Raw genomic sequence first — 115343 nt, forward strand, 5'->3', positions numbered from 1 at the left:
CGTGTCCGTGTCTTTCAATCATCTCTTCAAAGGTGTGGATATTGCCGACACGCACCAAGTGATACAACTCTTGGCGAGAGTAAGAAAAATGCTCGCAGATATGATTTTTAACTTCGATACCACGTTTTTTAAGTTCTGACACTAAGGTATCTTTGACAATTTGGGCGCAGCCGCCACAGCCTGTACTAGCCTTGGTGCAGCTCTTGATGTCTTCATAAGTCATGGCCCCATTGTCCACTGCTGCGCAGATTTGACCTTTATTAACGTTATAGCATGAGCATAGGGTAGCGGTATCAGGCAGATTTTCAACGCCCATAACGGGCTTTTCGACATTTGGTAAAATCAAGCTTTCAGGTTGTAGGGGTAAATCAATACCATTTAAAAATAACTGGAGCAAGTTGCTGTAATCTTCCGTATCACCCACAAGTACCGCACCGAGCAAGCGTTTGCCATCGTCCGAGGTAACTAACTTTTTATACACGCCTGTTTTTGGGTTTTGGTAGACAAAGCTTAAACTGTCTTTGATTTTGCCATGGGCATCGCCAATACTGCCGACATCGACGCCCATGAGTTTAAGTTTGGTACTCATGTCCGCACCGTCAAATAGGCTGTCATGCTCACCTGCTATTTGTGAGGCACATACGCTTGCCATGGTGTAGCCTGGAGCAACCAGCCCGTAGATTTTGTTATCCCATAATGCACATTCTCCAATCGCATAAATATCTGGCTCGCTTGTTTGACATCTGTCATCAATGACGATACCGCCACGTTCGCCAAGTTTTAGCCCAGAATCTCGTGCCATAGTATCTTCAGGGCGAATCCCAGCACTAAATAGAATCAAATCGGTATCAAGCAAGCTACCATCAGCAAATTGCATGGTTAAAAAACTGGCGTCATCGTCATGGTTATCGATGATTTGCTGAGTATTTTTACCGGTTAGTACCGTAACGCCCAAGTCTTCGATTTTTTTCTTTAACAACTCTCCGCCTGCGGCATCTAGCTGTACGCCCATAAGTTGGGGTGCAAACTCGACTACATAGGTGGTTAAACCCAGTGTCACTAAGGCTTTGGCGGCTTCTAATCCCAATAAACCACCGCCAACCACCACACCACGTTGAACACGTGGATTGTCCGCTGTTGCTAAAATCGCATCTAAGTCTTCAATAGTTCGATAGACATGACAGTGTGCATGTTGGTTGCCTTTGACAGGCGGGACAAAAGGATAAGAACCAGTGGCGAGTACCAATTTGTCAAACTCAAGCGCATTACCCTTGATTGTTGTGACGATTTTACTTTGCGCATCAATGTGGTTAACCGCTTCGCCTAAATGCAAGGTAATCCCAGCTTGCTTATAGTGCGCCAAATCCACCAAGTTTAATTGACTGGCGTCTTTGTGTTCAAAGTAACTGGATAAATAGACACGGTCATAGGCTGGGCGACTCTCAGCACTAAACACATGGATTTGGTAAGTTTGGTGTAGGCGTTTTTCAATCGCTTTTTCGATAAAGTGATGACCGACCATGCCATTACCGATGACGATAAGATTTTTCATGTATTTATCCCTTCTAACGAAACATTGGCTTCTTGACTAGGATAATGACTGGCTTTTGGCGTGTATTATCCTAAGTTTTTCTATACTGCTATGTAAGCAAAATTTATGCCAATATTTAAATTAACTATAAATTTCAATGGGTTAAAAAATATAGGTTAATTGTCTATCAAGCATAACCTAAATTACATTGTTAGTAATTTAACGCAACCAGTAGCCAAGTGATGAGCAACAGCACCGTTAATATGCCACTGACCAGTTGCCAAAATAGCACAGGATGTTTGTCAATCAGCGGCTGTTTGGCTTTATCGTCGGCATGGCTTTTGGGGTCAAGGTCGGTGAGAAAATCACCAATGCTCTGATAACGGCGGTTGCTATCTGCTTGCAGCGCACGAATAAGCACGTCATTGACCCAAAATGGCAAATCCGTGCGCACTTGTCGCACGTTTTTGAACGCCAGTTTTTGGTTGGTTTGGGCGGTCATCGCAGTGGTCAAGGTGTCGACATCGAATGGTTGTAGCCCCGTCAGCATCTCATAAGTCACTACACCCAGCGAGAAAATATCGGAATACACCCCTTTTGGTGCATCGCTAAAATATTCGGGGGCAATATAATGCAAATCGCCCACAGGCGGTGTATGCGCTGTTTTTAGGAGTAACGAGCCAACCGAACCAAAGTCAATGAGCTTGATATGACCCGATGGCAGCAGCATGATATTTTCGGGCTTGATATCTTGATGGAGAAGATAATTACGGTGCATGGCTCGCAGCGCCATGCCGATTTGATTGACAATAGCAAAGGTTTGGGCAACCGATAACGGCGGCTGGGTGTCGATAAATTCACGCAAGCTCATGCCTTGCAAAAATTCGGTGACATGGTACAGATACTGGCTATTCATCGGCTTGGGGTAAAATTTTAGTAAGCTTGGGTGATTGAGGCTTAACCCTATTTTTTCTTCTTTTAAAAACAGCCGTAAAAATCCGCTATCGTCTTCATAGTAAGCAGATGGCACTTTGATAATACGCTGATTATCGGCTGTGTCAGCGGTGCTGTCGGTTGCCAAATACACGCTACTGCGTGGCGTGTTTTGCACCACTTTGTCAATGGTAAAATGATCAAGCTTGTCGCCGACAGTCAGCACAGGCGGAATGCGTAAACGGGTAACGGCATGACGACTGTCTGTATGTTCAGCAAGGTCAGCTTTGTCAAAATCTGCATTCGCCAAAATTCTCGCAACTTTTGGTAAGACGGCTATCATCACGCAACTGACATTGTCATTACTGCCATTTTCCAATGCCACTTGGCACAAGGTTTCTGGCAAATTTTCTAAGTCGAAGGTGGTGGAATTATCCAGCGCCAACAATTTGCCCAATGCCGATTGGGTGAGTAACAATAATTCATCATCACCGATAAATTCATACACGCCATCGGTCATTATCAAAAACACATCTTCGGGCAACACATCAATTTGGGCAAGTTGTAATTCTACATGGGCATCTGCGCCAAGTGCAGCGGCTAACGCGCCTTTGTCTCTCCCTCGTTTGTGTCTGTGGTCTTGGGTGAGTATGCGCAGTTTGTTGTGCCTTAGCCGATAGATACGGCTATCGCCCGTGTGAAATAACACTGCCGAGTGCTCGGATAATAAAGGCTCGGTAAACAGCAGCCCCGATAAGGTTGAAAGTAATTTGGGCAAATACCGCTGCGAGGCTGAATCAAAGCTGTCAGGGTGATCACTAAAATACAAAAAATCATTGATAATATGCACGCTTTTGGTGAGCATTTGCGCCAGCGTTTCGGCACTGTTGTTATTCAATGAATCGCTAGTCACAGGGCTAGTAACAGTGGTTGTTACCATGTCAGCTTGGTGCATGGTTAATTGGTCGATCAGCGTATCAATCACCCATTGGCTGGCGAGCTTTGGCTGTCCGCAGCTGCTGACGCCGTCAGCTAAAGCAGTGACTTGCCATGCAAGCTGAGCGGCGCTGCTATCCCCTGTTGGTACCAGCGTTTGCATTGTCAAGGTATCTTGATTTTCCGCTTTGCGCCCTGCATGACTAGCAGCACGGGTCAGCAGTTGCGGCAAGGATTGTGGTAAGGATTGAGAACTGGCGGGATTTTGCTGAATGGCTTTTGACATGGGTTTTTCCTTACTAGCACGGTTGCTACGCATTGTGCAAAAATGAAAAAAGGGTATACACCCTTTTTTGCCTTACTAACTAGACTTCCTTGTCCGCTGTCGACTGTTTTTTGGTTGGATTTAGTGAGCGATTACGCTATCGCAATTCGCTCAATCGTGCCATCTTCGTGCACTTCGACCATATGTCCTTGTGGCTCGCTCAGGAAGGTCGCGCCAATAAAGGCAATCCCTGCAAAAATCGCGAGGGTAATAAAGAATCCTGTTGGCGATACCATAGAGAAAATAGTCAAAAACAACACCCCACCTACGTTACCATAGGCACCCGCCATACCAGCAATTTGCCCTGTCATACGGCGTTGAATGAGCGGAACCACTGAATACACTGCACCGCATGCTGCTTGCACAAATACAGAAGTAAGCAGCACGATTGCCACTGCACCCGCCAATGGTAACTTGGTCATTTGCGTCATTAGCAGATAACCCACCGTTTGCCCTGCCAATGCAATCATCAATACTTTACGACGACCGACCGCATCGGACATAAAACCACCGCCAGGACGAGCAAATAAATTCATCACCGCAAAACAGCCTGCAGTCAACCCTGCTAAAGTATGCGATACACCATAGTTGGTAATAAAAAATTGCGGCAACATCGACACCACTGCCAACTCAGAGCCAAAACATGCCAAATACGCCATGTCTAAAATCGCCACTTGTTTGAACTGATAACCATATTCTGGATTTACCGCAGGGCGAGATGTATCAAATAAATGCTTATTGACTGACCAGATTTTGATATATTGATAGACTACAAGCACCGCCACCACCGCATATGCCAGCATGGTTTGATTAGCGGTTAATAATTTTAATCCGCTAGGTGACAAACGCCACGCCAACAAAAACAAAATCGCATAAACCGGTAAAATCATCACCGCATAAAAGTAAAAGTCTGCCTTGTTTGATACTTCCAAGCCGCCTGATTTTTTTGGTTTAAAATAAGTCGCGCCTTTGGGTGTATCAGTGACGCCACGATAAAAAATGACCGAATAAACAATCGCAATCACGCCTGTGGTAGCAATCGCATACCGCCAACCGTCTGCACCGCCATACATTAAGGCAAGAATCGGCATCGACATCGACGCTACTGCCGCCCCAAAATTGCCCCAACCACCGTACACCCCTTCTGCCGAGCCGACTTCATTGACAGGAAACCATTCTGAAATCAAACGAATCCCAACCACAAATCCTGCACCGACAAAACCTAGCAAAAATCGCCCAATCGCCAGCATTTGGAAACTTTGAGCAAAAGCAAACACAAAACACAAAAAACCGCTAATCAACAACACAGCACTATATGAACGCTTGGGGCCGTATCTATCGACCATCGCGCCGATTAGCAAACGAGCAGGAATGGTCAAAGCCACATTGAGCATCAAGATCGCTTTGACTTGTCCATCGCTCAAATGAAAATATTGTTTGATGGTGGGCATCAATGCCACATGAGCAAACCAAATTAAAAAGGTGACGAAAAAAGCAAACCAGGTGTAATGTAACACCTTGATACGGGGTAATTTCATAGCAAACAGCGGTAAACGTTGGGGCATCTGCTTCTCCTTTAAGTAAGCCTGTACGGTTCACGGTAACAAGGTAAAAGCAATATTTATGCCATTATCATAAGCTTTTGTTTTTACAATAATTTTTTTGAATGACCCATCAATTAGCTATTTTGCTGTGATAAAACTTTTACCGATTAGCATAAATGATAAAAATTTGATGCTGTACTGCACTATTTTGGTAAGTAATCGAGAAGGTGAAAAAATAATGCAAATGAATAGCGAAACAATTGGCTAAAAACCGTCAAACAGTTATCTACAGTTAAAGAGGTTAAATTCAAAGAGTGGTCAACATCCACCACACTGTCCGACAAATAATAGCCAAAATTTAAAACACCATAAAAAACAGTAAAAAACAACGGTTTAAAACGGTTGGCATAAATTTTGAATTATTAAATTTTAAAGTGCTAGATTCTAAAGTATTAAATATCGGGTCGGATAAGCAAGGTCAGCCAAATAATGCAACACACACACATTCTTATCATAGGGGCAGGGATGGCAGGGACACGCTTTGCCATGCAGTATGCCAAAAGCAGACTGAGTGCCCACAGCGGACTGGGGATTGATAGCCAAGGCGAACAAAGTCAAGATGAGTTTGCCATCACGCTTATCAACAGCGAGCCATATGCAGGCTATAACCGTATTATGCTATCGCCTGTATTGGCAGGGGAAAAACGCTTCGCTGAGATTTATCTATTTTCTCAAGAGGAGTACGCCAACCATAACATCACTGTAAAGACAGGTTGCACTGTTAGCGATATCAATCTTGCTGCTCATCAGGTCATCACCGACAGTGGCGAAACTATCGGCTATGACAAATTGGTGTTTGCCACAGGTTCAACGCCATTTATTTTGCCATTGCCCAACCATACCGCAAAAGGCGTCATGGGTTTTCGTACCAAAGCCGATGTGGATGCTATGCTAGATATCGCAAAAAACAATCATAATGGCAAAAAATCTCCAAAATGTCTGGTTATCGGCGGTGGATTACTCGGTCTTGAGGCTGCTAATGCTTTGGTACAACAGGGAGCGAAAGTCACTGTGGTGCATGGGGCAGGCTATTTACTCAATCGCCAACTGGATAAAACCGCTGCCGATTTACTGCAAACTTACTTTGAAAACAAAGGTATTGAGTTTGTGCTCAACGCCAACTCCCAAGCGATTTGTGTGGATGAGGATAACCAGGTCACTGGACTGACTTACACGGATAATGTCGACACATCCATCCCTGCCAAAACCATTGACAGCGATTGCATTATCATGACTGTCGGCGTGCGACCCAATATTGCCCTTGCGCAACAGGTCGGTATCACTTGCGAGCGGGGGATTTTGGTTGATAACCAAATGCGAACCCATACCCCAGACGTGTATGCGATTGGTGAGTGTGTACAGTTTGACAACCAACTATTTGGGCTCGTCGCACCTGTGTATGAGCAAGCCAATATTCTGCTACATACCTTAAACGAGCAGCCAGGCAGCACCTCGCCCGTGTTTAGCATACAACCAACAGCAACCAAACTAAAGGTCTCGGGCGTGGCACTATTTTCGGCAGGTGATATCGATGTAAGTCACGACTGCGAGCAATTGATTTATCAAGACCCTAGCCATAGCATCTACCAAAAAATCACCGTAAAAGACGACCGTATTTTATCTGCAGTACTATATGGTGATGTACAAGAGGGCGGTTGGTTTTTTGAACTGATTCAAAATCAACAAGATATTTCAGCCATCAAAGATAAATTACTGTTTGGCAAAGCGTTTTGTGAAGAGTTGCTGGCGGGCTGATCTGACTGGTAGAAATCAAAAATAGTAAAAGGTTAACGTGTGACAACAACTATACAACATTTAGCACCACAAAAATCTCCCCTGACACAAGTCAAGACTACCTGTGCCTATTGCGGTGTTGGCTGTGGCGTGTTAGCGACGATTGATGAGAATACCCAACACGTCAGCATTGACGGTGATCCAAACCATCCTGCCAACTTTGGCAAATTATGCTCCAAAGGCAAAGCGTTGGGCGATACGCTCGATCGTGACCGCCGTTTGGCACATCCGATGATTCATGGCGAGCCAGTCGATTGGGATACCGCCACCGATTTTGTTGCTAAATCATTGCAACAGACCATTGATGAATACGGCGCCGACAGCGTTATGCTATATGTATCGGGACAACTGCTCACCGAAGATTATTACGTGGCAAACAAATTTACCAAAGGTTTTTTGGGTACCAATAATTTGGACTCCAATTCTCGACTGTGTATGTCATCAGCGGTGGCTGGCTACAAGCGAGCATTTGGCTCGGACACTGTGCCTTGTAATTATGAAGACATCGAAAACAGCGACCTATTTATCATTATCGGTTCGAATATGGCGTGGTGTCATCCGATTTTATTTGGTCGGTTAAAATCCAGCAAACAAGCCAATGCCAACAAAAAAATCGTGGTAATTGACCCGCGAGCCACTGACAGCACCGCGATTGCTGACTTGCATTTGCCGATTCGCTCCGGCACAGATACCCATTTATTTGTCGGACTACTCAATTACTTGCACCAAAACGGCTATGCCAATCACGATTATCTCAGGCATTGTGACAATCTTGCTGATGCGCTTGCAGCCAGTGACAGTTGGACGATTAAAAAAGTTGCCAAAATCTGCGGTGTCAACGAAAGTGATTTAACCGAGTTTTACCAATTGTTTGCCACTACCACGAAAACCGTGAGTTTTTACTCCATGGGTGTCAATCAAGCCAGTAATGGCACCGATAAGGTGAATAGCATTATCAATTGCCACCTTTATACAGGCAAACTGGGTTATCAAGGGGCAGGGGCATTCTCAATTACAGGACAGCCCAATGCCATGGGTGGGCGAGAGGTCGGGGCGTTAGCCAATCTGCTTGCCAGTCATTTTGAGCTCAAAAACAGCGACCATCGTCAAACAGTAGCCAACTTTTGGCAAGCACCGACTAGTATTAGTGGTAAAGATGGTATCAAGGCAACCCAATGTGCCGATGCTATTTTGGAGGGGCAAATTAAAGCGATTTGGATTATGGCGACCAATCCTGTAGTCAGTCTACCAGAAGCAGACAAATTTGCCATGGCGTTACAGCAATGCCCACTGGTCATCGTGTCTGACTGCTCAAAAGACAGCGACACGCTCGACTTTGCTCATGTGGTTTTGCCCGCGCAAGGCTGGAGTGAAAAATCAGGCACGGTCACCAACAGCGAACGCCGTATCTCTCGCCAGCGCCGCTTAGTCACCCCATTTGCTGATGCCAAGCCCGACTGGTGGATAGTCAGCCAAGTGGCACAGAAAATGGGTTTTGTGGGTTTTGATTACACCCACGACTACCAAGTGTTTGCCGAACACGCTCGGCTTAGTGGCGAGAAGAATGGCGGTGAAAAAAATACAGATAGCCGAAGTTTTAACATCAGTCATTTAGCCAATATTAGCCAAAACGAGTATGATAATTTGGCACCGTTTCAATGGGGTCAACCGCATTATTTTGGACTACAAAAACAAGACGCACACACCACTATCGGCACAACTTATACTGATACCCAAAAACTGCATTTTGTCACCGTTAATCCTGCGGTACCCAAGTCATTGCCTGATGAGCAATATCCACTAGTGCTTAACACAGGTCGCTCGCGTGACCAATGGCATACCATGACCCGTACAGGGATTGCCCCACAGCTCAATCAGCATTTACCGCACCCACTGGTTGCGATTCACCCGAGTGACGCCAAACCTTTGGGTGTACAAAATAACGATTTTGTGCAAATTAACAGTCCCAATGGTACTATCTTAGTGCGGGCAGATGTGACTGAAAAACAACGCCAAGGCGATGTGTTTATACCTATGCACTGGAATCAGCACTTTGCCGCCAATGCGCGTGTCGGTAAGCTTATCAGCAATCATCATGACCCCTTTTCACAGCAACCGCAGCTCAAGCACCAACCTGTCAGGCTGCAAAAGCTAACCATGCAAGCATTTGGATGGTTATTGATTGATAAACACTGTGATGAAAACCTGCTAACTTGGCTCGAATCGCCAGATATGACTTATTGGGTGCGTAATCGCCAGTCAAACAGTAGCCAGTATTTTTTTGCCATTGATAATCAGTCTGCGTTTATGACCACTTGGTTTGATAAACAATATTGGCAACAGCAGTTAAGTGTATGGCTCAATCAACCAGCGCAAGCCTACAACTTTGATATTATCCATTATCAACATATTGATACCGATAACACCAGCCAAGATTTACGACTTGCGATATTGCAAAACGGGCAAGTCCATGCGCTAGTATTTTTGAGCACCCACGAGCATAAACTACCCACCCATAACTGGCTAGATAGCCAATTTGGCACAACGCTCAATAGCCATACGCGTAAATGGCTACTAATGGGCAAACCTGCCACGGGTTTTATTGATACAGGGCGGATTGTTTGCTCTTGTATGTCAGTGGGTGAAAATACCATTGTTGAGACAATAAAAAAATATCACTGTAAAACCGTCGTTGAAGTTGGCAAACATTGCAAAGCAGGCACCAATTGTGGCTCCTGTCTAGGAGAGATTAGCAAAATTTTAGCGGGGTGAAATTGTTATAACTTGTTGAATGGATTATTGGGCGAAATTTAAGCCACTTTATAATTTCGCTTGATGTTGCCTGATTTTACTTGGTGACTCATTGATAACTAGCATTAGATATTCGAAAAAAAGGGAAATAATTAGAAAAATTAATTGATAATGATTATCATTTATATTATTATTCTTACCGCTTTGTAACGCTTCTCTTTTTTTATATATCTGAGTGATTTTATGAATACTGCCAATGCTAGTTTACCGCCGCGTGGTGCTTTGCGCTATTTAAGTCTGTGTGTATTAACCACCCTTTATTCACCGTTGGCAACAGCGAGTGAGCCAGAACCCGTCACTACCTTGCAGACCATTACTTTTAATGCCCGTCAATATACCCCAGCAAAACAGACTGAGAACGTCCGCCATGAGAGCTCAGTCAAGGTACAGCAAGCTGATTTACTCAATCAATATTTACCGACGGTTGCTGGGGTGAATGTCGGTGGTACTTCGGGGATGGATCAGCATATTTATATTCGCGGTTTGGGCTCAGACAATGCCGGCAGTGCCTTAAAAATTACCGTGGATGGGGTGCGCCAACCGGAAACGCGCGGCTTTCACCATGCCGGAATTAGTGGACTTGACCCAGATTTGTATAAAACAACAGAAGTGTCAGTGGGTAATAACTCGGTGACTTTGGGCAATAATGCCATCGGTGGCGGTGTGGCGTTTACCACGGTGGATGCACAGGACTTGCTACTACCAGATCAAAAAATGGGGGCAAAAGTTAAACTGGGCTATGCCAGTAACGATCAGCAATTTCAGCGAAGCCTAACGACCTATGCCAAACCCAATGAGCAATTGGACATGATTGTGTCTTATAGTGAGCGTGACAGCGATGGCGGCGAAGATGGCAAAGGCAACCATATCCAAGGTGATGATATTACTATCAAAAGTATACTAGCCAAAGTCAATGTGATGCCGGCAGAAGGTCACAAAATTACTGCCAGTTACCAAAGCTATGACAATGACGGCAACTATCCGTTTCGCCCCAATATCGGCTACCAAGCCAATTTACCCGATAATATTCATCCTGGCTACACCAATAATGAAACCTATGCACTCGGCTATGAATATAAACCGCATAGCAATTTTGAGCTAAACAGCAAAATTTATCATTTAACCAATGAAGCGCTGTCGCAAGGACTACGCGGAACGACCCCCATGCGTATAGCCACGTCAGGCAAAACCGATGGCATGACGGCAAGTATCAAACAGCAACTGACGCAGCATCATGGTGACCATGCTTTGACCCATACGCTCAACTATGGGGTAGAAGGCTATAAAAAATCAGCGACCTTAGAGAGTAGTGATATCACAGAAGACGCTACCAGCGTAGGGGTGTACTTACAAGACCGAATCGAATTGGGACGATTTGCGCTGACGCCTGGCGTGCGCTTTGACCACTATAAGCCGTCAGAGCGCTTAAGCAGTGACGACTATAATCAACTGTCGGGCGCAATAGCAGGGGAATTTAAACTAACGCCAAACCACAGCTTATTTGCCAGTTATACCCAATTGTTTAATGGACCACCCTTGCCAGAAACCATTCACCAATCTGGGCAAACCTTCGTCAATAAAGACCTCGAAGCAGAAACAGGCGCAAACGCAGAGCTGGGTATCAGTAGCCGTTTTAGAGGGGTGTTTGACAGTCAAGACAGTATGTCGCTGACAGCGAAAGTCTTTGATACCCAGTATGACAATAAAATCGACCGCATAACAGGCGTTGACTGTGCCACAGGTAACTCAGTGACAGACGGGCAATGTGCTAGCTACATCAATGCCGGTGAAACTACCATCAAAGGCTACGAGCTGAGCGCAAAATATCGGCTAAATAATATGCGCTTGAATGCAGGCTACGCCCATGCCAAAAGCGAAACCGAGCAAGGTTACCAACTCAATAAAGACTCAGGCGATCAGTTAAACCTTGGCTTTAATTATGACCTCAATGACAAATTCAGCCTTGGAAGTGCCATCCGCCATGTCAAAGGTTTAACGCGTCGCACCAGCGCTACTGCCGTCGCTGATTTGCCAAGTTTTACCACCTATGATGTATTTGGTAGCTATCGTCCAAGCGCGTTACCGCAATTAATCGTGGATGCTGGCGTGTATAACCTTACAGATGCCTACTACTATGAGCACGTATCCAATACCGGTGATAAAGCCATGGGGCGCAATGTCAAAGTGTCGCTAAGTTATCAGTTTTAAACTCAATGGGTGATAACCATCAGCATGATGGATTGCCCATTACGGTTTAATATTTTCATAAAATATTGCAGAGACACTTTGCTTATGTCCAAAATCCAATTTTTTACCCGTCTTACTACCACAAGGTTTGGCGGGGTATCAAGACAATTGCCTAAGGTATTAATCGGTGTAACCGAAAACGGCATTTTGCGCAAGGTGTTCATCCTAGTCGACACTGTAGGCTATCAATAACCTTGTGGTGATTTTGCCCAAGATAAAGCTAACACAAAGCGAAGATAAAAAAGTATGAGGTTTTAAAGTTACTTAATTTTAAAGTTACTTTATCTTAAAGTCATTTGATTTTAAAATTATTAGATTTTAAATTTGCTTAAATTAAAGTCGTTGGATTTTATTGTAAAGTCGCTGGTTAAATTAAGCCTAATTTTTAATATTTTTGTTGATAATGATTATCATTTATACTAACATTTAAAGTTAGTTTTTATATTTATCGTGTTATAGGAATGATTATGGATTTTGCAAATTACTGGCAATATACAGATGTAGTGACCAAGACGTTATTTTTTGTGTTAATTGTTTTATCGATGCTGTCTTGGATTACAGGTATTTTACGTATCTTAAATAGCCAAAAAATTGCTAAGACAGTGTCGCAAGATTTGACTCAGCAAATTTACCAACAGCAATCTCAACTCGCCACCTTATCTCTAGACAATCAAAAATTGGTCACTGAGCAGCAGTTACTGCAACAGCTCAATCGCTACCGTTTTGCCAGTGAGCAGGGCTTAAATATCCTTGGCACGACCGCTGCCATTGCCCCTTTTATTGGGCTATTTGGTACCGTGTGGGGGATTTTTCATGCCTTAGATAGCATTGCTAAATCAGGTCAAGCCGGACTTGGTCAAGTCGCAGGACCGGTTGGGGAGGCTTTGATTATGACTGGGCTTGGGCTTGCGGTAGCCATTCCTGCGGTCATTATGTACAATGTCATAGTACGAATCAATCGCAAAGCCATGCACCAAGCGAATGACACGGCGCATACCTTGCTTGCCAACGTGTTAATGAATTCTTCCAGCCAAGTTACGCAAACTAGTTTAGCCGCTCAACCTCATTTGCAAACTAGCTCGCAGCCCAAGCAACAAACTAACGCCGCTGACTTAATGCTGAAAAACGCCTAACCTTGACCCAACGCTAAACAGATAAGCTAAACAGATAAACAGATAAACAGGGAATAACTTATGGCATTTCAACTCGGTGATGACGCGTCGACGGGCATGAATGAAATCAATCTGATTCCACTGATTGATATCATGCTGGTCTTGATGATTATTTTTTTGGTGACGGCAACGGTAATCAATCCCAGTGTACCGCTAAATTTGCCCAAAACCTCGGCACAAGTCAATGAAGCCCCGCCCAAAGTGATACAAGTAAGCATTGATAAAGATGGCAAGATTTTTTGGGATGATGCCAGTATCAGTTTGGCGCAATTAAACACGCGCTTTGCCGAACAAGGCAAATTAAGCGAGACCCCAAGCATTCAGCTACGCGTTGATAAAGACAGCCGATATGATACCGTCGCACAAATCCTAGCAACAGCAAGCGAAAACAAGCTAACCAAAATTGCGTTTGTCAGTGAATAACCTGATTGATAAAATTTTTATTGATAATAAGAATAATTATCATTATTATATAAGAAAATTTATCAACGAGGTGCGTATGTTTGTGTGTATCTGTAATGCGGTCAAAGAAAGTCAAATCAAAACAGCCATTGAACAAGGTCATGACAGCTTAGAGGCGTTACAAGCTGAGCTTGATGTGGCTACTTGCTGTGGTGGCTGTCAGCCAATGATTGAAGGTTATCTCGAAGAGTACGCCCAAAGCATCAATAACTATACGCACCTATTTATTGAAGTTGCCTAGTGTATTAATGTTGCCTAGTTTATTAAGTTGCCTAATGAGCTGTTAGCGCACACACCCAAACTTATTCATTAATCTCAATGAATGAGCGATTGAAAAATATTGTAAATTATTTGCTGCGGTGAATTGTTTTTAACGTCACTTTAATTTAGTATTTCAGATAATACCCAACCTTTGTTTCTGTTCATTTTTCAAGGATATACCCATGAAAGGCAGCCAAGCTGTTATTGATTATCTAAATTTCTTAATTAGTGGTGAACTGGGGGCTCGTGACCAGTACTTTATTCATTCGCAAATGTATCATGAATGGCATTATCTAAAACTTCATACGCGTATGCATCATGAAATGGAAGAAGAAAGCGATCATGCGCGTGCCTTAATCAATCGGGTGTTGATGCTAGAAGGCACACCCAACATGAAAGTTGCCGATATCAACATCGGTCATGATGTGCCAAGTATGCTAAAAGCCGATCTTCAGCTTGAATATGCGGTTCGTCAACATCTCAAAGACGGCATTGCGCTTTGTGAGCAAGAGCAAGACTATGTAACCCGTGAGATTTTGGTCGCCCAATTGGTCGATACCGAAGAAGACCATGCGCATTGGTTAGAGCAGCAGCTAAGACTGATTGATATGATGGGACTGCCCAATTATCTGCAATCTCAGCTCGGTGACATCTCTGAATAAGGCGACCAAGCACTAAGGCAACTAAGGTAAACATTATGCAAGTCGATAAAGAAATTCTAAGAGCGCTAAACCAAGTTTTGGGTCAGGCATTAATTGCTATCAACCAGTACTTCTTACACGCGCGTATCGCCAAAAACTGGGGACTAAGTGAACTTAACGAAAAATTGTATCATCAGTCGATTCATGAGATGAAATGGGCAGATGACCTCATTGAGCGTATCTTAATGCTAGATGGTCTACCAAACTTGCAAGAGCTTGGCAAAATTTTAATCGGTGAAAATGTTGGTGAAATTTTGCGTTGTGATTTGCAATTAGAGTATCAAAAAACTGACATCATCAAAAATGCGATTGCTTTATGTGAGCAGCAGCGTGATTTTGTCTCTCGCAAATTATTGATCAAACTCAAAGACGGGAGTGAAGAGCACATTGATTGGCTAGAAACGCAGATAGAACTAATGACCTCGATGGGCATCGAAAATTATACGCAAAGTTTATTAGATTCATAGCGCGTCTCAGTGTGTCGGAATAACTGTATGGACCATCAATATGCCCAAGCTGCGTTGATTTCTGTCATCTCTATACTGATGGCATCGCTTATCATCATCTTAGTTGCAGTGATTTATTGATTGTCGTTTTAGTTGTCGAGTTTGCCATATTGGCATAGCCAAGATGATGAGTGATTTCGGCTGGCAGTTTTCGTTCTGCCAGCCGTTTGGTGAGTTATTTTAAGAGTCTGTTTTTAGCCAGAATATGTTTTGCAAGATTTGTTTTACAAGAGCTGTTTTAAAAACCTTCTAGTACAATTTTGCCTTTTGACTTACCTGATTCAAGCAGCTTATGCGCCTTCTCCAAGTTTGCAGCGTTAATATTGCCTAGATTTTGGTTAAGCGTACTTCTAATTTTTTGCTGGTCAACTAACTGGGCAACCTGTTGCAATAGATTACCTTGCTTTTCGATATCATCGGTTTCAAACATTGAACGGGTGAACATAAACTCCCAATGGATAGAAATAGATTTAGTCTTAAACGGCATAATATCAAAGGTTTGTGGATCATCGATCAATCCAAGCTTACCTTGGGGTGCAATCAGAGAAAATATTTGCTTGATATAGGTGTCTGTATGATTGGTAGAGAAGACATATTTGGGTTTCTCAATGCCTAGTGCTTCGATTTGTTCGTTTAAATCTTTGCTATGGTCGATGACATGGTCGGCACCCAGTGATTCCACCCAAGATTTCGTTTCTTCACGTGACGCTGTGGTTATCACGGTCAGATTGGTTTTTGCTTTTAGGAGTTGGATAGCGATTGAGCCTACACCGCCTGCACCACCAATAATCAAAATACTGCCAACTTCTGTTTCTGAAATTTGAAACCGATCAAATAACATTTCCCATGCGGTGATAGCAGTTAATGGCAATGCTGCGGCTTCTGCATTAGATACTGTAATGGGTTTAAGACTGATGATGCGCTCATCGACTGCTTGAAACTCAGCATTACTACCATCTCGGGTTAAATCGCCCGCATACCAAACACAATCTCCTACTTTAAACGAGGTAACTTTTGAGCCAATTTCGATAATTTCCCCAACGGCATCCCAACCTAAAATACGATTATTTGCTTCAGACGAATTTTTTCTCACTTTGGTATCAACGGGGTTCACAGAGATTGCCTGAACTTTTACCAGTACATCACGTTCCTTAAGCGTAGGCTTCGCTTTTTCAATATCTACCAATGAATTTTTAAAATCATCATGGTTATTTATAACATACGATACGGCTTTCATAGATTTGTCCTTTTGTAATAGTGGATTTAATAGCGGGTTAGTTTAATTAAATGCAGTGTTTTTAGTGTATTGCAGATAGGCTGGCTTGGGTCAGTCAGTCTAATCTGATAGAATTAATGAAAGATAGTCGATATTCTGAGTCTATGCTAAAGGTGCAAGGTCAAGGGCGCTAGTTAAGGTCATAGCTTTTGCGCCTGTGTTTTCGCCAAAAATAGCCGTTGGTAAAATGCCGTCATTTATTGTTGTACCAGTGTACCCAATCAAAGGTGGCGAGTGCAACATCATTTACACCTTATCACTTATGCTTGTTTCTTTGTTATGGTTAAAGCAAGGTTATAGTTAAAGCACAAGCATAAAGGAAGTAATATCAGTATCAAATTTAAGCTGATACAGACATTCCCCACGACCTAAAGCATAAATGTTTATGTAACCTTTATACAACAAAGCTATGCGCTAAAGCCGTTTGACATGAATATAACAGTGGTTTAGACTCAATTTTGATGCTAGTCAATGTCGGCTAGTCAATATTGGAGTATTAGTGATGGTTAAAACCGCTTTATATGTCCGTCTTGAAGCTAAACCAGGTAAAGAACAACAAGTAGAAGATTTCCTAAAAGCTGGTCTGCCTATCGTCAATGAAGAACCTGCCACAGTTGCATGGTTTGGTCTACGCCTTGGCCCTTCAACCTTTGGTATTTTTGATGCATTCCCTGATGAAGCAGGTCGCGAGGCTCATTTATCGGGCAAGGTTGCCGCCGCTTTGATGGCTCAAGCAGATGAACTATTTTCAGAACCGCCTTCTATTGAAAAAGTAGATGTGTTGGCGAGTAAACTACCAGGTTAGACTGATGCTTAAATTCTCTAAAGCGCTGCCTGTCATTTGATATTCTAGATGATACGCTAGGTAGCGTTTTATTGCATCAGTCTAGTTAAATCAGTCAACTAGCTAGTCGTTGATGCCGTTTTTTACCTATTTTTTATCATCACGCCTCGCTGACTAAATATACGTCAGAACGCTATTTTCTAAACTAGCCAATATCAAGCAGCCTGTAGGCTTAATTTCACACGTTTTGTCAATGCTATCAAGAATGCAAGGCTATTAAATAACAGCTACTCAATAATGGCTACCAGATAACAGCTATCAAATAACGGGTTAATTTGCTCGGTATTTTGCATTTTGCACATACGAACTATCGCTGTGCTCATGTAGCAATAACCCAAATTCTAAAAACTATCAGAGAAAATAACATGAAAATTTTACTTGTTCTGACCTCACATGACAAACTCGGCAATACTGGTAAGAAAACAGGTTTTTGGCTAGAAGAACTTGCGGCGCCGTATTACACCTTTATTGATGCGGGTGTTGAAGTTACCCTAGCATCACCTCAAGGGGGGCAGCCACCGCTAGACCCAAAAAGTAACTTAGCCGATGCGCAAACTGAAACCACGCATCGCTTTGAAGCAGATCCCGTAGCTATGCAAGCATTGGCACAGACCCATAAACTTAGCGAAATTTCTATCGCCGATTATGATGCCGTGTTTTACCCAGGCGGGCATGGTCCATTGTGGGATTTGGCAGAAGATCCGATTTCAATTGCTCTGATTGAACAAGCGATTGAGTCAGGAAAACCCGTTGCTACAGTTTGTCACGCCCCAGGTGTTCTTCGTCATGTAAAAACCAGTGATGGCAAGCCTTTGGTCAGCGGTAAATCTGTGACGGGTTTTACCAATACTGAAGAAGAAGCAGTAGGATTGACCGAAGTTGTACCGTTTTTGGTCGAAGATATGCTCAAAGAAAAAGGTGGTCATTATTCTAAAGCGGGTGACTGGCAAGTGTATGTCCAAGTAGATGGTTTACTAATTACTGGACAAAATCCTGCTTCTTCTGCTGCAACTGCCAGCGCACTGCTTGAATTGTTAAATAAGGAGTAGCCCATGTCTGCGTATGTGGTATTTACCCGTGAGCAAACTACGGACGCTGAGGAACTGGCGCAATATGCACAAAAAGCGCCGCTTGCTCGGGAAGGTCGTGAGCTAACACCCTTGGCTTTTTATGGTCAATTAGAAGTGCTTGAAGGCAATGAAATTGAAGGCGCTGTTATTCTACGCTTTCCTGATATGGCAGCCGCGCGAGACTGGTATAACAGTCCCGTCTATCAAGAAGCATTACAACATCGCCTAAAAGGGGCGAATTATCGTGCCTTTATCATTGAAGGTGTTGAAGACGCTATTTAAAAAAAGCACTTTAAGAAAAATCACTGCTATCAGATGTACTAACCTACAAGTTAGTACGTGAGTGATACGCATTGCTATCAAGTTGGTGTCATAGCAGCCCAGTCATACTAATGATTGGGCTGCCATTACAATTTTTGCAGCTATCATTGTCGTGAAGCCAAGATAGTGAAGCTAAATTATTGAGGTTAGGTTAGTGGGATTGAGCCAGCAAAGTTAACTTTTAAGACTGTCCACGTTTTAATAAAAACGCTGTCGCTTTTAGCGCTTGATGTAATGGTGTTTTATCTTTTTGCAGCTTACTTAATAACGCTGCACCCATCCACATTTGGTAAGTCACTTGGGCTACCGTCAAGGCATCAGTATCTGCTTGGATAGACCCATCTTGTTTGCCCAAAACGATGACTTCAGCAATCCGCTGAATTAACTTATCGACGCCATCGGACATAATAGCGCGCATATCTTCAGATAGGTCAGCGACTTCTGCAGCAAGTTTTACAATTAAACAGCTATCTGCCCAACTACATGGCGCATCAGGATCTTCAATCCACAGGTTAAAATACCCGATTAGTTTTTGATAAGCGGATTGGTCGCTACGCCATAGTTCATCTAAACGGCGTTGGTAATTATCTACATAATACTGTACCAATTCACAGCCGAAAGACTCTTTAGATTTGAAGTAATGATAAAATGAACCTTTAGGGATCTCGCAGCTTTGTAAAATTTCTTGTAATCCCACACCGCTAAAACCTTTATGCAAAATCAGGTCAGAACTGGTGTTAAGAATGTGTAAGCGTTTTGCTTCAGACTTCTTGATAGGGGCAGGCTCCATAGTTATTGTGTACGCTATTATAAAAAATAGACCAGTCGTATAGTTTTTATTATAACTTATCTACAATGAATGTAAAGACGTTTTCATTGAATGTGTTAACTATTAACATCAATAATTCAATATAAAACAAGTATTTATATAAAATTAGATAGTGATTAGGTGATTGATTCAAACAGTCAAAACCCAATCACATGAGTATGGATTTAGAAGTATGGTTTTAAAATAGGGATTGACGCTAATTGCTATTTGATTATTACAATCTAAAAAATAAAAAACCACTGAGGTTTAATGTACCTAAGTGGTTATTTTATATGGTGGGCCCACACAGACTTGAACTGTGGACCAAAGGATTATGAGTCCTCTGCTCTAACCAACTGAGCTATAGGCCCGAAAGGGTAGTATCACAAATATTGCCAAGCAAATTTGTCAAAACTAGGCTGATTATAATACCTTAAAAAATTATTTTTGCAATGTGGAAATGGATAATTTTATGCAAAACGCTGATTAAATCAGCATAAACTTGTCTCACCGAATACGCATTATTTGTCTTGTGTTACCGCAATCATCACACCCATATATTTATTGTCATTGCGTGACAGCGTCTGACTATACAATGCCGAGGCACTACCGCCATCCAAAAACAATGCATTGTCACAGCCCAATTGCGATTTGAACAAATCGGCAAACTCATAAAAGCTGACAGGCGTGTCGCTTATTACAAATTTGACGCGGCTAGGATTGCGACCACACACGCCAACACCATTGCGGTATTTTCTCGAGGTACTATTGGCATCAAATGCCGGATGGATATTACCATCGATGACCAGCATGGGTCCAGATTGGGTAGCGAAGGTCGGTTTTGCCCCGCTTGCCAGTTTTTTTGCCATGCTTTGACTTTCAGTGATATAAAAACCTTGACGGTCTTGCCAAAATACCCCATTGGGCATTAGGTGAAAGTTACCACCGCCCTGCTTGAGATTTAGGGCTCGGATTTGCTTGCCATTGATGACCGTATACCCAATCGGCGCAAAATTGCCATCGTACATCCCGGCATTCATCGCAAACAACAAGGTTTTGGCAGGTTGCTGGCTTGCCAAATAATCGCGAAGGGTAGTAAAGGTGAGTAATAATGGGTGGCTCGCGGACGAGGGATTTTGCCACTGTAGTGAAAAATTCGCCGCGTTTTTAGCATCAAGCTCGCAGATACTATAGTCGAACGGCTGGCTTTTTCGCTGACAATCTGGCATGGTTTTGACAGTAAACTGACGTGCCAAACCGATACTTGCCACCAATAATAGCGCCAAGCATAGGCTGACAACAACCGCTTGTGTTTTTGTGATATTTGAGAGCGTCATACCATTGAGAGAAAATTTAAGCTATTGGCTACTATATCATAGTTGCGTATCACAGAATATATCCGCCATTTATTACAAAAAACTCGTTCAACTTGATATTCTAGCAATTTCGACTTAACAGTGATGAATTAAACTAGTTTTTGCCCTCAATATCATTATAATAGGCAACTAAGAACAGCACCCCGCGTTTATTCAAATCTTCAAATCACGATTTGACAGAGCCATCGGGCAGGGTATGGGCTGTTTTTACAGTTTCTAGCACTTAAAATCATAATCCCCTTCAATTTTAAAGGAATTTAACATGGCCATTGAACGTACGTTATCAATTATCAAACCTGACGCAGTTGCAGGCAACCACATTGGCGAAATCTACAGTCGTTTTGAAAAAGCAGGCTTAAAAATTGTGGCAGCAAAAATGTTGCATTTAGACAACGAAAAGGCGGGCGGTTTCTACGCTGAGCACAAAGAGCGTCCGTTTTACAACGATTTAGTCTCTTTCATGACTTCAGGTCCAGTGGTTGTATCAGTACTTGAAGGCGAGAATGCAGTGGCTCACCACCGTGAAATCATGGGCGCTACCAACCCAAAAGACGCCGCTGAAGGCACTATCCGTCGTGACTTTGCTAACAGCATTGATGAGAACGCGGTTCACGGTTCAGACTCAACCACATCTGCAGCCCGTGAAATCAGCTATTTTTTCAATGACAATGAAGTTTGCCCACGTACGCGTTAATCTTAACACAACAAAAAACGGCTTAAATTTTAAGCCGTTTTTTTATTGCCTATCACTCAGATGGTTTATCATTAAAAAGTAGCAATGCAACAACAAGGATGCAAAATTAATATTAATAGTTTTATTAAGGAAACTAAAGAAACTTAATTTAACAATTCATAACAAAGAGCACATAGAGCGTAGGTGCAAATCCGCTAAAATAAATTCATCACGACATAAATACAAGCTTTGTTGACTACGATATTACTAAGACAGAATCACTAAAACAAAAAATAAAATAAAAAACGATAAAAATAAAAAAGCCATAATTTGGCATTATGGCTAACATCAGTAAAACAAAGAAGAAGAAAGAAACAATAAAAATAAAAACAAGTAGTGCATTACCCACTCCCATCAAGTTCCCCACTTGATGGGTTTATTTTTATATTATATAACGTTATATAATAAAATACCATAGCAATTTACTAGGATTTATCAATTTTTTTTAAATAATATAGGCTAACTTGTTTAATAGCCGATTTTTATGCTATGTAGCGGTAGCGCCAGCAATGGGGTATTAAAAGTTGCTATTCACAAGTTGTTTTTCCCAATTTGCTATTCTATTCCCAATTTTCTAGTCTAAGCTGCCTAGCTACTTGTAAATCATGCTTTAACCGTTAAAATAGAGACCGATAAAATAGACACCATTAAACCAAACAGAATAGCCTACCAAAATCACGACAGTAAGATAAAAAAATAGGATTAACCATGATAAGAATCGGTCAGGGTATTGACGTCCATGCCTTTGTTAATGACGGCACAGAAAACCAATTTATAACATTAGGCGGGGTAGAAATTCCCCATACCCACAGTTTGCTTGCGCATTCTGATGGCGATGTGGTGCTACATGCGTTGTGTGATGCGTTGCTTGGTGCATTGGCACTTGGCGATATTGGGCAGTTTTTCCCAGATACCGATGAGCGTTTTCGCAATATAGATTCGACCATTTTGCTAAACCAAGTGTACCAGTTTATCCAATCAAAAGGCTTTGCGCTTATCAATGCCGACATCACCATCATGGCGGAGCGTCCAAAACTATTGCCTTATCGTACCGAGATTCAATCGCGTATTGCCGGTGTCATGGGCTGCGCGATTGACCAAATCAGCGTCAAAGCCACCACGACTGAAAAGCTTGGGTTTACCGGTCGTCAAGAAGGGATCATGGTAAGCTGTGTGGTGTTGCTTGAACAAGTGACTTCATCAAATTAATGGAATTTGCGGGTGATTTTGCTGCTGACTTTTTTGGGGTGGGCATCTTGAATGTTTACTTTCAATAACCATTATAGCGTATAATAGCAACCCTGCACTCATTATTAGTGAGTCAAATTCTAGCTGCGAAGATAGCGCTCTACTTTAAAGGGCTTGATAAAGGAATTTCATATGACTGATATGAACCAAACTGACATCGAACAAACCATCCGTGACCAAATCGCTCAACACAGCGTATTGCTTTATATGAAAGGCACGCCACAGTTTCCACAATGCGGTTTTTCTGCGCGTGCGGTGGATGTGCTAACCCAAATTGGCCGCCCATTTGCGTTTGTCAATATTCTTGAAAACCCAGAAATCCGTGCAACTTTGCCACAAATTGCTAACTGGCCAACTTTCCCACAATTATGGGTGGCAGGTGAGCTGATTGGCGGCAGTGATATTATCTATCAAATGTTCCAAGACGGTGAATTACAACCCCTAATTGAAGCCAATAGCCCAGCGGTTTAGTTTTACTACGAGTGGGTTAAGGTTATTTCTTTTTTAACGTTTTTGTTGTCATGTATCCATAACCATGTATCAAGTCCTAGCACGCAAATATCGTCCAAAAAACTTCCATGAGCTGCTGGGACAAGAACATGTGTCCAAAGCATTAATCAATGCCATCCATAACCAGCGCTTGCATCATGCGTATCTATTTACGGGTACGCGAGGGGTCGGCAAAACCACCATTGCGCGTATTTTGGCAAAATGCCTTAACTGTGAGACAGGGGTGACAAGCGAGCCTTGTGGCGTATGTACTGTATGCCAATCTATCGATAGCGGTCGCTTTATTGATTTGATTGAGATTGATGCGGCATCACGTACCAAAGTTGAAGATACCCGTGAATTACTCGACAACGTACCGTATGCACCAACGCAAGGTCGCTACAAAGTCTATCTAATTGATGAAGTGCATATGCTATCGACGCATAGTTTTAATGCGCTACTAAAAACCCTCGAAGAGCCACCAGCGCATGTCAAGTTTCTGCTTGCGACCACAGACCCACAAAAATTGCCCATTACCATCATCTCGCGCTGTCTGCAATTTGTACTCAGACCTTTGCCGCAAGTGGCGCTCGCTGAATATCTTGGCACGATTCTTAACAAAGAGCAAATCAGCTACGAGCCTGATGCCTTATGGCAGCTATCGAGCAGTGCCAAAGGCTCCGTGCGCGATGCATTGTCACTGACAGATCAAGCCATTGCGTTTGGCAATGGCAATGTCACAGATGAAGTGATTCGCCAGATGCTTGGTTTAATTGACCAAGCCGATGTCATCGCTATCCTTGCCAATATTTACCAGCAAAATACCCAACAGTTGACGCAGGCCATTCAGCTTCTGCGTGAGCAGGTGGTGGATGCCAAAGCCGTATTTGACAGATTGGCTGAGACGCTGCATCAGTTGGCCATTTTGCAGGCCTTGCCAAATTTTGATTTGCAACTCAATCGCCAGCAAAGCGAGCAATTGCAACAACTGGCTCAGCAGTTACCCGCAGAGCTATTACAACTATATTATGACATTGTGGTAAAAAGCCGTGAAAACTTGGCATTAGCCAATACGCCGATGCAAGCGCTAGAGATGTGTTTGCTCCGCTTGATGGCGTTCAAGCCGCTGCATCGTAATCAAATCCCGCTTCGTCATCCAATCGCTAGTAACCCTGATTCTCAAAGTCCCGATTCTCAAAGTCCTGATTCTCAACTTGTTGACACAACGCCTAGCGAATTAATGCAAGCTGCAAAGTCTTCAGTGGTGGCTGAAGATAGCTTACAAGTAACCTCCGAGCAGAGTGATAATAACTTATCGGATAACAATCTGCTCAAATCTGCGCCAAACGTTGCGAGCGTTGATAGCCTTCAACAAATCATTGAACAAGGCATTGAACAACAGACATTTGATGATACCCATTTAATATCTAACGATACAACCGCGGCAAGTACCACCGCAGGGCAAACTCCAACCAGACTAGACGATGCCAATCGCTTATCTGATTTGCAATCAAGCGATAGTCATCATGAAATTACTGCGCCAGACATCGTTGCAGAGTCTGGCAACACGCCTAGCATTGTCACAGAAGATAGCGCATTGATAAAAAACAATGCGCCAGCGCCAGTCGCCATAGCTACCAATGTCAATGTTAATGTTGACCATTCCCACCACACTATGGCGGCAGAGGGGAGTGATATTGCTAATGTATCGCCCCTGGCATTACTCAAACCCACTCATGTAACCCTTGAAGGCGAGTGGACACCTGCCAAATGGGATTATTGGGTGTTTAATGCCCGTGAGCAAGGCTGGCTCGATGAGGATGAATTAGTGCTTGCCAAACGTGGAGTCATGACCGGCGAGATTCATGGGGTCAGCCAATTTGTCACCGAACAAAACTTTTTGACCCATACCGCAACTTTTGATAATTTTTGCCAAAAACTTCGACAGCTTTTTGAGGGTATTGATATTCGTTTGGCGGACTCGGCAAGTAATTTTCAAGCGCTAGAGAAATTAAAACCAGAAGCGCTACAAGAAGCCCGCGAAAAACTAGCGTTACAACAAGCTACCCAACAGCTTGAACAGCAAGCAGTTACGCAGGCACTGTTGCAGCAACACGCCTCGATTAGCTCTGTTAAGTTAATTCAATAAGTCAATTTAATTTATATAAATTCTAATTTTTACTTTTTTAACGGATGAATAATTGAGGGAAACCAATATTTGTTAAGAAAATCAATAGAATACAATATTAAATAATTGAAAAAAATATTAATAATTTTAGTTAATAAATCCCGATGTCGTTTAATTTATCTTGCTAATGGCGTATAATACATCAGCTTTTAAAAGTGACTTTGATTAAGTGATAAAATTGGGTGAAATATGCTTGATAATTTAAGAGGCATGGCGGTTTTTGCAAGTGTTGTACGTCATGGTTCATTTAGTGGTGCTGCAAAAGAACTGGGCATAACAACAAGTGCGGTTAGTCAACAAATCCGCTCGTTAGAAAACGATATGGGTGTGGTGTTATTGCATCGCTCAACTCGTAAGTTAAGCTTAACAGAAGCAGGCACTAGTTTTTATGAAAGTGCCAAAGATGTGGTTGCGGCAGCCGAACAAGGTCGTATCCGTGTCAATCAATTACGCGATGAGTTAGCAGGGAACTTGCGCATTGCGACCACGCCAGAATTGGGTGTGAATCATATTTTACCCGCGCTGTCGACTTGGATTTCGGCGCATGATGATTTAACCATCCATTTTGAAGCAGACAATCAGTATGTTGACTTAATTGAAGAGCGTATCGATATCGCCCTTCGGATGTCACCAAACCTTAATGACAGTAGTTTATCGGCGTTTCCTTTGACCGAGATACGTCAGTTGCTCGTCGCTTCCCCGCATTTTTTACGTCAAAATGAAAAATTGACCGAGCCAAAAGATTTGGCCAAACTCAATATGATTGGCATTAGTCTTGTCAAAGACCCCAATCAAGTTGATATGATCAATGTGGAAACAGGTAAAAAATCACGCGTGCGTATGCCAACACGTATTCAAACCAACAATATTATGCTTGCCACGACCCTTGCCAAAGAAGGGCATGGCGTTGCCCGTATCATGTCACTCGATATCCAAAAAGAATTGGCAAATGGCGATTTGGTGGAAGTATTGCCAGGTTACCAATTACCAAGTTATATGCTGTATGCGGTAACACCTAGACATGAACAACAACCTGCGAAGGTGACGCGCTGTCTTGAAGTATTGACCAAGTATTTTGCTAAAGTTTAACGGTTGGACTGTCAGTATTACCAATAATTAGTAGCAATAAACAGTTTAATAAAAAGCGAATAGTGAAGGCTATTCGCTTTTTTATTGATGCTGATAGTGGCTATCAAGGCTGTCTGTCAGGTGGCGCTTGGGTGACGCCATAGCGAGCGAGTTGTTGATGCAGGATACGACGTAGCTCCAAAATCGCCTGCGGGCTAGTATGAACATTGTGACGACCGGTAAGCACTTTTTCAGATTCCACGCCTTCTAAATGCGAGCTGTTGTACGGCACAATACCATCGGAGACACGGTCGGTTGCGCCATATTTCACCGATTCTAAGAGTTGCTTTTTCTCATCCAGACTTTGTTTGGCTTGCTCCAGACTCGTGATGTTATACAGCTTGGTCTCTGTGGCTGGTTTAACGGTCGCGGTTGTATTGTCATTTTTCAAAGATGTTATGGATGCCGATACATCATCAGTAGGGCTATTGGCTGCCTTAGCGTTAAACTGATTGAGCGCATTGGACAAATCCTTATCATCAGTGGCGATGATATTATTGACTGCAACATTGGGCGCGATTGTGACATCTGCCGTCAATTGGTTAAAGTAAGAGTGGCTGCTCAACTGGCTCGCGCCATTTTCCAAAAATAGCTGTGCCAGAGGATTGCTTGAAACCACGCCTTCAGTAAATAGCGAATTTAAATTGCCATACACGGTGCGGATAAACCCTGCCGGTAGTGAGATGATACGGCGCAAACTGCGAGTAAACCAGCGATCGGCATAATCGGTACCGCGAAATGGTGAAGAGATAAAAATCGCGCGGTCGACTTGCGGCAGCGCTTGCAGTTTGAAGCGGTCACTGAGCGTTTTGTTTTGCGCATGACGGACAAATGCGGCGTAGTCCGCTGAAAAATTATTGAGCTGTGAGTAATTGGCAACCAGCGATTCGACTTTAGGCGTCAAGTCATCATTTGATACCAACAAACGCCCAATCACCCCACCCATACTATGACCAATCAGCACCGCATGTTGACTGGCAACGTCCTGCTGCTTAGGATCGACAGTTTTAAAAGTGCGTTCAATCAAGTCATAAATTTGGTGGCGGTTTTCTAGCATCGGGATATTGGTTGGATAAAAAATCTGCCAAACTTGGAAGTTTTCGCGAAGTCTTGGGTCATTAAAAATGTCATTGGTCAGTCCAATCCAAGTTTCAGGACTCGATGCCAACCCATGTATCATGATAATCACACGCTTATTAGGATTGTAAGGCTCAAGCATAAATAAATGCGGCTGGGTCTGCTGATAGGGCGAGGCAAACAAACTTAACAGACTGATATTGTCTAAACGATTATCTTTAGACCAAATACCGTAAGCTGCGGTATAGTTCGCCGATAGTGCAAAATCTTTGTTGAGTATAGAGACACTTTTAAACTGATAGGGATCATAAATATTGAGCGAAAAATCGGTGGTTTTTTGCAACTCATCGATGGTATTGCCTTTGGGCACCAACACCGCGGTCATAGGCAAATGCCCTGTTTGGTGGATACGCTCTTCTAGCGGTGTGTCATTGGCATAGTGTTGCAACAAGTCAATAATCACCGCCGTATTGATGCGCCTATTGAGCAGCGCCACATAATTGATACCAAAGCCATCGCGGCGACTGATGGTATTAAATTTTGATAAATCAATCTGGTAGCTTGAAATCAGCTTCATCGATGCTGATTTGTCAGTAAACGGCTGTCCATTGATATTGACACGCAGGTTGTTGCGAGTGATTTGATAATTTTCTGCCATTTTTTGATGATACAAGCGATCACCTAACGCATCGATGGCAGCATAATACAAATCCTGGATTTGGGTATCGCGTTCTTTTGGCAGATAATACAATTGTGACGGTTGTTGATTGACGACGGTTGGATTGAGGATATCGTACATCAAATAAATATAAGAAAACCGAATCGATTGCAGCATATCGTCTTGAAAGGCGGTGGTACAAGAGATTTCATCGGGTTTGGGCGCTACAACGTCGGTCTTACCAACCAAATTTTTGGCATAGTCTGTGGTCAAATCTTTTGGTGGATTGGTACAAGTTTTGGCTTGTTGGCGCTGCTGGGCAGAGGCGTAAAACAGCTCACTAATTGCACCATAAATCCCTTTATCGGTATTAAGATCTGCTTGCTTGAGCGTCACTACACAGGCAGGCATATTTGCCAAGCATTTTTCTTCATCTAAACCTGCCTGCACTAAACGGCTTTTGGTGTCAGAACTCAAGCGGCTGCCCGATAACACGCTGACGCGCTGATCTATGATGGCTCTTGCAGTATCGCGGCTACCGATTTTGGTGGTGGCGCAGCCAGTAAGGGTGATGATAGCAACCAATGTCGTTGCAGTGATTAGAGGCGTTTGACAAAATCTAGTCGATTGGTTTGTTAGCGGCATGGTGATTTACTCGGCTAAAAGAGCAAAAAGGGAGACAGCAAAAAAGGTTAGCGCAAAAAAGTTACATATCGTTGAATGACAGCATGAAAAAAATCACCATGCTAAAACGCAATTAGCATGGTGAATTAGCATGGTGACTTAGCAGTGATATTAAACCACGGCTAGGGTATGAACGCAAAAAATTATTGAACGACTTTTGCAGGGATATCCCAAATATAGTATTTACCGCTATTGACGATGCGTAATTGCTCATCGATATACGGATTGTCTGGGTTTTTGGCTTTAAATTCCGTTAACCGTTGAATGGCGCGGTCTTTTTTGTCATCCAATAAATCCGCTTGCGCCAAACTTTGCGTAGCTTCTAGATAGCCCATTTTTTCGGCTTTTTCTAAGTATTTGGCACCTTCTTTAAAACCGCCACCCTCAGCGAGCATTGCGCCATATAAGAAGTTGGCTTCTGCTGTGTCATTGAGCCTCACGGCACGGGCGATATAATTGCCTGCACGCACGGCATAATCAGAACCTAAATCCAGATTGCGACCCATGGCATTGAGTTTTGCTGCACGCAGTAGCACCTCATAAGAGGCATTTGGATTTTGTGCGTAGGTCTCAATCCATGCGGTCAATGATTTGAGTCGCTCAGTGGTATTGTAGCGCTCAGTACGGCTCGAAAAAACAGGTGGGTAATGACGCGCCATTGGGGTAACATAAGTAATAAAATCGTCTAACACGCTGACATCTAACTGTGTACTATTATCCGCGGTTCGTGGAATCAAAACGGTTTTTACCGTTGAGATATTACTAAGCGTTAAAGTCGGCAGTGGTATATTAGCAAGATTTTGCGCTGAAATATCCGTGCCTACCAATTGTACACTGTTGGTAGATGGATAAATAACGTTGGCAACCGTTGGGGCGGTCAAAACAGGCACTATCACTGAACCTGTATTTGAGGTGGCTGACGGGGGTGTCGTTTGCGGGGTAGTATTCTTCACGCTATTACTGACCGTATCAGCCGATTTTTCGGTTGATTTGTTGGTAGTTTTGGCTTTGGTCACCGTGGTTTTTTTAATGGCTGTTGTCTGGGTAGCGGGTTTTGCCGTGGTGGTTTTGGTGGTGGTCGTCTTGGTTGTTGTTTTTGCGGTTGCCGTTGCAGCCATCGCTACAGTGGCATTGGTTGCCATCAAAATAGCTAAGGTATATGTTAGGGGTTTTACCATGTGAGTCATTGAAATTTCCTTAAAAAATTGGGTGGGATGGATTGCAAAAATCAGTCAGCTTATCCCATAGCAACAATGTAAAGCAATAATGTAAAAATACTATCAAAAAAAAATAAAGTTATTGTTATATTTTTACGCGAAAAAAGCGCGATTAAGCAAGGTTATAGCAATAAACACGCCAGCCAACGATTGAGGCTGTCAGTCGCGCTCATTTAAACACGCTCGGTTAAGCACGCTTAGTTAAAGATTCTCAGTTAAATATGATACGCCACCGTTTTCATGCAGTTAGCCAAAAAACGCATCGTAGTTTTGATGGGTAGTGGCAATGGGCTGGCGCCTGATTCAACTGCTTTATCACGGTGATGTAATTCTTCTTTATCCATTTGGCTTAAAATCTCAGCACTGCGTTTATCTTGTGCAGGCAGCTTACCAAGATGGCTGTGCAAATGCTCGCTGACTTGGGTTTCCGTCTCTGCAACAAACCCCAAACTAAACTCATCAGAAATCAATCCCGCTACCGCACCCATGCCAAACGATAGCCCATACCAAAGCGGACTAAAAATACTGGGATGGCTACCCAATTCATTTAACCGCGTCTCACACCACACCAAGTGGTCAATCTCCTCTAGCGCAGATTGGTGCATGGCTTTTTTGACCGTTGCTTGTTTGGCGGTAAATGCTTGACCGTGATACAGTCCTTGCGCGCACACTTCGCCAGTATGATTGATACGCATGAGACCCGCGACATGACGCGCTTCTTCCACGGATAGTTTTGGTACATCGGGGGTAGAGACAGGCAAAGGACGGGTGCTAAGATTGCTGTTTGGAATAAACGAGCGAATCGCCCGATCAAAGAAGACAATATTGCGGTCTAGCTTACTGAGTGATAGGTCATTTTGTACTGGTTCAATCGACATAGGCGCTCTATTCAAAGTGTTTCCAATCGCTATTATGCGCAGAATATGGTGTTAATTCTACTCAATATCACAACTTTTGACTAGCAAATCTATGTAGCTGATGGGCGATTTGGCTATTTTATAAAAATCCCGTGACAGGCTAGGCAATTACGGGATGTTGTGTGATAACGATATATTATACGGGTGGTAATTGTGAACGGTAAGCTTCTGCAAAGTTATGACCGGTTAAGGCTTCAGTCGCTTTGACCGTGACATAGCTACCTGGGGCATCGCCATAAGTTGGGATTTCTTTACCTTGGCTATTTTGACCGACAATACGGGCCTTGATTTCGTTGCCCTCAAATGGTTTGATCCAGTCATGCCATCTTGTCCACCATGTGTCTTTAACATAGGTGGCGTCTTTGTACCATTGGTCAGCGTCTGCAGTGTAGTTGTCGTTGGTGTAATAACCATATTTACTACCTGGGGGGTTCATGATACCCGCAATATGACCGGATTCTCCCAACACAAATACTTTTTCACCGCCAAATACTTGCGTACCTGGATAACAGCTTTTCCATTTTGCGATATGGTCTTGCAAGGTTGCCACCATAAACACAGGGGTTTTAACTTTTGATAAGTCAATTTTCACGCCGTCAATTTCAACCCCACCCGGTTTACGCAGCAAGTTGTTGATATAGAACTCACGCAGTAGAAAATGGTGCAGCGCAGCGGTCACGTTGGTACAGTCTGAATTCCAGTATAACAAGTCAAAAGGTACAGGGCGCTCGCCTTTTAGGTAGTTTTGTACGTAGTAGTTCCAGTATAGGCTGTTCTCACGGAGTAGGCTAAATGACACGCCCATCATTCGCCCATCAAACACGCCTTTGTCAGCGTTTTGCTTGTCAATCGCCGCAACGATTTTGTCATCGATAAAGACGCCGATATCACCTGGATCTGAGAAGTCAATAATAGTCGCCCAAAGTGTCGCACTGGCAATGCGGCTTTCTTGCTTGGTCGCGGCAAGATAGCCTAACGTCAATGCGGTCAACATACCTCCAATACAATAACCTGTAATATTGATGGTTTTTTCACCCGTGATGGCTTCAATTTGATCCATCGCTGCAAGCACGCCGTCTTTCATGTAAGTGCTCATGCCAACATTTTTGTACTCAGGCGTCGGGTTCGCCCAAGAGATGACATAAACCGTATGGCCTTCGTTGACTGCCCAATGCACAAACGAGTTGTTCTCACGTAAGTCCATGATGTAGAATTTGTTGATCCAAGGCGGCACCATCAACAACGGACGTTGTTTTACTTTTTCGGTTGAAGGGTCATACTGGATGAGCTGCATCATGTGGTTTTCAAATACCACTTTACCTTTTGAGGTGGCGATGTTGTCACCCACCCGGAACGCGCTTTGGTCAGTCATACGGATATTGAGTGTATCAGCGCTGTTACCCATGTCCTCAGCCAACTGCTTCATCCCTTGAACGAGATTTTGCCCCCGACTTTCGATGGTCAAACGTAGTACCTCTGGGTTGGTCATTAAGAAGTTGGTTGGGGCTACTGCATTGATCCATTGGCGGGTAAAAAAAGCCAAGCGTTGACGGGTTTTTTCATCAATACCTTCAACGCCATCAATCGCATCCATCATCGCTTGGGTAGTTAGTAAATAATACTGTTTGAGGAAGTTAAAAATAGGATTGTCTTCCCATTCTTCATCATTAAACCGTTTATCGCCTTTTTCAGGACTTGCCACTGGGTCGATTTTTTTACCGGCAAATTGTTGTAGTGTGTTTTGCCACAAGTGCATTTGGTCTTTAAACAACTGCAATTGGTCTTCAACCATCGTGCCTGGGTGATTGGTTACCATTTGACCCATTTTACGCCAGCCATCCATTAAGTCCATCATGATGGAGGTATTGGTGTACTGCGGCGCTTGGTTGGCACGCATCGATTGCTGTGCAATTTGTTGGCTCAGTTTGGTCATATTGCCAAAAAATTCGCTATAGAATTCACCAACCGCAGGATTGTAAGGCGGAATACTAGAGGCCATGTGAGCAAATGGATTGGTTTTACTCAAAAAATCCAGCGGATTTTGAGGTATGCCAAAAGCATTATTACCAAATGCATTATTGCCAAAGGGAAAATTGGCGAATGGCGTGTAGCCAAAAGCATTGGTATTGTTATTCTCTGCGCCTTGGGTGTTGGAAGTATCGCTATTTGAAGCATTGTCGCTTGAGGAATGGGCGTTCGCTCCTTGATATTGGGTGTCTTTATTGTCTGCCATGATAAATCCCGTTATTATAATGTGCTTGATAAGAATTCGCTGTAAATATGCACGCTTACTTAAAAATATGGTGGATTAGGCATCTGTCTAATCCACCACTTTTATAGATTCATAAGCCGCCATTCATCTATCAGGTAAAACATAAATAGCTGTTTATAAATGATACAGTCTTAAGAATGACTACGATGCATCAAACTAATTATTTTGCTGCAGGGGTTGTTTTTGCTGCAGGTTTTGCCGCTTCGCTATTTTGTGTTTGTGCTGCATCATTAGTGGTGCGGGTTGCCGCAGCAGTCACGTTAGTCGCAGCTTTGTTCATGTTTTGGGTGGTTTGTTTAACCGCTTCTGACATTTGGTTTGCCGCTTTATGCATGTTTTCGTTCACTTTGCGGTTAAAGTCTTCTGCCGTTTTTGATGCGTTGCTAGCAGCGCTTTGCATCGCATCTTGCATACTGGATGCATTTTGGCTATAGATTTCATTCATCGCTGACATGACTTCATTACGGATTTCATTGCCAAGCTCAGTCAAACGCTGTGCATCTGACAACATTTTTTGACCCAATTGGTTGAGCAGCTCAGTTTGTTTTTGGTTGAAGCTTGAAGCCGCTTCTGGAGAGTCAACAGAAGAAACATTGCGAAGTTGCTCAAGACCCATTTCTGAGTAATGGCGCATTGTTTCTAAAGAAAAGTCAGTCATTTTTTCCGCATTTCGTAACATCGCTTGGTTGAAGCGAGACCATGGTGCGTACATTTGACGTGAACCATCTTTCATTTTATCCATAAAATCGTTGTTCATAATTGACCTCATTAGGCTACCAGAAAAAACAAGAAGGGTATTGAAGAATACCAAGTTGCGATACATTTTCTAATCAAAAATATGACTAAAATGAATGTGATAAGATTTAAGCATAGTCTATTTGCTTGATATTACAATATCATGAAAGATGGCTAAATTAAACCTTGCGAGGAGCTTAAAAGTAAAAAACAATCGCTATTTATGTTAATATTTGTAATAATATAATCAACTAGACAGTAACAGTAGGTAACCGATAAAAATCGGTTATATCTTATCCTTCATCCTAAAAATAGTTGACAGGTTTGTCACTTTTACTTATCAGTTTCTATCGTGATTGCCTGCTCAAATGATAAAGCTAATTCAAGTTGCTCATCGGTCAATATGACATAAATTTGTTTGTCATCGTCTGAGTTGATTCGTAAAATCGGAACATCAATACGGCCATCGATATTTTTATCCGCATCCAAACTAAAACCTAAAAAATCGAGTTGTTCGACAATCATCCGACGGATAATCGCTGACTGTTCACCTATACCTGCGGTAAAGATAAGCGCATCACAGCCTTTCATACTAACCATCAGGCTTGCGATTTCTTTGGCGGCATGCGTGGCAAAATACGCTAGTGCAAATTTGGCGCGTGGGTCATCGCTAGCCAGCAAATCACGCACGTCATTGCTAATTTCAGATAAACCGAGCAAGCCCGACTCTTTATATAGGCATTGGTTCATTTGCTCGAGCGTCCAACCTTGCTCGACCATATATAAAATCACCCCAGAATCCAAATGACCCGGACGGGTACCCATTGGTACGCCATCTAATCCACTAAAGCCAAAGGTACTGTCTTTTGACTCGCCATTGTCGACCGCGGTGATACTACAGCCACTACCCAAATGCGCGATGATTAAGCGTTTTTTGGCAATCTTTGGGAGATAGGTTTCAAGTTTGCGCATAATCGCCTGATACGATAAACCATGAAAGCCATAACAGCGCACGCCTTGATCACGCAGCGATTTTGGCAGCGCATAGCTAGACCAAATCTCTGGGCGATGGTAGTGAAAGGCGGTATCAAAGGCAGCGATGTGCACCAGTTTTTTATCAATGGCTTGCAGCGCGTTGACCACAGATAACGCAGGGGGCTGATGTAGCGGACAAATCGGTGATAACTCCACCAAATGTGCCATCACTGTCTCGTTAATCACCACAGGAAAATGATAGCGTTTGCCACCATGAACCACTCGGTGGATACAGACAATCTTACGCGCGGGAAAGGCCTGTTTGACACGAGTGAACAGGCTTACCGCGGTGTCTGTCAGGCTCTCTTGGGGCTCCCAGTCAGACAAAGATTGTGGCATGGCGTGCCAGACTTTGTTTTTGGTTTTTAGATTGATATTGACATCAAACAAGGGTGACCACGCAAGGGGGGATGAGTCGACTGCCTTAGCCGTGTCATACGCCGCCATTTTGATAGTCGCTGAACCCACGTTAAAGGTCACCACAATCGGGTGAGTCGAGTCAGTATGCCTCATTACAGAATCGTTCATGCTAGTCACCTCAATTAATCTCAAGTAACCTGAACTAACATCAAGCTTGTTTACGCTTTTGCGCAACGTAGGCGCCAAGGGCAATAGAATACAGGCGGTCGAGTTCGTCATCCGAACGGCTGGTCAACACAATCGGCACTTTTGAACCCATGACAATGCCAGCGGCTTTGGCTTCACCCAAATAAATTAACTGTTTACCTAGCATATTGCCCGCTTCTAAGTCAGGTACTAGTAAAATATCGACATCGCCGGTGACAGGTGAGTGGATATGTTTGATATCCGCAGACTGTTGGCTAATCGCATTGTCAAACGCTAGGGGTCCATCAAGCAAGGCGCCGGTGATTTGACCACGGTCTGCCATTTTGCATAACGCCGCGGCATCAATGGTCGATTGCATTTGCGGTTTGACTTCTTCAACCGCTGCCAAGATGGCTACTTTAGGCTGCTCAATGTCCAGCGCGTGCGCAAAATCAATCGCATTTTGCAAAATGTCTTTTTTGGTCAGCAAATCTGGCACCACGTTGAGTGCGCAATCGGTCAAGGTCAAAAGCTTGTGATACGTGGGACTTTCCATTAACCACACGTGGCTCATACGGCGCTCGGTGCGTAGGTTTTGGGTTTTATCGACCAAGACACCCATTAACTCATCGGTATGCACCGAACCTTTGATGATAAAGTCGGCTTGCTGTTCACGAACCATTTTTGCGGCGATTTCAACTGCGTCATGGCTATGCTCAGCATCCACTAACATAAAGCCTGAAATATCTAAATTGGCGTCAGTAGCGGCTTTTTCGATTTTGTGTTTTGGACCGACCAAAATCGGGGTGATGATGTGGTGCTGATGGGCTTGGATACAAGATTGCAAAATGATATCGGTAGTAGGGTGCACCACCACGGCAGGGACAGGGGAAACAAAGCGCCCTTGTGCTAAAAGCTGCGAAAGTTTGGTTAACATCGTGTTGCCCTTATGAGTTGACATAAATAACACTGCGCACTTAGGTTTTGATTAAGCGAGCGGTAAATATTGATCTAAACAGTAGTATGAACCCATGACATGACAGCAAGATGAATCGGTTGTTATGATGGTTTTGCCGCGCCGCTTAGCTTATAGTGAATCTGACATTATATAGTGAATCCTAAATTATAACAAGCACCATTTGCCCTGAGCTTGTCTAAGGGTAACGGTCGTTATGGTTCGACAGGCCTACCACGAACGATCCTGTTCGATATAATTCAGTTTTTACTATAATAACCGTTGTTCGCCCTGAGCCTATCTCTTCAGGTATCATTTTTTATAGGTTCAATAAGCTTACCACGAACGTCCTTGTTAACTATAATTTAGTTTTCACTATATTAGCTTCTAATTTAGCTTAACCAAACCTAGACTGCGTCAACTAATCTTGGTAATACCGGCACCGATAATTTTACTGATGCCCCCTATTTGCGGCACTACTTGGATTTGACTGCTGATTCTATCTTTGAGCGCCTGAATATGGGAAATCACGCCAATTAGCTTGCCCGATTGCTGTAGGTTGGTTAGGGTGTCGAGCGCTACATCGAGTGCTTCTTCATCGAGCGTACCAAAGCCTTCATCCAAAAACAGCGAATCTACTTGCATGCGGTGACTGGCCATATTTGACAGTCCCAATGCAAGCGACAAGCTGATAATAAAACTCTCACCGCCTGATAGATTTTTACTGGTGCGGATTTGCCCGCCTTGGTAATTGTCCATCACGTTGAGCATCAAGGGCTGCTCGCTATCAGCTATCAGCAAATAACGGTCGCTCATTTTTTTGAGCTGCTCATTGGCATGGGCAACCATGATATTAAAGGTCAAGCCTTGGGCAAAGTTACGGAATTTTTTGCCATCGCTTGAACCAATCAACTGATGCAAAACCTTCCATTCTTCGGTATGGTTGCGCTGTTGGTTGATGGCATCTAATAGTTGCTGTTGGTTTTGTTTAAGGGCTTCATTGGCTGCTAGCTGCTGTTCAACGGCGCCCAATTGTTTTTGCTGCTCGCTAAATTGCTGTTGCAATTGCCCAAGCGCATCGAGCAATTGTTCAAGTGACAGCGCAGTTTGGGGATGATCGAGTAACTGCTGCTGTATGCGTTTGGCTTCAGAGAGTAGGTTATGATTGCGCTGCTGGCTATCATGGAGTTGACTGGCAAGCTGTTGTAAGCGTTCTCGCTCGGTATCAACCAACACCGCAGCGCGATAATCGGCGTCATCTACAAAACCCAATGTCGCAAAACGCTGCTGAATATCGGCTTGTAGCGTTTGCTGGGCAATTTTTAGTTGGGTGGTGCTAGTGGTCAAAGATGCAATCTGTTGTTGCAAAATCTGCAGCTGACTTAGCTGCTCATGAAAGGCGGTTTGGCTGGCTTGATAATCCTGCAAAGCCTGATTTTTTGCTTGGATTAACGCGTGAGAGACGATGTCTACCGCTTGTTCGCCAAACAAGGCATATCGCTGCGCCTGTAGCTCGCTAATTTCTTGCGCCAATGCTTGCTGTCGTTGACGGACTTGGCGTTGATTTTGGGTTAGATGTTGCTGGTCTGCCACCAATCGGGTGAGCGCTTGCTCAATTCCTGTGATGGTGTCATTGATATGGCTAAGCTTAGTTTCTAATCCTTGATAGCGCTGTAAAAGTTGCGCAAGGGTATCGATATGCTGATTTAATTGGGCATTCGCATCCTGTGTGGTATCAAAGCTAAAAGTGCGTTCGCGCGTTGCAAACGGCATCAGCAACGTGTCAATGCGCTGCATTACTTGATGTTGCTTATCGGCGATAACCAATTGCTGGGCATCAATATCGCGGATTCTGTCTTGGCGATGTTGCTGCTGATTGTGTAGCAGGGTTTGTTGCTGCAAAACATCATGGTATTGCTCGGTTAATGTGGCTAATCGCTGCTGGGTTTGCTGCTGCTCGGATTGTACGGCTTCGATTTGCGTCAGTGACTCTTGCAGTGCTACCAAAGCCTGCTGATTGTTGGTTTTTTCAGTCTGGATTGTCGTCGCCAATGTTTGAACGGCTTGGTGGTCTATATCGTCATCGGTGCTGGGGGCTGCAACGGGCGGTAATGCTTCAATTGCCTGTTGTACAGGCTTAGCATGTATAAGGTGTTGGCTGGCAAGCTGTAATTGATTTAATAAACGTTGGTTGTGTGCCTCTAAGTGCTGTAAATGCTCATTGAGCTGTTGCTGGTTATTTGTGAGTGCATGCTCTTCAAGTAATAACTGCTGTAATTGGCGATTGATGTTATCAAGCCGTTGTTTGGCAATCGCTAATTGTTGCTCGGTATCATCGGGCGTGTAGGGCTGATGGGTGGCGAAAGGATGCGCGGTTGACCCACACAGCGGGCAAGGTTCGCCGTGGCGTAATTTATCGCGCTCCTCGGTTAAATTTTGAATTTTTGCCAATAAAATCAAGTTGCGGTTTAACAATTCGACAGTCTGCTCGGCGGCTTGTTGCTGCTGCTCGCTAGTTAGTCGTTGGCTAGCAATCTGAGCCAATTGAGTTTGACCATCGGCTAATTGCTGCGCAAATTGTTGATAGTGTTGTAGGTTGGTTTGCCAAGTCTGCACATCGCTTTGCATGGCGGCAAGCTGCTGGTCGGTTTGCCAATAAATTTCAACCTGCTGTCGCAATGCTGCTGCCGACTGCCCTTGTGTCAGATGATGTAAGTGACTGGTTTGGCTCTCTAAGTTTTGTCGATGCTCAGAAATTTGTGATTGCAACTGCGTGAGCTGTGATTGCAGAGCGCTGGCTTGCTGCTCATTGTGCTGAAAATCACCCTGTAGCTGCTGCTGTTCGTTGACTAAAGCCTGCGCTTGTTCACTGAGTGCTTGGCTAGATTCCTGTAGTTGGGTAAGGGAGGCCAATGTTTGAGGCAAGGTTGTTGCCTGGGGGATTTGCTGCTGCGCTTGGATGAACTGCTCACGCTGTGTTTGCTGGCTAACAAGCTGCTGCTGCTGACTATCAATGCTTTGGGCATTATGCGCCAATTGCTCACTAAGCTGTGACAACTGCTGCGCAATCTCTTGAGCGTACTGATTTTTTTGCCCAAGGGTAGTGTCAAGCTTGCGCACTTGGTTTAATAACATTTGGGCCTGTTGCCAGTCGTTTTCGGTTTGCTGGGCTTGTGCTTGACGCTCATCTTGGTTTTTTTGAGCAAGCTGGTAATTGCGTTCGGCGGTGGGTAGTTGGTGTTGGTAACCCGCAAGCTCACTGAGCTGTGCAGTCAATAAATCGCGCTGATAATCAAGTTTTTTAATATCACCCGACACTTCAAGGGCTTTTAGTGCGCGCTGTAGTCGGGTTTTTTGTGGGGCGAATTGGCTTTCTTGCTCGGCAAGGTCGCGTGCTTCATGCTCAAGTTGGTGAATTTGGTGCGTGTATGCGTCAAGGTTTTGTCGCCATAGCTTATCAGACTCGATTTTAGTCATGGCGGTTTTGGTTTCATTGACGATGTCCACCAGGGCGTTTTTTTGTGAGGTTAGGCTTTGTATTTCTTCATCAGATAACACCGTCATGCCTGATAAGCGATCCGTGAGGGTCTTAAGTTCAGCGTCTGATTGGGTTTTAAACTCGTGTACTTTTCTTGAGATATCGCCATAGATTTCGGTGCCGGTGATTTCTTCGAGCAGATTGGAGCGCTCATCGCTATTGGCTTGCAAAAAAGCAGCAAAACTGCCTTGCGCCAGTAGCATGGCACGGGTAAAACGGTCAAAATCCATGCCGGTGAATTCAGCGACCAGTTTTCTAGTTTTTCTGGTTTGGGTTTCAAGCGGTGGTAAATCTGCAGCGTCATCGGTAAAAGGGGCGATTTCGTGCATCGGCGATTGCAAGTTGCCTTCGGGGTTTTTTCTGGCGCGCTTTTGTAGCCAGGTACAGCGATAACTGCCACTTTTGGTGGCAAAAATTACTTCGCTTCGACATTCGCCGGTATGGCGTGACATGAGGTCATTTCTGCTTTGGGTAATCTCGCCCAAGCGTGGCGTCGCTCCGTATAAGGCAAGACAAATGGCATCTAAAATGGTGCTTTTGCCCGCCCCTGTCGAGCCTGTGATGGCAAAAATACCTTCATCAGCATACGCGGCATGGCGAAAGTCAATTTCCCATTCGCCTTGCAATGAATTAAGGTTTTGAAAGCGAAGCTTTAAGATTCTCATTGCTGACCCCCTTGCAAGCTTTCAAGCACTTCAGTATATCTTGACCATAACATGGGTTTTTGTTCTTCTAGCACTTGATGGGCAATTAGGCAGCGTTCAAATACTTGTGTTGGGTTTAACTCTTCAAGTGACTCATCCATGCGCTGGCTTTGCATCACCTGATCGCGTTTTTGCTGATTTTTGATGCGTAGTACTTCAAGCCTAGAGTCTTTAACCAGTTCTGCAATTTTTTCTGATAAATCACCCACGACTTCTTGCCCATCATACACCACTTCAAGCCAAACTGATTGTTGGGAATTTTTTAGGCTGTGTAAGCTAGTTTTGATGGTTTGCCAATCACCTTTGAGCGTTTGTATGGGTTGGAACACAGGAACAGGCAGTGATTGCAGGAGGGTAGTATCGCTAAGCTTGGCTATATTGTAAGGCTGTCCACTAAGTTGCCCACTTAGATAATAACTGGGTGTATCATATCCTGCTTTATGGCTCGCTTGAGCATCAACCTCTGCGTTAATATCAGCCTCTGCATTTATCGCGTCAAGCATGGATGGTTCAGGCAACGCTTCATCTGCAAATAAATCCATCGACGTATGGCTCACACTTTTGCGTTTTTTGACAGGGGTTGGCGCAGAGACAAGCGGTTTTTTTTGAATGGTTAAAGTCTGTAATGGCTGAGACAGTAAGTCAGGGTCGGCATCAAATCGCAGCAAATGCACTTGTTTTTGCTGGCGACTTTCACCAAAACCCATGGCAATGGGTGAGCCAGCGTAACGGATGTGTGGTTGTCCGCCAACCACTTGCGGAATATGTAAATGCCCAAGCGCCACATAATCAATCTGTGGGTGAAAAATCTCAGCACCGATACTACCAAGTGAGCCGACATACAAATCACGCACCCCATCGCCTTCCATCGTTTGCCCGCCGACGGTAAATAAATGCCCCGTTGCCACAATCGGAATGCTACGCTTATAGTTGGCTTGCAGCTGCGCTTGTTGCGCAATGGCAATATCGGCAATCTGTGCATAATGGGCTTTGATGCCTTGGGCAAGTTTGCGTTCTTTATCATCCAATCGTTCGCCATGCCCGACGGTTCGCACATCACGGTCACGTAAGTAGGGCACTGCCATGACAATGAGCTCAGGTTGCCCTGCTTTATCTGATAAGGTAATCACTTCATCAGTCGGCGTATCTGTCATACTACCGATGATATGGATGTTAAAGGCTTTGAGTAGCTGTTTGGGTGCCTCCAAAAAACTGGCTGAATCATGGTTGCCCGCTACGATAACCACATGGCGGCACTCGGTATGGCAAACTTGACTTAAAAAATCATAATATAAATTTTGCGCTTGGTTACTGGGCGCGGTGGTATCAAAAATATCCCCTGCAATCAATAGCACATCGACCTTTTGCTCACGCAGCGTCTGTAACTGCCAGTCTAAAAACTGCTTAAATTCATCGTAGCGTGGCTTACCATAAAGCCTACGCCCCAAATGCCAATCTGATGTATGTAATAAAGTGAGCATAAAAAATTATGCCTCTGTAGCGGGCTTCGCTGAAGTCATGGACTCAGAATCTGCGATGGCTGGCGCAGACGCCGATTCGCTATCGTGTAACCCTTGGGCAAACAAGCGACCTAATAGATTCACATCATCGACCCGCGCATAGTTGAGACGGGTGACAAACGCCAAGCGGCGATGCGGACCGGCTTCATTGAGCGGCACTAACGACACATTGTCAGTCTGCTGGCGCACTTGCCCAGCTGCCATTTGCGGCACTAGTGTGGTGCCCATACCGCTGATAGCCATTTGAATTAACGTATGCAGGCTTGCTTCACTAAAGGCGTGTTTGACGCGGCTTTTGTCGAGGTGACATACCGATAGCGCATGATCGGTCAAACAATGTCCTTCGCCTAGCAGCATCAAGTTACTATTGGCTAACTCATCGGCATTGATGCTGGGTAAGTTGGCATGTTTACTGTCTTTAGCAAATACCGCCAAAAACTTTTCTGACCAAAACTCAAATGATAGCATGCCGTCAGTATTATAAGGCAGCGCAATAATGGCGGTATCAATCGCGCCATAACGGACTTTTTCAAGCAGTCGCTCGGTTTGTTCTTCTACCACATTGAGCTGAAACTGTGGGAATTGTTGGCGCAGTAGCGGCAATACCTTGGGCAGCAAAAACGGCGCAATGGTTGGGATAATACCAATCGTCATCGGATAGGCGAGCGGGGTTTGGTGCGTCTGGGCGCGGGTCACCAAATCATTGACTTCGGCAAATATCCGCGTGGCTCGCTCAAGAATTTCCTCCCCAATCGGGGTGATTAGCACTTGTTTGTTGTTACGCTCAAAAATTTGGGTATCAAGCTGCTTTTCCAGCTCTGCAATCCCTAAGCTTAACGCAGATTGTGAGATATTACACTCTTCTGCTGCCCGTTTAAAATGCTTGTATTTGGCAACTGCCAATGCAAATTCTAATTGTCGTAATGTAATCATGGTTTGAATTTTAACCTTTAAAATAGCGTAAAATTTTCGCTAACGCGTTTTAGTTAAAAATAAATAAAAAGATGAAAGGGTAAAAAAACTGACGGCTACCCTAGCAAACAACACGCAAAAGATGCATGCTAAAAACTTCAATGAACCGAATCATTTCAAATTTAGTTTACCATTTTTGTGTGCTTTTACGAGTGGAATCTTTTTTAATCTATCATTAATTTGGTCTTGACAGTAAACTCATTATCGAGCCTTTCAAAATAATTACAAGATAGCCTAAAGATTGAAACTATAAGACATAACTAGCAAGGTTAATTTAAAAAATTAATCAATAAATTAAAAACTTTAAACTAGACTGAATCTTAAATTGTACTAAGATAGACCCATCGATAACAACGTTTGATGATTAAAAAACAGCAACCGACTATAGCCTAACAAGCTAGAAGCCTAAAAAGCTAGGTTGCCAATGACATCAAATTTGTGTTATCAATATAGCACTCACTGATTTGGCTTTGTCAATTGGTGATGTTGCTAAATTTTTAACCACAACAATAGCTTATATAAGGAAAAATCCATGGCTGCAATTATCAACCAAACCATTCCAGAATTCAAAACCCAAGCATTTGTGAATGGTGAATTCAAAGAAATCTCATCTGATGACGTTAAAGGCAAATGGGCAGTGTTTTTCTTCTACCCACATGACTTTACCTTTGTTTGCCCAACTGAACTTGAAGACATGGCAGACCATTACGAAGAAATCAAAGCATTAGGCGCGGAAGTTTATGCGGTATCGACAGACACCCATTTTGTACACAAAGCATGGGCAGATGCGTCACCTGCAATCGCTAAAGTAAAATACCCAATGCTTGGCGATGGTACTGGTAAAATCACTCGCGGCTTCAACGTGATGATTGAAGAAGACAACGCTGCGCTTCGTGGTACTTTCTTGGTAGACCCAGACGGTAAAATCAAAGTGGCAGAAATTCATGACTTAGGTATCGGTCGTTCTGCCAAAGACTTAATTCGTAAAATCCAAGCCGCTCAATACGTGCGTGACAACGACGGTGAAGTATGTCCAGCGGCATGGGAAAAAGGTAAAGAAACCTTAAAACCAAGCCTAGATTTAGTAGGTAAAATCTAATCTTGATGGTCTAATGTTTTATTGACTGACAATTAGATAAAGTTAAAAACCTCAAATTGAAAGATTTGGGGTTTTTTTTATTCAACTACTGTTGTTAACAATGATAAAATCAGCTTCTTTGAAGTTTGAGAAAATAACCATGGATAGCGCACAAACCACCCACCAAACTGGCAGTCAGACCACAAGTAGCCATTATGCCTTGCTTTGGGCAGGGGCAGCCGTGTCAATCGCTGAGATTTTGACGGGCACCTACCTTGCGCCGTTGGGGTGGGAGCGTGGCTTGTTAGCCATCGTCATTGGGCATATGATAGGTGGAATGCTATTTTTTTTAGTCGGCTATATTGGGGCAACCCAACGCAAAAGTGCCATGGAAACAGTGAAGGGTAGTTTTGGTTTTCAAGGTGGGATGCTTTTTGCTTTGCTAAATGTTGTGCAATTGGTCGGTTGGACAGCCATCATGATTTATGATGGGGCATTGGCGGTCAATGGGATTTGGGCTATCGGACAAGCGGCCTGGTGTGGCGTGATTGGTGCGCTGATTGTGCTGTGGCTATGGATGGGCAACCGCTTCTTTGGCAAAATCAATGCGTTGGCCGTAGCTGGGTTGTTTATGTTAACGCTTATTTTGTCGTTTAAATTATTTAAGTTAGGCGCTGGGGATGTGGCAGCGACAAAAGACGTGGCAGCAGCGATGAGCTTTGGGGCAGCGGTGGAGCTCGCGGTCATTATGCCATTATCATGGTTGCCACTGGTGAGTGATTATACTCGCCATGCGCAAAAACCTTTGCAAGCGACACTTGTGAGCACCGTGAGCTATGGGGTGATGAGTGCGTGGATGTATGCGATTGGACTGGGCATGGCGTTGTATACCCAAACGTCGGATTTTGCCCAAATGCTGTTACAGCTTGGATTGGGCGTGACTGGGTTATTGTTGATTGTACTTGCGACGGTGACAACCACGTTTTTGGATGCGTACTCGGCAGGCGTGTCGGGTGTCTCGCTGTGGCAAAAACTCCCAGAAAAAGGCTTGGCAATTGGCATTACCCTCATCTGTACCATCGCAGCTATGTTGTTTCCCATGGATGATATCACTGAATTTTTATACTTTTTAGGCTCAGTGTTTGCGCCAATGGCAGCCATTCAAATTGTGGACTTTTTTATTTTAAAAAATACCGGTATCAAACAGCGTTTTAATGTCAAAAATTTGATTGTCTGGGCGATTGGTTTTTGCTTGTATCGTTATTGGCTTGCCCATCCACTCGATATCGGCAATACCTTGCCGGTGATTATAGTGACGATGCTATTATGCTTCTTGGTTAATGTATTCACAAAAAAATAATGCCGTCAGCCACGCTTAAAACAGTTTTTTTATAGTCCAATTTTCTTAAAGTAGGGTTAATTGGTTGATTTAAGCCTTACACTCGCTATCAATAGCAAAAGCCCTGTCACAACGAACAGGGCTTAGTCAATAAAATCGAACTTAGCTTAGAACTTATTTATTTTTATTGTCTTCTAAGATTTTGTAGATTTCATCTTTTAATTGTAGTTTTTGTTTTTTTAATGCTTCAATTTCGTCATCACGGCTGCCTGCTGCAACAGGATCTTTTTCTAGGTTAATGATTTGAGCATCTAATTCGTTGTGTTTATCAAATAATTTTTCAAAGTGTTTATCAGAAGTTTTTAGTTTGCTAATAAGTTCGCGATGTTCTGGAAACATAGTCCTTTCCTTTTTTGGTTGTATGTGAAAAATAATGCAAAGGGGTCAACATATAAGACAAATTTGATTGAGTTGGTATATTGTATTTGTCTTATTAGCATTGTAACGAAAAATTGTAGGGTTGACTATACGCTAATCGGTAACAATTGGTGAGGGGGAAAAGCCACGTTATCAATGCACTTAAGTAATTTATGTATTAATATTTTGTTATATAAAATAATAAACGTTTTGTTTTTTAAAACATAGCTATCAACTTTCTTAGATTGTCAAAGCCCACAAAAATCACAATAATAAGGTTAACACAATGACTTACCCAATGACTAGAAGGAAGATACCATGTTAGATCAAGGTTTATTAGATGCAGTAAAAAGTTATAGCGAACGTATGACTCGCCCGATTGAGTTTGTGTTGGGTGAGGGTGAGCATGAACAGCGCGCTGAACTGGTGGATTTTTTGACCCAAATTGCAGGCACTACTGACAAGATTCGTTTGAGTCAACAATTCGATGCCAATCTATCACCGATGAGTTTTAAAATCCGTAGCCAAGACAAAGATACGGGTATCATTTTTAGTGGTATTCCAGGTGGTCACGAGTTTACCTCATTGATTTTGGCGATTTTACAATCTGGTGGTAGTGAACTCAAACTTGACCCCGGTATTCAAAATATCATTAAGGCGATTAAACAGCCGCTAAAATTTGAAACTTTCGTCTCATTATCTTGCCACAACTGTCCTGACGTGGTGCAAGCGCTGAACCAATTTGCGTTATTGAATGACAACATCAGCAATGAAATGATTGATGGTGGTGTGTTCCAAGACATGATTAACGAGCGCAATATCCAAGGCGTACCTGCGGTATATTTAAATGGCAAACCTTTTGCCAATGGTAAAATTGACACTGCCAAACTCATTGAGAAACTGCAACAGCAATATCCAGATTTGATGAGTGGTGCCGCAGCAGCCGAACAGCTTGAGCAGCAAGATGTGACCATCATCGGTGGCGGACCTGCGGGCGTGGCGGCAGCCATTTATGTGGCACGTAAAGGCTTAAAAGTGACCATGGTGGCTGATCGTATCGGTGGGCAAGTAAAAGATACCCAAGATATCGAAAACTTCATTTCAATCCCATTGACCAATGGTAATGAATTATCTGCCAATTTTGTCAAACATATTACCGCTTATAGTATCACGGTTAAAGAAATGGTAAGCGTGACATCCATCACCGAAAATTCTGCACAAATGAATGAGCAAGGCGAGGATAAGCTAACCTACCAAATCACGCTTAATACCGGTGAAAGTTTTGCCACTCGTGCGATTATCGTAGCGACGGGGGCAAAATGGCGTAAGCTTAATATCAAAGGTGAAGATGAAAATATCGGTAGTGGCGTTGCGTATTGTCCGCACTGTGATGGTCCTTTCTTTAAAGGCAAAGACGTGGCTGTTGTGGGCGGCGGTAACTCAGGGATTGAAGCGGCAATTGACCTAGCAGGCATTGTCAAACACGTGACGGTGTTAGAATTTGCTGACACGCTCAAAGCAGACCAAGTATTGATTAATAAAGCCAAAGAGCGCGATAATATCGATATCATGACAAGTGTAGCGAGCCAAGAGGTTAAAGCAACTGATGGTAAAGTCAGTTCGCTAATTTACCAAGACCGTACCACCGGTGAAAACAAAGAATTGCCATTATCTGCTATCTTTGTGCAAATCGGACTGGTGCCAAACTCGGAAGTGGTCAAAGATTTGGTACAGGTGACCAAATTTGGTGAAATTGAAATCAATGAGAAATGCCAAACCAACAAACCCGGAATTTTTGCCTGTGGTGATGTCACTACCGTGCCATTTAAGCAAATTAATATTGCGATGGGCGAAGGTAGTAAAGCGGCGCTCAGTGCGTTTGAATACCTCATGTTGCAATAATTTTTTAATTATTTTTCAAAAAAAGCCAAACGTCATAGTTTGGCTTTTTTTTTGGCGGCTAATTTTTTTTGGCGAGTAACTTTTTTTGGCGGGCAATATGGTGTTGCCTTGTCAGTCTATATTGGTGAGGTAGGCATACCAGCCAAAATCCGCTACAATAACTTGCAAACTATCATAGCGATTTAAAGGAATAAATCATGACAACAGCAAATACTTCATCCATCAAGCAGGTGACGGTAGCCGGCGGCGGCGTACTGGGTTCTCAAATCGCCATGCAAAATGCCTTTTTTGGCTTTAACGTCACAATCTTTGATAAAGAACCCGAAAAGGTCAAAGAGCGCATCGTAAAACTCATGCCCATCTATGCCAAATTCTATGACAAAAGCCCAGCACAAGCCCAAGTAATCACCGATGCGATTCGCTATGTGACTGACTTAGGCGAAGCGGTGGCACAGGCTGATTTGGTCATCGAAGCCTTACCAGAAGTCCTCGATATCAAAAATGAATTTTATAAGGCGCTGGCAAAGGTAGCCCCAAGTCACACGATTTTTGCCAGTAACAGCTCAACGTTGATTCCTAGCCAAATGGTCGAAGCCACAGGTCGCCCTGATAAATTCTTGGCGTTACACTTTGCCAACCATATCTGGGTGAACAACACCGCAGAAGTCATGGGCTCAGCGCATACCGACCCGGCGGTATTTGACAGCATTGTTGCTTATGCCAAAGCCATTGGCATGGTGGCGTTACCCCTCAATAAAGAACAACCTGGCTATATCTTAAATACCCTATTGGTGCCTTTCTTAAATGCCGGTATGCACTTGTATGCCAATGACATTGCCGATCCCCACACCGTCGATAAAACCTGGATGATTGGCACAGGTGCACCGATGGGACCGTTTGCCATCATGGATATCATAGGGGTTAATACCATTGTTAATGTCAGCCAGCAAAAAGCCAAAACAGGCTCAAAAACTGCCGAGCGATTTATCCAAAAACTGCAAACCGAACTGATTGATAAAGGTCGCACAGGGTTTGAAGTGGGGAAAGGTTTTTATGATTATCCAAACCCGGCTTATAAAGACCCTGATTTTTTAAAATAAGCCTCAAAAAAGTTTAAAAGTCAGAATCTAAAAGTCAGTAGATGACAAAAGCCCATTGACCCAACATGGGCTTTGTTTTTTTATTGCGGCAGCACCCACGGCTAGCACTTGCCAAAGCCAACAATTTACCCCAAAATGATAAAAAATTGTTGCCAAAAACCCCCGATGAAGCCGACCACCGCCCAACAAGTCAACACCTTATTATATTATTTGCAGACCAAGCAGACACCGCCGTTTGAGATCCTGTTTTGGGAAAACTTGCAAAAGATTGACTTTGATTATTCAGCCAACAGCCTACAACAGCTCAGTCGGTTTTTTGCAGCAATGGCAAAACGCCACATTCAATTGCCACAATTATTGGCAAACCAAAGCGGGGAAGCGTTTGTGGTAGCGCTCGCCGCCTATATTGCAGACTATTTAGCCAAAACCACCGGGCAACCGATTGCTTGGTATGACTATGACAGGATGTCAGCACAACTGGCACGGCAAAATAAGTACCCCATCCAGTCACAGTTACCTGCCGATTTTTACGCGTCACTCACCGCGCACATCGGGCACAAAGTCTATTGCCAACCGCTTAAGCTATTACCAGATTTGCTGCAGGGTAAGGATGTGTTGCCACAGTTTATTGCCCAGATGACGCAGACCGTGTATCAGCAATCGCAAGTCAACTTATTACAATCGCCTGAGGCGGTGTGTCGGGGCTATTTGGCAAAAGTGAAAACAGGCAAACTACAAGACGACGCTATCGCATTTTCTACCTATCTGGCAGCGGTGAATTTTGATCATAGCCGTGATAGTTTGGTGCAAATTGATGAGGCGTTATCGGCTATTCAGCAGGCGTTTGGGTTTACGCAAGCGGATTATCTGGACTTTTTGCAAGATGCCTCACATCAAGCATTTTGCTATTTGCTGGGGTTTTATATTGGCGTGACCAGCAGTCGCTTGGCCAATGCGCCCGTGCGCTGGGTATCTTTTGCGCAGATGTATGACAGCTTGGGCGAGGCGTTTGCTGAATGCCTTGAGCATAGTTTTGTGCTGCTGTTTGAGGACTGCTATCGCACGCCAATGCTGGTAGTGACCAATCGGTTATTTGGACTTGCTAGCAGTTTTCCGACTACCGCTGCTGAGTTTGCCGATATTTTACAACGGCAAAATGCAGGTCACCTAGCGGTTTATCCTTATCAAGACGCTGTGAGCGCTACCGCTGACTTGCCAGCGCATTGGACGTCAGCCATGCAGGCGGCGGGTGCGTTGGTGGCATCTGTGCTATCAAGGTTATCACAAGGTCAGCCGATTTTACCTTCTGTCTATCAAGCCCATAGCAGCGACAATAAAGCCGATGAATTAACCGCATTTAATCCATCCAATATTAAGTTGTTATCTCCTAGCGATACGGATTTAGACACGGTTACAGCTACAGCTACAGATACAGACACGCTGATTGATAGCCTCTACCAAACGCTGCATCAAAATCCACAATTAGCCCCCATAATCGTTGGCTGTTTTGATAGCTATACCAATTTGCCGATGGGGCGTACCGAAGGGGTGGTCATTGAAATATGGGTGTATGAAAGCCCTCGCTTACAGTTGCAGCTTGTGTTGCCGTATCAGCCCGCGAATGATTGGCACAGTCTAAAAATTTATCCGTTAGTCAGTCATCAAAACGGCGCACAAACAGCGCTTACCTCGGAACAAATAACCGCGTTAACCACGCACTTTTACCAAGCACTGCTAAGTGCACCTTCAACACAAAATACCGCGGTCAAGACGCTGTGGCAAGATGCCTATGTCAATCAACTTGATAGCTGGGTATTGCCACCCAAAGATCAGCGTATCCAGCAACAAAACACGCAGCTAGTGACCCATTTTGATTTTGCGCTATTGCCGATACTCGATAATCAACCCACTGTGAATATGGCAGCTTTTGACTATACCAGCATTGATTGGCGCGGGTTTGATTTGGCCAAACATATTTTGCAAGCCAGCCACCATGAGCAAGGCTATTTGCAGGTATACGTCAGTGATAACTTGATTAAAGATGAACTGTATCGGCAAGTAGAAGCGACTGAGGATTTATATCGTTATGGCAAAGTGGTGTGGGGCGTGGTGATAAAATCTGATGCGGCGTTAACCAAGCCTATATCAGAAGAGGAACGAGACACGCCTTTTGCCAACCATCGGGTGAGTTGTGCCGACATTTTGTTTGATGCAAGCGGGCAAGCAAGGGTAGAAGATTTGCAAGCCAAGGCCAGTCAATTAATGGATACGGTTGGCACAGTCAATCAGCCGTCAAATGCTGCGCCCGACGTGGCGTTTTATCAATTACATTGCCAAGACGACACATCTAGGGTGTTTAACTTGGCTTATCCAGCCAGTATCGCAGCGACAAACTATCGGATAACTACCAGTTGGATTTGGCGGCGTCATTTGCCCAATGGCATGTTATCAAACAGCATAGTGCCCATTATCATTCATACTACTGCTTACCAAAATAAAGCCGAGCAGGGCGAAATTATGGTATTGCCTAGCCAATTATGGGATAAAGCCTATTATCATTACTGGCTAAGCTTGGCTTATGAGCAATTTGGGCAAGATTATGATTTACTTCCCTATATCCACTGGCAGCAAAAATACGCACAGGATAGCACCGATGCCGCAACCCAAAAGCGGCTATGGCCAAAATTTAAACCCAATCGAGCATCCAATCGAGCACCTAGCCGACAACAAAGTTCAGCTATCGTGTTGTCAGACAAGCTAGAAAACCCCATGTCAGCTACTGCTAAGCAACAGGGCAGTATGCAACAAGCGACTATTCAACAAGCCACTATTCAACAAACGACTGGGCAAAAACTTGCTGATGTGAAGCCAACTTTACAGCCATCGATAGAGTCAACATCACAGGTAGCCCAGACACCAAAAGCGCCGCCACCAGCCTCACTATCCAATGAATTGACGCAGCAACTCATGAATGACAAGCTGCGCTTACAAACCCAATTATCCACCAAAGATACAGCCAAAGATAAAAAACTCCTAGTGATTGCTATCGGTGGGGTGCTTGTTTTGATTATCATGATGATACTGGTCAAATTGATGCGATAAATTTCCCCAATTTTTATTTGAAAAAAGTCAGCATACGCATCAAAAGGTCATAAAAATTTGTTATGCTAACGGTCTGTAAGTTGGATTATGACAACAAAAAGAAAGATAGGGATACAATATGAAAATTATTGCTGATGGCAATATTGCTCATTTAAGCGATTTTTTTAATGAACACACTTTAGGGCGACCCATCGAATTGATTGCGATGGCAGGGCGTGAGATTGACGCGGCTGTGATAGATGAGCATCAGCCTGATATTTTGTTAGTACGTTCCGTCACGCCTGTCAACAAGCTGTTATTAGACAACAATAAAAGCGTCAAATTTGTCGGTAGTGCCACCATCGGCATCGACCATGTCGACGTAGAGTACCTCGCCAAGCGCGGTATCATTTTTGCCAATGCCTCTGGCTGTAGTAAGCATTCGGTTGCTCAATATGTGGTGGCAGCGATTGCCAATTTGCGCCCTGATTATTTATTCAAACCCATTAACCTTGGCATTATTGGGGTGGGCAATATCGGTAATACCCTCGCGCAATATGCGATTTCCTATGGCTGGAATGTGCTGGGCTATGACCCACTCAAACCACCGTCGGTGGTGAACAACGCCAAACTTGAAACTGTACTGCAAGAAAGCAATGTGATTAGCTTTCACGTGCCACTGACGCATGCGCACAACAGCTCATATCCCACCCATCACGACTATCTGATGACCCAAGCGCGCTGGCAAACGGTATCCGATACTGCCATCATCATCAATACCTCACGCGGTGAAGTGCTCGGTCGTGATGATATTGTCGCAAGCCCGAATGTGTGTGTACTCGATGTGTTTGAACACGAGCCCAATATCGATGCAGAGCTGCTCAAAGCCTGTAGTATCGTCACCCCGCATATCGCCGGTTATACCCTAGAAGGCAAACTTAGGGGCACACAGTTTGTCTACAATGCCTTATGCAAATATTTACAGGTTGCCCCAACGGTTGATTTTCATAGCTTGATGCCAGCTGAAGTGCCGCTGTTTCAAGAAGTGCATAACCCACTCAAAGACCACGAGCGCCATCAACTGCTCAATAAAATTCCTGTGATGTATGATATCAAAGCCGATGACAAGCGTTTACGTAGTGTGGCAAATGCAAACGGTGATATTGAAGGCAAAGACTTTGATAACCTGCGTAAGAATTACCCGCTTCGCCGTGAATGGCAATCATACGTGTTTAAAATTTGATCAAAATACTCAACGTGAGATAAAGCAAAAATAGCCAGTATGGGAAAATACTAGCTATTTTTTTTGGGTCTGCTAATATTGTCGCAAATCCAACTATTCAAACTGCTATGTCAACCACTTATCAACCTACTTGCACCCTACAAACCGCCCAAGCCCGTGCTGCGATGTATGCCACCATTCGCCAGTTTTTTGCCGAGCGACAGGTGCTAGAAGTGCAAACCCCAGTGATGTCACAGGCGGGCAACACTGATATATTTTTGCAATCCGTCTCTAGCAATGTCACTGTGAGTGACCATCCAACAACCTATTATCTGCACACCTCACCCGAATTTGCCATGAAGCGTCTATTGGCAGCTTGGCAAGTACCGATGTACCAGATTTGCCCCGTGTTTCGTGACAACGAAATTGGCAGCCGCCACAACATTGAATTTACCATGCTTGAATGGTACCGTCCCAATTTTAGCTTGGATGAACTGGCAAAAGAGACCAATGACTTGGTATCCGCGGTACTCGGCTATCCGGTGATTTTTGACCATTATCGCTATGTGGATGCCTTTATGGATTTTGTTAAAATTCATCCCTTCAACGCCAGTTGCGATACCCTCAAAGCCATCGCCAAAGATAATGGTCTTAACATTGATTTGGGGGAGGATCACCAAGGCTGGTTAGATTTATTGTTTAGTCATTTGGTGGAGCCTAATTTGGGAAAAGCGCTACCGACACTCATCTACGATTATCCTGTCGCCACTGCCGCGCTTGCCAAGACGGTCACAGACAAAGATGGCAATCGGGTAGCTAGACGCTTTGAGCTGTATATCAATGGTCTTGAAATCGCCAACGCGTATGATGAGCTGGCTGATGGACAAGCGCTGCGTCTGCGCTTTGATGAAGACAATGTGGCGCGTAAAAAACGCGGGCTACCTGTGATGCCAATTGACGAGAACCTGCTGGCAGCTTGTGATGCCCTGCCAGCTTGTAGTGGCATTGCGCTTGGCATTGACAGGCTGCTGATGATTAAAACGGGCAAAACCCATATCCGCGATGTCATCGCTTTACCCACCCCTCACGCCTAACAGCAGTGAACTCAAAAAAATAGGAATTAATATGAAAATTTGGCATTTATTTTTGGGGCTGATGGCAGGCTTGGGCATCCCGATTCAAGCAGCGATTAACACCCGATTGGGCGCAATGTTTGGTGGTCAACCGTTAATGGCAGCATTTGTATCGTTTACAGTTGGCGCGCTATTATTGTTCTTGGTGTCTTTGCTATTTGTCGATTGGCAAGCGGTACAATCGGGTCTATCAGACATGCAAATCAGTGATTGGTGGAAATGGCTTGGCGGTGCGCTGGGCGCGTTTTTTGTTTTTGCGTCGATTTTTTTAGCGCCAAAAATCGGTGTTGCCAATACGGTGTTTTTGTTTATCTTAGGTCAGCTGGTCATGGGCATGGTGGTGGATAGCTTGGGTTTATTTGGTATGCCTGTTAAAACCCTGCATTGGAGTAAATTTTTAGGGATTGTATTGATGCTGGTGGGCGTATCGTTTTTTATGTTTGGACAAAAATGGTTTGCTAAGTCGTTATAATGCTACGGCTGGGTTAATTTGCAAATCCAATCGCTAATTGATGGATGTAGTCATTGAATTTGTGTTCATTTTGCGAACCAATCATAAAGGCATTGGGAATAGACTCATCCATACCCAATAACATCACCACGCCAAAATCCTCAGCTTGAAAATAGCGCTCATGCGGCTGTTGCAGTTCGGTGATTTCACTGGCTAAACTTTGTAGTTTTTGTTCCAAATCCTGTGGGATTGTGATGCCATCAAAATCATAAATTTGTGCATGGTGTTTCAATCCCCCATTGACGCCATTAATAATCGCTTGCGCCAGCAAAAACTCAGCCAGTGGCAATTCATCAAACCAATGAATCTCGCTTTGTTCAATCGCATCAAAGTTGCGGCTCATTTGCACCATGGGATTGAGTTGTTTTAGGTCATCGACATGAATACCCCAAACGCCGTCATTATCGCAGGTTTTGCCAATGACAAGATGGTCGCCCAAGCGTTCTAACGGCAATAAGCCAAGGTGATTAAAGCCACTATTGAGACTAGCAATATTGCCTAAAGCCAATAAATAATGATATAAACCTGCAGGTAATTGAACGCGCAAGGCCTGCTCATTTTGCTCAATCATCGCCTGACTGACACCCAGCGGTTCGGGGTGATTTTCCAGTTGATACAATAACTTAATAGCACTAATAGGGTTTAGCATAATCAACTAGCGAATCCAAGCATTTAAAATATTGGCGAAGGCTTGTTTGTCTTTATCGCTATAGGGCGCTTGTCCACCTTGCTGTGAAGGTTCTAACACGCCCGTACTTCGCATGGTATCCATAAAATCGCGCATATTAAGCTTTTGCTTGATGTTGTCTTTGTCATACACAAAACCGCGAGAGGTGACTACCTTGGCGCCTTTTTCAATACAGTCATTGGCGAGGGGGATATCGCTGGTGATGACCACATCACCCGCCACACAGTGCGCTGCGATATAGTCATCGGCTTTATCAAAACCGCCTTCGACCACTGTCATCTGCAAAACTGGCAAACGCGGCAAAGCAATGGCACGATTGGCGACAAAAATTGTCGTCGTCTGCGTGCGCTCCGCGGTTTTGATGATGATTTGCTTGGCAATATTGGGAATTGCGTCAGCGTCTATCCACAGGGTAATTTTTGCTGTCATGGCTTTCACTAAAAAGGATTAGTCATCTAGTAAATCAAGCTGTTTGGCAGACTGGAATAACACGTTTGAGCGGTTGCCTGAACGACAGAACATAAACACGGGTTTTTCTGCTTGATTAAAAATCTCGGCAAACTGCTCAACTTGCTCACGGGTTAATTGACCACCAACGACCGGTAGATAATGATAGGCGAGCCCTGCTTGCTGTGCTTCAGTAGCGATATCCGTTTGCAGCGGTTGGTTGGGTTCTTCGCCATCGGGGCGGTTGTTGATGATGGTTTTAAAGCCCTGCGCGCCGATTTTGTCAACTTGCTCAGGTTGGATTTGACCATAAAAAACAGTATTGTTTGGCATGTTGTGTTTCCTTATAAAGTTAGCGTTGATTATTCATGTTTTTACTGACTACGACAAGTATATTTATTGGGTTAATTGTTTAACCGCTTGTTGCGTACTTAAAAATACCTTGCCTGTTAATTTTTGAATTACATCGGTTTTTTCAATCACATCCATCACAGGCCCTTTGACTTCCGAAAAATGTAGGGCGATAGCTTGAGCCGCCAAATTTTGGTTTAAATTGATGAGCATATCTTGTGCCGTCAAATCGATGTGATTGACTGCCGATAACATCAGCACCAGATTTTTAGTCTGTGAATGACTGGCAATCGCTTGCTCAATAAACTGTAGTACGGACTGGGCATTACCATAAAACAGGCTTTCATCAATGCGAATGATCAACAAATCATCAAACTGGGTCACTGCATGGCGTGCAACATTACGAAAATGCCCGGTATCACCAATTTGACCCACAATCGCGATATGCGGATGGCTGGTTTGCCAAATCAGGCCTGCAAAGGAGGCAAACAGCCCCGCCACCAAGCCAACATTTAGCCCAAACAATAACACACCCGCGAGTGCCACGCCAAATGCCAGCGCATCGAGTTTGTCATAGCGCAGCGCTTGCTTGAGCGTTTGTACATCAATCAGGCTGATAATCACTGACATGATCGTAGCGCCCAATATAGCATAGGGGAGTGGCTCTAAAGTCTGGCTAAAAAACAGCAATACCAATGCCATCACCAGTACCGATAACATACTGGCAAGCGGACTTTGCGCACCCGCATCGACATTTACCGCGGTGCGTGAGAAGCCACCAACAATGGTAAACGACTGAAAAAACGCACCTGCGATATTGGCAACGCCCAAGCCTTTAAGTTCCAGATTAGCATCGTAAGCTTCATGGCGTTGTCGCGCAAATGAGCTGGCAACCGAGTTGCTAGAGACAAACGCAATCAGCGCCATCAACCCGGCTGCAGGTAATAAATTAATGAGTTCAACGGGCGAAATCTGATAAAACGGCAGCACAAAATGCGGCAAGCCACTGGGTACATCCGCCACCGTGCGAATACCGATATCGGCAAAATTGCCAACTTGACTGGCGATAATACCGATTGCCAGTACCCCAAGAGGTAACATGCGCGTGATGACCTCAATGACTTTGGCAGCCAATAAAGGCTTGAGCCAAGTTTTAAGATAATAGCGGTTGATAATTAGTACGGTGAATGCCGCAACACCGACCATCAAGGTGGGCACGTGCAACTCACGGCGGTGAAACAAAAAAGTTTCAACATTCTCTAGCAGTGAATTGCCACTAATCGCGATACCCGTCACATATTTGATTTGCCCGACCAAAATCAAAATCGCCGCGCCACTAATAAACCCTGCCGTCACGCCACGGCTAATAAACTGGGTAATCCAGCCGAGCCGAAACACGCTTGCTAGCCACAATAGTGTCCCTGTTATCAGCGCCAAAAACGACGCCATAATGGCATAATGCATGGGCGGTAATTCGTTATAGGGCTGCAGCGCTTGTGCGGTCATAATCGCAGTAATCGCCACGGGACCGACGGCATTGACCGAGCTTGCGCCAATCCACGCATACACCAGTACCGGCACAATCGCTGAATATAACCCATATACAGGGGGCAACCCCGACAGCATGGCATAGCCCAAACTTTGCGGAATTACCAAAATACCCACGATAACACCCGCCAACAAATCTTGACTGAGATTTGCCTTGTTATAGTGCGTTACCCAGTGGGGTAATCGTCGCAAGTCGGCTAAATGTAATGGCAAGGTGGTTATCCCGATACAGTGGTTACTCTGATAAATTAGTGTCCGATAAATTAGCTTCCAATAAATTCCAATAAACTAGCAGACTGGTTAGCTTTAGATTTAATTATTTTGTCTGACAAAAGCGATCATACAGTACATTGAGGATTGCCAACGCATCGTCACTAGCGACTGAATAATAGATTTGTTTGCCTTCGCGGCGGGTGTTGACCAAACCATCTTTACGCAAAATCCCCAATTGCTGCGACAGACTTGGTTGACCCAGTCCCACTTTCTCTTCAAGCTGACTCACACAATGCTCACCTTGCGTCAATTGACACAGCAGCATCAAGCGGTCAGGATGAGATAACGACTTTAACAACTGGCTGGCTTTTCCTGCAGCAGCGTGCATTTGATCGAGCATGGTTGCATCCATCGACACAGGCGCATCGGACTGCGGTTCGGCAATTTCAGACATGACTTTTCCCCCAAGGTGTTTTGATGGCTGATACGCAATCGCTGATACTAACTGGTGCTACCATCAAACTTATCACATAATTTTAAAATCAATAAACGTTTGCGCCAATACAATATATTGAAAAACATATTATAAAATAATATAATGAATTGAGCAACGCCTTACAATGCGGCTATTATACAAAAGTATAAAGTGTTTTTTCAGTTGAAATTGCCATAAAGATATGCCAAAAGCGTTTTTAGATAACAGGAAAATTTATGAACATTCATTCTTTTTTAGACAAAGACACTGAAACTTTTACCCACGTCCTAGTCGATACAGCTAGCAAACACTGTGCCATCATCGACCCAGTATTGGATTTTGACCCCGCAGCCGGCAAAATTAGCTATGACAATGCCAATAAAGTCATTGGGTTTGTCAAATCACAAGGGTTGACCCTTGACTATATCATCGAAACCCACGCCCATGCCGATCATTTATCGTCCGCGCCTTATATCAAAGCGCAATTAGGCGGTAAAATAGTGATGGGTAAATATATCGATAAGGTGCAAAAAACCTTTAAAACCATTTTTAACTTTGACGACCTAGACACCGATGCCAGTCAATTTGATATTTTGACTGAGGAAGGCAGCAAGTTAACACTGGGTGATTTGAGCATTATAGCCATGCATGTACCGGGTCATACCCCAGCCGATATGGCTTATAAAGTGACGGATAAAAGCGCAGGCAAAGAAAAAATGGCGGTATTCGTCGGTGATACTATCTTTGCCCCTGATGTCGGCTCTGCACGCTGTGACTTTCCCCATGGTAGTGCCGAGGAGTTGTATGACTCGATTCAGCGTTTATTAGCTTTGCCCGATGATACCCTGCTGTATCTTTGCCATGATTATCCACCCAAGGGTAGGCGTGAGCATATCGCAACGGTTTATGTCGGTGAGCAAAAATTACGCAACATTCATGTCAAACAAGGCACGCCTAAAGCAGAATTTGTACGAATGCGTAACCAACGTGACAAAACACTTGCAATGCCACGTTTGATTTTGCCATCAGTACAAGTTAACATCAATGCAGGTGAATTGCCAAAACCAGAAGACAATGGCGTTCGCTACCTTAAAATTCCCTTAAATCAATTATCATAAAATAAGGAAGAATAATAAATGAAAACCAACGTGGGAAACAAAGAACGAGTCGTGCGTGTTGTGGCAGGTCTAGCTTTACTAAAATCAGCGAAAAGCAAAAAGATGAAAATGCTTGGCTTAATACCCTTGGTATCGGGTGCGACAGGTCATTGTCCTGGTTATAGCATGCTGGGTATCAACACCGCCAAATCAGCAGCAGATAGCAAAAAGCACTCTAAAGCGCAATCCAAAGACCATGCGAAAGATAGCGCTGATGATAAAAGCACAGTGATTGACAGTGTCATGCAAACAGCTGAAACCTTAAAAGAAACAGTTCAAGAAAAAAAAGAAACAGTTCAAGAAAAAGCAGCCACGCTTAAAGAGACTGCTCAGGAAAAAATAGAAGAACTTGCAGACGCCAAGAAAGCTGACGATGCAGACAAGGCGGAAAAGTCAGAACAATCAGAAAAAAAAGAGGCTTAATCTAGGCGGCTTTAATTTAAGCGAATGTGACATTCGTTATAGCCTAATAAAAGACTGAGAAAAGGCATCCGTTTGGGTGCCTTTTTTCGTTATACTAGCTTTTATCATTTTCAAGACAAACACAACTCAATGAAAAATACAGCGGTCAAATTTTGTGGCTTTACCCAACTTGAAGATATTACAAATGCGGTCAATCTTGGTGTGGATGCGGTGGGTTTTGTATTTTATGAGCCAAGTCCGCGAGCAGTGACCCCCGAGCAAGCCTGTGAGCTTGCTAAAGCTGTGCCTGCGTTTACCACGGTGGTGGCATTGGTGGTCAATATGCCCGAGCAAGAATTGGTTTATCTATCACATCACGTGCCGTTTGATATCGTGCAGTTTCACGGGGATGAATCGCCGCGAGAATGCAAGCTGATGGCGGATAGAATCAATAAACGCTGGATAAAGGCATTACGCATCAGCCATGATGACACCACGGAGACGATTGTCGCACAAATCAAAGAGCTTAAAGACTTTGGCGCGTGTAGCGTGCTACTTGACGCCTATCATCCCGATAAATTTGGCGGAACGGGCGATAGTTTTGATTGGGATAAAATCCCCAAACACTCGCCGTTACCGATTATTTTGGCTGGCGGTTTAACGGCGGATAACGTGGGCGAAGCGATTGCCAAAACCAATGTCTATGGCGTGGATGTGAGTGGCGGGATTGAGTCAGCAAAAGGGGTGAAAAGTTTGGAGAAAATGCGTGAATTTGTGAATCAAGTGAGAAATTAAATGGCATTTAACACAGACATTCAAGAAAAGCCCAAGCATTTGAATTTACTTATTATAATTGGCATTGTGATGTTTTTATACGTTTTAATCCGCCCTTTTTTAGATTGGAATGAAGGATTAACTGCAAGTATTGAAATAGTTTTGGTTGCCTTGTTTGTCGGGGCGTTTTTTCTCTTTGGCATTGTTAGTTTTATTTATATCTTTTTCAAAGCGATACCGAATTTTAAAAGTTTTGCACAGATGATTGGATTTTTAGCTTTTGTCCTTGTCTTTATATTTAGTGCATTATTTTTCGTTGAAAAAGCAGTAACACCAGCACTTTATGTGATTTTAGAAAATAAAAAAACTATCATAACAAGTGATTATCAAGTGAAATCTTATCAGCAAGCCAAAAGAGTTGGTGTGGACAACTACTTTCTATATTTTGACCATAACAAAGTTCAGATTAACAAATCAACTTATCAAAAATTAAGAACTGGTCAAATATATGATTTGACCGTTACTTATAAACCGAGAGCTGAAGTTTTGTATGACTTACAGATTTCACAAAAAAATCAAAACGATTGATAAATTAATAAAAAATGATATACTAACGTACTAGTATAATAGAACGTAAGATTTTATGATGGACGAATTACTATGAATATCTTGGTCACAGGCGTAACCGCAGGGTTTGGCAAGGCAATTGCCGAATTACTCATCTCAAAAGGTCATACCGTCATCGGCACTGGCAGACGCCAAGAAAAACTGGACGAACTACAGACACAACTGGGCGACAACTTTATCCCGCTAAACTTTGACATATCGGACTTGCCCGCCACCAAAACCGCCTTACAAACTTTGCCAAGCGATGTACTCAATAACCTAGATGTGCTAGTCAATAACGCAGGATTGGCACTGGGACTTGAACCCGCGGATAAAACAGACTTTGCCGATTGGCAACAAATGGTCAATACCAATATTCTAGGCTTGATTCATTTAACCCATGAAATTTTACCTCTCATGGTCGCCAACAATGACGGCTACATTATTAATTTAAGCTCAACTGCAGGCAGTTATCCGTATTTTGGTGGTAATGTGTATGGCGCCACCAAAGCCTTTGTGACTCAGTTTAGCCTAAACTTGCGTGCCGATTTGGTCGGTAAAAATATCCGTGTCAGTAATATCGAGCCAGGACTATGCGGTGGCACAGAGTTTAGCAATATTCGTTTTCACGGCGATGATGCCAAAGCCGCCCAAGTTTATGACAGCGTGCAATATGTCACCCCACAAGATATCGCCAATATGGTGGCATGGCTGATTGAACAGCCCAAACACGTCAATATCAACCGTATCGAAGTCATGCCAACCGCACAAACCTTTGCAGGTTTAAAAGTAGTGAAGGATTTGTAATGTTTAAAGTTGGCGATAAAGTCATTAAAAACCCTAAGACCTGGAAACAAAATGATTTTGATAGTTGGGGTAGAGGTGAGGGCGTTGGAACTATAGTTGAACCGCCTTTCTCTGTTGATGATATAGATTGTGTTGATGTACGTTGGGATAATGGTCGTTGTTTTGAAGAAATTAGTGGTTTACAACTATTCAACGAATCCAAACCGAAATTCGAGTCTTAAACATTAATCTTAGTTATAGATTGCAATATTAAATAAAGGAACAACAATGAACATTCAAAACCCAACTGAAGTAAAAGACTTCAATCAATACCCAGATACCAGTGGACATTTTGGCATTCATGGGGGGCGCTTTGTCTCTGAAACCCTGATGGCGGCACTGGAACAACTTGAGCATATCTATAACACTGCCAAAGCTGACCCCGAATTTTGGAAAGCTTTTCAAGACGATTTGGTTAATTATGTCGGCAGACCAACGCCACTTTATCATGCCAAGCGCCTAAGCGATGATATCGGTGGCGCGCAGATTTATCTTAAACGTGAAGACTTGAACCATACCGGCGCTCACAAAGTCAACAACACCATCGGTCAAGCCTTACTTGCCAAAATGGTCGGCAAAAAACGCATCATTGCCGAGACAGGCGCAGGGCAACATGGCGTAGCAACTGCCACCATCGCGGCGCGTCTGGGCTTAGAGTGCGTGGTGTATATGGGCGCAGATGATGTCGAACGCCAAGCCATGAACGTGTATCGCATGCGTTTGCTTGGCGCAACAGTGGTGCCTGTCACCTCGGGCACTCGCACGCTCAAAGACGCCATGAATGAAGCCATGCGCGACTGGGTCACCAATGTTGATAGCACTTATTATGTCATTGGTACTGTCGCAGGTCCGCACCCATACCCCATGCTGGTACGTGACTTTCAAGCGATTATCGGTAAAGAAGCCAAACTACAACACTACCAAAAAACAGGCAAACTGCCCGATGCGTTGGTCGCTTGTGTCGGTGGTGGTAGTAATGCCATTGGACTGTTTTATGACTTTTTAAATGATAAAGACGTCAAAATGTATGGTATAGAAGCCGGTGGCGATGGGGTCGAGACAGGCAACCATGCTGCACCGCTTACCGTCGGTCGAGTGGGCGTATTGCACGGCAACCGCACGTATTTGATGGCGGATGATGATGGGCAAATTTTGGGCACCCATTCGATTTCAGCAGGGCTTGATTATCCTGGCGTGGGTCCTGAGCATAGTTTCTTAAAGGATATCGACCGTGTGCAGTATGTACCTTGTACCGATGAAGAAGCGATGGTGGGATTTCGTGAATGTACCCAAAAAGAAGGCATTATTCCTGCACTAGAAAGCTCACACGCGATTGCGTATGCGTTGAAACTTGCCAAAACCATGAGCAAAGACCAGTCGATTATTGTCAATCTGTCGGGTCGTGGGGATAAAGATTTGCATACCGTCATGAAACGTGACGGGATTGAGATTTGATTGATAATCTGCTCAATTGGAATGGCTTAAATTCACTCGGTTTTACATTTATAGTTATGAGAGATAAAGTTTAACGAATTAATGTGGATGATGACAAATAATACTGAAATGCAACTGCCAACTAATAGCTACAAAATAATTTATTATTTGTACATGGCTTTTGCTTTTTACTTTCTAATCGGTATTTATGCCAATTTTCACGAAGGTATTTGGGAGATTTTATACCAACTTAGTTTTAGTATGGTTTTTCTTTCAATAATGCCAGCTAGCTATTTTATATTTCAAAAAATGCGACAAGGGAATGATAGTGTTTTAGCCGATATTAGAAGTGGCATTCTGGTCATCATATTTTTAGCAATTATATTATTTCTTGGTTCATTTGAATTTAAACAGAGCTTTTATGCTGTTTTTGAGCCCACCAAAACAGCGATGGCTGATGAATACACAACCCAAATAAAAGAATATCGTGGGACGAAACAGTATTATTTGTTTTTTGATGATAAAGAAAATCCAAACTCTTGCGATAGTGATATACAAAAATGCAAATATCAATATAAAGTGAGAATCAATAGTGGCACTTATCAAAAGATAAATAATAAACAGCAAATGGCAAAAGACAATCCTTTGAAAATATTCTATAAGCCGAAAGCTGAAATTTTAATGAAATGGGAAGCTATTTAAACTTCCCAATAAATTTACGCTAATATCAGGAAAACCTATGACCCGAATTGAAACCACATTTAACACGTTACGAGCGCAAAACAAAAAAGCTTTAATTCCTTATGTGATGGCAGGCGACCCAAACCCAAGTGTTACCGTCAGCTTACTGCATGAACTCGTTGACCACGGCGCAGACGTCATCGAAGTAGGTTTACCCTTCTCAGACCCCATGGCAGACGGTGAAACTATCGCACTCGCAGGCGAGCGCGCATTGGCAGGCGGCACCAGTACCCGCCAAGCGATTGAGATGGTAAAAGCGTTTCGTAAAACCAACACCACCACGCCAGTGCTAGTCATGGGCTATCTGAATCCAATTGAAATCATCGGTTATGACAAGTTTATCAGCCTTTGTCAAGATGCAGGGATTGACGGTGTTTTAATGGTTGATTTACCGCCGCAAGAAGCGGGCGATTTTACCCAAAAACTTGCCGCATCGAGTATGAACGAAATCTTTTTACTTGCGCCAACCACCTTGCCAGAACGCCGTGAGCAAGTGCTAAAACATGGCGGTGGTTTTATCTATTATGTATCGGTCAAAGGCGTAACAGGCTCAAAAGCATTAGATGCCCAAGATGTGGGCGAACACGTCCAAGCGATTAAAGCACAAACTGCTTTGCCTGTGTGTGTTGGTTTTGGTATTCGTGATGGTGAATCGGCAAAAGCAGTCGGACAATATGCCGATGGCGTGATTGTCGGTAGTGAGCTAGTGAAAAACTTTGCGGAGGTGGGCAACGATGAACAAAAAATCGCCCATGCCAAAAAAGCCATCTTAGATAAAATGGATGAGCTAAGACAGGCGATTGATAGTCTTGAGTGATAGAATGGTTTGAGGTATTTGAGGTTAATCATTTCATTTATTGCTAAAATCAGTTAGCATACGCATTACAAAATGAGTTTGTACTTGTACACTCAAACAACTACTATTCAATGGCACTCTTAAATTGCACTGTTAATAGGGATTTATTATGAGCACTGATATGAAGCCTCAACCGATGGGACAGACACTGGAAGAAACTTGGTTAAAACGCCCATTGCCCACCATCAAGCCGCGTGCCAAGCAAATACTGACGGCGGTTGAGACCGAACCATCGACTCAATGTCCCAACTGTAATTCAATCATCACCAATACGGCGCTGATTTTTAATAATTACGTGTGCCCATCGTGTGATGAACATCTTAGCATGACCGCACGCACGCGTCTGAACTGGTTTTTTGACCAAGTCGATGACGAGCTAGGGCAGCAGTACCAAGCAGGCAATCCCTTAGACTTTGTCGATAGCAAACCTTACCCAGCACGGATGAGCGAAGCGCAAGCCAAGACGGGCGAAACCGAAGCGCTTATCGTCATGAAAGGCAAACTTCAGCGGCTACCCGTGGTGGCTTGTGCGTTTGATTTTGCTTTTATGGGTGGCTCAATGGGCTCTGTGGTAGGCGATCGATTTGTGCTCGCTGCCGAGACGGCGCTCAAAGAACAAATCCCGCTGGTGTGTTTTGCCGCATCGGGTGGCGCCCGTATGCAAGAGGGCTTGTTATCCCTCATGCAGATGGCGCGTACTGCCGCAGCAATTGAGAAACTCAAACACGCCAATATTCCTTATATTGTGGTACTGACCAATCCTGTGTATGGCGGTGTAACGGCATCGCTTGCGATGTTAGGCGATATCCATTTGGCAGAGCCCAAAGCCATGATTGGTTTTGCGGGCAAACGGGTGATTGAACAAACCGTTCGCGAGGTGCTGGGCGAGCCCTTCCAGCGCGCTGAGTTTCTGGTAGAGCATGGTGTGGTCGATCAGGTCGTCCATCGTTTACAAATGAAAGAAACGATTCATCGCTTACTCAAAAAAATGACCTATTTTCGTCAGGCTCACTAATTCATTATTATCACGGTTTCATCCATGCAACAGTCAAGCTCACCAGCCGTACTCTCACCATCCCCATTGCCGCCTAGCGTTTCAAGCTCGTTAACCGAGTGGCTAAACTACATGCAAGGCATCCATGTGTCCGCGATTGATATGGGGCTTGAGCGGGTGATACCCGTATTTCAAGCATTGGGTATAAAGCAAACCGATGGCTTTGTGTTTACTGTGGCAGGCACCAATGGCAAAGGCTCAACCACCGCCACTATTGCCGAGATTTGTCAACAAGCAGGCTATAAAACCGCTTTATATCAATCGCCGCATTTACTGGTGTTTAACGAGCGTGTCAGAATTAACGGAGAAATGGTCGATGACCAAACTTTGATTGATGCGTTTGCCAAAATCGAGCAGGCGAGATTGGATTGTGGGTTGACGCTGTCATTTTTTGAAATGACGACGCTTGCCGCGTTTTTGATTTTTGCCCAAAACCACTGTGATGTCTGGGTATTGGAGGTGGGGTTAGGCGGCCGCCTCGATGTCGTCAATGTCATCGAGCCAAACCTTGCGGTGATTACCAATGTGGGTATCGACCATGTCGAATGGCTCGGCGACACCCGTGAAAAAATCGCGGTAGAAAAAGCCGGTATTTTGCGTGATAACCTCACATTGGTGTATGGCGAAACCGATATGCCCTCGACCATCGCGCCTTTGATTGCACAGCACCATGCCCATTTGCTACAGTTTGGCAAAGATTACGGCTACCGCCATACTGAGGCGGCAGCGACATGGCAATATAGCAATAGCGCGGTGACTTTATCGTTGCCTATCCCCAATCTGTCTTTGCATAATACCGCAACCGCTATCACCGCCCTCCTAGCCAGCCCATTGACCATAACCCAAGACCACATTCAAGCTGCGTTACCGAAGGTAAAATTGGCAGGGCGTTTTGACAGCAGACGCATGTCAGCTCGCCAATGGGTATTTGATGTTGCCCACAATGACCATGGGATGCAGTTTTTGCTCAAGCAGTTCACGCCGTATGTACATGCTTACCAACGCCAGCATCCAACCGCCAAATTGCATTTGGTCATATCCATGCTCGCTGATAAAGACATCGAGCCTGTACTCGCCCGTCTACAGCAATTTTCCCAGACGGTTATGCCGATTGATAGTGTTCACAGCGGCGTTATATCTCACCCTAGAGCGAGTAGCCAAGAGCGCTTAACTGAGCTGTTACCGCGCTATTTTAATTCTGTATGTGTTTTTGAGGATTTGAGTTTAGCGACCCAATCGGTGATTGACCGAAGCCAAGATAATGACCTAATTTTGGTGTGTGGTTCTTTTTATACCATCAGCGGTGTACTGACCAGCCAATCACTGAGTGAATAACGAATTTGTGCGTCAAATGATTTTACTTTTCAAAATTTTCAGTTAATATCTCAACAATGGTAAAAACTGCTCACGCGAATTTTGCTATGATTAGTCAAAATTCATTGATTTTTATAGGTTGAAAAAATCATTTATCAAGACACATAAACTAGGGTAATTGGCATGAAATTTTCTAAGCAAGCATTATTGGGTACAACGGTATTGTTAGGCGGTAGCGTGTTGTTATATGCCACTATGCACCAAGTCTTAAACGCGCCTGCCAAACCTGCAGCCAATAGCCAACAAGTTATCGCTAAACCCACGACAGATAAACAATCGGCAATCAGCAACGAGCCACTCACTGCGGATGTCGCAACCGAAAAAAATTTGCTGGCACAAAAACAAAAAGAACGGGAGCAACGAGTCGCTGCGCAAGAACAACAAGCCCAGCAATACATGACCGAGCAACAGCGGATTGAAGCCAAAGCTTTAGCGCGTAGCCGTGCTGAAAATCAACTGTATGCCAACAAAAATGCCGCCAATACCAATTCGGTGGTTGCCAGCTCAGTGACCGCGATTACCCAACCTGTGGTAAAGCCCCGACCCGTTGACACGGTCGCCGCGCCACCACAAACGCAAGCTGCAGTACCCAATAGCGCACAAAATACTGCACAGAGCCAAAGCGCTGCGCAAACTAAAGTACAAGCAGCTACGCCAACGCCCACAGTGGCAGCACCCGTCGTCGCACAGCCACAGCCCGTGGCAAAAACCACCCCTAACAATACTGGTGCCTATCAAGTCAAGGCAGGCGAGGGGTTGATAGGGTTATCACGTCGCTACAATGTGCCAGTCGAGGTATTGGCAAGCGTCAATAATCTCAACACCACCAGCAACTTACGTGTCGGGCAAACTATCACCATCCCGACTGCGGCACAAGTTAACCGTATTACCCAACAAACTCAAGCGCGAGAGCAACAACGTCAAAATGAGATTGCTCGCAAAAAGCAAGAAGCTGAACAAAAAAAGCAACAGGCGCTACTGCAGCAGCAGCAAGAAGTCGCCCGTAAAAAACAAGAAGCCGCGCAAAAAGAGCAGCAAAAACAGCAAGAAATCGCTCGTAAAAAGCAAGAAGCCCAGTTAAGAGAGCAGTTAAAAGAGCAAAAACGTCAACAAGAAATCGCCCAAAAAAAATTAGAAGCTCAGCAACAAGCCCAGAAAAAACAAGCATTCCAAGCGGCACAAGACAATTTAAGGCAGGCGCGTCAGACGGTGAAACAAACGGATGTTAAAGGCACATTTGGGGTACAAGTTGCATTGGCAACCGACCAAAAAAAAGCCAGTGAAATCACCCAAAAATTACAAGCGGCAGGCTATAAAGTCAAAACCACCCAAACGAGTAAAGGGGTACGTATCGTCGTAGGTCCAGAAAAAGGCAAAGTTGCTGCCTTGGCGCTCAAAGACAAGCTTAATAACGATAGCCGCGTCGATGTCAATAGCGGCTGGGTGCTTTACTGGTAAGCCTATTTAACCTTTTGAAGCCAAACTATGCAAACAAGGCCAAACAACCCAAACAATGCGACATTTTGTGTCGCATTGTTTGTCTATGTGCTTGTGAAAATCACCCAATAGAGGAATAATGCTCCCTTGTGGTAATTATCCTATAGATATGAGTGTGTGGTTAGTGTGACAATTTTTTTAGTGTTAGCGTTTGTGTTGTTTATCCTGTTAGTGTTTGCCTTTCGCAGTAGTGGTAGTAGCCGTCAAGAGGTTATTAAGCCCGTTCGGGGAGATGAATTAGCGGTATGGCCGTTTGAGCCGATGCCAATCATGACGCCGACCGAAGTGATATTTTTTAATCGCTTGCAGCAAGCAGTGCCTGAGCTGATTATTTTTGGGCAAGTACAGCTATCGCGTATTATCATGCCAAATGACGATGACGATACTGACCAAGGCTTTTGGTTTAATCGTATTTGTCGTATGAGTGTTGACTATGTGCTGGTTGATCAAGACAAGCAAACCGTACTATTGGCAATTGAATTAGACGACTGGACGCATAACACTCGCCGCCGTCAGCAGCAAGATGAAAAAAAAGACAAAGCGCTGTTGAGTGCAGGTATTCCGATACTACGAATCAATGGGGAAGCCATGCCGGACGCTGCGCTTTTACGCCGTAAAATCTTAGCAGTGATAGGGTAAGATTAAAATCGCAAAAAACTATAGAAAGTGTTGCATTCAAAAAAAAACTCGCTATAATACTCAAACTCAACATAGGCGATTAGTTCAATTGGTAGAGCGTCGGTCTCCAAAACCGAATGTTGGGGGTTCGAGTCCCTCATCGCCTGCCACATTTTAGTTAGGTTAGCGTGTACGCTGTATTCTAATAATAAAATACGTTTTAATGATAGACAGGGCAGCCTTATGAAACAAATGCTAGAGAACAAACTAGCAGAGCTCAATGGCAAAAGGATGTCTGGTGAAAAAGTGGTTGTCCACGAACCTGCTGCTATTGAGATTGCCAAACGACACTCCCCTAAAGATTTTGCCCTGTGGATTTTTGCTTTTGTCGCATTAATCAGCGCAACTTTAGTTAATCAATATTTACCCGCATATTGGCAACCCGCTAGCAGTTTATGGACGCGCGTGGCTGTTATTGCTGGACTAATCATTGCTGCATTATTGGCACTGGCATTGACCAACCAAGGCAGTGCTTTTAAAACACTGTTGCAAGATTCTCGCGTTGAATTGCGCCGTGTGACTTGGCCGACCAAACAAGAAACCCTTGAATACACTTGGCAAGTTGCAGTAGTGGCTGGGATATTAGCCTTTATCGTGTGGTTATTAGATACCGTATTTAGCCAATTGATTCAATACGTCATTGGTCAATAGCAAAAATTTAGCCAAACCCTTTTATTTGACCCACATCTGTGGGTTTTTATCTATCTAGCAATATCAATATTTTACCTGCATTGCTCATATTTGGTATAGTAGGCGATGTGTTTAGCAATGAATTAGAGGAAGATTATCCATGCGTTGGTATATCGTACAAGCATTTTCAGGCTTTGAAAAACAAGTGCAGCGTTCATTGATTGAACGTATCAATCGCAGCGAATATAAAGAATCGTTTGGTCAAGTACTCGTCCCAACCGAAGAAGTTATCGAAATGCGGGATGGCAAAAAACGCAAATCTGAGCGTAAATTCTTCCCAGGTTACGTATTGATTGAAATGGATATGAACGACAATACATGGCACTTAGTTAAAGACTGTCCACGTGTGATGGGCTTTATTGGCGGTACGCCAGAAAATCCTGCGCCGATTACCCCAAAAGAAGCCGATACCATTTTAAATCGTTTAAATACCAACGAAAACAAACCGCGTCCAAAAACCTTGTTTGAGCCAGGTGAAGAAGTATTGGTCATCGATGGGCCGTTTACCGAGTTTAGAGGCTTGGTGGAAAAAGTGGATTACGAAAAATCACGCTTACAGTTGACCGTCAATGTCTTTAACCGTCCAACCCCGGTTGAGCTAGAGTTTAAACAAGTAGAAAAAATTAACTAGTATTTGATAGTTTGTCTTTTTCATGGGTTTTTAGCCCTAAAATTGTAACTAAGTGCCAAATTTAGCAATTTTTGCTTTACCTAAGTAAAAATTCGCTTATAATATGGCACTTTATTTTTTTCTGTTGTCTGCAAGATTGACAATATCACCCGGGGAGCCAGATAGCCATTCGATGAATGGGAGTCTAGCGCTATTACCCATAACAGGAGTCTATCATGGCTAAAAAGATTGATGGTTACATCAAACTACAAGTGCCAGCTGGTAAAGCTAATCCATCACCACCTATCGGTCCAGCATTGGGTCAAAAAGGTGTGAACATCATGGCATTCTGTAAAGAGTTCAACGCAGCTACTTCTAGCATGGAACCAGGTCTACCTGTTCCTGTTGAAATCACTGTTTACAACGACAAATCGTTCACCTTCATCATGAAGTCACCACCAGCGGCGTTCTTAATTCGCAAAGCTGCAGGTGCTGCTAAAGGTTCAGGCGTACCGAACAAAACTAAAGTAGGTAAAGTCAACCGCGCACAGTTAGAAGAAATTGCTAACACTAAAAATGCTGACTTAACTGCTGCTGACTTAGAATCTGCGGTTCGCACATTGGCGGGTACTGCTCGCTCAATGGGTATTGACGTGGAGGGCGTGTAAATGGCTAAACTAACTAAACGTCAAAAAGCAATCGCTGAAAGCTATGATGCGAACAAACAATACACATTGGCTGAAGCGGTGGAAATCCTAAACAAATTACCACCAGCAAAATTCAAAGAGTCAATCGATATTGCTATCAATCTAGGCGTTGACCCACGTAAATCTGACCAAGTGGTTCGTGGTGCTACTAACCTGCCTGCAGGTACCGGTAAAACCAAACGCGTTGCCGTGTTTGCACAAGGTGCAGCAGCGGATGCAGCAAAAGAAGCGGGTGCTGATATCGTAGGTTTTGAAGACCTAGCAGAAAGCATCAAAGCGGGCAACATGGACTTTGATGTTGTGATTGCGTCTCCTGATGCAATGCGCGTTGTTGGTCAATTAGGTACAATTTTAGGTCCACGTGGCTTAATGCCAAACCCTAAAGTAGGTACAGTTACCCCTAATGTTGCTGAAGCGGTTAAAAATACCAAAGCGGGTCAGGCAACTTACCGTGTTGATAAAGCGGGTATTATCCATACCACGATTGGTCAAGTAGGTTTTAGTGCTGAACAAATCGAGCAAAATGCGTCTGCATTAATCGCTGATTTGAAAAAAGCAAAACCTGCGACCTCAAAAGGTATTTATATCAAGAAAATCACTCTATCAAGCACGATGGGCCCTGGTATCAATTTAGATCCAGTACCTTATCGTAATGCCTAAGCTATCACGCTTGATGGTAGATTTTTAATATATTTTAAATTTAGTTCAGCACAAACGGGTTGTGCTGTCTAAGACCGTAGGTTCTATTGGTTTAATCATAAATAGTTTAATTGTGAAAGTTTTTCACAGCCTACGCAGACGGGATGGCAGTTTAATTTACCATTGACTGCCACCGTATCGGAGTGATAATAAGTTGTTCTTTGACTTATTATATTAACTAGGTTTATTGGTGCCCTAAGTTAATCATAACTAGGTAACTGATAATATGGAGACAACCCATGGCATTAAATCTTCAAGACAAACAAGCGATTGTTGCTGAAGTAAGTGAATCTGCCAAAGGTGCCCTTTCTGCTGTTGTTGCCGATGCTCGTGGCGTAACAGTAGGTAAAATGACCCAACTGCGTAAAGAAGCTCGTGCAGCGGGTGTTGATATGCGTATCGTGCGTAATACTTTATTACGTCGTGCGTTAGAAGACACTAACTACACTGTGTTAAATGACGTATTTGTAGGTCCAACACTTATCGCATTCTCAACTGAACATCCGGGTGCTGCGGCACGTTTGTTCAAAGAATTTGCTAAAACAAACGATAAGTTTGAAATTAAAGGTGCAGCTTTTGAAGGCGAGTTTATCGCTGCTAAAGATATCGATCGTTTAGCAAGCTTACCAACTTACGACGAAGCGATTGCGCGCTTAATGGGTACGATGAAAGAAGCCGCTGCAGGCAAATTTGTTCGTACTTTGGCAGCATTACGCGACAAAATGCAAGGCGAAGCCGCTTAATTTATTTAAGTAAACTTAACTACGCTTAGCATTTTTTAAACCAAATTCACTTATTTAGGAACACACATCATGGCATTAACTAACCAAGAAATTCTTGATGCAATCGCTGAAAAATCAGTAATGGAAATTGTAGATCTTATCTCTGCAATGGAAGAAAAATTTGGCGTATCAGCCGCTGCACTAGCAGCAGCACCTGCAGCTGCCGGTGACGCGCCTGCAGCAGAAGAAAAAGACGACTTTACCGTTGTATTAACTGGTGCTGGCGACAAGAAAGTAGCTGTTATTAAAGCAGTTCGCGAAATCACTGGCTTGGGCTTAAAAGAAGCTAAAGACCTAGTTGAAGGCGCACCACAAACAGTTAAAGAAGGCGTAGCGAAAGCTGAAGCTGAAGAATTGAAGAAAAAATTAGAAGAAGCGGGCGCATCAGTAGAATTGAAATAATTCTCGCACTTAAGTTCTCTAACCTTCAAAAAGCCATTATTGCACTTGCAATAATGGCTTTTTTTTATTATAATCATTCTCTTGACCTTTCGTGTCTGATTGAACATAAGATGGCACACGCACCAAGGACAGAATTGTTCCATGCAAGTTAGAAAGTCTGGTAATGCGTAAAAAACTTTAGCTAAATACCCCAAAGGTGTTTGGCTTTTTGTCGTCTCTACAGTTTTTGTTTGTATCGATTTTATATTATATCGCCGATTAGGTTCTCCATCCTGTGATGATTAACTTATCCGCTGATTGAGCAAGGTTTTAAGATTTCCGTTAGGAAGTTGGATTTAAGTTGGTGACTTAAGACTGTAGGGATTGGGTCATAAAATCTTTTAAAAATAGATTCCATCGTTGATAAATGCGCAAAAAATTTAATTTCCTAACAGGAAATGTGGTGATTTGCGGCTTTATCAGTGCACAGCGATATCAGTGCACTGAAGTATTGATAGATGGGTAGGCATTAACGCTTTGAATGTTTAAGGACTTTTAATGGCATACTCGTATACTGAAAAAAAACGCATTCGTAAAAGTTTTGCAAAGTTGCCCACCGTCATGGACGTGCCATACTTATTGGCCATCCAAGTTGACTCATATGAGCAATTTTTGCAAGAAAATAAAAAGCCAAAAGGTCGGGAAAACATTGGTTTACAAGCCGCTTTTAATTCTATTTTCCCTATTGAAAGCCATACTGGCAATGCCGAGCTACAATTTGTCGAATACTATCTAGGTACACCAGAGTTTGATGTGCGCGAATGTATTTTACGTGGTTCAACCTATGCCGCACCATTACGTGTCAAAATCCGTTTGGTTATCAAAGACAAAGATGTTAAAGACAAAGATGCTAAAGCGGCAATTAAAGATATCCGTGAGCAAAGCGTCTATATGGGTGAAATCCCATTGATGACTGAAAACGGTACTTTTGTGATTAATGGTACTGAGCGTGTCATCGTATCGCAATTACACCGTTCACCAGGCGTATTCTTTGACCATGACAAAGGCAAATCACATTCAAGTGGTAAAGTGCTGTATAACGCCCGTATTATTCCTTACCGTGGTTCATGGTTAGACTTTGAATTTGATGCCAAAGACTTGGTGTTTGCTCGTATTGACCGCCGCCGTAAATTATTGGCAACGGTGATTTTGCATGCCATTGGGATGAATACGCAACAAATTTTAGATGCGTTTTATGAAAAAACCCACGTTTATAAAGGTGATGAGCAATTTGAAATCGATCTTGTCACTGACCGTTTACGCGGTGAAATGGCGCAGTTTGAAATCGTTTCACCGGATGGCGAAGTGATTGTCGAACAAGGCAAACGTATCAACGCGCGCGCGATTCGTAAAATCGAACAAGCCGGTATGACTAAACTGCCTGTGCCTGATGAATACTTGTATGAGCGTATTTTGGCACAAGATATTATTGTGGATGATGAAGTCATTGCACGTGCTAACCAATTGCTCGATCACGAGACCTTGGTTAAAATCAGCAATAACGACATTAAAGAATTTGATATTTTATTCACTAACGATATCGATCATGGTTCATATATTGCCGATACACTGCGCGCGGATACCGCGATGAGCCGTGAAGAAGCGTTGATCGAAATCTACAAAGTGATGCGTCCAGGTGAGCCACCAACACTCGATACGGCTGAAAAACTGTTTGAATCAATGTTTTTTAACGCGGACCGCTATGATTTATCAAATGTCGGTCGCATGAAGTTCAACCGTCGTTTGGGCCGTGTCTATGAGCCAACCAATGACCCTGATGTGCAGCGTGAACGCAGTGTATTGACCAACGACGATATTATTGACGTATTAAAAATGTTGATTGAAATTCGTGATGGTCGTGGGGTAGTGGACGATATTGACCATTTAGGTAACCGCCGTGTCCGTTCAGTCGGTGAGATGACAGAAAATCAATTTCGCGTGGGTCTAGTCCGTGTCGAGCGTGCTGTTAAAGAGCGTTTAAGCTCAGCTGAAACAGATAACTTATCGCCACAAGATTTAATCAACTCAAAACCTGTGGCAGCCGCCATTAAAGAGTTCTTTGGTTCATCACAATTGTCACAGTTCATGGACCAAAACAACCCATTGTCAGAAATCACCCATAAGCGTCGTGTTTCTGCCTTAGGTCCAGGTGGTTTAACACGTGAACGTGCAGGCTTTGAAGTCCGTGACGTACACCAAACCCATTACGGTCGTGTGTGTCCGATTGAAACCCCTGAGGGTCCAAACATCGGTCTGATTAATTCTCTAGCCGTCTACGCTAAAACCAATGAATTTGGTTTTTTAGAGACTCCGTATCGTAAAGTAGTTGACGGTAAAGTGACGGATGAAATCGAATATCTATCAGCGATTGAAGAAGTAGGCACTGTGATTGCACAAGCGGATTCGCCGATTGATGAAAACGGTCAGTTGACAGAAGATTATGTCTCTGTGCGTAACTATGGTGAATTTGTACGTATGGCACCAGAGAAAGTGACCCATATGGACGTGTCACCGCGTCAGGTTGTGTCTGTGGCAGCAAGTTTGATTCCATTCTTGGAACATGACGATGCCAACCGTGCTTTGATGGGTTCAAACATGCAGCGCCAAGCGGTACCTACTTTACGTTCTGACAAACCACTGGTTGGTACTGGTATGGAGCGTCACGTTGCCCGTGATTCAGGTGTGTGTGTGACTGCCAAACGTGGCGGCGTCATTATGGACGTGGATGCGAGCCGTGTCGTTGTAAAAGTGAATGAAGATGAAATGCAAGCGGGCGAAGCGGGCATTGATATCTACAACTTAATCAAATACACCCGTTCAAACCAAAATACCTGTATCAACCAACGCATTATCGTTAATCAAGGTGATGTCATTGCGCGTGGGGATATCTTGGCTGATGGTCCATCAACCGATTTGGGTGAGTTGGCATTGGGTCAAAACATGCGTGTGGCGTTCATGCCTTGGAACGGTTACAACTTCGAAGACTCGATTTTGTTATCTGAGCGTGTGGTTAAAGAAGATCGTTTTACCACCATTCACATCCAAGAATTAACCTGTGTGGCGCGTGATACCAAATTGGGTACAGAAGAAATCACTGCCGATATTCCAAACGTGGGTGAAGCAGCCCTAGCTAATTTGGATGAAGCAGGTATTGTCTATATTGGTGCGGAAGTGCAAGGTGGCGATATCTTAGTGGGTAAAGTGACACCAAAAGGTGAAACCCAGCTCACTCCTGAAGAAAAACTACTTCGTGCAATTTTCGGCGAAAAAGCCGCTGACGTTAAAGATACGTCGTTACGCGTTCCTTCTTCTACCAAAGGTACGGTAATTGACGTCCAAGTCTTTACCCGTGATGGCGTAGAAAAAGACAGCCGTGCGCAAGCTATCGAAAAAGCCCAGCTTGATAGCTATCGTAAAGACTTAAAAGAAGAATTGCGTATCTTTGAAAACGCGGCACGTGGTCGCATTATTTCATTGCTTGACGGTCAAACTGTCAGTGGTGGCGCGGGCTTAAAATCAGGTACGGTGTTGAGTGAAGACTCAATGCAAGATATGTCGCTTGAAACATTGCTTGATATTCAGCCAACCCAAGAAGATACCGCAGAGCGTTTATCACAAATTGGTGATTTCTTAACCGATAAACAAAAAGAAATCGATGAAAAATTCACTGAGAAAAAACGCAAATTAACGGCAGGTGATGACTTAACGCATGGCGTGCAAAAAATCGTCAAAGTGTACTTGGCCGTGAAACGTCGTATTCAGCCCGGTGATAAAATGGCAGGTCGTCATGGTAACAAAGGGGTGGTATCACGTATCATGCCGATTGAAGATATGCCATACGATGAAAACGGCAACCCAGTGGATATAGTACTAAACCCACTAGGCGTACCATCGCGTATGAATGTCGGTCAGATTCTAGAAACTCACTTAGGCGGTGCAGCACGTGGTTTGGGTATCAAAATTGACGAGATGATCAAACAACAAGCGGCAGTTGCTGAGTTACGTGATTTCTTAGACAAAATCTATAACCAAATTGGCGGCGAGCAAGTGGACTTAGGTAGCATCAGTGATGACGAAATCATTGCCATGTCAAAAAATCTACGTGCGGGCGTACCAATGGGTACCGCAGTATTTGATGGCGCTAAAGAACAGCAAATCAAAGGCTTGCTAGAATTAGCGGGTATGCCAACCTCAGGTCAGCAAGTATTGTTTGATGGTCGTACCGGTCAACAGTTTGATCGTCCGGTGACCGTAGGTTATATGTACATGCTCAAACTCAACCACTTGGTTGACGACAAAATGCACGCACGTTCAACAGGTTCTTACTCACTGGTTACCCAGCAGCCATTGGGTGGTAAAGCCCAGTTTGGTGGTCAGCGCTTCGGTGAGATGGAAGTGTGGGCACTTGAAGCTTACGGTGCTGCTTATACATTGCAAGAGATGTTGACGGTGAAATCCGATGACGTGGAAGGTCGTACCCGCATGTACAAAAACATCGTCGATGGTGAACAAAGCATGTCAGCCGGTATGCCAGAATCGTTCAACGTATTGACCAAAGAGATTAAGTCATTGGGTATTAACATTGAGTTAAAAGATCATAGCAAAAGTAAAAACTAAGCCATGATGGTGAGTATGGCGGCTTTAAACGTCACCATACTCAAACTCAATAGTTTACCTTGTTAATGACAAACGAATAAAAATTAACCTTAAATTGAAAGTCAATCTGTATCGGCTTTCAATTTAATCGATGGAGAAGCAGTTTGAAAGACTTATTAGACATCATGAAAAGCCCTGCCGACTCTGGTAACCAAGAGTTCGACAGCATTCAAATTTCTCTTGCCTCACCTGACACCATCAAATCTTGGTCGCATGGGGAAGTTAAAAAGCCTGAAACCATCAACTATCGTACTTTCAAACCAGAACGTGATGGTCTTTTTTGTGCCAAAATTTTTGGACCTGTTAAAGACTACGAATGCTTGTGTGGTAAATACAAACGCCGTAAATTCCAAGGCGTGATCTGTGAAAAATGTGGCGTTGAAGTGACCGCCGCCAAAGTACGCCGCGAGCGTATGGGTCACATTGAGCTGGCAAGCCCAGTCGCGCATATTTGGTTCTTAAAATCATTACCAAGCCGTATTGGTCTACTACTTGATATGACTTTGCGTGATATCGAGCGCGTATTGTATTTTGAAAGCTATGTCGTGACTGACCCAGGGTTAACTACCCTTGAAAAATATCAGTTGCTCGATGATGAAGATTACTTCAAAGCACTTGAAGAGTTTGGTGATGAATTCACCGCAAAAATGGGTGCTGAAGCGGTTCAAGACTTGCTGCGCGATATTGACGTGGATTTGGAAATCGACCAGTTACGTGAAGAAATTCCTAACACGGGTTCAGAAACCAAACTTAAAAAAATGTCAAAACGCCTAAAATTGCTTGAGTCATTCCGTGATTCAAACAATAAGCCTGAGTGGATGGTAATGACCGTATTACCTGTATTACCACCCGATTTGCGTCCATTGGTACCGCTTGAAGGGGGTCGTTTTGCCACTTCAGACTTAAATGACTTATATCGCCGCGTCATTAACCGTAACAACCGTTTAAAACGCTTGTTGGAGCTCAATGCGCCTGACATTATTGTGCGTAATGAAAAACGTATGTTGCAAGAGTCAGTGGATGCGCTGCTTGACAACGGTCGCCGCGGTCGTGCGATTACCGGTAGCAACAAACGTCCATTGAAATCTTTAGCTGACATGATTAAAGGTAAACAAGGTCGTTTCCGTCAAAACTTACTGGGTAAACGTGTCGACTATTCAGGTCGTTCGGTCATTACCGTGGGTCCATACCTGCGTCTACACCAATGTGGCTTGCCTAAAAAAATGGCACTTGAGCTGTTCAAACCATTTACTTATGCCAAGCTTTTGCAAAATGGCATCGCGACCACTATCAAAGCCGCTAAGAAAATGGTTGAACGTGAAGAACCGGCAGTGTGGGATATGCTTGCCAGCGTGATTCGTGAACACCCAGTGCTACTAAACCGTGCACCGACCCTCCATCGTTTGGGCTTACAAGCATTTGAGCCTGTACTGATTGAAGGTAAAGCGATTCAGCTACATCCCCTAGTTTGTAGCGCGTTCAACGCCGACTTTGATGGTGACCAAATGGCGGTACACGTACCGTTAACTTTGGAGGCCCAGCTTGAAGCGCGTGCCTTGATGATGTCAACCAACAACATCTTGTCACCTGCCAATGGTGAGCCAATCATCACGCCATCACAAGACGTTGTATTGGGGTTGTACTACATCAGCCGTTCACACATTAATGCCAAAGGCGAAAACATGACTTTCTCAAACGTGAAAGAAGTGTATCGCGCGCTAGGCACCGGTGATTTAAGCGTCAATGCCAAAATTAAAGTACGTATTGAAGAAACCACGTATGACGAAGAAGGCAATGCCAATACCGTTACCAAAATGGTTGATACCGTTGCGGGTCGCTGTTTGATTTGGAATATCACCCCAAAAGGTATGAGCTTTGACGAAGTCAACAAAGAGATGACTAAGAAAAACATCGCTCGCCTTATCAATTCTTGCTACCGCAAAATGGGCGTGAAAGACAGCGTCATGTTTGCTGACCAATTGATGTATTTGGGTTTTGCCCAAGCGACGTTGTCAGGTGTATCCATTGGTATGGAAGATATGCTAATTCCACCTACCAAAAACAAAATCATCGAAGCGGCTGATGCAGAAGTTCGTGAGATTGAAAGCCAGTTTGAACAAGGCTTTGTGACCGCGGGTGAACGCTATAACAAAGTCATTGATATTTGGTCACGTACCAATGACCAAATCGCCAAAGCGATGATGGATAACTTGTCACAAGATACCGTTGTCAACAGCCAAGGTGAAACGGAAAAAGAAAAATCGTTTAACTCGATTTATATCATGTCGGATTCAGGGGCGCGTGGTAGTGCCGCACAGATTCGTCAATTGGCAGGTATGCGTGGTCTGATGGCAAAACCAGACGGCTCGATTATTGAAACCCCAATTAAAGCCAACTTCCGTGAAGGCTTAAGCGTTTTACAGTACTTTATCTCGACGCACGGTGCCCGTAAAGGTCTAGCAGATACGGCACTCAAAACCGCAAACTCAGGTTACTTAACCCGTCGCTTGGTTGACGTTGCGCAAGATTTGGTTATCACCCAGCCTGATTGTGGTACTGATAAAGGTATCTTGATGAAGCCACACATTGAGGGTGGTGAAATCATTGAGCAATTGGCTGACCGAGTGCTGGGCCGAGTCACTGCTAAAGATGTGATGTCAAATAAAACAGGCGAACTAGCCATTCCATTAGGTACCTTGCTTGATGAGCATTGGGTAAAAGTTCTTGATGAACATGGTATTGACGAAGTTTGGGTACGTTCAGTGATTACTTGTGAAGTGCCACATGGCGTCTGTTCACAATGTTATGGTCGTGACTTAGCACGTGGTCACCGCGTCAATATTGGTGAGTCTGTGGGTGTCATGGCAGCGCAATCAATCGGTGAGCCAGGTACTCAGCTTACCATGCGTACCTTCCACGTGGGTGGTGCCGCGAGTGCCGCAGCCGTGGAAAACAGCATTCAGGTTAATAAAGGCGGTACGGTTCGCTTCCAAAACTTGAAATCTGTAAGCCATGCCGATGGTCATTTGGTGGTAGTTTCTCGCTCTGCAGAAATTAGTATTACTGATGAATTAGGCCGTGAGCGTGAGCGCTATAAAGCACCGTATGGTTCTTCAATTTTAGTGGCTGATGGTACCGAAGTTACCCCAGGTCAAACCATTGGTAAATGGGATCCACATACCCATCCAATCATTACCGAGGTATCAGGTACCGCACGCTTTAGCGAAATCACCGATGGCTTAACCGCCACCATGAAAATCGATGAAGCAACAGGTATGAGCTCATACGAAATCTTGGCGACCAAAGACCGCCCAAGCTCGGGTAAAGATTTACGTCCTGCGATTATCCTTGATACCAAAGAGGGTAAAGAAGTGGTGTATTTCTTACCACAGCAAACGATCATTCGTGTGCGTGAAGGCGATGAGGTAACAACAGGTTCGATTTTAGGTCGTGTACCACAAGAATCATCAGGTACCAAAGATATTACCGGTGGTCTACCACGTGTTGCTGACTTATTTGAAGCGCGTCGTCCAAAAGATCATGCGATTATGGCAGAAATGAGTGGTACAGTAAGCTTTGGTAAAGACACCAAAGGTAAAAACCGCTTTATCATTACCAATGATGATGGCGAAGTGCATGAAGAGTTGATTCCAAAATGGCGTCAAATCAACGTGTTTGAGGGTGAACGTGTTGAGCGTGGCGAGGTGATTGCCGATGGTCCGCAAAACCCACACGATATTTTACGCTTAAAAGGTGAAACTGAGCTTGCCAACTACATCGTCAATGAAGTACAAGACGTTTACCGCTTACAAGGGGTAAAAATCAACGACAAGCATATTGAAGTGATTATTCGTCAGATGCTACGTAAAGTTGAAGTTACCGATGGCGGTGACTCAAGCTACTTCAAAGGTGACCAAGCTGAATACGCTGATATCGTCGCCATGAACAAAAAACTCGACGAAGAAAACAAATTCCCAGTCAAGTTTGACCGTTTATTGCTCGGTATCACCAAGGCGTCATTGGCAACTGAAAGCTTTATTTCTGCGGCGTCATTCCAAGAGACAACGCGCGTATTGACGGCGGCAGCAGTTACTGGCAAGATTGATGACTTACGTGGTCTAAAAGAAAACGTGGTTGTCGGTCGCTTGGTACCATCAGGTACTGGTTTAGCTTACCATGCCCAGCGTCTAGAGAGCGGTAAAACCACCGCCACAGAAGCTACTGAAAATCAGCAGCTAGAAGCACTAGACACCTTGTTTCCCGAAAACATGGAGCCTGCGTCAATGTCATTTGAAGACAAATTTGCTGAAGAGTTTAATAGCCAAGATGCAAAATAATCGTTAATTAGTCATAAAAAGGCCGGTGCTTGCAACTGGCCTTTTTTTTCATCAAAATAGCCGTATCAAATGTCTAAGGAAACAATATGGCAGGTCGTGTTGCACGTTATCAAGCAGATAGAACTAATCAAAAAATGTATTTTTGCCGAATTTATTGTCAGCAAGCTGAACAGACGCCAAAAGGGCAATTACAGGAAGCACATATTGAAAGTGCGCTCATGCATTTGTACGGCGGCTATTTGGCATTTTTACAAGAAGTAGCGCGCTATTATAATTTAACTATGCCAAACCCGAGTCTGCAATCAATTAGTGATGCATTGGAGGCTAAAACCCAAGTATCACCTGAAGTGATGCGGTTAAAGCAACTATTAGCTAATGATTATTTGGGTGATATCGAAAAAGCATGGCAGCAGATTATCTATAAACCTGTGCCCCAAAACCTCGGCAATGAGAGTGATGAAAGCAACAAAAATGCTAAACTGCCAGTGATTGATGTTATGGCAAGTCCATCAAGTACCAATATTTCAGTCGATATGATTCGCCAATGGCGTGGCGATTTGGTAGATACCATTGATAGTTTGCGAGAAGGGATGATTGAGTTTTAATCGTTTAATCAATTTTGGTATTTATCACCTTGTTACTTATCTCATTAATACTTATCAAAGACCATAAAAAAGCTCGATAATTAATTGAGCTTTTTTATTAACGACTCATTCGTTTAGTGGTTTATTGCTATTTAACTGAGCGTAGTTGATATTGTTACCCGTCGTGGGCATCGGCACGGATGCTTGTTCCTCAGGGCGTTTTCGGGTAACCGCTTGCGGGGGTTTACTGTCATCACGGGTGATTTCATTGCCCTTGCTATCGACGCGTCTAGTCCCATTGTCAGTGAGCTCAATGGTTTCCTGCTCTTGTTTTTTGGATTTGGCGCGATTATTCACTGATACCCATTCTACAGGTTGACCTTTGAGCATTTTAGAGGTGAAATCCATCCAAATAGGTAGCGCCGCCACGCCACCAAATTCTTTTTTACCCATACCGATGGGTTGGTCAAAACCGACCCAAACTGTCGTCACCATTCTGGGGTTGATACCGGCAAACCACGCATCTTTGGCATCATTGGTAGTACCTGTTTTGCCACCCAAATCTGAGCGACCTAACGCCCGTGCCTTAACCGCGGTACCGCGCTGGATGACATCACGTAAGATATTGGCCATTTGGAATGCCACATTAGAAGAAAGAATACGGGGCGCTTGCTGCGCTGGAATATACTGAATAGGCATGGGTTTTAGCTTATCAGTGTCGGGACCGGCATCATATAGTTGCGCTTCAAGGGACGCTTGGCGTGCTAGCATTTGCTGAGTGCTGGCTTCTAATGCCGCTTCTTCTTTGCTAAGTTTTTTCTTATCTTGTTTGTTTAAACTGTCTTTTTCGTTGGTTTTAGCCAGTGGGTTTGCGTTGAATAAATCAGATTTTTCAGTCGCTTTATCGCCTGCTTGCGTGTCTTTACTTTGGCCACTTAACAAAGCAGTTTGTTGTTCTTGGAAGGCGGTTAAGTTATCTTCATTGGTTTGCTGTAAATCATTGTTAAAACATACTGCACAGGCTTGTTTTGGATTGGCTTGGTATTGCAGCTTACCGTTGTAGTCAAAAATTTGCTGAATAAAATAAGGTTGAATACGGTGACCGCCGTTGGCAAAGGTCGCATAGCCCGTAGCCATCTGTAATGGGGTCGCTTCACCAGAACCGAGTGCCAATGACAACGTGTTTGGCATGCGTTCTTTTTCCAACCCAAATTCATTGAGTAGCTCACGCGTATCAGAGATACCCGCTGAACGTAGTACCCGAATTGATACTAGGTTACGTGATAGGTATAAACCTTTACGCAGTGGAATCATCCCCAAATTGCGCCCATCTGAGTTCTTGGGTTTCCAAGAACCGACGGTTAATGGATCATCAGATATCATGGTATCTGGGCTAAAGCCTTTTTCTAGGGCAGTGGCGTAAACTAATGGCTTGATGGTTGATCCTGGCTGACGATAGCCTTGAATGGCGCGGTTAAATTTACTCTTATTAAAATCAAAGCCACCAACGACCGCAAGTAACGCGCCAGTTTCTGGATTGACAGATACCAGGCTACCTTCAACGGCTGGAATTTGCACCAAACTCCAACTGCTGTTGTCAGCATTTGATGTGACATACACAATATCATGCAGGTTGACGATGTTGTTGGAGATAAATGCTGAGTTGGGATTGCGATAGTGCAGCGTCGCCCAGCGCATGTTTGACCAAGGCACTTTAATCTGGGTACCGTTTTTCATAACCGCATCAAAGCCATTGCCAGGATAGACTTTGGTGACTTCAACCGGATAAAAAGAATGGATAACCGGGAAATTGGCAAGCTTACCAAGTTTTTCTTTATCTTTTGTATTAGCAGGGGCGCCACGCCAACCGTGGCGGCGATCATAGGCAAATAGACCGCGTTTAATGGCGTTTTCTGCAATTTCTTGTGCTTCACTATTAATGGTAAGTTTCACACGCCAGCCCGAATTAATGACAGCTTCGCCATATTGCTCTACCAATGAGGCACGGGTCATTTCTGCCAAATACGGTAAGTTTTTATCAAGCTTTGCTTGGTATAGGCGCAGTCCAATGGGTGCGGCAACCGCTTCGTCGTGTTGCGCTTGGCTAATCGCGCCATTTTTAAGCATCTGACCCAAAATCCAGTTGCGCCGCTCTAACGCGCGCTCAGGGTTGGCAACAGGATTGTATTTAGATGGCGCTTTTGGCAGACCTGCAATCATTGCCATTTCTGCAATGGTTAGGTTATTCAATGATTTACTATAGTATTGCTTAGCGGCAGCTTTAATCCCATAGGCACCTTGACCTAGATAGATTTTATTAACATATAAGGTCATGATGTCTTGTTTAGACAGCTTTTCTTCAATTTTACGGGCTAAAAATAACTCCGTTAATTTACGATTAAGGGTACGTTCGGAGGATAAAAAATAATTTTTGGCAACCTGTTGGGTAATCGTCGACCCACCTGTTTGGCTATCGTCGTCGCTAACCGCTTCGGTCAGTGCGCGCCCAATGCCCTTAATACTGATACCACTGTGCTGAAAAAATGACGAATCTTCGGCTGCTAAAAAAGCATTCACCATATTTTTGGGAATTTGCTCATAACTCACTGGCAAAGACATATCATTACCGTATTGACCAATTAATTGGTTGTCCTCGGTATAGATTTGTAGTGGCATTGACAGCTTGGCTTTTTTAAGATCATCTAAGCTTGGTAGGCTAGGTGATATATACATCGCCATACCATAAAAACCGATGGGGAAAGCTAATACCAAAATAAAAAGAAACGCTAAAATTGCAACCAAGAGATTGAGTAAAAATTTCATCCAAGTAAAGGTAGCAGCAGTCGACTGGGTCATAAAGTCATTAGCTCAAAGCAAAATAAAGCTTTATTATACCTAAAAAAATTTGAGTTCTGTGAAAAATCTATTTTGCTTTTCGCTTGTTTTTAAACCACCCAATAAATTAGTGACAACTAATGGTTGAATCAAATAAATTTCTAAAGTATTGTAACGTAGTAAAAATCATGTTACTGAACTTAGTATACAAGGAACAAACTTGTGAGGTTATTTACAAAAAACAACAAGCTAGTCGTTGGGGTAGATATCACCACCACTGCGATCAAAATGGTTGAAATAACACGGCAGCAAGGTCTATTTCATTTAAGAAATTACGGCATTGAACCGTTACCTCGCGGTGCTGTTGTTGATAAAAATATTGTAGATATTGAAGCGGTCAGTGACGCCCTCGCAAGATTATCTCGTAGCAGAGGTTTTTCCAGTAAACATATCGCGACAGCCGTAGCAAGCTCTTCGGTTATTAGCAAAATCATTGAGATGGAAGCGGATCTCACAGAGCTTGAACGAGAATCCCTTATACGTCTAGATGCTGACCAATATATTCCCTATCCTTTATCAGAAGTTAATTTAGATTTTGAAGTGATTGGCCCTTCAGCTACGCCTGATATGTGTAAGGTATTATTAGTTGCCTCTCGCACTGAAAACGTTGACCAACGTGTCGACGCGGGTGCTTTGGCGGGGCTGGATACTAAAATTGTGGATGTGGAGTCTTACGCAGTTGAACGCGCTTTTCAATTGATGGTCGATAGCTTGCCAGGTCAACCTCAGCATGTAGCCCTCATTGATATCGGGCACAGCCAAACCACGCTTTATATTGCAAAGGACGGGGAGTTTGTATACAGCCGTGAACAACTTTTTGGCGGTGTCCAGTTAACTGAAAGTATTCAAAATCGTTATGGTTTGACGTTCGAGGAGGCGATGATTAATAAGCGCACCCTGTCATTGCCAGATGATTACTATACGGATGTGTTATTGCCATTTTTAGATGCTATTGTGCAGCAAATCACCCGCTCGCTGCAGTTTTATTTTTCATCAAGCCAAAATAGCCAAGTAGACTATATCTCGTTGGGCGGTGGTAGTGCCAGCATTGCGGGTCTAGCGAGCATGGTTGAACAAAAACTTGGTACTCGCACAGGTATTGCCAATGCATTTTCAAATATGACGATTAATAACCATATCAACACTGAATTACTGATTATGGACGCGCCAAGCTTGATGGCGGCTTGTGGCTTGGCGTTACGGAGTTTTGATTAATGGCAAAGATTAACTTACTTCCTTGGCGTCAAGAACTTCGTGAACAAAGAAACCGTGAGTTTATGACTTTAGTGGTTGCGGTATTATTATTATCACTACTTGGTGCCTTTGCGGCATGGAGTTACTATAAAAACACCCTAGAAAACCAGCAGCTTGCTAATGAACGCATCAAACAAGAAAACGCTAATTTAGACAAGGCGTTAAAAGAAATCCAAACCCTTGAGCAGCAGCGTGATGATATCATCGCGCGTATGAAAGTGATTCAAGACTTGCAAGGTCGTCGCCCTGTCCCTGTTCGTATTTGGGAAGATATTGCCAGAATTATCCCCGCACAAATGTATTTGACCAGTATGAAGCGTGAAGCTGATACCATCACCTTTACCGGTCAAGCCGACAACCCGAATGTGATTTCGACATTTATGCGCAGTCTTGATGGGACGCAGTGGTTAGAAAAATCGGCTGTGGTCAGTATACAGCAGCCCAATGCGGTGGCTTATCAAGCCCCCACACCCGCACCTGCTGCTGGTAACATCAGTGCTAGCAGTACCAGCGCAACATTACCAGAAGCCAATTACGTGACTTTTGTGGTAACAACCATGGTTAAGCAAACCGACATCGCCAGTGCTACCGCTGCAAGTGGCGTTGCGGCAAGTGCGAGTAAGGAGAAATAACGGTGAAATTAACCAATCCGCTAAAAAGACCGAAACTCGTCAAAAAACCCGTTCACATTACCGCAAAAAAATCGTTTGATGTTAAAGCCTTTACCGAAAGCTTTAAATCCCTGGACCAAAATAATTATGGTAGCTGGCCTGTGCCTGTTAAGGTTACCGTATTGCTATTTATGGTTGCTGTTATCGCCTTTTTAACTTGGTTTTTGCCGATTAGTACCAAACGTGATGAGATTGCCGCTGCCGAAGCCGAGCAGCAAACCTTGTTAGATGAATATCGCCAAAAAGAATCCAAAGCACGTCATCTAAAAGAATATCAGGCGCAAGTATCAAAAATGCAGTCTGATTTTAAAGAACTGCTCAATCAATTACCCAAAGACACCCGTATTTCTGACTTGGTGGATGGAATTAATATGGTTGGTGTGGGCAGTAATGTCAAATTTCAGGATATTAAAGTTGAACCCGAAGTCTCCCAAGAATTCTTTATTGAGCAGCCAATTCGTATTGCCGCTTTAGGAGATTATCACCAATTTGGCTCATTCATTAGTGGGCTTGCTAAATTACCTCGGATTATTACCCTCCATGACTTTGAAGTTGCCAACCCTAGTCCTAGCCTAGACAAGCTACCAGAAACCAATCTTGTTTTGAACGTTAAAACTTATCGTTCAAAAGAGTTAACTGAAGAAGAATTAAAGAAGGCACAAAAAGATAATCAAAAAAATCCAGCTGGGTCTGACAATAAGGAAGCGAATAATGGCAATTAATAAAAAACCGCTCACTATTTGCTTAGCCCTATTAGCCCTGTTATCTGGCTGTACCGACCGTGTCGGTTTGGCAGAGCAACAAATGCAGGACATCCGTAACCAGCCTGCGCAACCGGTAAAGCCACCGCCGACACCCGAAGTGGTACAAGAGTTTAATTACAGCGCTTCACCGCTGCGTAGTCCATTTATGCCGCCCAGTTTAATGCTGCAAGCCAATCAAGTACAGCAAATGAAAGGGGTGAGACCGGATGTGTCCCGACTCAAAGAGCCACTTGAACAATTTGAGTTGAATGAGCTTACCTACAAAGGTACGATGGTGTCATCATCTGGCGAGGTGTATGGTCTTGTGCAACGCCCAGATGGGGGGATTGCCAGTGTCAAAGTGGGTAATTATATGGGTAAAAATGAGGGGCGTATTGCAGAGATTACCCCAACCCAAATTAACTTAATTGAAATCATACCAGACAGTCGTGTCGGCTATGTCGAAAAAGCAAACTCAATTGTTGCCGCAGTTAGTCAATAAAACAAAGGGATAATTCAATGAATTTTAATGCCTATCCATTTCGAACTTCAACGTCTAAGCTTGCGGTAGCGATGAGTGCGATGTTAGTATCTAGCAGTGTGTTTGCAGCTGATACCATTAGAAATATCTCGGTTACCACGCCGAGCGCTGTGCTAACAGAACTCAATATCGACTTCGCTAACAGTGCTGTGACGCCGACGGCTTATGAACTTGCCTCACCCACACGATTGGTGTTGGATTTCCCCAATGTGAATAATCAAATTGCATCACGGATGCAAACTTATAACCAAGGCTATGTCAAAAATATCACCACGCTGACCAATGACAGTATGACACGTATGATTATTGAGTTGTCAAATCAAGCGACCTTTAGTACACGTGTGATTAATAATCGCCTGGTAGTATCAATGCAGCCGAAAACCACAGCAGCTACCAATCCAGCTATCGTTAAACCTGTGGTGACTACAGCGGCCGTTGTGAGTCAGCCCGCGGTGGTAACGCCTGCTGCCGTAGTGACTGAAGCTGCGCCTGTGGTTGTCACGCCGCCACCTGTGGTCGTGCAAACGCCGCCACCTGTTGCCGTCGTGACCCAAACACCAAAAGTCGCCCCACCCGCCAATACCATGGTAGTCAAAGTCAATCCTTTATTAAATCCTGCTGCCGCCGTTGTTCAACAATACAACTATGATGGCCTAGCGGCGATTAATTTTAATGGCACCTCGAACGGCGGCGGTAATGTTAGCATTAATTTGGTGAATGACAGCATCCCTGTGGATGTACAGCGCATGGGTGATGAGTTAGTCATTCGTCTGACAGGCGCTACCATTCCCAGTCGCCTGCAAAAACAAATGACCGTAGGTAACGGCTTGGTGCGTGATGTTATCGCAACCAACCAAGGACGCAATGGCGTGATTCGTATTACCATGACAGGCGATTATGACTATAGAGCCTTTCAAACAGGTAATCAGCTAAATATCAATATCGATCCCCCCAAACGTCTGCGCGAGCCGACCCTTGAGGAGCGTACCTATAGCGGGGCGCCTTTATCACTAGAGTTTCAAGATGTCAGCGTGCGTACGATTTTAGAAGTGTTGGCACAACATACCAATACCAATATTGTTGCCAGTGACAGCGTCAGTGGTAATATTACCTTGCGTCTGATTAACGTGCCTTGGGATCAAGCCCTAGATATTATCCTAAAAAGTAAAAATTTGGATAAACGGGTTAATGGTAATGTAATTTGGGTGGCACCCGCGGCAGAACTTGCCAAACAAGAAGCCGATGAGTTAAAAGCGCAACAAGAGAAAAAAGTATTAGACCCACTGCGTACCGAATATATCCGACTTAACTACGCGAAAGCAGAAAATGTACGAACATTGATTGAAGCAGGCAGAGCAACATCCGATCGTTCGAGCAGCAATACCTCACTGTTAACAGACAGAGGTACAGTTACAATCGATGCCAGAACCAATACCTTGATTGTTAAAGATACCGCTGAAACCATCAGCAACATCCGTGATTTGATTAGTAAAATCGATATCGCTGTCAAACAAGTGATGATTGAAGCCCGTATTGTGAGTGCGACAGACACCTTTAGTAAAGAACTTGGGGTAAAATGGGGCATTTTATCACAAGGCGCGGCAAGTAATCGTAACCTGCTGGTGGGCGGTAATTTAAGTACCATTGATAGCCTTAAGACTTATACCACAGCTACAAATTCAGACGGTACTACCTATCCAGTCTATAGCGGTATCACTGCCGCTAATAACCTCAGTGTCAATTTGGGGGCAACCAACGCCGCAGGTTCGATTGCCTTTGGCTTGTTGAGTATTTCAGATTTACTATTAGATTTAGAGTTGTCAGCCATGCAAGCGGATAACAAGGGTGAAGTCATCTCCAGTCCAAAAATTTTGACCTCTGATAAACAAACTGCAAAAGTTTTATCAGGGACGAAAATACCCTTCAAAAAGGATACTTCTAGTGGGGCAACAGCTATTGAATGGATTGATGCTGCACTCGTTTTAGAAGTTACACCAAATATTACTCCTGAAGGTCGTATAGGGATGGCGCTAAATATTGAAAATGGTAGTCCTACATCCAGCCCAACGGGTGAATTAGCTGTAAATTTAGATTCTATTAAAACTGATGTTGTAGTGGATGATGGTCAGACAGTCGTACTGGGCGGTGTATTTAAAAATACTGCATCGAATGGGGTTACTAAAGTTCCATTCTTAGGCGATTTACCGTATGTTGATCGCTTTTTCAAAAGAGATGTGAAATTAAATAACAAGCAAGAGTTATTGATTTTTGTGACCCCAAAATTGGTGAATGACACAGGTCGTATCAATTAATTGACCACCCAACAGACGTTTTGTATAACAAAATAGTCTTATAGCACATTGCCACAAATCACAGTATAATGTTTTTCAATATATTATAGAGTGATTTGTGGTTTTTTTATGGAGTGTAATCAACCTAAGCCGTTAATTATTTTGATTGGTCCGATGGGTGCGGGTAAGACCACAATTGGTAAACTGTTGGCACAGCAACTTGGGTTTACGTTTTATGACAGTGATCAGGAAATAGAACGCGTCTCGGGCGCGAGTATTAGCTGGATTTTTGAAAAAGAGGGTGAAGTAGGATTTCGTCAACGCGAAACACGTGTGCTTGATAAACTAACCCAGCTCGATCATATCGTACTAGCCACAGGCGGTGGGGCAGTTACCATCGCTGAAAATCACCATTTTTTAAAACGTGGTATAATCATTTATTTGCGGGCAGAAGTTGACATTCAGTATGAACGCACTTGTCGTGACCGCAACCGACCGTTATTACAAATAGACAATCCTAAGCAAAAGCTAACCGAACTGTTTTGTAAACGTGACCCAATTTATCAGCAGCTTGCCGACATCACCATTATTACGGGTCACAGTTCCCCAAAAAAAATGGTGCATGACATTTTGCTGCAATTGCAAGATGCCAATATAACCGTCTAAATGTAGCACTCTCGATATGACAAGCTAATTGATGACAACCTGCTAGATGCCAAAAAGATAACATTGATATGAGTACCGCCATGCGCCGTGAGTTAATTGTCCATACACGTTCACACGACTATCCCATTTTTATTGGGGAAAATCTCATCGAAACCTTTGATTTTGCTGACTATATTAGCGGCAAACAAGTATTGGTTGTCACCAATGAGACAGTTGCACCCCTATATCTTGATAAACTCGTCGCACGTTTGCCTGCCGATAAACTCATTAAGACTTGTATTTTACCTGATGGTGAGCAGTATAAAACCCAGCAAAGCATTGATAGTATCTATGATCAGTTGATGGAAAATCACTTTAACCGTGACTGTACGCTGATTGCCCTTGGTGGTGGTGTCATTGGTGATATGGTGGGTTTTGCGGCAGCAAGTTTTATGCGCGGTGTGAATTTTATCCAAATTCCCACAACGTTGTTATCGCAAGTGGATTCTAGCGTGGGCGGCAAAACAGGCATCAATCATCGCTTGGGCAAGAATATGATTGGCGCGTTTTGGCAGCCGCGTCTTGTTTTGGCAGATATGACCACCTTAAAAACCTTGCCACCGCGTGAATTATCAGCAGGGTTAGCAGAAGTCATTAAATACGCGTTAATCGGCGATGTGGCGTTTTTGGCATGGCTTGAAACCCATATGACGTCGTTACGCACGCTCGATTTGAATTTGTTAGCCCAAGCTGTACTGATTTCTTGCCAGCATAAAGCGGATATTGTGGCGCAAGATGAGTTTGAAGCCAATACGCGTGCGCTACTTAATTTTGGTCATACCTTTGGGCATGTGATTGAAACGCATGAAGGTTATGGCAATTGGCTGCACGGTGAAGCAGTCGCGGTAGGTATGATTCAAGCGATGCAGTTGTCACAAAAACAAGGGTGGCTTAGCGCGGATGATGTTGACAGGGCCAGCTCTTTAATCGCCTGTGCTGATTTACCCACCCATCCGCCAGTCATTGAGGTGGATACAGCACTGGATTTGATGGGTCATGATAAAAAAGTCAAATCTGGCAAAATTCGTCTCGTATTACTAGAACAATTGGGACAAGCGGTATTGACGTCAGCGTATGATCCAGCGTTACTGACAGACGTGCTGGCTTTGACTGACAAACCTAATTGATATAAATTTTATAGATGGGTTAAAGCGTCATATCGGGCGTTAACCTTACCTCAGACAGAAGGTTGTTTTATGGTGCATTCTTTATCTACGCTGTATCGTTCATGGGCATTTAAAGTGACCACTTGGCTGATTTTAGCGGCGATTGCAGGGGGTTTGACAGTCACGGTGTGGATTGCCTCTGCGGTAAAGCCTGCCAAAAGTGCGGTGAAAGCGGCGAGTAATGCCAATCAAAATCAAGATCCCACCGCGCTACTATTGGCCAAAACACCTGAAGAGCTTAATACTGAAGTTAGACCCATCAAATTTGATGCGGTAATTCGTGATATGCGCAACTATCCCAAAGAATTTAAGGACAGTCGCTTTATCAAGGCCAATAACGGTAAATGGACAGTTCAAGTCATGAACGTGGTGGAGCACGAAGTGGTCACCGATTACCTAAATAGCCGTGACGATCGTGATAAATTTAATTATTTTCGTATCGTCGATGCGCATAACCAAAAGCGCTTTGTTGTCACCTATGGCGTATTTGGCTCAGTACAAGAAGCGGTTGGCGCGGCTAAAGTAGTGAATTTTAATTTACCAAAAGAGGTCAAGGCATTTCCTGAAGAATTTAAAATGTATGCCCCACAAATGGATGAGTATGAAGTCGCGCCGCCCCTTCGTGATGTCGGTAAGACAGCTGCGCGAGAAGTCAAACTCACCTCCACACCAAAATTGTTGCCTGCGCCAAAAGCCAAAGTTGAACGGCAGCCACAAGCTGCGACTTCCACAGCAGTAGAACCCAAACGCGTAGCACCAAAAGCCAGCATTGAAAAGTCAGCCAATCCGCAAGAGACCCTTTCTATCCAAGAAGGTAAAGTGATTGCTGAAAGCGACAATCATAACGCTTCAAACGCGCCTCGTTCAGAACCAAAAGTTATCAATAGCAAGAATGATAATGCTGACGTTAAACCCAAACAAACCCATAGCAAGCCGGCTGAAGAAAAGCCAAAATCCAAAGAGGCCTCAAAGGATAGCATGGGCGAGTTGATCAAGCAGAAGTCCCAAACCAACTAGTGACTTTAGACGGGTTGGTTAGTTTTGGGATTCAAATAACAGTGGATTTTTTCACCCTTTTTCGTTAATATAACGAAGGGTATCATTTTGATTTATTATGGTACATATAGATAACAAACATGACGGTTATCTATTCCAATCTTTTATGATTCAATAGCAAACATTGCACATATTTATAGTATGCCCATTTCTTTGCTACCAGCTTGTTAAGGGAACACGCTTATGTCTTCAAATCAGTATTCAGATCAGCACAATCTTTACCAACCCGATGTGTTCAAAGACAACTGTGGGTTTGGTTTGATTGCGCATACCCATGGTGAAGCTAGTCATGACTTAGTGCAAACAGCGATTCATAGTTTAAGCTGTATGACCCACCGCGGTGGCGTAGCAGCCGATGGTAAGACAGGTGATGGTTGTGGTTTATTGATTGCGACGCCCAAAGTATTTTTTAAAAAAATCGCTTCAGACAATGGCTTTACTCTAAACGAAATTTTTGCCGTCGGCACGGTATTTGTTAACCTTGATAAAGCATTAGCACAGCAAAGCCAAGATACACTAAGCGAAGCGATTGAAGCACAAGGTTTGCTAGTCGCTGGCTGGCGTGATGTGCCGGTTGATTTAAGTATCGTCGGTGACATTGCCCGTGAATCACTCCCAGGCTTTAAACAAATTTTAGTTAATTGCCCAATCAATATGGACGAGGCAACGTTTAACCGTAAATTATTCGTTGCACGCCGCAAAGCAGAAATCGAACTGAAAGATGACCCATTATTTTATGTGACGTCATTGACATCACAAGTGGTTATTTATAAAGGCTTGGTCATGCCTGCTGATTTACCCGCGTTCTTCTTGGATTTGCAAGACGAACGTTTGGCGTCACACATTGTGGTATTTCACCAACGTTTCTCAACCAATACCCTGCCAAGATGGCCACTCGCACAGCCTTTTCGCTATCTAGCCCACAATGGTGAATTAAACACGATTGACGGTAACCGTGACTGGGCAGTCGCTCGTACACCAAAATTTGTCACCGATTTGATTCCAGAGCTGCAACAATTACAGCCACTCGTCAACCGTGTGGGCTCTGACTCATCAAGCTTAGACAATATGCTTGAAGTACTGGTGTCAGGGGGCATGGATTTATTCCGTGCGCTTTCTATCCTCGTGCCACCTGCTTGGCAAAATGTTGACACGATGGACATGGATTTACGCGCGTTTTATGAGTTTTACTCGCAGCATATGGAAGCGTGGGATGGTCCAGCCGGTTTAGTGATCCAAGATGGTCGCTATGCGGTTTGTATGCTTGACCGCAATGGTTTACGTCCATCACGTTGGGTGACGACCAAAAATGGCTATATCACCGTGGCTTCAGAAATCGGTACTTGGGACTATCAGCCGGAAGACGTGATTGCTAAAGGTCGCGTCGGACCGGGTCAAATGCTAGTGATTGATACCGAAACTGGTAACATAATGGACACCAAAGCAGTGGGTCGTCAGCTGAAAAAAGCCCACCCATATCGCCTATGGTTACGTGAAAATGCGGTACGTCTAAGGGATGATGAACAGCTAGAAGAAAAAGCTTACGAGCAACGTGAAACAGGGGAGAATCTGTTAGCGCTGCAAAAAATGTTTCATATCACCAATGAAGAACGCACAGAAATCATCCGTCCTTCAGCCGAAAACGGTCAAGAAGCCGTTGGTTCGATGGGGGATGATACCCCGATGGCGGTACTGTCAAAACAAGTTCGTCACGTGGCTGATTTCTTCCGTCAACAATTCGCTCAGGTTACCAACCCACCAATCGATCCTCTGCGCGAAGCGATTGTCATGTCATTGGAAACTTGTTTGGGTAGCGAAAAAAATATTTTTGAACCCACGCCAGACCACGCCAACCGTATCGTGTTGTCATCGCCTGTGTTGTCATCGAGTAAAATGATGCAACTACGCAGCGTCACAAAACCAGGTTTTGAAATCGAAACCATTGATTTGAATTATGATGAATCAATGGCATTAGACGATGCCATCAAACACATCTGTGAGCAAGCTGCCCAAGCAGTGCGCGCAGGTAAAGTATTGATTGTATTATCTGACCGCAATATTGAAAAAGGTAAAGTACCTGCCAATGCCATTATGGTGACAGGTGCGGTGCATCATCACTTGATTAATGTGGGTTTACGCGCAGATGCCAACTTAATCATCGAAACAGGTTTGGTACGTGATTCGCACCAATTAGCGGTCTTGTTAGGGTTTGGTGCTACCGCGGTTTATCCCTACTTGGCTTACAATGTGATTGCAGACTTGGTCGATAAAGGCGACTTGCTTGGTGACCCGTTGTACGCCAAAAATAACTTCCGAAAAAGCTTGGATAAAGGCTTATTAAAAATCCTATCAAAAATGGGTATTTCGACCGTCTCTTCTTACCGCGGCGCGCAATTGTTTGAAGCCGTGGGTTTATCAGAAGAAGTGGTTGAGCTTTGCTTTACTGGGGTTGAAAGCCGTATCTCAGGCGCCACGTTTGAAGACTTGGCGATTGACCAACAAATCTTGGCAAACAATGCCTTTACCAAACGTGTACCGCTTGACCAAGGCGGCTTGTTAAAATTTGTCTTTAACAAAGAATACCACGCCTTCAACCCAGATGTGATTCAAGCGCTACATAAAGCGGTACGCACGGGCGACTACGACAACTACAAAGAATATGCGTCGATTGTCAACAGCCGCCCCGTAGCGACGTTACGTGATTTGTTGCAGTTAGATACCAGCAAATCCATCAGTGTTGATGACGTTGAGCCTATTGAACAAATCTTAAAACGCTTTGACTCAGCAGGTATGTCATTAGGCGCCTTGTCGCCAGAAGCACACGAGGCGATTGCAACCGCGATGAACACGATTGGCGGACGTTCAAACTCGGGTGAGGGCGGTGAAGATCCCACACGTTATGGCACGATTCGTAACTCAAAAATCAAACAAGTCGCCTCAGGTCGTTTCGGGGTCACACCGGCTTACTTGCGTTCTGCAGAAGTGATGCAGATTAAAATCGCGCAGGGGGCAAAACCCGGTGAAGGCGGTCAGTTACCCGGTGGTAAAGTAAATAGCTTAATTGCGCGTTTGCGTTACTCAGTGCCAGGTGTGACCTTGATTTCACCACCCCCACATCATGATATTTATTCGATTGAAGACTTGGCGCAGCTAATTTTTGACTTAAAGCAAGTCAATCCAAACGCGCTTGTGTCAGTCAAATTGGTATCACGCCCAGGTGTAGGTACCATTGCAACGGGTGTGGCAAAAGCGTATGCCGATTTGATTACCATTTCAGGGTATGATGGTGGTACCGCAGCGTCTCCTTTGTCATCAATTCACTATGCAGGTTCGCCTTGGGAACTAGGTTTATCTGAAGCACACCAATCGCTTCGTGTCAACGGGTTACGTCATAAAGTACGGGTGCAGACAGATGGTGGTTTAAAAACGGGTTTAGACGTAGTAAAAGCAGCAATACTGGGAGCGGAAAGCTTTGGTTTTGGTACCACGCCAATGATTGCAGTGGGCTGTAAATACCTGCGTATCTGTCACTTAAACAACTGCCCAACGGGCGTGGCAACGCAAAAATCAGAACTGCGCGATGAGCATTTCATCGGTGAAGCCGAAATGCTGATTAATTTCTTTAGATTTGTGGCACAAGAAACCCGTGAATGGTTGGCGGCATTGGGCATGCGCTCAATGGAAGAGCTTGTGGGTCGCACTGACTTGCTATCAGTCATGTCAGGCAGCACCAACAAGCAACAACACCTAAACTTAGCGCCGTTACTATTTACCCATAGCAAAGGCGATGGCAAACCACAAACTTGCCAAGTTGAGCGCAATGAGCCATTTGACAAAGGCTTGCTCGCTGAACAAATGGTTATCGATATGATGGAGACCATCAAATCAGCCAAAGGCGGTGACTTTAGCTATCGTATTGGCAACTGTGACCGTTCCATCGGTGCGCGTATCTCAGGTGAAATTGCTGCGCTGCATGGCAACAATGGTATGGCAAGCGCGCCAATCAACTTGCACTTAACCGGCACTGCGGGTCAGAGTTTAGGGGTATGGAATGCAGGCGGCTTAAACATTAAGCTTGAAGGTGATGCCAACGACTACGTAGGTAAAGGCATGGCAGGGGGTGAAATCGTGATTTACCCACCAAAAGGTTCGACGTTTGCTAGCCAGCAAACCGCTATCATCGGTAACACCTGCTTGTATGGTGCCACAAGCGGTCATCTATATGCAGCAGGTACTGCAGGTGAACGTTTTGCGGTTCGTAATTCAGGTTGTTTTGCGGTTGTTGAAGGTACCGGTGACCACTGCTGTGAATACATGACGGGCGGTGTGGTGACAGTGTTGGGTAAAACAGGGCTAAACTTCGGTGCTGGTATGACAGGCGGTTTTGCTTATGTGCTTGACTTAGATGGCGATTTCTTTGACCGTTGTAACCATGAGCTTATCGATATGCATCGTATCTCAAGTGAGCAAACAGAGAATCACCGTATCAACTTGATGTCGATTATCAAAACTCACGTGGCAAAAACAGGTAGCCAATGGGGTCAAACCATCCTTGACGACTTTGAGCATTATGTTCGTAAGTTCTATTTGGTCAAACCAAAAGCCGCGAACATTACTTCGTTACTAAAAACGACCATGGCAGACCCACAATAAGCGATTGTGTAGCATAATTTGATGATATTGGATTGCTAAAGGTAGCGCGTGACCAGCGCTCTACCTTTAACTTAAATTTTAAAAGTTCGCTGTCAAGCAGGTCGGTATACAGTGAATCGCTGGATACCACTCACTTAGGAGCATTGTGGCATGGCAAAACGATTACACAACGATTTTCAGTTTTTAGACGTCGCACGTGTCGACCCTTCAAAAAAAGACATTAATACCCGTACTCACGAGTTTGTTGAGATTTACTATCCATTTGAGCAAGAAAAGGTAACTGACCAAGCGCACCGCTGTCTTGAATGTGGCAACCCTTACTGTGAATGGAAATGTCCCGTTCACAACTACATTCCAAACTGGTTAAAACTGGCCACCGAAGGTCATATTTTCCAAGCGGCAGATTTATGCCACCAAACCAACACATTGCCAGAAGTCTGTGGGCGAGTATGTCCCCAAGACCGTCTGTGTGAAGGAGCTTGTACCCTCAATGACGGCTTTGGAGCGGTCACCATTGGTAACGTGGAAAAATACATCACTGATACTGCGTTTGCGCTAGGCTGGCGCCCAGATATGAGCGGTGTGACTTGGACGGATAAAAAAGTTGCGGTGATTGGCGCAGGTCCTGCGGGTCTTGGCTGTGCTGACATATTGGTTCGTAATGGTGTCAAACCTGTGGTATTTGACAAACGCCCTGAAATTGGTGGACTACTGACCTTTGGTATTCCAGAATTTAAAATGGAAAAAAATGTCATGCGTCGCCGCCGCGAAGTGTTTGAGAGCATGGGCATTGAATTTCGTTTAAATACCGAGATCGGTAAAGATGTCACCATTGATGAATTACTCTCTGACTATGACGCGGTGTTTATGGGTATGGGTACCTATACCTATATGCGTGGCGGTTATGCCGGTGAAGAGTTATCTGGTGTGTATGATGCGCTTGATTTTTTAATCGCAAACGTCAACCGCTGCCAAGGTTGGGAAACGAACCCACAAGAGTACATCGACTTACAAGGCAAAAAGGTGGTCGTCCTTGGCGGTGGTGATACCGCGATGGACTGTAACCGTACCAGTATCCGCCAAGGTGCAAATTCTGTGACTTGTGCCTATCGCCGTGATGAAGAGAATATGCCAGGTTCACGCCGTGAAGTGCGTAATGCGCGTGAAGAAGGCGTACAGTTTTTATTTAACCGTCAGCCGATTGAAATTATCGGTTTAAACGGTAAAGTAACGGGCGTAAAAGTAGTGACCACTAAACTTGGCGAACCCGACAACCGTGGTCGTCGTAGCCCAGAGCCTATTCCCAATTCAGAAGAAATCTTGCCAGCCGATGCGGTGATTATGGCATTTGGTTTCCGTACTAGCCCTGCTGATTGGTTTACCACCCAAGGCATTGAGATGGATAATAGCGGACGGGTGATTGCGCCTGAGTTACAAACCTATAAGTACCAAACTAAGAATCCAAAAATCTTCGCAGGTGGCGATATGGTGCGGGGTTCAGACTTGGTGGTAACCGCGATTTGGGAAGGTCGCGAGGCTGCTAAAGGTATCCTAGATTACCTAGATGTTTAAGCGTAAACTTTCTTTAGCTAAGAATTGCTGTTAATTACACCAAAAAACCCAATATTGATTGGGTTTTTTTACAGGTAAATTTCGGTGCGTTTTTGTCCACTTTGGGCTATTATGTCGCATAAATTCATCATACTACTAGGTCAATGACATGCCATTTACGCAGCATTTTCGTCCCGCTACTTGGGCAAAATTACGGTGTCAACATGCCAATCTTTATCAAATCGATGAGCAGCTGTTTCGTAGTGAGCAGCTGACGCCCGATGATATCGGTATTATTCAGCAATACGGCATCAATACCCTTATCAATTTACGATTTTTTGATCGCGATGATAACGAAGAAAATTTAGCCAATTTACCGCTGACCTTTATCAATCACCCATTGATGACTTGGGCGATTAAGCCGCAGCAACTTGCTGAAATTTTGTATGATATTTTGTGGCACCAAGCGCGTGGCGACAAGGTGCTCGTGCATTGTTATCATGGCTCAGATCGTACGGGTATTACTATTGCTATGTATCGCATTTTGGTACAAAACTGGACGATTGAACATGCCAAAATTGAAATGCAGGACGGCGGGTATGGCTTTCACTGGATTTGGATTAATATCAGCAATTTATTGACCGAAAAAAAAGTGCAAGAAGTGCAACACGCTTTGTTAGCACTACAACGCCAAAAGCCTATTATTAGCCAACCTTAACACCCATCAAGCGACATTAACTTTGGATAGCCTGTGAATATCAAACGACTGTTAGGTGAAACCATTATCTATGGTATCGGTGCGATTTTACCCCGTGTCATTACCTTTTTACTCAATCCGTTGTATATCAATTACATTGATAAAGAAGCCTTTGCTATTTTTACCAGCCTATATGCCTGGATTGCTTTTATCAATATTGTGCTCACTTTTGGTTTTGAAACATCTTATTTTCGCTTTTCAGGAGAAGATAAAACAGGCGCCGCCGAAAAAAATGTGTTTAGCACGGCGTTTTGGTTTATTGCCATGTTAGCAGGCGGTTTTTTGGTCATGGTGTTGCTATTTAGCAATCCGTTATCACTCCTGATGGATTATGGCAATCATCCTGAATTTTTGCGCTGGTTTGCTTGGATTGCGTTTTTTGATGCGATTTGTACCATTCCGTTTGCTTGGCTACGTTATCACAACCAGCCTGTGAAGTATTCGGTGGTGCGGGTAGTGTCGATTTTGATACAAACTGTGGTGGTTATTGCGCTATTTCGATTTGTGCCTATCGAGGCTGCCAAAAGTTTCGGTTTGAGCGAGCAAGTAGCGTATCCGTTTTTTGCCAATTTAGTTGCCAGTCTCGCCACTTTTATGATGCTGTTCCCGATTATCAAGAAAGTACGCTGGCATTTTGATAAAGCCTTGTTCAAACGTATGATTCGTTATTCCTATCCGGTCATGCTGGCAGGGTTGGCGTTTATGGTGAATGAAAACTTCGATAAAATCATTCAATATTATATGATTGATAAAGGCGATGCAGGGGCATACGGTGGCTGCTATAAATTGGCGGTATTAATGACTTTGTTTGTGACCGCGTATCGGATGGGGATTGAGCCGTTTTTATTCAAACAAATGCACCACGCCAATGCCAAACATACTTATGCCATGATGACGGAGTACTTTGCTTTATTTGCATCGGTGGTGGCGCTTGGGATTATTGCCAATATTTCATGGCTCAAACGGTTATTTATCACCGACCCCAGTTATTGGACAGCGATTAATATCGTACCGATTATCGTCATTGCAAACCTATGTTTTGGGATTTATTACAACCTATCAACTTGGTATAAGGTAACTGACCGTACTGGGATTGGCTCAGCCATCTCGTGGCTTGGGGCAGGATTGACTATTTTGCTCCATATGCTGTTTTTAAAACAATACGGCTTTATGGTGTCGGCGTGGGTGACGCTTTTTGTTTATTTCCTCATGATGATAGTATCGTACGCGCTTGGACAGCATTTTTATCCAATACCTTACCAAACCAAAAAAATCGTTTTCTTTTTGGGCACGCTAATGCTGTTTAGTGTGATAATCGTCAGTGCTTTTCAAATGAATTTTTGGTTATCCAATACCTTATTACTGGTCTATATTGGCTTAATCGGCTATAGCGAGCGCGCGCTGTTAAAAGGTTTGGTAAAGGCAAAAGCGTCATGATTGAGGCTCAATAATATTTTAATGGGTCCCAGTATTTAATTTAGCCAAATTACCCTTATATCAGTTACTAGTCGCAATTGATTCACCTTGCGCAAAAAAGTTTGCTATAGTAACAGCAGGAGAATCAATGAATTGCTACTTACCTGTGATAGACATGGGTAAGTCATCTCATGAGAAGGAGTTTTTCATGCAACAATCAAGTACACCGCAAGCAACTACCCAGCCATCCAATCCTCTATTAGCGAATAATGAGCAACTGATAGCAGTGTCTGCCAAAGATATTGTTAAACAACATCTCGATAAGCTCGGTATACCCCAAGATATTGAGATTGATGATGCCGAATTTGCAGAAAAAAAACAGCGCATTGCCGATTTGTTAGAACAGCATAATGCCACGTTAATTGCTCACTATTACACCGACCCAAAAATCCAAGCAATTGCCGAAGCCACAGGCGGTATCGTATCGGATAGTTTAGAGATGGCGCGGTTTGGGCGTGATAGTGATGCCGATGTGCTGATTGTTGCAGGCGTCAAATTCATGGGTGAGACCGCTAAAATCCTAAGTCCTGCAAAAACGGTATTAATGCCAACGCTAGAAGCCACTTGCTCACTAGATTTGGGTTGTCCGATTGAAGATTTTAGCGCGTTTTGTGACCAGCATCCTGACCGTACTGTGGTCGTGTATGCCAACACCTCAGCGGCTGTTAAAGCGCGGGCAGATTGGGTGGTGACATCGAGTATCGCGGTTGAGCTCATTGACCATCTAGACAGCCAAGGTGAAAAAATCATTTGGGCACCTGACCAGCATTTGGGGCGTTATATCCAGCAAAAAGTGGGCGCAGATATGCTACTGTGGGATGGCGCTTGTATCGTGCATGAAGAGTTCCGTAGCCGCAGCCTAAAAACCATGAAAGAGATGTACCCCGATGCGGCGGTGCTAGTGCACCCAGAATCACCGATTGAGATGACCCAGATGGCAGATGCTGTGGGTAGCACCAGTCAGCTGATTAAAGCGGCGCAAACCCTACCGCACAAGATGTTCATCGTCGCCACGGATCGCGGTATTTTTTATAAAATGCAGCAAGCAGCGCCAGATAAGGTGTTTATCGAAGCGCCGACGCGTGGGGAAGGTGCAACCTGTCGTTCATGTGCGCACTGCCCGTGGATGGCGATGAGTGATTTAGACCAAATCATCCATGCACTGGAGAAAGTAGGCACGCCTGACGCCGTACCGCACGAGATTTTTGTTGATGCGCAGCTAATCGAACAAGCTAAAAAACCCCTAGATCGAATGTTGGCGTTTGGTGCCACGCTCAAAAGATAGGCATTAACAACCATCGTCTGTTTTTAAAATATTGAAAAAAGTCGTTGACAGCCTAACTAACTTGCTTTAATATACGCACCACTTAGCGATGATAGCCTTTAAGCTTACCATTGCTAAGGTTTTGAAGTAACAATTAAAGCCTAGTTAGGCAATCGGAGTGTAGCACAGCTTGGTAGTGCACCTGGTTTGGGACCAGGGGGTCGAAGGTTCGAATCCTTTCACTCCGACCATTCATTCTTTAAACTTACCCAAGTTGAAAAGATGAATCAAGAGCCGAGCAGGCTTTTTTTATGCGCCTGTAGCTCAGTTGGATAGAGCACCCGCCTTCTAAGTGGGTGGTCACAGGTTCGAATCCTGTCAGGCGCGCATTTTGCTAGTCTGTAAAACCTACCTTATGGCGGATGTAGCTCAGTTGGTAGAGCCCCGGGTTGTGATCTCGGTTGTCGTGGGTTCGAGTCCCATCATTCGCCCCATATTTTAAAAAAGCCCCTAATTCATTGAATTAGGGGCTTTTTTTATGCCTTGTCTTTTCCCTTATCTATTTATCACGTTTGCAAATTTGTTATAAAAAACAATGGTTGTGCTACACTTTTTTAGGATGAATTATTATCTATTTTATATACTAGGGTCATATAGTGTACTAGAAGATAAGCTCGTAAAGGTAAATTGCCAATAGCGTAACTTTACCTGATGGAAAACCTCAAATAAAATGGCGTGAGACCCTGAATATGATACGAAGTACAACGATGTTTTATCAACTTGCTATGACCAGTGTTGCGATAAGTGGCTGCATAGTTGTCAATACTGCCCAAGCGGCTACTAGGCTGCCAAAATCCCCTTGGCAATCGCATGCATCACTCAAAAGTAATCAAGTTAGCCCAATTTACCACCAGCAATGGCGACAATCTGATTATAAATATTGCCCAATTTTAGCCATTGCTAATCATTCATCAGTCAATATCAAAACTGCGCAATCACGCGCTGCCAATTTTTCAGGTGGCTTTGCGGTGGCATATGATTTGAAGAACTATAAGGGCAAGCCTTTGCGCAATGCTTACGGCGTAGCCAATGCCGGTATGACGTCTAAGCGTGACTTGTATGGGGGCTGGGCCTATCATAAAAACTATGCTGATGGCAGTTATGTGACGCTTGGGCGAGAGGGCAATAACCCACAGGGTAAAATGCTGGCTTACCTCGTGCTTGACAATGGCTGTTTTTATAACATTTGGAGTCAGTTAAGTAGTGAGCATCTGCAAAAAATGATTGGTCAACTACGCTATGTCAATTGATGAATCAAAAAGTAGCTAAAAAAATAGCTATGAAAAAGTAGCCACAAAAAAAGCAACGTTACTGCGTTGCTTTTTTTTAAAGTTGCTTTTTTTCGAATTTTTTTTTAAAGTTGCTCGTTTTAAATTTTCTTGTTTCAAGAAAAGTCATGCAAAGAAATTTTCTAGCACCTTACGCTGACTGCTTTGCCAATGTGACCAGTCTTTGGCTGAGTCCGCTAGTGAGCCCCGCCAGCCTTTGATATTACCTTTCATGGTAGATAACCGATGTTGGCTGGTGGTATTGAGCAGTGTCGGCTGTTTTTGCAAACGCTCAAGCGCGACCAAGGCAGCAGGGCGGTCATTACACAATAATCCCATATCGCAACCTGCCGTTAAGGCAGCCGCAATACGGTCACCTGCATCACCTGCAACATGTGCCGCTTTCATCGATAGGTCATCGGAGAACAATACCCCATTAAACCCTAGTTTGCCACGAATAATCTGTTGTAGCCAAATCGATGAAAACCCTGCAGGTTTGTTATCAACTGTGCTAAATACCACATGAGCGGGCATGAGTGCATCCAGTAGCGGCTTATTGCGAATAAATGGCTGCATATCGTATTGGCGAATCTCATCATAACTGCGCTCATCGGTGGCATCATCCACATGAGAATCTGGTGCAACTGAGCCGTGACCAGGAAAATGCTTACCCGTGGTTGCCATTCCGGCAAGCTTCATGCCACGCATGAATTCAGCCGATAAAGCGGTGATTGCAATCGGATGGGCGTGAAACGCGCGATCACCAATGACGCGGCTCACCCCATTGATATCAAGTACAGGCGCAAAACTAAAATCAATCCCAACTGCTAGGACTTCGCTTGCCATCAAATAGCCCGCGCAATAAGCAAGATCAAGCGCAGTGATAGGGTCATGCTCAAACTTTTCACCGAGTTTACCCATCGCAGGTATCGGCGAAAAACCCGCTCGCAAGCGAGCGACACGTCCACCTTCTTGGTCAACGGCAATTAGAATATTGGGCTTGATGGCACGAATACTATTGGTCAGTTCGCGTACTTGCTCAGGGCTTTCTACATTGCGCCCAAACAAAATCACGCCGCCAACTTCCGGTTGGCGTAGCAGTGCTTCATCTGCTAGGCTAAGCGCTGTGCCTTCAATATCGAGCATGAGTTGACCGACTGCTTGCATGCGGTAATCCTTCTGGGTATTGCTTGCCGTCAACTGTTAGATATAGTTGGCGGCAGAAAAATTTTGAAAAAACATAGCATACGCTTTTTTTGATAAAAATGCGACTAGCTTACTGGCGATTATTATTAGCGATTATTACTGACGGTTAAGCCGTGACGGTGGCGGCAACAAACTGATATCACTCACCCGACAAGGATTGATATCAATCCCGCCGCGGCGTGTGTACCATGCGCGTACCATGAGCGTTTTTGGCGCAAAGGCTTGGGTTAAATCACTAAAAATCTGCTCAACGCATTGTTCATGAAAGCCATTATGCTGACGAAAGCTCAAAATATACTCAAGCAGTCCTGCTCGGTCAATCGGTTGGCTATCTATCTGAATTTCCAGTGTTCCCCAATCTGGTTGATTGGTGACAGGGCAGTTTGAACGCAGCAGATGCGAATGCAAGATTTGTAACTGGCTATCAGAGGCGCCGTGATGGGCAACGGTCAAGCTTGAAGGATCGACATCACTGACAATGGCGATTTTTTTATCGCTATTATCCAACGCGTTATCAATGCAATCACCCTGTGGCGCGCTGATAGGTAAGCTATTTGCGATGTTTACCTCAAAAATCTCAAGCGTCACATCGGTTTTTAGACAAGCGGATAAGTCTTTTTCCACCGCTGCTTTAACAGCTTGTTGATTGTCAAATTCAGTGAAATTTAGGCTATTAAAATAAAGTTTGAGCGATTTTGATTCGACAATGTAGTCTGAGGTGGCAGGGATGGCAAGGCGCGCCATTGCCACCTGTGATATGCCGTGTAAGTTAAGCCAAGACATTTCAAAAACCTGCCACCAGTCCATGCCGATACTCAAGGCGTCAGTAGGCAGCGCTAGCTTCGCTCGTCCTAATGCGCGGGGAATGGGGTAGAGCATATCGGGGGCGTAGGTTTTTGGATAGTGGGTGGATTGACCCAAAATACCGTGAGTTTCAAGTGGTTTCATATTTTTTTAATTTAACTAAGTTATCTAAGTTATCTAAGTTATAAACGAACGCGTGAGCCATCTTTGAGTAAATAGTAGGCAATGCCATAAAATATCGCGGTAAAAATCCCAATCGCCACCAAAGATGACCATACATTGACATCTGAATGACCCAAAATACCATAGCGAAAAGCATTGACCATATAAACAATGGGGTTTAGTAGCGATATGTTTTGCCAAAATCCTGATAAATCTTTAAGTGAATAAAACACGCCGCCCAAATACGTCAAGGGTGTCAACACAAAACTGGGTACGATGGAAATATCATCAAACGAGCGCGCAAATACCGCATTAATCATACCGCCCAGCGAAAACAATGCCGAGGTCATCACCACAGTAAAAATCGTGACAAACGCGTGTACCAGTGATAACTGAGTAAAAAACAACGCGAGCATCGTCACAATCGCGCCAATGGTCAACCCCCGAAACAAACCGCCCGCGATAAAACCCAGTAAAATGGTATGTTTAGAAATCGGACTGACCAGAATTTCTTCGATATTACCATGAAACTTGGTGGCAAAAAAACTCGATACCACATTGGAGTAGCTATTGGTAATCACTGACATCATAATCAAGCCAGGCACGATAAACTGCATGTAGGAGACACCGCCCATATCGCCAACCCGCGCGCCAATCATTTTACCAAAGATGATAAAATACAAACTCATGGTGATGGCAGGGGGCAACAGCGTTTGCGGCCAAATGCGAAGAATTCGGCGGATTTCTTTGACTAACAAGGTGTTAAATGCAACCAACTGGTGCTGAAAATCCATGTTAATTCTCCAATTTTTCAGTCAAATTATTTTCAACAATCCCTAAAAACAACTCTTCAAGGCGATTGGCTTTATTACGCATACTCGCTACCTGAATATTTTGAGCAGTTAACTGGGCAAAGACGTCATTTAGACTGTCGCCTTTTTTGAGTGTGACTTCAAGGGTCAACGGGTCTGGCTGCTTGGTTTTTACCACATTGGTTAAAGCAATTGAGGACAGATAAGGTTGCGCCAAATCAAACACAAAGCTTTCCACATCAAGGCTGGTAAGCAAACTTTTCATATCAGTATTGATACGAATTTCACCCTGGTCAAGGATAGCAATGTTTTTACACAGCTGCTCAGCTTCTTCTAAATAATGGGTGGTTAAAATAATGGTCGTGCCTTCTTCGGTGTTAATTTGCTGCATAAAATCCCACATCGAGCGGCGCAGTTCAATATCGACCCCCGCAGTCGGCTCATCCAAAATCAGCAGTTTGGGACGGTGCATTAAAGCACGCGCAATCATCAAACGGCGTTTCATACCGCCAGAGAGCATACGCGCTTTGTCATCGCGTTTTTCCCAAAGACCCAATGCTTTAAGGAGTTTTTCGGCACGCGGGCGAGATTCCTTGGTAGGTATACCAAAATAACCTGCTTGGGCAATCAAAATATCTTCGATTTTTTCAAACTGCATAAAGTTAAATTCTTGCGGCACCACGCCTAAGAACTGCTTGGCTTTGGCAGGCTGTTTAAGCAAATCTACCCCAAAAATTTCTACCGAGCCTGAGCTGGGTTTAAATAGCGAGCTGATAATACCAATGGTGGTGGATTTACCCGCACCATTGGGACCAAGTAGGGCAAAAAATCCACCTTGGGGTACGGTCAAATCAATGCCTTTGAGTGCAGCAAAACCATTTGGGTAGGTTTTGGTAAGCTGGGAGATTTTTAGAGCAGGGATGGTAGTGTCAAAATTTGCCATAGCAATGCAGGTTCTGGTTAAAGGTGAGACCTTAATGGGGATGGGTTGGACAGTTTAAAGATTTGAATGCACTAAGTTAAGTTAAATTATATCAATGATACAATTAAAAAAGCCTATCAGTTGATAGGCTTCATCTGGACTAAAAATGACTATTTGGATTGAGACACCATATAATCAACCGCATTGGTCACTTCCACATCTAGCAAATCAGCGTTACCGCCTTTAGCTGGCATGGCATTAAAGCCTTGTAGCGCGTGTTGGTGAAGGGTAGCGGTACCTTTAGCGATACGGGGACCCCAAGCGCCTTTATCACCAAATTTTGGTGCACCTAACAGACCTGCAGTATGGCAAGTATGGCAAACACCTTCATAAATTACTTTGCCTTCACGTGGTTTATTTGGATCAGCGGCACCTAATGCAGCGGCAATAGTGATATCACATTCTTTACCTTCAAAACAAACTTTACCTTGCGGGGCAATACGTGCGATTAGATTTGGGTATAACGCAACCAATTTTGCAACTTGAGGTGGGTCTTCAGGTGCTTTTTCTGCTTCCTTTTTTGCGGGAGCGGCAGAGGATGCAGGGGCTGAAGCAGTTGCCGTACTTGAGGCAGTCGCGGTACTTGAAGCGCTAGCGGTAGCTGATGCCGCTGCGGGGGCACTGGCTTTATCCTCAGCTTGGCTGACAGCGATACCCGCAAGACTTAGCATAGTAACCGCTGATAACATCACTACTTTTTTCATTCGTCACGTTCTCTCAAACAGGTGAATTAAATTATCGTAATACTTTTAAAACGGACAACATTAGCCATTAGATTGCTCGATTGTATCCGTTGATGCGATAAATGTTACATAGATTTATTTTCCATACTATTATAAGGGAAAATTATCTGAAAAAGCTATGCTTATTTGATATGTGCTATCAACTTTGCCGAGCAGTTTTCGGCAGGAATTTTGATGATTTGCTTATTGCACGAAAAGTTTGCTAGAATAGCCCACTGCTTTTTTTCAATGCCAATCAAAGCGTTCGTAGCTCAACTGGATAGAGTACAGGTCTCCGAAGCCTGTGGCGTGGGTTCGAGTCCCGCCGAGCGCACCATTCTTAATGCCTAAATTATTGATTTCATGAGGATTCTGATTTATTCATGTTTTTATGGGTATATAATAGGCGATATATATCCATTGGTAGAATGCAATTGCTTTTATGACTGCCCATAGAGAAGGATAGTCTTTTGCAATTCGATCAGCAACTCGACGGCTCTATTTTTAACTTCTGTTGAGTGTTTTTTAGTTTTCATAAGGGTATTGTTTCAGAGTTTTAGGTCTCCGACAATTCCGGGGCAGTTCAGAATATCAAAATAGACTATAAAACACTTAATTTTACTCGCTAGCCCTGTAAAATTATTTGACAAGGCTCTTAGCCTTTATTGACGGCTTTCAGGCAGGTGAGCGATCAGCAGCCCCACAGTTTCGCCCAATATGGCAACATCTGTGGGTGAGTAGACCAACACACGCTCTTGACTAGCAAGCTGCACTTCATAAACCACATGACTGCCTTTAAACTGCTTGGCGGTAATCAACCCATTAACCGCGCTGTTTGTTTGGGGTACCACCGATAGCCATTCTGGTCGAATCAGCACTTGGTGACTGTCTGCAAAATAAGGATAATTGCTCATTGGCAACGCACCGATTGCAGTCACCAACTCATTGCCATGTTGCTGCGCCTGTAGAAAGCTGCCTTTGCCGACAAATTTTGCCACCGTGGCGGTGCTGGGGGCTTGATACAATTGAATTGGCGTGTCCCATTGCTGCAATCGACCATCTGCCAACATACCGATTTTATCGGCTATCATAAAGGCTTCTTGCTGGTCATGGGTCACCACAATGGCGCTGATTTGTTTGGCTTTAAGTAGCTGCTGAATGCTCATCGCCAACGCTTCTCGCATATCGGCATCGAGACTTGAGAATGGCTCATCAAACAAAATCAGCTGCGGATTGGGGGCAATCGCCCGTGCCAATGCCACCCGCTGCTGCTGCCCGCCAGATAATTCATGCGGGTAGCGACATGCTAACTGTTCCAGTCTTATCAAGGTAAGTAAAGCATCAATGCTGCTCTGTCTATCAGTTTTCGACAAGTGTTGAAGCCCAAAACCAATGTTGTCTGCCACCGTCAAATGCGGAAACAGCGCATAATCCTGAAACACAATGCCAATCTGGCGCTGATAAGCAGGGATATTGATATGGGTGCGGCTATCAAATAGCGTCCGCTTGCCAAATTGAATTGAGCCTGCTGTCGGGGTTTCAAAACCTGCAATGCAGCGTAGCAGGCTGGTTTTACCACAGCCAGATTGACCGACCAAACACGCAATTTGCCCTTGCGGCAACTCAAAACTAATCTGATCGAGGACGGTTTTGCTAGACGGGTGATAACTGAGCGATAACTCATTCACAGTCAAATGCGCATCCGATACCGCGTTCTGCGATAAATCATTGAAGTTCATGTTACGTTACTTTCCTTGGAAAACAAAATCACGGGCAACAGTCCCGCTAGTATAATGACCAGTGCAGGCAATGCGGCTTGCTGAAACTGCCCTTCCATGGTAAAGGCATAAATTCGCACCGCGAGAGTGTCCCAATCACTAGGTCGGGTCATCAGCGTGATGGGCATCTCTTTCATCAAATCGACAAACACCATGAGTACGGCAACGCCTAGCGAGCTTTTGACCAAAGGGATATACAAACGGCGAATCAACGCAACACCGCGCACATTGAGGATGACTGCCGACTCCACAAGACTTGGGCGGACACGCTCAAAACCTGCCTCAATGCTCGACACTGCCAGCGCCAAAAAGCGAATAATATAGGCTAAAAGCATCACAATTAACGAGCCTTTAATGACAGCGGTCGTACCATCACTGACGGGCAAAAATTGTAATAACAGATTGTCCATCGCTGCAATTGGGATAAAAATACCAATCGCCAATACCGAACCAGGGATGGCATAGCCGAGCGTGGTAATACGCATCAAAATCGTGGCAAACAATGACTTATCACTGCGCTTGGCAATCACAAGTAGCAATGCCACAACCATAACCAATACCGCACCAACAAGCCCAATCACTAATGAATTGCCCATCGGCTGGAGCAACGCGCTCACATCGCCCTGCTGCCAATGCGCGACCACCCAAACAATCAACTGGATGACAGGTAGCACAAAGCTGACCAGCAAAATCACACCGCAATAGACCGTTGTCAGCCAACCCAAACCACTAGGTAGCGGCTTTGGCTGAATTGCCGTTGATTTTTTGGTGGCAAATTGACGGCGGCCGCGACTCAGCTGCTCTAGCACAATCATGACAAATACAAATAGCACCAGTAAAGAAGCCAGTTGTTTGGCAGTATCAATGGAAAAAAAGCCAAACCAAGCTTGATAAATAGCAGTAGTAAAGGTTTCTACCCCAAAGACAGATACCGCACCAAAATCTGCGAGGACTTCCATCATCGCCAGCAACAAGCCACCCATGAGCCATGGACGCGCCATCGGTAGGGCAATTTTGAGCAACGATTCGCGCGGCGTCAAGCCAAGCGATGCGCCCATCTCCAGCGCCTGTTGCCCCATACTGGTAAAGGCGTTGCGAGCGAGAAGATACACATAGGGATAAAAAGCTAGTATCAGCACAATCGATAATCCCCAAATATTGCGGATATCGGGCAGACCTTGTGCAAACCCCTGCTGCTCTCGCAAATAGGTACTAATCGCACTTGTATAGTCAAACATACCCAATTGCACAAACGCCAATACATAGGCAGGTACAGTAAGTGGCAGCATCATCGCCCAAAAAAATAGCTTACGTCCTGGAAACTGGTACATCGCCGTCAGCCATGCAGTGGTCACGCCAAGCAGCAAAATTCCAACGGACGTCGTGATTAGCAATATCAGGGTGTTTTTAAGTAGTAACCCCAACTGATAATCAAGCAAAAACTGCCAAATCTCTTGGTCAATCTCACCAAAGCTAGTAAGTACCACCAAAAGCGGCAGCAATACTAGAGTCGAACATAGCACCAGCCAAAACCGAGCCAAACCAATACCCTTATTCATGTGCACCCAAATCGTTAACCTTAATGTAAATAATAATTATTATTGTTTAAATAAATATTCTATATTATACTACGAAACCACTACGTTTGGCGGCGATTTTAACTTGCACCGTCGCATCGTTAAGGTCTGCTTTTTAGTAGGGTGTTCGGTATAATTTTTTAGGACGAATAAAAGGGTAAATTATGAAACGCTTGATGACTTTTGGTATGTTGATGGGTGCGGTAACACCTGCGCTAGCAAGTGATCTGGTGATTTATTCAGCGCGTGCTGATAATTTGCTGAAGCCGATTGTGGCAAAATACGAGCAGCAAACAGGCGTAAAAATCAAGCTGGTCAACGATAAAGCAGGCGTACTGATCGAAAAAATTAAAGCAGAAGGTGCTAATACCCCGGCTGACTTACTCATCACCGTCGATGGCGGTAACTTATGGCAAGCGGCGCAAGAAAACATCTTAAGACCTGTCAATTCAAAAGTACTCGAAACCAATATCCCGCCGCAATTCCAAGACCCACAAAATCGTTGGTTTGGTATGTCAGTGCGCGCCCGTACCATTTTTTACAACCCAACCAAAATCAATCCAAGCCAGCTATCAACTTACGCAGATTTATCTACCCCCAAGTGGAAAGGCAAGCTGTGTTTAAGAACGTCGGACAATGTCTATAACCAATCTTTGGTTGCCACTATGATTCAGCACAACGGCTTACCACAAATGGAGCGTATTTTAAAAGGTTGGGTCAGTAATCTAGCCACCGCGCCATTTGCCAATGACACAGCGCTGCTTGAAGCAATTGACGCAGGTCGCTGTGATGTCGGTATCGCCAATACTTACTACTATGGTCGGCTGCTTGATACCAAGCCAAACATTAAGGTCAAACCCTATTTTGCCAACCAAAAATGGCAAGGCACCCATGTCAATGTATCGGGTATTGGCATAGTTAAATA

The 115343-nt window shown here is 44.0% G+C and carries 91 protein-coding genes and 6 tRNA genes (1 of these 97 running past the window's edge); 66 read left to right on the forward strand and 31 right to left on the reverse strand.

Annotation, left to right across the window (positions count from 1 at the left end):
- The 3 genes from nirB to RT422_RS00015 form a co-directional block, all read right to left on the reverse strand.
- On the reverse strand, positions 1 to 1552 hold a 1552-nt coding region (nirB, locus tag RT422_RS00005), incomplete at its 3' end, for a nitrite reductase large subunit NirB (protein ID WP_313420738.1).
- Between the two features lie 190 nt (positions 1553 to 1742).
- Positions 1743 to 3686, reverse strand: a complete 1944-nt coding sequence (locus RT422_RS00010) for a protein kinase domain-containing protein (protein WP_313420740.1) — start codon at positions 3684 to 3686, stop codon at positions 1743 to 1745.
- A gap of 131 nt (positions 3687 to 3817) precedes the next feature.
- Positions 3818 to 5290 carry an MFS transporter gene (locus RT422_RS00015; RefSeq protein ID WP_007116460.1) on the reverse strand — a complete coding sequence of 491 codons (1473 nt, stop codon included), beginning with the start codon at positions 5288 to 5290 and terminating at the stop codon, positions 3818 to 3820.
- 468 nt (positions 5291 to 5758) lie between these two features.
- Between RT422_RS00015 and RT422_RS00020 the strand changes: the two genes are divergently transcribed.
- The 8 genes from RT422_RS00020 (at position 5759) to bfr (RT422_RS00055) (ending at position 15244) form a co-directional block, all read left to right on the forward strand.
- A complete protein-coding gene (locus tag RT422_RS00020; protein WP_313420742.1) occupies positions 5759 to 7084 on the forward strand; it encodes an FAD-dependent oxidoreductase in 1326 nt (441 codons plus the stop codon).
- Between the two features lie 39 nt (positions 7085 to 7123).
- Complete coding sequence (locus RT422_RS00025) at positions 7124 to 9895, forward strand: nitrate reductase (RefSeq protein WP_313420744.1); 2772 nt, start codon at positions 7124 to 7126, stop codon at positions 9893 to 9895.
- Positions 9896 to 10117: 222 nt separating this feature from the next.
- Positions 10118 to 12142 (forward strand): TonB-dependent receptor domain-containing protein, encoded by a 2025-nt coding sequence (locus RT422_RS00030; protein WP_313420745.1) that lies wholly within the window; start codon positions 10118 to 10120, stop codon positions 12140 to 12142.
- 506 nt (positions 12143 to 12648) lie between these two features.
- A complete protein-coding gene (locus RT422_RS00035; RefSeq protein ID WP_282841459.1) occupies positions 12649 to 13314 on the forward strand; it encodes a MotA/TolQ/ExbB proton channel family protein in 666 nt (221 codons plus the stop codon).
- 60 nt (positions 13315 to 13374) lie between these two features.
- The gene (locus RT422_RS00040) at positions 13375 to 13776 is read left to right on the forward strand and encodes an ExbD/TolR family protein (protein WP_007116453.1); all 402 of its coding nucleotides are present in this window, start codon (positions 13375 to 13377) and stop codon (positions 13774 to 13776) included.
- A gap of 76 nt (positions 13777 to 13852) precedes the next feature.
- Positions 13853 to 14056 (forward strand): bacterioferritin-associated ferredoxin, encoded by a 204-nt coding sequence (locus RT422_RS00045; protein WP_007116452.1) that lies wholly within the window; start codon positions 13853 to 13855, stop codon positions 14054 to 14056.
- A 202-nt stretch (positions 14057 to 14258) separates the two neighbouring features.
- Entirely contained in the window at positions 14259 to 14738 is a 480-nt protein-coding gene (bfr, locus tag RT422_RS00050; protein ID WP_050323942.1) for a bacterioferritin, read from the forward strand.
- 35 nt (positions 14739 to 14773) lie between these two features.
- Positions 14774 to 15244 carry a bacterioferritin gene (bfr, locus tag RT422_RS00055; protein ID WP_313420747.1) on the forward strand — a complete coding sequence of 157 codons (471 nt, stop codon included), beginning with the start codon at positions 14774 to 14776 and terminating at the stop codon, positions 15242 to 15244.
- 277 nt (positions 15245 to 15521) lie between these two features.
- Here the strand turns inward: bfr (RT422_RS00055) and RT422_RS00060 are convergent, their stop codons facing one another.
- Entirely contained in the window at positions 15522 to 16520 is a 999-nt protein-coding gene (locus RT422_RS00060; protein WP_203171511.1) for a zinc-binding alcohol dehydrogenase family protein, read from the reverse strand.
- 541 nt (positions 16521 to 17061) lie between these two features.
- Here RT422_RS00060 and RT422_RS00065 point away from each other — a divergent pair.
- From RT422_RS00065 to RT422_RS00075, 3 genes are all read left to right on the forward strand, one after another.
- Entirely contained in the window at positions 17062 to 17364 is a 303-nt protein-coding gene (locus RT422_RS00065) for a putative quinol monooxygenase (protein ID WP_065253682.1), read from the forward strand.
- Positions 17365 to 17768: 404 nt separating this feature from the next.
- Positions 17769 to 18452: a type 1 glutamine amidotransferase domain-containing protein gene (locus RT422_RS00070; protein WP_050323949.1), complete on the forward strand. Its 684-nt coding sequence runs from the start codon at positions 17769 to 17771 to the stop codon at positions 18450 to 18452.
- A gap of 3 nt (positions 18453 to 18455) precedes the next feature.
- Complete coding sequence (locus RT422_RS00075) at positions 18456 to 18755, forward strand: DUF1330 domain-containing protein (protein WP_007116445.1); 300 nt, start codon at positions 18456 to 18458, stop codon at positions 18753 to 18755.
- Between the two features lie 220 nt (positions 18756 to 18975).
- Here the strand turns inward: RT422_RS00075 and RT422_RS00080 are convergent, their stop codons facing one another.
- The 3 genes from RT422_RS00080 to RT422_RS00090 all read right to left on the reverse strand — a co-directional run bounded on the left by RT422_RS00080 (position 18976) and on the right by RT422_RS00090 (position 20939).
- Positions 18976 to 19584, reverse strand: a complete 609-nt coding sequence (locus RT422_RS00080) for a TetR/AcrR family transcriptional regulator (protein WP_313420750.1) — start codon at positions 19582 to 19584, stop codon at positions 18976 to 18978.
- Between the two features lie 312 nt (positions 19585 to 19896).
- A tRNA-Ile gene (locus tag RT422_RS00085) sits at positions 19897 to 19973 on the reverse strand.
- Between the two features lie 150 nt (positions 19974 to 20123).
- Positions 20124 to 20939, reverse strand: coding sequence for a phosphodiester glycosidase family protein (locus RT422_RS00090; protein WP_313420752.1), 816 nt, complete (start codon positions 20937 to 20939; stop codon positions 20124 to 20126).
- A 301-nt stretch (positions 20940 to 21240) separates the two neighbouring features.
- Between RT422_RS00090 and ndk the strand changes: the two genes are divergently transcribed.
- The 5 genes from ndk (at position 21241) to RT422_RS00115 (ending at position 26725) form a co-directional block, all read left to right on the forward strand.
- Entirely contained in the window at positions 21241 to 21672 is a 432-nt protein-coding gene (ndk, locus tag RT422_RS00095; protein ID WP_007116442.1) for a nucleoside-diphosphate kinase, read from the forward strand.
- Between the two features lie 747 nt (positions 21673 to 22419).
- A complete protein-coding gene (gene ispF, locus RT422_RS00100; protein ID WP_313420754.1) occupies positions 22420 to 22920 on the forward strand; it encodes a 2-C-methyl-D-erythritol 2,4-cyclodiphosphate synthase in 501 nt (166 codons plus the stop codon).
- A 171-nt stretch (positions 22921 to 23091) separates the two neighbouring features.
- The gene (grxD, locus tag RT422_RS00105; protein ID WP_007116440.1) at positions 23092 to 23430 is read left to right on the forward strand and encodes a Grx4 family monothiol glutaredoxin; all 339 of its coding nucleotides are present in this window, start codon (positions 23092 to 23094) and stop codon (positions 23428 to 23430) included.
- A 64-nt stretch (positions 23431 to 23494) separates the two neighbouring features.
- Entirely contained in the window at positions 23495 to 25597 is a 2103-nt protein-coding gene (gene dnaX, locus RT422_RS00110; protein WP_313420756.1) for a DNA polymerase III subunit gamma/tau, read from the forward strand.
- Between the two features lie 228 nt (positions 25598 to 25825).
- Complete coding sequence (locus tag RT422_RS00115; protein WP_095356339.1) at positions 25826 to 26725, forward strand: LysR family transcriptional regulator; 900 nt, start codon at positions 25826 to 25828, stop codon at positions 26723 to 26725.
- 103 nt (positions 26726 to 26828) lie between these two features.
- Here RT422_RS00115 and RT422_RS00120 read toward each other — a convergent pair whose 3' ends face one another.
- The 10 genes from RT422_RS00120 to RT422_RS00165 form a co-directional block, all read right to left on the reverse strand.
- Positions 26829 to 29144, reverse strand: coding sequence for an alpha/beta hydrolase (locus RT422_RS00120; RefSeq protein ID WP_313420758.1), 2316 nt, complete (start codon positions 29142 to 29144; stop codon positions 26829 to 26831).
- Between the two features lie 182 nt (positions 29145 to 29326).
- Positions 29327 to 30370, reverse strand: a complete 1044-nt coding sequence (locus tag RT422_RS00125; RefSeq protein ID WP_313420760.1) for a sel1 repeat family protein — start codon at positions 30368 to 30370, stop codon at positions 29327 to 29329.
- Positions 30371 to 30615: 245 nt separating this feature from the next.
- Positions 30616 to 31278 (reverse strand): 2-polyprenyl-3-methyl-6-methoxy-1,4-benzoquinone monooxygenase, encoded by a 663-nt coding sequence (gene coq7 / locus RT422_RS00130; protein WP_065253690.1) that lies wholly within the window; start codon positions 31276 to 31278, stop codon positions 30616 to 30618.
- 175 nt (positions 31279 to 31453) lie between these two features.
- Positions 31454 to 33550 (reverse strand): class I poly(R)-hydroxyalkanoic acid synthase, encoded by a 2097-nt coding sequence (gene phaC / locus RT422_RS00135; protein ID WP_313420761.1) that lies wholly within the window; start codon positions 33548 to 33550, stop codon positions 31454 to 31456.
- Between the two features lie 199 nt (positions 33551 to 33749).
- Entirely contained in the window at positions 33750 to 34346 is a 597-nt protein-coding gene (locus RT422_RS00140; RefSeq protein WP_007116432.1) for a phasin family protein, read from the reverse strand.
- Positions 34347 to 34657: 311 nt separating this feature from the next.
- The gene (locus RT422_RS00145; RefSeq protein ID WP_313420763.1) at positions 34658 to 35887 is read right to left on the reverse strand and encodes a hypothetical protein; all 1230 of its coding nucleotides are present in this window, start codon (positions 35885 to 35887) and stop codon (positions 34658 to 34660) included.
- 40 nt (positions 35888 to 35927) lie between these two features.
- Entirely contained in the window at positions 35928 to 36842 is a 915-nt protein-coding gene (locus RT422_RS00150) for a bifunctional enoyl-CoA hydratase/phosphate acetyltransferase (RefSeq protein WP_095356346.1), read from the reverse strand.
- A 435-nt stretch (positions 36843 to 37277) separates the two neighbouring features.
- Positions 37278 to 41063 carry an SbcC/MukB-like Walker B domain-containing protein gene (locus tag RT422_RS00155; RefSeq protein WP_313420764.1) on the reverse strand — a complete coding sequence of 1262 codons (3786 nt, stop codon included), beginning with the start codon at positions 41061 to 41063 and terminating at the stop codon, positions 37278 to 37280.
- Positions 41060 to 42583: an exonuclease SbcCD subunit D C-terminal domain-containing protein gene (locus tag RT422_RS00160; protein WP_313420766.1), complete on the reverse strand. Its 1524-nt coding sequence runs from the start codon at positions 42581 to 42583 to the stop codon at positions 41060 to 41062. The genes RT422_RS00155 and RT422_RS00160 overlap by 4 nt, the downstream gene beginning before the upstream one ends.
- A gap of 6 nt (positions 42584 to 42589) precedes the next feature.
- On the reverse strand, positions 42590 to 43555 hold the full coding sequence (locus tag RT422_RS00165; protein ID WP_313420767.1) for a LysR substrate-binding domain-containing protein: 966 nt from the start codon (positions 43553 to 43555) through the stop codon (positions 42590 to 42592).
- 571 nt (positions 43556 to 44126) lie between these two features.
- On the opposite strand from RT422_RS00165, the gene ahpC reads away from it, so the two are divergent.
- Positions 44127 to 44693, forward strand: a complete 567-nt coding sequence (ahpC, locus tag RT422_RS00170) for an alkyl hydroperoxide reductase subunit C (RefSeq protein WP_050323971.1) — start codon at positions 44127 to 44129, stop codon at positions 44691 to 44693.
- Between the two features lie 139 nt (positions 44694 to 44832).
- Positions 44833 to 46032 (forward strand): putative hydroxymethylpyrimidine transporter CytX, encoded by a 1200-nt coding sequence (cytX, locus tag RT422_RS00175; RefSeq protein ID WP_313420769.1) that lies wholly within the window; start codon positions 44833 to 44835, stop codon positions 46030 to 46032.
- A gap of 153 nt (positions 46033 to 46185) precedes the next feature.
- Here the strand turns inward: cytX and RT422_RS00180 are convergent, their stop codons facing one another.
- Positions 46186 to 46410: a YdcH family protein gene (locus tag RT422_RS00180; protein ID WP_007116424.1), complete on the reverse strand. Its 225-nt coding sequence runs from the start codon at positions 46408 to 46410 to the stop codon at positions 46186 to 46188.
- 336 nt (positions 46411 to 46746) lie between these two features.
- Between RT422_RS00180 and ahpF the strand changes: the two genes are divergently transcribed.
- The 6 genes from ahpF to RT422_RS00210 all read left to right on the forward strand — a co-directional run bounded on the left by ahpF (position 46747) and on the right by RT422_RS00210 (position 55338).
- Positions 46747 to 48330 (forward strand): alkyl hydroperoxide reductase subunit F, encoded by a 1584-nt coding sequence (gene ahpF, locus RT422_RS00185; protein ID WP_313420770.1) that lies wholly within the window; start codon positions 46747 to 46749, stop codon positions 48328 to 48330.
- Between the two features lie 197 nt (positions 48331 to 48527).
- On the forward strand, positions 48528 to 49430 hold the full coding sequence (locus RT422_RS00190) for a 3-hydroxyacyl-CoA dehydrogenase (RefSeq protein WP_313420772.1): 903 nt from the start codon (positions 48528 to 48530) through the stop codon (positions 49428 to 49430).
- Positions 49431 to 49595: 165 nt separating this feature from the next.
- Positions 49596 to 52532 carry a hypothetical protein gene (locus tag RT422_RS00195; protein ID WP_313420774.1) on the forward strand — a complete coding sequence of 979 codons (2937 nt, stop codon included), beginning with the start codon at positions 49596 to 49598 and terminating at the stop codon, positions 52530 to 52532.
- A gap of 118 nt (positions 52533 to 52650) precedes the next feature.
- Positions 52651 to 53754 carry a 4-phosphoerythronate dehydrogenase gene (locus RT422_RS00200; protein ID WP_313420776.1) on the forward strand — a complete coding sequence of 368 codons (1104 nt, stop codon included), beginning with the start codon at positions 52651 to 52653 and terminating at the stop codon, positions 53752 to 53754.
- A 107-nt stretch (positions 53755 to 53861) separates the two neighbouring features.
- The gene (gene epmA / locus RT422_RS00205) at positions 53862 to 54827 is read left to right on the forward strand and encodes an EF-P lysine aminoacylase EpmA (protein ID WP_007116418.1); all 966 of its coding nucleotides are present in this window, start codon (positions 53862 to 53864) and stop codon (positions 54825 to 54827) included.
- Between the two features lie 31 nt (positions 54828 to 54858).
- Positions 54859 to 55338, forward strand: a complete 480-nt coding sequence (locus RT422_RS00210) for a DMT family transporter (RefSeq protein WP_313420779.1) — start codon at positions 54859 to 54861, stop codon at positions 55336 to 55338.
- Between the two features lie 13 nt (positions 55339 to 55351).
- Here RT422_RS00210 and RT422_RS00215 read toward each other — a convergent pair whose 3' ends face one another.
- The 5 genes from RT422_RS00215 to RT422_RS00235 form a co-directional block, all read right to left on the reverse strand.
- Entirely contained in the window at positions 55352 to 56026 is a 675-nt protein-coding gene (locus tag RT422_RS00215; protein WP_313420780.1) for a hypothetical protein, read from the reverse strand.
- A gap of 6 nt (positions 56027 to 56032) precedes the next feature.
- Entirely contained in the window at positions 56033 to 56482 is a 450-nt protein-coding gene (locus RT422_RS00220) for a YaiI/YqxD family protein (protein WP_095356416.1), read from the reverse strand.
- Positions 56483 to 56512: 30 nt separating this feature from the next.
- Positions 56513 to 56845, reverse strand: coding sequence for a TIGR01244 family sulfur transferase (locus tag RT422_RS00225; RefSeq protein WP_313420782.1), 333 nt, complete (start codon positions 56843 to 56845; stop codon positions 56513 to 56515).
- A 63-nt stretch (positions 56846 to 56908) separates the two neighbouring features.
- The gene (locus RT422_RS00230; protein ID WP_313420783.1) at positions 56909 to 58624 is read right to left on the reverse strand and encodes a SulP family inorganic anion transporter; all 1716 of its coding nucleotides are present in this window, start codon (positions 58622 to 58624) and stop codon (positions 56909 to 56911) included.
- A 103-nt stretch (positions 58625 to 58727) separates the two neighbouring features.
- On the reverse strand, positions 58728 to 59036 hold the full coding sequence (locus tag RT422_RS00235; protein WP_257619619.1) for a metalloregulator ArsR/SmtB family transcription factor: 309 nt from the start codon (positions 59034 to 59036) through the stop codon (positions 58728 to 58730).
- Positions 59037 to 59335: 299 nt separating this feature from the next.
- On the opposite strand from RT422_RS00235, the gene RT422_RS00240 reads away from it, so the two are divergent.
- From RT422_RS00240 to RT422_RS00350, 23 genes are all read left to right on the forward strand, one after another.
- Entirely contained in the window at positions 59336 to 60217 is an 882-nt protein-coding gene (locus tag RT422_RS00240) for an MBL fold metallo-hydrolase (RefSeq protein ID WP_313420785.1), read from the forward strand.
- Positions 60218 to 60235: 18 nt separating this feature from the next.
- Complete coding sequence (locus tag RT422_RS00245) at positions 60236 to 60679, forward strand: DUF2892 domain-containing protein (protein ID WP_050323985.1); 444 nt, start codon at positions 60236 to 60238, stop codon at positions 60677 to 60679.
- A 129-nt stretch (positions 60680 to 60808) separates the two neighbouring features.
- Entirely contained in the window at positions 60809 to 61453 is a 645-nt protein-coding gene (locus RT422_RS00250; RefSeq protein WP_179286579.1) for a phosphoribosylanthranilate isomerase, read from the forward strand.
- On the forward strand, positions 61454 to 62020 hold the full coding sequence (locus RT422_RS00255) for a hypothetical protein (protein ID WP_095356360.1): 567 nt from the start codon (positions 61454 to 61456) through the stop codon (positions 62018 to 62020).
- Between the two features lie 72 nt (positions 62021 to 62092).
- Entirely contained in the window at positions 62093 to 62845 is a 753-nt protein-coding gene (locus tag RT422_RS00260; RefSeq protein WP_095356361.1) for an SDR family NAD(P)-dependent oxidoreductase, read from the forward strand.
- Positions 62845 to 63066 carry a hypothetical protein gene (locus RT422_RS00265; RefSeq protein ID WP_065263281.1) on the forward strand — a complete coding sequence of 74 codons (222 nt, stop codon included), beginning with the start codon at positions 62845 to 62847 and terminating at the stop codon, positions 63064 to 63066. Before RT422_RS00260 ends, RT422_RS00265 begins: the two co-directional genes overlap by 1 nt.
- Positions 63067 to 63112: 46 nt before the next feature.
- Positions 63113 to 64339 (forward strand): tryptophan synthase subunit beta, encoded by a 1227-nt coding sequence (trpB, locus tag RT422_RS00270; protein ID WP_313420788.1) that lies wholly within the window; start codon positions 63113 to 63115, stop codon positions 64337 to 64339.
- A gap of 87 nt (positions 64340 to 64426) precedes the next feature.
- Positions 64427 to 65020: a hypothetical protein gene (locus RT422_RS00275; RefSeq protein WP_219300116.1), complete on the forward strand. Its 594-nt coding sequence runs from the start codon at positions 64427 to 64429 to the stop codon at positions 65018 to 65020.
- Between the two features lie 37 nt (positions 65021 to 65057).
- Positions 65058 to 65876, forward strand: coding sequence for a tryptophan synthase subunit alpha (gene trpA / locus RT422_RS00280; protein ID WP_313420790.1), 819 nt, complete (start codon positions 65058 to 65060; stop codon positions 65874 to 65876).
- Positions 65877 to 66024: 148 nt separating this feature from the next.
- Complete coding sequence (accD, locus tag RT422_RS00285; protein ID WP_204156447.1) at positions 66025 to 66930, forward strand: acetyl-CoA carboxylase, carboxyltransferase subunit beta; 906 nt, start codon at positions 66025 to 66027, stop codon at positions 66928 to 66930.
- Between the two features lie 24 nt (positions 66931 to 66954).
- Positions 66955 to 68304, forward strand: coding sequence for a bifunctional tetrahydrofolate synthase/dihydrofolate synthase (gene folC, locus RT422_RS00290; protein ID WP_313420792.1), 1350 nt, complete (start codon positions 66955 to 66957; stop codon positions 68302 to 68304).
- A gap of 162 nt (positions 68305 to 68466) precedes the next feature.
- Complete coding sequence (locus RT422_RS00295) at positions 68467 to 69801, forward strand: SPOR and LysM peptidoglycan-binding domain-containing protein (RefSeq protein WP_312540156.1); 1335 nt, start codon at positions 68467 to 68469, stop codon at positions 69799 to 69801.
- A gap of 165 nt (positions 69802 to 69966) precedes the next feature.
- Positions 69967 to 70479 carry a DUF2726 domain-containing protein gene (locus tag RT422_RS00300; RefSeq protein WP_313420795.1) on the forward strand — a complete coding sequence of 171 codons (513 nt, stop codon included), beginning with the start codon at positions 69967 to 69969 and terminating at the stop codon, positions 70477 to 70479.
- 73 nt (positions 70480 to 70552) lie between these two features.
- Positions 70553 to 70628 (forward strand) — tRNA-Trp (locus RT422_RS00305).
- A gap of 73 nt (positions 70629 to 70701) precedes the next feature.
- Positions 70702 to 71169, forward strand: a complete 468-nt coding sequence (gene secE / locus RT422_RS00310) for a preprotein translocase subunit SecE (RefSeq protein ID WP_138018876.1) — start codon at positions 70702 to 70704, stop codon at positions 71167 to 71169.
- A gap of 139 nt (positions 71170 to 71308) precedes the next feature.
- Positions 71309 to 71839 (forward strand): transcription termination/antitermination protein NusG, encoded by a 531-nt coding sequence (gene nusG, locus RT422_RS00315; protein ID WP_007116399.1) that lies wholly within the window; start codon positions 71309 to 71311, stop codon positions 71837 to 71839.
- A gap of 215 nt (positions 71840 to 72054) precedes the next feature.
- Positions 72055 to 72486, forward strand: coding sequence for a 50S ribosomal protein L11 (gene rplK / locus RT422_RS00320; protein WP_007116398.1), 432 nt, complete (start codon positions 72055 to 72057; stop codon positions 72484 to 72486).
- A complete protein-coding gene (rplA, locus tag RT422_RS00325; RefSeq protein ID WP_138018877.1) occupies positions 72487 to 73185 on the forward strand; it encodes a 50S ribosomal protein L1 in 699 nt (232 codons plus the stop codon).
- 278 nt (positions 73186 to 73463) lie between these two features.
- A complete protein-coding gene (gene rplJ / locus RT422_RS00330; protein WP_201664582.1) occupies positions 73464 to 73967 on the forward strand; it encodes a 50S ribosomal protein L10 in 504 nt (167 codons plus the stop codon).
- 69 nt (positions 73968 to 74036) lie between these two features.
- Entirely contained in the window at positions 74037 to 74408 is a 372-nt protein-coding gene (gene rplL, locus RT422_RS00335) for a 50S ribosomal protein L7/L12 (protein WP_007116395.1), read from the forward strand.
- Between the two features lie 537 nt (positions 74409 to 74945).
- A complete protein-coding gene (gene rpoB / locus RT422_RS00340; RefSeq protein WP_313420798.1) occupies positions 74946 to 79064 on the forward strand; it encodes a DNA-directed RNA polymerase subunit beta in 4119 nt (1372 codons plus the stop codon).
- Between the two features lie 143 nt (positions 79065 to 79207).
- Positions 79208 to 83440, forward strand: a complete 4233-nt coding sequence (rpoC, locus tag RT422_RS00345; protein ID WP_313420800.1) for a DNA-directed RNA polymerase subunit beta' — start codon at positions 79208 to 79210, stop codon at positions 83438 to 83440.
- An 86-nt stretch (positions 83441 to 83526) separates the two neighbouring features.
- Entirely contained in the window at positions 83527 to 84045 is a 519-nt protein-coding gene (locus RT422_RS00350) for a DUF6586 family protein (RefSeq protein WP_007116392.1), read from the forward strand.
- Positions 84046 to 84150: 105 nt separating this feature from the next.
- Here RT422_RS00350 and RT422_RS00355 read toward each other — a convergent pair whose 3' ends face one another.
- Entirely contained in the window at positions 84151 to 86880 is a 2730-nt protein-coding gene (locus RT422_RS00355) for a penicillin-binding protein 1A (RefSeq protein WP_313420803.1), read from the reverse strand.
- 201 nt (positions 86881 to 87081) lie between these two features.
- On the opposite strand from RT422_RS00355, the gene RT422_RS00360 reads away from it, so the two are divergent.
- From RT422_RS00360 to RT422_RS00440, 17 genes are all read left to right on the forward strand, one after another.
- The gene (locus RT422_RS00360; RefSeq protein ID WP_313420805.1) at positions 87082 to 88134 is read left to right on the forward strand and encodes a pilus assembly protein PilM; all 1053 of its coding nucleotides are present in this window, start codon (positions 87082 to 87084) and stop codon (positions 88132 to 88134) included.
- A complete protein-coding gene (locus RT422_RS00365) occupies positions 88134 to 88805 on the forward strand; it encodes a PilN domain-containing protein (RefSeq protein ID WP_209391456.1) in 672 nt (223 codons plus the stop codon). The genes RT422_RS00360 and RT422_RS00365 overlap by 1 nt, the downstream gene beginning before the upstream one ends.
- A 2-nt stretch (positions 88806 to 88807) precedes the next feature.
- Entirely contained in the window at positions 88808 to 89566 is a 759-nt protein-coding gene (locus RT422_RS00370) for a type 4a pilus biogenesis protein PilO (protein ID WP_203171547.1), read from the forward strand.
- Positions 89556 to 90089, forward strand: a complete 534-nt coding sequence (locus RT422_RS00375) for a pilus assembly protein PilP (RefSeq protein WP_203171548.1) — start codon at positions 89556 to 89558, stop codon at positions 90087 to 90089. The genes RT422_RS00370 and RT422_RS00375 overlap by 11 nt, the downstream gene beginning before the upstream one ends.
- 17 nt (positions 90090 to 90106) lie before the next feature.
- On the forward strand, positions 90107 to 92440 hold the full coding sequence (gene pilQ / locus RT422_RS00380; protein WP_313420807.1) for a type IV pilus secretin PilQ: 2334 nt from the start codon (positions 90107 to 90109) through the stop codon (positions 92438 to 92440).
- Between the two features lie 108 nt (positions 92441 to 92548).
- Positions 92549 to 93085: a shikimate kinase gene (locus tag RT422_RS00385; protein ID WP_313420809.1), complete on the forward strand. Its 537-nt coding sequence runs from the start codon at positions 92549 to 92551 to the stop codon at positions 93083 to 93085.
- Positions 93086 to 93153: 68 nt separating this feature from the next.
- Entirely contained in the window at positions 93154 to 94251 is a 1098-nt protein-coding gene (gene aroB / locus RT422_RS00390; protein ID WP_313420810.1) for a 3-dehydroquinate synthase, read from the forward strand.
- A gap of 69 nt (positions 94252 to 94320) precedes the next feature.
- Positions 94321 to 95307, forward strand: a complete 987-nt coding sequence (locus tag RT422_RS00395; RefSeq protein WP_313420812.1) for a hypothetical protein — start codon at positions 94321 to 94323, stop codon at positions 95305 to 95307.
- Between the two features lie 222 nt (positions 95308 to 95529).
- Positions 95530 to 99999: a glutamate synthase large subunit gene (gene gltB / locus RT422_RS00400; RefSeq protein WP_313420813.1), complete on the forward strand. Its 4470-nt coding sequence runs from the start codon at positions 95530 to 95532 to the stop codon at positions 99997 to 99999.
- Between the two features lie 150 nt (positions 100000 to 100149).
- The gene (locus RT422_RS00405; RefSeq protein WP_313420815.1) at positions 100150 to 101571 is read left to right on the forward strand and encodes an FAD-dependent oxidoreductase; all 1422 of its coding nucleotides are present in this window, start codon (positions 100150 to 100152) and stop codon (positions 101569 to 101571) included.
- Positions 101572 to 101719: 148 nt separating this feature from the next.
- A complete protein-coding gene (locus RT422_RS00410) occupies positions 101720 to 102268 on the forward strand; it encodes a tyrosine-protein phosphatase (protein ID WP_313420816.1) in 549 nt (182 codons plus the stop codon).
- 33 nt (positions 102269 to 102301) lie between these two features.
- On the forward strand, positions 102302 to 103744 hold the full coding sequence (locus RT422_RS00415) for a lipopolysaccharide biosynthesis protein (RefSeq protein ID WP_313420817.1): 1443 nt from the start codon (positions 102302 to 102304) through the stop codon (positions 103742 to 103744).
- A gap of 187 nt (positions 103745 to 103931) precedes the next feature.
- Complete coding sequence (nadA, locus tag RT422_RS00420) at positions 103932 to 105068, forward strand: quinolinate synthase NadA (RefSeq protein WP_312385761.1); 1137 nt, start codon at positions 103932 to 103934, stop codon at positions 105066 to 105068.
- Between the two features lie 153 nt (positions 105069 to 105221).
- Positions 105222 to 105298: transfer RNA gene (locus RT422_RS00425), tRNA-Pro, on the forward strand.
- A gap of 62 nt (positions 105299 to 105360) precedes the next feature.
- A tRNA-Arg gene (locus RT422_RS00430) sits at positions 105361 to 105434 on the forward strand.
- 31 nt (positions 105435 to 105465) lie between these two features.
- Positions 105466 to 105541, forward strand: a tRNA-His gene (locus RT422_RS00435).
- Between the two features lie 273 nt (positions 105542 to 105814).
- Entirely contained in the window at positions 105815 to 106357 is a 543-nt protein-coding gene (locus RT422_RS00440) for a hypothetical protein (protein ID WP_312385760.1), read from the forward strand.
- A gap of 144 nt (positions 106358 to 106501) precedes the next feature.
- Here RT422_RS00440 and nagZ read toward each other — a convergent pair whose 3' ends face one another.
- The 5 genes from nagZ to RT422_RS00465 all read right to left on the reverse strand — a co-directional run bounded on the left by nagZ (position 106502) and on the right by RT422_RS00465 (position 111045).
- A complete protein-coding gene (gene nagZ, locus RT422_RS00445) occupies positions 106502 to 107542 on the reverse strand; it encodes a beta-N-acetylhexosaminidase (protein WP_313420819.1) in 1041 nt (346 codons plus the stop codon).
- A 135-nt stretch (positions 107543 to 107677) separates the two neighbouring features.
- Positions 107678 to 108529: an NADPH-dependent 7-cyano-7-deazaguanine reductase QueF gene (queF, locus tag RT422_RS00450; protein ID WP_313420820.1), complete on the reverse strand. Its 852-nt coding sequence runs from the start codon at positions 108527 to 108529 to the stop codon at positions 107678 to 107680.
- A gap of 38 nt (positions 108530 to 108567) precedes the next feature.
- Entirely contained in the window at positions 108568 to 109341 is a 774-nt protein-coding gene (locus tag RT422_RS00455; RefSeq protein WP_313420822.1) for an ABC transporter permease, read from the reverse strand.
- A gap of 1 nt (position 109342) precedes the next feature.
- Positions 109343 to 110302, reverse strand: a complete 960-nt coding sequence (locus RT422_RS00460) for an ABC transporter ATP-binding protein (RefSeq protein ID WP_313420824.1) — start codon at positions 110300 to 110302, stop codon at positions 109343 to 109345.
- Positions 110303 to 110451: 149 nt separating this feature from the next.
- Positions 110452 to 111045: a c-type cytochrome gene (locus tag RT422_RS00465; protein WP_309596268.1), complete on the reverse strand. Its 594-nt coding sequence runs from the start codon at positions 111043 to 111045 to the stop codon at positions 110452 to 110454.
- A gap of 279 nt (positions 111046 to 111324) precedes the next feature.
- Between RT422_RS00465 and RT422_RS00470 the strand changes: the two genes are divergently transcribed.
- A tRNA-Arg gene (locus RT422_RS00470) sits at positions 111325 to 111400 on the forward strand.
- Between the two features lie 325 nt (positions 111401 to 111725).
- Here RT422_RS00470 and RT422_RS00475 read toward each other — a convergent pair.
- Together RT422_RS00475 and RT422_RS00480 are read right to left on the reverse strand one after the other, a co-directional pair.
- Positions 111726 to 112802: an ABC transporter ATP-binding protein gene (locus RT422_RS00475; protein ID WP_284034340.1), complete on the reverse strand. Its 1077-nt coding sequence runs from the start codon at positions 112800 to 112802 to the stop codon at positions 111726 to 111728.
- The gene (locus RT422_RS00480; protein ID WP_313420826.1) at positions 112799 to 114400 is read right to left on the reverse strand and encodes an iron ABC transporter permease; all 1602 of its coding nucleotides are present in this window, start codon (positions 114398 to 114400) and stop codon (positions 112799 to 112801) included. Before RT422_RS00480 ends, RT422_RS00475 begins: the two co-directional genes overlap by 4 nt.
- 182 nt (positions 114401 to 114582) lie before the next feature.
- On the opposite strand from RT422_RS00480, the gene RT422_RS00485 reads away from it, so the two are divergent.
- On the forward strand, positions 114583 to 115343 hold the 5' portion of the coding sequence (locus tag RT422_RS00485) for an extracellular solute-binding protein (protein ID WP_284034341.1). Its footprint extends 229 nt past the window's final position; the window shows 761 of its 990 coding nt (coding positions 1–761); the start codon lies at positions 114583 to 114585; its stop codon lies off the right edge, out of view.

Source organism: Moraxella sp. CTOTU49803, assembly GCF_032097965.1.
Taxonomy (GTDB): Bacteria; Pseudomonadota; Gammaproteobacteria; order Pseudomonadales; family Moraxellaceae; genus Faucicola; species Faucicola tetraodonis.

What these genes read in the sequence shown, in the direction of transcription:
- RT422_RS00010 (WP_313420740.1), bottom strand. Translation starts at nt 3,686, where the DNA reads ATGTCAAAAGCCATTCAGCAAAATCCCGCCAGTTCTCAATCCTTACCA.
- RT422_RS00015 (WP_007116460.1), bottom strand. Translation starts at nt 5,290, where the DNA reads ATGCCCCAACGTTTACCGCTGTTTGCTATGAAATTACCCCGTATCAAG.
- RT422_RS00020 (WP_313420742.1), top strand. Translation starts at nt 5,759, where the DNA reads ATGCAACACACACACATTCTTATCATAGGGGCAGGGATGGCAGGGACA.
- RT422_RS00030 (WP_313420745.1), top strand. Translation starts at nt 10,118, where the DNA reads ATGAATACTGCCAATGCTAGTTTACCGCCGCGTGGTGCTTTGCGCTAT.
- RT422_RS00035 (WP_282841459.1), top strand. Translation starts at nt 12,649, where the DNA reads ATGGATTTTGCAAATTACTGGCAATATACAGATGTAGTGACCAAGACG.
- RT422_RS00040 (WP_007116453.1), top strand. Translation starts at nt 13,375, where the DNA reads ATGGCATTTCAACTCGGTGATGACGCGTCGACGGGCATGAATGAAATC.
- RT422_RS00045 (WP_007116452.1), top strand. Translation starts at nt 13,853, where the DNA reads ATGTTTGTGTGTATCTGTAATGCGGTCAAAGAAAGTCAAATCAAAACA.
- bfr (WP_050323942.1), top strand. Translation starts at nt 14,259, where the DNA reads ATGAAAGGCAGCCAAGCTGTTATTGATTATCTAAATTTCTTAATTAGT.
- bfr (WP_313420747.1), top strand. Translation starts at nt 14,774, where the DNA reads ATGCAAGTCGATAAAGAAATTCTAAGAGCGCTAAACCAAGTTTTGGGT.
- RT422_RS00060 (WP_203171511.1), bottom strand. Translation starts at nt 16,520, where the DNA reads ATGAAAGCCGTATCGTATGTTATAAATAACCATGATGATTTTAAAAAT.
- RT422_RS00065 (WP_065253682.1), top strand. Translation starts at nt 17,062, where the DNA reads ATGGTTAAAACCGCTTTATATGTCCGTCTTGAAGCTAAACCAGGTAAA.
- RT422_RS00070 (WP_050323949.1), top strand. Translation starts at nt 17,769, where the DNA reads ATGAAAATTTTACTTGTTCTGACCTCACATGACAAACTCGGCAATACT.
- RT422_RS00075 (WP_007116445.1), top strand. Translation starts at nt 18,456, where the DNA reads ATGTCTGCGTATGTGGTATTTACCCGTGAGCAAACTACGGACGCTGAG.
- RT422_RS00080 (WP_313420750.1), bottom strand. Translation starts at nt 19,584, where the DNA reads ATGGAGCCTGCCCCTATCAAGAAGTCTGAAGCAAAACGCTTACACATT.
- RT422_RS00090 (WP_313420752.1), bottom strand. Translation starts at nt 20,939, where the DNA reads ATGACGCTCTCAAATATCACAAAAACACAAGCGGTTGTTGTCAGCCTA.
- ndk (WP_007116442.1), top strand. Translation starts at nt 21,241, where the DNA reads ATGGCCATTGAACGTACGTTATCAATTATCAAACCTGACGCAGTTGCA.
- ispF (WP_313420754.1), top strand. Translation starts at nt 22,420, where the DNA reads ATGATAAGAATCGGTCAGGGTATTGACGTCCATGCCTTTGTTAATGAC.
- grxD (WP_007116440.1), top strand. Translation starts at nt 23,092, where the DNA reads ATGACTGATATGAACCAAACTGACATCGAACAAACCATCCGTGACCAA.
- dnaX (WP_313420756.1), top strand. Translation starts at nt 23,495, where the DNA reads ATGTATCAAGTCCTAGCACGCAAATATCGTCCAAAAAACTTCCATGAG.
- RT422_RS00115 (WP_095356339.1), top strand. Translation starts at nt 25,826, where the DNA reads ATGCTTGATAATTTAAGAGGCATGGCGGTTTTTGCAAGTGTTGTACGT.
- RT422_RS00120 (WP_313420758.1), bottom strand. Translation starts at nt 29,144, where the DNA reads ATGCCGCTAACAAACCAATCGACTAGATTTTGTCAAACGCCTCTAATC.
- RT422_RS00125 (WP_313420760.1), bottom strand. Translation starts at nt 30,370, where the DNA reads ATGACTCACATGGTAAAACCCCTAACATATACCTTAGCTATTTTGATG.
- coq7 (WP_065253690.1), bottom strand. Translation starts at nt 31,278, where the DNA reads ATGTCGATTGAACCAGTACAAAATGACCTATCACTCAGTAAGCTAGAC.
- phaC (WP_313420761.1), bottom strand. Translation starts at nt 33,550, where the DNA reads ATGGCAGACAATAAAGACACCCAATATCAAGGAGCGAACGCCCATTCC.
- RT422_RS00140 (WP_007116432.1), bottom strand. Translation starts at nt 34,346, where the DNA reads ATGAACAACGATTTTATGGATAAAATGAAAGATGGTTCACGTCAAATG.
- RT422_RS00145 (WP_313420763.1), bottom strand. Translation starts at nt 35,887, where the DNA reads ATGAACGATTCTGTAATGAGGCATACTGACTCGACTCACCCGATTGTG.
- RT422_RS00150 (WP_095356346.1), bottom strand. Translation starts at nt 36,842, where the DNA reads ATGTTAACCAAACTTTCGCAGCTTTTAGCACAAGGGCGCTTTGTTTCC.
- RT422_RS00155 (WP_313420764.1), bottom strand. Translation starts at nt 41,063, where the DNA reads ATGAGAATCTTAAAGCTTCGCTTTCAAAACCTTAATTCATTGCAAGGC.
- RT422_RS00160 (WP_313420766.1), bottom strand. Translation starts at nt 42,583, where the DNA reads ATGCTCACTTTATTACATACATCAGATTGGCATTTGGGGCGTAGGCTT.
- RT422_RS00165 (WP_313420767.1), bottom strand. Translation starts at nt 43,555, where the DNA reads ATGATTACATTACGACAATTAGAATTTGCATTGGCAGTTGCCAAATAC.
- ahpC (WP_050323971.1), top strand. Translation starts at nt 44,127, where the DNA reads ATGGCTGCAATTATCAACCAAACCATTCCAGAATTCAAAACCCAAGCA.
- cytX (WP_313420769.1), top strand. Translation starts at nt 44,833, where the DNA reads ATGGATAGCGCACAAACCACCCACCAAACTGGCAGTCAGACCACAAGT.
- RT422_RS00180 (WP_007116424.1), bottom strand. Translation starts at nt 46,410, where the DNA reads ATGTTTCCAGAACATCGCGAACTTATTAGCAAACTAAAAACTTCTGAT.
- ahpF (WP_313420770.1), top strand. Translation starts at nt 46,747, where the DNA reads ATGTTAGATCAAGGTTTATTAGATGCAGTAAAAAGTTATAGCGAACGT.
- RT422_RS00190 (WP_313420772.1), top strand. Translation starts at nt 48,528, where the DNA reads ATGACAACAGCAAATACTTCATCCATCAAGCAGGTGACGGTAGCCGGC.
- RT422_RS00195 (WP_313420774.1), top strand. Translation starts at nt 49,596, where the DNA reads ATGAAGCCGACCACCGCCCAACAAGTCAACACCTTATTATATTATTTG.
- RT422_RS00200 (WP_313420776.1), top strand. Translation starts at nt 52,651, where the DNA reads ATGAAAATTATTGCTGATGGCAATATTGCTCATTTAAGCGATTTTTTT.
- epmA (WP_007116418.1), top strand. Translation starts at nt 53,862, where the DNA reads ATGTCAACCACTTATCAACCTACTTGCACCCTACAAACCGCCCAAGCC.
- RT422_RS00210 (WP_313420779.1), top strand. Translation starts at nt 54,859, where the DNA reads ATGAAAATTTGGCATTTATTTTTGGGGCTGATGGCAGGCTTGGGCATC.
- RT422_RS00215 (WP_313420780.1), bottom strand. Translation starts at nt 56,026, where the DNA reads ATGCTAAACCCTATTAGTGCTATTAAGTTATTGTATCAACTGGAAAAT.
- RT422_RS00225 (WP_313420782.1), bottom strand. Translation starts at nt 56,845, where the DNA reads ATGCCAAACAATACTGTTTTTTATGGTCAAATCCAACCTGAGCAAGTT.
- RT422_RS00235 (WP_257619619.1), bottom strand. Translation starts at nt 59,036, where the DNA reads ATGGATGCAACCATGCTCGATCAAATGCACGCTGCTGCAGGAAAAGCC.
- RT422_RS00240 (WP_313420785.1), top strand. Translation starts at nt 59,336, where the DNA reads ATGAACATTCATTCTTTTTTAGACAAAGACACTGAAACTTTTACCCAC.
- RT422_RS00245 (WP_050323985.1), top strand. Translation starts at nt 60,236, where the DNA reads ATGAAAACCAACGTGGGAAACAAAGAACGAGTCGTGCGTGTTGTGGCA.
- RT422_RS00250 (WP_179286579.1), top strand. Translation starts at nt 60,809, where the DNA reads ATGAAAAATACAGCGGTCAAATTTTGTGGCTTTACCCAACTTGAAGAT.
- RT422_RS00255 (WP_095356360.1), top strand. Translation starts at nt 61,454, where the DNA reads ATGGCATTTAACACAGACATTCAAGAAAAGCCCAAGCATTTGAATTTA.
- RT422_RS00260 (WP_095356361.1), top strand. Translation starts at nt 62,093, where the DNA reads ATGAATATCTTGGTCACAGGCGTAACCGCAGGGTTTGGCAAGGCAATT.
- RT422_RS00265 (WP_065263281.1), top strand. Translation starts at nt 62,845, where the DNA reads ATGTTTAAAGTTGGCGATAAAGTCATTAAAAACCCTAAGACCTGGAAA.
- trpB (WP_313420788.1), top strand. Translation starts at nt 63,113, where the DNA reads ATGAACATTCAAAACCCAACTGAAGTAAAAGACTTCAATCAATACCCA.
- RT422_RS00275 (WP_219300116.1), top strand. Translation starts at nt 64,427, where the DNA reads ATGATGACAAATAATACTGAAATGCAACTGCCAACTAATAGCTACAAA.
- trpA (WP_313420790.1), top strand. Translation starts at nt 65,058, where the DNA reads ATGACCCGAATTGAAACCACATTTAACACGTTACGAGCGCAAAACAAA.
- accD (WP_204156447.1), top strand. Translation starts at nt 66,025, where the DNA reads ATGAGCACTGATATGAAGCCTCAACCGATGGGACAGACACTGGAAGAA.
- folC (WP_313420792.1), top strand. Translation starts at nt 66,955, where the DNA reads ATGCAACAGTCAAGCTCACCAGCCGTACTCTCACCATCCCCATTGCCG.
- RT422_RS00295 (WP_312540156.1), top strand. Translation starts at nt 68,467, where the DNA reads ATGAAATTTTCTAAGCAAGCATTATTGGGTACAACGGTATTGTTAGGC.
- secE (WP_138018876.1), top strand. Translation starts at nt 70,702, where the DNA reads ATGAAACAAATGCTAGAGAACAAACTAGCAGAGCTCAATGGCAAAAGG.
- nusG (WP_007116399.1), top strand. Translation starts at nt 71,309, where the DNA reads ATGCGTTGGTATATCGTACAAGCATTTTCAGGCTTTGAAAAACAAGTG.
- rplK (WP_007116398.1), top strand. Translation starts at nt 72,055, where the DNA reads ATGGCTAAAAAGATTGATGGTTACATCAAACTACAAGTGCCAGCTGGT.
- rplA (WP_138018877.1), top strand. Translation starts at nt 72,487, where the DNA reads ATGGCTAAACTAACTAAACGTCAAAAAGCAATCGCTGAAAGCTATGAT.
- rplJ (WP_201664582.1), top strand. Translation starts at nt 73,464, where the DNA reads ATGGCATTAAATCTTCAAGACAAACAAGCGATTGTTGCTGAAGTAAGT.
- rplL (WP_007116395.1), top strand. Translation starts at nt 74,037, where the DNA reads ATGGCATTAACTAACCAAGAAATTCTTGATGCAATCGCTGAAAAATCA.
- rpoB (WP_313420798.1), top strand. Translation starts at nt 74,946, where the DNA reads ATGGCATACTCGTATACTGAAAAAAAACGCATTCGTAAAAGTTTTGCA.
- RT422_RS00350 (WP_007116392.1), top strand. Translation starts at nt 83,527, where the DNA reads ATGGCAGGTCGTGTTGCACGTTATCAAGCAGATAGAACTAATCAAAAA.
- RT422_RS00355 (WP_313420803.1), bottom strand. Translation starts at nt 86,880, where the DNA reads ATGACCCAGTCGACTGCTGCTACCTTTACTTGGATGAAATTTTTACTC.
- RT422_RS00365 (WP_209391456.1), top strand. Translation starts at nt 88,134, where the DNA reads ATGGCAAAGATTAACTTACTTCCTTGGCGTCAAGAACTTCGTGAACAA.
- RT422_RS00375 (WP_203171548.1), top strand. Translation starts at nt 89,556, where the DNA reads ATGGCAATTAATAAAAAACCGCTCACTATTTGCTTAGCCCTATTAGCC.
- pilQ (WP_313420807.1), top strand. Translation starts at nt 90,107, where the DNA reads ATGAATTTTAATGCCTATCCATTTCGAACTTCAACGTCTAAGCTTGCG.
- RT422_RS00385 (WP_313420809.1), top strand. Translation starts at nt 92,549, where the DNA reads ATGGAGTGTAATCAACCTAAGCCGTTAATTATTTTGATTGGTCCGATG.
- aroB (WP_313420810.1), top strand. Translation starts at nt 93,154, where the DNA reads ATGAGTACCGCCATGCGCCGTGAGTTAATTGTCCATACACGTTCACAC.
- RT422_RS00395 (WP_313420812.1), top strand. Translation starts at nt 94,321, where the DNA reads ATGGTGCATTCTTTATCTACGCTGTATCGTTCATGGGCATTTAAAGTG.
- gltB (WP_313420813.1), top strand. Translation starts at nt 95,530, where the DNA reads ATGTCTTCAAATCAGTATTCAGATCAGCACAATCTTTACCAACCCGAT.
- RT422_RS00405 (WP_313420815.1), top strand. Translation starts at nt 100,150, where the DNA reads ATGGCAAAACGATTACACAACGATTTTCAGTTTTTAGACGTCGCACGT.
- RT422_RS00410 (WP_313420816.1), top strand. Translation starts at nt 101,720, where the DNA reads ATGCCATTTACGCAGCATTTTCGTCCCGCTACTTGGGCAAAATTACGG.
- nadA (WP_312385761.1), top strand. Translation starts at nt 103,932, where the DNA reads ATGCAACAATCAAGTACACCGCAAGCAACTACCCAGCCATCCAATCCT.
- RT422_RS00440 (WP_312385760.1), top strand. Translation starts at nt 105,815, where the DNA reads ATGTTTTATCAACTTGCTATGACCAGTGTTGCGATAAGTGGCTGCATA.
- nagZ (WP_313420819.1), bottom strand. Translation starts at nt 107,542, where the DNA reads ATGCAAGCAGTCGGTCAACTCATGCTCGATATTGAAGGCACAGCGCTT.
- queF (WP_313420820.1), bottom strand. Translation starts at nt 108,529, where the DNA reads ATGAAACCACTTGAAACTCACGGTATTTTGGGTCAATCCACCCACTAT.
- RT422_RS00455 (WP_313420822.1), bottom strand. Translation starts at nt 109,341, where the DNA reads ATGGATTTTCAGCACCAGTTGGTTGCATTTAACACCTTGTTAGTCAAA.
- RT422_RS00460 (WP_313420824.1), bottom strand. Translation starts at nt 110,302, where the DNA reads ATGGCAAATTTTGACACTACCATCCCTGCTCTAAAAATCTCCCAGCTT.
- RT422_RS00465 (WP_309596268.1), bottom strand. Translation starts at nt 111,045, where the DNA reads ATGAAAAAAGTAGTGATGTTATCAGCGGTTACTATGCTAAGTCTTGCG.
- RT422_RS00475 (WP_284034340.1), bottom strand. Translation starts at nt 112,802, where the DNA reads ATGAACTTCAATGATTTATCGCAGAACGCGGTATCGGATGCGCATTTG.
- RT422_RS00480 (WP_313420826.1), bottom strand. Translation starts at nt 114,400, where the DNA reads ATGAATAAGGGTATTGGTTTGGCTCGGTTTTGGCTGGTGCTATGTTCG.